Genomic DNA, 112,738 nt, shown 5'->3' on the forward strand with positions numbered 1-112,738 from the left:
CAAACAACGGTGTTTGTGTGGCGCGGGGGGGGGAGGACAGGACGGGGAGGGAGAAGATGCCAACACCCGCCCTGGCATGTCGGGGGGGTCTCTCTCCCTCCCCAAACCCCCCCCCCCCGACGTCGGTCCCTCCCGGAACCGTCTTTACGGTCAGGCGACGCGGGTCTTCGGCGCGTTCTCGGCGGTCTTGGCCGGGTCGCGCACGACGACGTCGCCCAGGACGTCGTCGATCGTCGCCAGGAGCTCGGCGGGGATCGTCACGCCGGACGCCTTGACGTTCTCGGCGACCTGCTCGGGCCGGGACGCGCCGACGAGCGCCGCCGCGACGTTGTCGTTCTGGAGCACCCACGCGACGGCGAGCTGCGCCATCGACAGACCCAGCTCGTCGGCGACCGGGCGCAGGTTCTGCACGCGGGTGAGCACGTCGTCGTCGAGGAAGCGGCGGATGCTCGACGCGCCGCCCTTCTCGTCGGTCGCGCGCGACCCGGCGGGCAGCGGCTGGCCGGGGACGTACTTGCCGGACAGCACGCCCTGCGCCATCGGCGACCACACGATCTGCGACAGCCCGCACTCCTGCGAGGCGGGCACGACCTCGTCCTCGATGACCCGCCAGAGCATGGAGTACTGCGGCTGCGAGGAGATGAGCTGGAACCCCAGCTCCTTCGCCAGGGCCGCGCCGGCGCGGATCTGGTCCGCCGTCCACTCGGAGACGCCGATGTACAGGGCCTTGCCCTGGCGGACGATGTCGGCGAACGCCTGCATCGTCTCGGTGAGCGGCGTCTCGGTGTCGTAGCGGTGCGCCTGGTAGAGGTCGACGTAGTCCGTGCCGAGGCGCTTCAGCGAGCCGTTGATCGACTCCATGACGTGCTTGCGCGACAGACCCGTGTCGTTGGGGCCGCCCGGGCCCGTCGGCCAGTACACCTTGGTGAAGATCTCGAGCGACTCGCGTCGCTCGCCCGCGAGGGCGTCGCCGAGGACCTGCTCGGCCTTCGTGTTGGCGTACACGTCCGCGGTGTCGAACGTCGTGATGCCCGCGTCGAGCGCGGCGCGCACGCACTGCGTCGCGACGTCGTTCTCGACCTGCGAACCGTGGGTGAGCCAGTTGCCGTAGGTGATCTCGGAGATCTTCAGACCGCTGTTGCCGAGGTACCGGTATTTGACCATGCGTCCACCCTAGGGCGGGCGCACGGTCGCACCGGACGGTGCCGGCGGTGCCGGATCACTCCGGCCAGACGCCGTGCTTCTTCGACGACGGCTTGGGCAGGCGCGAGCGGCGGATCTGGAACGCGCGCATGACGGCGTACATCATCGTGCCCTTCGGCACCTCGCCGAACTTCAGCAGCAGCCGCTTGCGGAGCCCGCGCCACAGCAGGAACGCGTCGGCGATGGTGAGCAGCACGACGGCGTACAGCAGCATCAGCACGAGCGCCGACATGGTGACGTTCTGCATGAAGATGAAGTTCAGGACGATGAAGCCGAACGCGACGGGCAGGAAGAACTCGCCGAGGTTCCAGCGCGCGTCGACGTAGTCGCGCGCGTACCGCTTGAGCGGGCCCTTGTCGCGCGGCGGCAGGTGGCGCTCGTCGCCCGTCTGCATCGCCCGGTACTCGAGGTTGCGCTGCTCGCGCGCCTTCTCCCGTGCCGCCTTCGTCGCCGCCTTGCGGTCGTCGGGGACCAGCGGGCGCTTGTTGGCGGCCTCGGCCACGCTGCGCTTGGGCGTGGGGCGGCCCTTGCCGGAGGGGGCGCCGGCCTTCTCGATCTCGGCGGCCGCGTCGACGGGGTCGGTGGAGTCGGGGGACGACGGCGTCGCGTCGGGCTTGTTGCGGGAGAACACGCTCCCAGGGTAGTCGAGCGCGCGGGTAGCGTGAGCCGCGTGACCGACACCCCCCGCACCGCCCCTGCCGGCGTACCGACCGACCGGCCCGTCGACGACGCCACCACCCTGAGCGCGCACGTCGAGCGGCAGTTCCCCGCCCTCCAGGCCGACCTCGAGCGCCTCGTGCGCATCCCGAGCGTGTCCGCCGCCGCCTTCGACCAGGCGCACGTCGCGGCGAGCGCCGACGCCGTCGCCGCGCTGCTGCGCGACGCAGGGCTGCCCGACGTGCGGATCCTGCGCTCGGACCGCCCCGACGGGACCCCCGGGGCGCCCGCCGTCGTCGCCCGCCGTCCCGCGCCCGAGGGCGCCCCGACCGTGCTGCTGTACGCGCACCACGACGTCCAGCCCCCGGGCGACGCCGCCGCGTGGGCGACCGACCCGTTCGAGCCGGTCCAGGTGGGCGAGCGGCTGTACGGCCGCGGTGCCGCGGACGACAAGGCGGGGCTGGTCGCGCACGTCGGCGCGCTGCGCGCCCTGGCCGCCGTGGCGGAGGAGGGCGGCACGGACCTGCCCGTCGGGATCACGGTGTTCGTCGAGGGCGAGGAGGAGTCGGGGTCCCCGAGCTTCCGCCGGTTCCTCGCCGACCACCGCGAGCTGCTCGCGGCGGACGTCATCGTCGTCGCCGACTCCACGAACTGGAAGGTCGGCGTGCCCGCCCTCACCACGTCGCTGCGCGGCCTGGTCGACGGCGTGGTCGAGGTCGAGGTGCTCGGGCACGCGGTGCACTCCGGCATGTTCGGCGGGCCGGTGCTCGACGCGAACACCCTGCTCGCACGCCTGATCGCGACGCTGCACGACGACGCCGGCAACGTCGCGGTGGCGGGGCTGGTCGCCGCCGGCGAGCCGGAGGTCGACTACGACGAGGCGGCGTTCCGCGCCGACTCCTCGGTGCTCGACGGCGTGACGCTCGCGGGCGAGGGCACCATCGCGGGCCGGCTGTGGACCAAGCCGGCGCTCTCGGTGATCGGCATCGACGCCACGAGCGTGGCGCACGCGTCCAACACGATCGCGCCCCGCGCGGCCGCGAAGCTGTCGCTGCGCATCCCGCCGGGGCAGGAGCCGCAGGCGGCGGAGGACGCGCTGCGCGCCCACCTCGAGGCGCACGCGCCGTTCGGCGCGCGGGTCGCCTGGCGCTCGGGCGAGCAGGGGCGGGCGTTCCACGCCGCGGAGGACTCGGCCGCGATGCGCGCCGCGCGCTCGGCGTTCGCGGCGGCCTGGGGCACGGACCCGGTGGACATCGGCGTCGGCGGGTCCATCCCGTTCATCGCCGACCTGCTCGAGTTCTTCCCCGAGGCCGCCGTGCTCGTCACCGGCGTCGAGGACCCGGACTCCCGCGCGCACGGCGCCGACGAGTCGGTGCACCTGGGCGAGCTGCGCAAGGTCGTGCTCGCCGAGGCGCTGCTCCTGCGCCGCGTCGCCGAGCTCGAGGGATGAGGGAGGGGGCGACGTGATGTCGCAGCAGCTCGAGGGTGCGGTCGCCGGGGCTCGGATGGTGCCGATGCTGCCCTGCGGCGGCACGGAGGAGGACCTCGACGCGATGGTGGCCTTCTGGACCGCGCTCGGTCTCGAGGTCACCTACCGCCAGCAGCGCCCCAACCCGTACGTGGCGTTCGGGCGCGGCGGGTTCGACGTCCACTATTACGGGATGCCCGACTGGGACCCGGAGCAGAGCCACTCGACCTGCGCGCTCGTCGTCCCGGACACCGAGCCGGTCTACGAGGTGTTCGCGGCGGGGCTGCGGAACCTGTTCGGGCGCCTGCCCGTGTCGGGCGCTCCGCGGATCACCCGTCCGCGGAAGCGGGCGAACAACGCGGGGCTCAGCGGGTTCAGCCTCGTGGACCCGGCGGGGAACTGGGTGCGGGTCTCCCGCGCACCCGACGCGCCGGTCGTCGCGGGCGAGGGGGGCACGACGTCCTGGACGACCGAAGGCGGCGGGCCGCTGGCGCGCGCCCTGGAGAACGCCGTCGTCGTCGCGGACTCGCACGGGGACGTCGGCCAGGCGCGGAAGATCCTGGGTGGCGCCGTCCGTCGTGCTCGGGCGGCGGGGGCCGCCCCGGCCGCGGGCGAGCTCGCGCCGGCGCTCGCCTACCTCGCCGAGCTCGCCGTGCGCGCCGGAGACCCCGCCGCGGCGGGCGAGCTCGTCGCCGAGCTCGAGACGCTCGCCGAGGCCTCCGGCCGCGACGCGGAGGGGGACGCCGTCCGGAGCGCGCTGTCCGAGGCGCGGGCGCTCCGCGACGCCGGGCCCGCCTGAGCCGGCCCGATCCCGGCCCGGGTCAGGCCTCCGACCGGTCCCGGTGCGCGACGTCGAGCGCCCGCGCCCAGGCGGCGACGTCGTCGGGGAGGTCCGGGCTCTGCACGGGCGCCTCCGGCCCCATGAGCGCCACGACGTCGGGCGCGGGGACGCGGGAGCTTCCCGGGCCGAGGAACCGGCCGGCCACGTAGCCGCGGCCGTAGCGCTGCCCCCGGCACGTGAAGACCTGCTCGATGTAGATCACGCGCTCGTCCCAGCCGAGGACGCGCGTGCTGATCTCGAACCGGTCGCCGAGCTTGAGCGAGCGCTTGTAGGTCATGGTCGACGCCGCGACCACCGGGTACCACTTGCGGTCGCCGATCTTGGCGAAGCCGTCGAGGTCGGCGATGAAGTTGGACCGCGCCACGTCCATCATCTGCAGGTACGAGCCGTTGTTGACGTGCAGGTACAGGTCGAGGTCGCCGGGGTGCACGCGCATGCGCGTCACGGACGGGTCGAGCAGGCCCTGGCCCGGCACCGGCTTGCGGGGGCGCAGGGAGGCCCAGGTGAGCTGGATCATTCGAGTCACCTGCGCAGGTTATATCGGCGACCGCCGGTATCAGATACCTGGGGCTCGTCGTCGGTCAGACCGGGGGAGCGGGGTCGTACTGGATGCCCCGGCGCACCGCGCGCGCGACCTCGGTCGACTCGAGCCGCGCCACCAGGTGCAGGGCCATGTCGATCCCCGCCGAGACGCCGGCGGCGGTCACGACGTCCCCGTCGTCGACGAACCGCGCCTCGGTGTCCACGACGACGCTCGGGTCGATCTCGGCCAGCTCGTCGTAGTGGTCGCGGTGCGTGGTCGCCGGCCGTCCGGCCAGCAGCCCCGCCGCCGCGAGCACCAGGGCTCCGGTGCACACGCTCGCAAGGACCGGCGTCTGCACGCGCACCTGCCGCAACCACTCCAGGTGCGTCGGGTCGGCGATCATCGCGCGAGTGCCCCAGCCGCCCGGGTAGACGAGCACGTGCAGCGGGCCGACGTCGTCCGCGGAGTGCGCGGGCACGAGCCGCAGGCCCTTGGCCAGGCGCACGCCGTCGCCGTCGCGGGAGAAGGTGCTCACGTGCGGCTTCGGGCCCGACTCGGTGCTCGAGTGCTGCTCCCAGGCTGCGAGCACCTCGAACGGCCCGACGACGTCGAGCTCCTCCGCGTCGTCGAACACGAAGATGCCGATGTGGAGCCCGCCGTCGGTGCTCATGTCTTCTCCTGCGTCGTCAGGGCCGTCGCCGGCCCCTGGTCAGATCCTGCTCACGGTCAGATGCCGGGCAGCGCCAGCATCTGGTCGAGCGCCACCCGGGCCCAGTGGGCGTCGTCGGCGTCGACCACGATCCGGTTGACCATCCGCCCCTCGACCAGCGACTCCAACGCCCACACCAGGTGCGGCAGGTCGATGCGGTTCATGGTCGAGCAGAAGCACACGGTCGAGTCGAGGTAGTGCACCTGCTTGTCCGGGTGCGCCTTGGCGAGGCGGCGCACCAGGTTGAGCTCGGTGCCGATCGCCCACCTGCTGCCGGGCTCGGCAGCGTCGAGGGCCTTGATGATGAACTCGGTGGACCCCACCTCGTCCGCCGCGGTGATCACCTCGTGCTTGCACTCCGGGTGAGCGATCACCGTGACCCCGGGCACCTTCGCCCGGACGTCCTCGACGTTGCGCGCCGAGAACCGCCCGTGCACCGAGCAGTGCCCCCGCCACAGGATCATGCGCGCGTCGCGCAGCTGCTGCTCGGTGAGACCGCCCAGCGGCTTGCGCGGGTCGTAGACCACGCAGTCGTCCAGGCTCAGGCCGAGCTGGAGGACAGCGGTGTTGCGGCCCAGGTGCTGGTCCGGCAGGAACAGCACCTTGCCGGTGCCCTCCACGCCACCCACCCGGTCGAACGCCCAGCGCAGCGCGACCTGCGCGTTCGACGACGTGCACACGGTGCCCCCGTGCCGGCCGGTGAAGGCCTTGATGGCGGCGGAGGAGTTCATGTAGGTCACGGGCACGGTGTCGCCGGCGATGCCGACGTCCTGCAGCACCGCCCACGCCTCCTCGACCTGGCCGATCTCGGCCATGTCGGCCATGGAGCAGCCGGCGGCGAGGTCGGGCAGCACGACCTGCTGCGCGTCCGACGTGAGGATGTCCGCGCTCTCGGCCATGAAGTGCACGCCGCAGAACAGCACGAACTCGGCCTCGGGACGGGCAGCCGCCTCGCGCGCGAGCTTGAAGGAGTCGCCGGTGACGTCGGCGAAGTCGATGACCTCGTCGCGCTGGTAGTGGTGCCCGAGCACGAACGCGCGCTCGCCCAGGGCGGCCCGCGCGGCGCGGGCGCGCTCCACCAGGTCCGGGTCCGACGGCGACGGCAGCGCCCCGGTGCACTCGACGCCACGCTCCGAGGCGAGGTCGCGGCCCTGGCCGAGGAGCAGCAGCGCGGAGGGTGCGGGCTCGGCGAAGCCGGTCGTGGTGCCGGTCGTGGCGCCGGTCGTGGTGCCGGTCGAGGTGCCCGCGGTGTCGTTCAGCAGGGTGGTCACCCGCCTATGTTTCCACAGGGCCTGCGTGCGGCACGCCGCGCGTCCGTCCCCACGGCACGCCCCCGGGGCGTCCGAGCCTCGGCTCGGTGTGCCACGATCGCGGCATGCAGGTGCTGCTCTGCGTCGGCGAGGACGCCGGCCCCCTGGCCCCCGCGCTCGCGACGGCGTGGCGGGAGGCCGCGCCGTCGTGCGCCGTGACCACCGTCGTCCTGCCCGACCCCGCGCCGCCGGGGGAGGCCCACCCGTCGTCCGTCGGGGTGTTCGTCCCCCTCGACGCCCTCGGGCTGGCGAGCGTCTCCGGACCGGAGGACGGTGCGCTCGCCGCCCCGGCGGCGACGTCCGACCTCGTCGTCGTGCACGTCCCCGTGCTGGACGGCACGACCCTGCGCGAGGGGCGCGTCCCCGCCGCCGTGGCGGCCGCCGCCCCGCACGCCGTGCCGGTCGTGGTGCTGGCCGGCCGCAGCGAGGTCTCGCGCCGGGAGTGGTCCGGGGCCGGCGTGAGCGGCGTGCACGAGACCGGGGACGACGTGGTCGCGGCGACCGCGCGCGTGGCGCGGACCTGGGCGCCTTCCTGGGCCTGACCGGTCGGGCGGTGCCGTCCGGGCCCGACGGCACCGCCGCGCCGCGCCTGTGACTCGCGTCATCGCGCCCACGGAATTCGCGCGTAGGATCGGGAACAGCTCTACCGGCCCGCCTGTTGGAGGAAGCATGACCGACACCACCGAGATCGCCACGCACGGCGTGGACCTGTCCGACGTCGCCGCCGACAAGGTTCGCAGCCTCCTCGAGCAGGAGGGCCGCGACGACCTGCGTCTGCGTGTGGCCGTCCAGCCCGGCGGCTGTTCCGGCCTGATCTACCAGCTCTACTTCGACGAGCGCATCCTCGACGGCGACGCGCTGCGTGACTTCGACGGCGTCGAGGTCGTCGTGGACCGCATGAGCGTGCCCTACCTCGAGGGCGCGAAGATCGACTTCGCGGACACCATCGAGAAGCAGGGCTTCACGATCGACAACCCGAACGCCGGCAGCTCCTGCGCCTGCGGCGGTTCCTTCAGCTGAACCGCTGAGCGACTCCGACGGCCCGGCCACCCCCACGGGGCGGCCGGGCCGTCGTCGTTGCGGGGCGGTGTCGTTTGCGGGGCGGTGTCGTCGCGGGCCAGTGTCGCCGTGGATCAGTGTCGTCGCGGATCAGGAGGCGGCGCCCAGACGCACGGTGATCGACCACGTCGTCGGAGCGGTCCCGCCGGCCACGCCGCCGTCCTCGTCGCCGCCCCGGTCGTCGGGCTCCTCCGCGGCTCCGGTCTCGGCCTCGGTCCCGGTCGTGGTCTCGCCGACCGTCGCGTGCCCGCGCATCCGGGCCCAGGCGGGCACGTCGAGACGGGCCGCCGGGTCGGTCGACAGCACGGTCACGAGCGTCCCGGCGGGCAGGTCGCGGGCCGCCGCGGCGAGCCGGATCACCGGGAGCGGGCAGCGCAGGCCGCGGGCGTCGACCACCACGGCGTCCGCCCCTGCGCCGATCTCTGCGCCAGACCCTGCGCCGTCGGTGCTCACAGCCCGGCCACCCCGAGCACGTCGCGCACCCGCCGGACGGCGCCCGGCAGGACCGCGAGGAAGCGGTCGACGTCGTCCTCGGTGGTCGACCGGTCGAGGGCGATCCGCACGTTGCCGTGCGTGAGCACCCCCATCGCCGCGAGCACGTGCGACGGCTCCAGGGTGCTGGCCGTGCAGGCCGAGCCGGAGCCGACCGCGAACCCGGCCCGGTCCAGCTCGGTCACGAGGGCCTCGCCGTCCACGTACAGGCAGGAGAACGTCACGACGTGGGGGAGCCGGTCGTCCGGGGCGCCCACCACCTCGACGTCGGGAACGGCGGCGGCCGCCGCCCGCACGCGCGCCGTGAGGAGCCGGCGCCGCTCGTCCTGGGCGGCGCGGTCGGCCGTCGTCGCCTGGAGGGCCACGGCGGCGGCGAACGCGGCGGGCACGCTCACCCCGCCGGGCGCCCAGGGGTCGGCGTCCTCCGGCCCGGGCGGGACGGCACGCACGCGCTGGCGCACGGCGAGCACGCCGACCCCGGCGGGCCCGCCCCAGTCGGCCGGGTGGGCGGCGAGGAGGTCCCAGGAGTCGGGGACGACGTCGTGACCCAGCGACGCGCCCGCGTCCACGAGCAGCGGCACCCCCGCCGCCCGCGCGGCGTCGTGCACGACGGCCAGCGGCTGTCGCGTGCCCACCTCTCCGTTGGCGTGCTGGAGCGCGGCGAGCGCGACGCCGGGTCGCGCGACCCGCTCCGCGAAGGTGGCCGCGTCGACGCGGCCGTGGCGGTCGACGTCCACCACGACGCGCTCGCCCTCCTGGGCCCCTGCGGCCGCCGCCGCCGCGTGCAGCACCGCCGCGCGCTCGGTGGCGCCCACGACGACGTCCCCACCCGCGCGCCGCCGGGCCTGCGCGGTGCCCAGCAGGGCGTCGCGGAGGGCGGACGCGTGGCTGGCGGTGAAGCGCACCTCCTCCGTGCGCGCGCCGAGGACGGCGGCGACGGCCTCTCGTGCGCCGTCGAGCAGCCGCGCCGCGCGGCGTCCCTCGGTGTGCAGCCGGTGCGGGTCGGCCCAGCCGTCCTCGAGCGCCTGCAGCAGGGCCTGCCGCGCGAGCGGGTGCAGCGGGGCGCCCCCGCCGTTGTCCAGGTGCACCCGTGAGCCGGCGGTCGCCGCCTGGGACGTCGGGGTGGACGGCGCCGAGGGGGAGTGGTTCCCGGTCGGGTCGGTGGTGTCGGTCACAGGCGTGCTCCGTGGGGGCTGACGTGCGTCCCGACACCGTCGGCGGGCGGGTCGGGCGGGCGCCCGAAGCGCGCCCGGGGCACGATCGTGCCATCTTCGGGGTCTCGAGGTCCGGTCGGTCGGGGTCCGGGAGCGCTCCGAGGATCTGACACTCCTGAGGATCGATCTGACACTCTCCAGGGGTCTGTGTGCAAGAAGGAGATGTGGACGTCCCGTGCGGAAAGAGTCACGCCCCGAGGGGGCTTTTGCGGCGTCGAACCTGCTCCGGGCGCGCTAGGCTGCACTTCATCGAGGACGAAGGTCCTGTCCGCGTGCCTGTTGCCCAGAGGGGCCGTGGCGGTCGGGCAGGACGTGACGTGAAAGGCCTCCCTTGCACTCGAAGAGCCCCACCCGCACCCGGCGGGTCATCCTGCGCGCGACGGCTATCGCCGGCGCCGTCGCCGTGTTGGCCTCCGGTTGTGCCAGCGACTCCGTCAAGCGCGGATACCTGCCCGGCTACAGCGACGGGGAGGTGACCAACCAGACCGAGCGAATCACCAACCTCTGGGTCGGCTCCTGGATCGCGGCGCTGATCGTCGGTGTGATCACGTGGGGCCTGATGCTGTGGTGCGTCGCGGCGTACCGCAAGCGTCGGGACGACCACCAGCTCCCGATCCAGACGCGCTACCACATGCCGCTCGAGATCATGTACACGGCCGTGCCGACGATCATGATCCTCGTCCTGTTCTTCTACACGGACCGCGACATGTCGGCGGTGCAGGACACCAGCGCCGAGCCGGACGTGAACATCCAGGTCATCGGCAAGCAGTGGAGCTGGGACTTCAACTACCTCGACGACGACGTCTACGACTCCGGGCAGCACCTGCTCGACGTCGGCGGCCAGACGCTCGACGACGAGGTGGACGGCGCCCCGGGCACGTCGAAGGACGTCCCGACGCTGTACCTCCCGGTCGACCAGACGGTCGAGTTCACCCTGGACTCGCGCGACGTCATCCACTCCTTCTGGATCCCCGCCTTCCTGTACAAGCAGGACATGATCCCGGGCCGGACGAACACCTTCCAGGTCACCCCGACCCGTGAGGGCACGTACGCCGGCAAGTGCGCCGAGCTCTGCGGCGAGTTCCACTCCGGGATGCTCTTCAACGTCAAGGTCGTGTCGCAGGCGGAGTACGACGCCCACATGGCCGACCTCGAGGCCGCGGGCCAGACCGGCGAGCTCGGGCTCGACCTGAACCGCCAGCAGCACGACGCGAACTTCCCGCAGGAAGACACCCTCCCGGAGGTCGAGAACTGATGGCGGCCACGACTGCCCCCGCGCACGACGTCGAGGTCATCCCCGGTCTCGCGCCGAAGCGCCAGAACCTCGGTCGCACCGTGGTCAAGTGGATCACCTCCACCGACCACAAGACGATCGGCTACCTGTACCTCATCACGTCGTTCATCTGGTTCGCCGTGGGTGGCATCCTCGCCCTGCTGATCCGCGCCGAGCTGTTCATGCCCGGCCTGCAGGTCGTGCAGAGCAAGGAGCAGTACAACCAGCTCTTCACGATGCACGGCACGATCATGCTGCTGCTGTTCGCGACGCCGTTGTTCGCGGGCTTCGCCAACGTGATCATGCCGCTGCAGATCGGTGCGCCCGACGTCGCGTTCCCGCGGCTCAACATGTTCGCGTACTGGCTGTTCCTCTTCGGCGGCCTCATCGCTGGGGCGGGCTTCTTCACCCCGCAGGGCGCCGCGTCGTTCGGCTGGTTCGCCTATGCGCCGTTGTCGAACACCACGTTCAGTCCAGGGCTAGGCGGAGACCTCTGGGTGTTCGGGCTCGCGCTGGCGGGCTTCGGCACGATCCTCGGTGCCGTCAACTTCATCACCACGATCATCACGATGCGCGCGCCGGGCATGACCATGTTCCGGATGCCGATCTTCACGTGGAACACGCTCGTCACGAGCCTGCTCGTGCTGATGGCCTTCCCGCCGCTGGCCTCTGCGCTGTTCGCGCTGGGCGCCGACCGTCGCCTCGGTGCGCAGGTCTTCAACCCCGAGAACGGCGGGGCGATCCTCTGGCAGCACCTGTTCTGGTTCTTCGGCCACCCCGAGGTCTACATCATCGCGCTGCCGTTCTTCGGCATCGTGTCGGAGATCTTCCCGGTCTTCAGCCGCAAGCCGATCTTCGGCTACAAGGGCCTGATCTACGCGACGATCGCGATCGCGGCGCTGTCCGTGACGGTGTGGGCCCACCACATGTACGTCACCGGCGCGGTGCTCCTGCCCTTCTTCGCCTTCATGACGATGCTGATCGCCATCCCGACCGGCGTGAAGTTCTTCAACTGGATCGGCACGATGTGGCGCGGGAAACTCACGTTCGAGACACCCATGCTGTGGTCGATCGGCTTCCTCGTGACCTTCCTCTTCGGCGGTCTGACGGGCATCATCCTGTCGAGCCCCGCCCTGGACTTCCACCTGTCCGACTCGTACTTCGTGGTGGCGCACTTCCACTACGTGGTCTTCGGCACCGTGGTCTTCGCGATGTTCGCCGGCTTCTACTTCTGGTGGCCGAAGTTCACGGGCCGGATGCTCAACGAGCGGCTCGGCAAGGTCCACTTCTGGCTGCTGTTCGTCGGCTTCCACATGACCTTCCTCATCCAGCACTGGCTGGGTGTCGAGGGCATGGCCCGCCGCTACGCGGACTACATGCCCGAGGAGGGCTTCACCTGGGAGAACCAGGTGTCGACCATCGGCGCGTTCATCCTGGCCGCCTCGACCCTCCCGTTCCTGTGGAACGTGTACACGACCTGGCGCAACGCGCCGAAGGTCACCGTCGACGACCCGTGGGGCTACGGCCGCTCGCTCGAGTGGGCCACCAGCTGCCCGCCGCCGCGGCACAACTTCACCTCGCTGCCGCGCATCCGCTCGGAGTCGCCGGCCTTCGACCTGCACCACCCCGAGGTCGCGGCGATGGAGCAGGCGCCGGGCCACGGCCCGCTCAACCAGGTCTTCGGTGACCCGGAGCGCCGGGGGCACCAGCAGCTCGTCGAGGAGCGACGCGACAGCGCGCAGTCGTCGGCCGCACAGTCGACCACCACCGTGATCGACGACGAGGAGGAGAACCGCAAGTGAAGATCGAGATCAAGCTCTTCCTGTTCCTCGCCCCGTTCTTCGTCCTGGTCGGCGTGATCTACGGGTTGGTCACGCACTTCCAGGAGCCGGTCGGCTACCTCGGCATCCCCCTCGTAGGGGCGCTCGTCGCCATGGTGGGCGCCTACCTGGCGCTCACCGCGCGTCGCATCGACCCTCGCCCGGAGGACGACGAGGAGGGCGAGATCGAACAGGGCGCCGGCGACCAGGGCGTGTACTCGCCGTGGAGCTGGTGGCCGCTGGTCATCGCCGCTGCCGCCGCGGTCGCGTTCCTCGGGCTCGCCGTGGGCTGGTGGGTGCTGTACATCGGCTTCATCCTCGGGGTCATCGGGCTCGTCGGGTGGGTGTTCGAGTTCAGCCGCGGACAGCACGCCCACTGACGCTCCTGCTCTGACGAGAGCCCCTCACGCGACTCGCGTGAGGGGCTCTTCGCCGTTCCAGAGGGAGGCGACGTCGCGGGACACGGATCGGCAACGATCGGCGTCCGCGCGGTCCGACCCGCCCATGGGAGGACGGTCCCGTGATGCAATGAAGTCTCACGTTTCCCCGAGAAGGAGCAGCATGCGCGTCCCCCAGAAGACCGTGGCCCTGGCGTCGGCAGGCATGGTCGCCCTCGCCCTGAGCGCCTGCGGGGGCGCGTCCCCGGCACCCGCCGGGGGCGAGCAGGCCGCCCAGGAGCAGGCGGCGGAGATCGCGACGGTCTCGACGATGACGGACCTGGCCGGGAAGATGAAGGCCGCGCAGGGAGAGGCCTCGACTGCGCACATGGAGCTGACCTACTCGGGGGAGCTTGCCGAGTCGGCCGGGATGACCGAGAGCACCACGACGGCCGACGTCGCCTACGGCCCGACGTTCGAGGAGACGACCCTGCAGATGACCATGGCGGTCATGGGCATGGACATGGACATCGTGCTGCTCGACGGCACGATCTACCTGTCCATGGGCGAGATGACGCAGGGCAAGTACCTGTCGATGACCGCCGAGGACATGGCGGACGACCCTGCCCTGGCCGGCACGATCGACTCGATGGAGTCCATGGACGCCGCCTCGCAGGCGGAGGCGATGGCCGACGCCGTCACCTCGTTCGAGCACACCGGCTCCGAGACCGTCGACGGCGTCGAGACCGAGGTCTACACGGCCACGATCGACCCGTCCAAGGTGAAGGACGGCACGGCGGGCATCGATGCGTCGACCGCGGACCAGCTCGGCGAGATCTCCGCGGTGTACAAGGTGGACCCGAAGGGGCTGCCCGTGGAGGCCGACATCACGATGGAGGTCGAGGGCCAGGAGATGGTCGTCGAGTCGACGTTCAGCAAGTGGGGCGAGCCGATCGACGTCCAGGCGCCCGCCGACGAGGACGTGATCCCGTACTCGGAGTTCGGCCAGAACTGATCCCGAGGCTGCCGCGCAGCTCGGAGAGGACGACGAAGGGCCCCGCACGCGGATGCGTGCGGGGCCCTCGCGCGTGCTTGCGCCGCCCTGTGCGGGCTGAGCGGGTCAGGCGGGGACGATGAGCCCGGCGGTCTGGGTGCGGGCGCGCTGGAGGCGCGCGGCGACGTCCTGCCAGTTGGCGATGTTCCAGACGGCCTTGACGTAGTCGGCCTTGACGTTGAGGTAGTCCAGGTAGAAGGCGTGCTCCCACATGTCCAGCATGAACAGCGGGGTGATGCCGACGGGGACGTTGGCCTGCTGGTCGAAGAGCTGGAAGATCGCGAGGCGCTGGCCGATGGAGTCCCAGCCGAACACGGCCCAGCCGGAGCCCTGGATGCCGGTGGCGACGGCGGCGAACTGGGCCTGGAACTTCTCGAACGAGCCGAAGGCGTCCTTGACGGCCTCGGCGAGCTCGCCCTCGGGCTGGCCGCCGCCCTCGGGGGAGAGGTTGTTCCAGAAGACGGTGTGGTTGGTGTGGCCGCCGAGGTTGAACGCGAGGTTCTTCTCGTGCAGGTTCACCGCGGCGTTGTCGCCGGACTCGCGGGCCTCGGCGAGCTTCTCCAGGGCGGTGTTGGCGCCGGTGACGTAGGCGGCGTGGTGCTTGTCGTGGTGCAGCTCCATGATCTTGCCGCTGATGTGCGGCTCGAGGGCGCTGTAGTCGTAGGGCAGGTCAGGGAGCGTGTAGACAGCCATGCTGAGTTACCTCCGGTTGCGTGCCGCACGTCGTGCCCGGCGTGCGATGGGGGACGTCGTCGACGACCGGTCTCCGACCGAACTCATCGGCCGGGGACGACGACGGCCCGCGCACCCCGCCCGACGAGTCGGGGGAGGGGAGCGCGGGCCACCGTTCCAGCCTGCAGGAGACTCAGTGCTCCCGCTCGACGTTGCCAGACCCCGAGACCAGCTCGGGGGTGTCGTGGGCGGGCTCGAGCTCGTCGTGCTCGCCGTGGGCGTGCGCCGCGGCCAGCTCGGCCGGAGTCACGGGCTCCACCCGGTCCTCGTAGAAGAACTGCGACAGCTTCTGCCAGCGCTTGTCCTTCTTGTAGCCCTTGCGCTTGACGCCGCGGGCGTCGGTCGCGGGCTCGACCTCCAGGGGTCGGTGCGCCTCGTAATTGACGCGCAGCCAGCGCTCCTGCTCGTCGAGCGGGCGGTGGACCTCGATGTACTCGCCGTTGGCGAACCGCACGATGCGGCCGGTCTCGTGACCGTGCAGCACCAGCTCGCGGTCCTTGCGCTGCAGGCCCAGGCAGATCCGCTTCGTGACCCAGAACGCGAAGACCGGGCCGACGAAGAACAGGATCCGGAAGACCCAGGTGATCGTGTTGATCGACAGGGCGAAGTGTGTCGCGATGAGGTCGTTCGACCCGGCCAGCGCCAGGATGACGAACGCCGTCAGGAACGCGACGCCGAGGCCCGTGCGGGCCGGGACGTTGCGCGGGCGGTCGAGCACGTGGTGCTCGCGGTGGTCGCCGGTCACCTTCGCCTCGACGAACGGGTACACGAAGAGGAACGTGAACAGCAGGCCCGGGATGATGACCGCCGGCACGAGGATGTTCAGCGACAGCGTGAAGTCGCCCCACGTGACGATCTCGGCCTGGCCCGGCATGAGGCGCAGCGATCCCTCGAGGAACAGCATGTACCAGTCCGGCTGGGCTCCCGCTGACACCGGTGACGGGTCGTACGGGCCGTAGTTCCAGACGTTGTTGATCGCCATCGTGCCGCCCATGAGGGCCAGCACGCCGAAGATGATGAAGAAGTTGCCGCCCATCTTCGTGGCGAACGCCGGGACCGCGGGGTAGCCGACGACGTTCTTGTCGGTGCGGCCACCGCCCGGGTACTGGGTGTGCTTGTTCAGCACCATGAGGAACAGGTGCACGCCGACCAGCGCCAGGATGAGCGCGGGCACGAGCAGGATGTGCACCGTGAACAGGCGCGGGATGATGTGCTCGCCCGGGAACTCGCCGCCGAAGACGAACCAGGAGAGGTACGACCCGATGATCGGGATCGACTTGATGACGCCGTCGGTGATGCGCAGGCCGTTGCCGGAGAGCACGTCGTCCGGGAGCGAGTAGCCCGAGAAGCCGGCGAGGAGGCTGAGGATCAGCAGCATCGTGCCGACCAGCCAGTTGAGCTCGCGGGGCTTGCGGAAGGCGCCGGTGAAGAAGACGCGCATCATGTGCACCACGATGCCGGCGACGAAGATCAGCGCCGACCAGTGGTGGATCTGCCGCATGAGCAGGCCGCCGCGCACCTCGAACGACATGTTGAGCGTCGACGAGAAGGCCGTGGACATGAGCTGGCCGTCCATCGTCGCCGGAGCGCCGTGGTGCGTGACGAGCGCCATCGACGGGTCGAAGAACATCGCCAGGAACACGCCGGAGATGAGCAGCACGACGAACGAGAACAGCGCGATCTCGCCGAGCATGAAGGACCAGTGGTCCGGGAAGACCTTGCGGACGAGCTGCTTCGCGAGCACGCCGACCTTGGTCCGCTGGTCGAGGTAGTCGGCGGACTTGCCGATCACGGTCGTCGGCTCCGCTGTGGCGGGGGGAGTGGTCGTGGTGCTCACTTCAGGCGCTCCCAGTAGCTCGGGCCGATGGGCTCGTTGAAGTCGTCCTCAGCCACAAGATACCCCTCGTCGTCGACGGTGATGGGCAGCTGGGGCAGCGGGCGCTTGGCCGGTCCGAAGACCACCTTGCAACCGTCCGCGATGTCGAACGTCGACTGGTGGCACGGGCACAGCAGGTGGTGCGTCTGCTGCTCGTAGAGGGCGACCGGGCACCCGACGTGGGTGCAGATCTTCGAGTACGCGACGATGCCGTCGTAGGAGGCGCCCTCGCGGTGGTCGCGCTTGAGGTCGCGGGGGTCCATGCGCACGAGGAGCACGACCGCCTTCGACTTCTCCGTGATCCACTCGTGCGACTCGCGCTCCTCGGCGGGCACGTCGGGGATGACGTGCGCGACGGAGCCGACCGTGAGGTCCGAGGCCTTGATCGGGCGCCCGGAGGGGTCGTACGCGAGGCGGACGCCCTTCTTCCAGATCGTGTGGCGGAACGAGGCGACGTTCCACGTGCCACCGACGCTCGACACGAGCGGCACGGCGATGGTCAGCGGGAAGAGGGCGAGCGCGGAGACGACCGCGCCCTTGAGGACGGGGCGGCGGGCGATGCCGGAGTCCTCGAGACCGTCCTTGAACTGCTGCTGGACGACCTCGCGCACGTCCTCCGAGCTGCTGCTCGAGTGGCGCTCCTCGACGTACTCCTTGCCCGACATCAGGGTCTTGGCCCAGTGCACGGCCGCGAAGCCGATGCCGAAGAGGGAGATCGCGATCGCGACGCCGAGCAGCACCGTCGAGAGGCGCACGCCGGGCGTGGTGCCGTCCGGCCGGACGGCGAAGTAGGCCACGATCGAGCCGATCGTGCCGAGGCACGACACGGCGAAGAGGATCGCGATGATCCGCTCGTTGCGCTTGGCGGCCTTGGGGTCGGTGTCCGTCAGGCGGGGGTGGTGCGCAGGGACGCCCGGGTCCGCGAAACGGTCGGTCCGGGCGACCGTGCCGTCGCCGTCGTGCCGGGCCACGTCGCGCGACGGGCCCTGGGGGTTCTGGTTCTCGCTCACGAGGACTTCGCTCCGATCCACACCGCGCCGCCGATGATCAGGCCGATGCCGATGATCCAGGCCCAGAGGCCCTCGCTGACCGGGCCGAGCGAGCCCAGGGTGAGGCCACCGGCCGAGCCCTGGTCCTGCTCGTCGAGGAAAGCGATGATGTCGCGCTTCTCGTCAGGGGTGATGTTGGCGTCGTTGAACACCGGCATCGACTGCGGGCCGGTGAGCATGGCCTGGTACACGTTGCGGCCGGAGGTGTCCCACAGCGGCGGCGCGAACTTGCCCTCCGAGAGGGCGCCACCGGCGCCCACGGCGTTGTGGCACATCGCGCAGTTGGTGCGGAACAGCGCCATGCCGTTGGCGGCGTCGCCCTTGCTCCCGTCCACCTGCTCGTCGGTGGGGATGGCCGGGCCGGCGCCGAGGGACGCGACGTACGCGGCGAGCGCGGCGGTCTGCTCCTCGTCCATCTGCCGGGGCTTGGCCTCGGCCTGGGGGCCGTTCATCTGCATCGGCATCCGGCCGGTGGAGACCTGGAAGTCGACCGCGGCCGCGCCGACGCCGACGAGCGAGGGCGCCTCGGTGGTGCCCTCCGCGTTCGGGCCGTGGCAGGTGGCGCAGTTGGCCTGGAAGAGCTTCTTCCCGGTCTCGATGTCCGCGGTGCTGGCGGTGTCGGCCTGGGCCGGGCTCGGGGCCAGGGCGGCGTAGACGCCGCCCGTGACCAGCAGCGCCAGCAGCAACAGCACGACCGGCGCGAACCGGTGGTGCCTGCGGGCGGCGAGTGCCTTCACGAAATGATCCTCGTCTCGCAGATCGAAGGTGCAGGGTCAGTGCCGGCGGCGACGCCGGCCGGGGGGTTCAGCGCAGGAGGTAGATGACGGCGAAGAGGGCGATCCACACCACGTCGACGAAGTGCCAGTAGTAGGACGTGACGATCGCGGTGGTGGCCTCGTGGTGGCCGAAGTTCTTGGCGGCGAAGGAACGCCCCAGCAGGAACAGGAAGGCGATGAGGCCGCCCAGCACGTGGAGGCCGTGGAAGCCGGTGGTCAGGTAGAAGACCGAGCCGTAGGGGCTGGACGAGATGGTCAGGCCCTCGTGCACCAGCTCGGTGTACTCGAAGATCTGGCCGCCGATGAAGAACGCACCCATGAGGTAGGTGAGCGTCATCCACTCGTGCATGCCCCACCTGTTCACCTGCAGCAGGGAGCCGGAGCGCACCGGCTTGAACCGCTCGGCGGCCCACACGCCCATCTGGCAGGTGACCGACGACAGCACCAGCACGGTGGTGTTGATCGTCGAGAAGGTGATGTTGAGCTTGTCCGCCTGAGCGGCCCACTCCGCCTCGGGCATCACCGACCGGACGGTGAAGTACATCGCGAAGAGGCCAGCGAAGAACATGAGCTCGCTCGCGAGCCAGACGATCGTCCCGACCGACACGGGGTTCGGACGGTTGACGCTCACGTGCTGGTGGGCATGGGGGGCAGCAGCCGTTGCGGTCGACACGTCAGCCATTATGGCCGACATACGGCCGGTTCGAGCCACCCGGGCGGGCCTTGCGCGAAGTCGATGTGCACAGAATCTGCGGAAACTCGCCACTCTGCCACTACGAGGTGACGGATCCGTGGAGAGTGCCAGTAAAAGACCACGTTCGGCACCTGCCCGAGGTGACGCGAGTGTGCCACGATGCCAGCAAACGTCGACGTCCGACGGCCGCGGTACGGGTGGCGGACGTCGTGACCGTGCCCGAAGCCGTGCACGTCCGCGAAGGGGAGCCAGACAGTTGACGGATCAGACGGACCAGACGGACCCGACGACGACCAGCCCGACCAGCCCGACCAGCCCGACCAGCCCGACCGGAGCGATCGCCCCGACGGCCCGCACGGGCCCGGCGGCCCGGGGGCCGCGCATCCTGCTCTACAGCGACGACCGGACCGTCCGCGCCCACGTGCGCACCGCCGTCGGCCCTCGTCTGCGCGCGCACGCCCCGGAGATCGCGTGGACGGAGGTCGCGACGCCGGCTGCGCTCATCGCGGCGGCCGACCGCGGCGGGTGGGACCTGCTCGTGCTGGACGGAGAGGCGGACAAGTCCGGGGGCATGGGACTGTGCCGCCAGCTCAAGAACGAGGTGTACCGCTGCCCGCCCGTCGTGGTCCTCACCGGCAGGCCCGACGACGGATGGCTAGCATCGTGGTCGCTCGCCGACGCCGTGGTGCCGAGGCCGCTCGACGCGATCGAGCTGCAGCGCACGGTGGCCGGCTTCCTGACCGCAGCCGCCTGACCCGCCGCGGGGCCGCCCACGCCCTGTCGGAGGGCGTCCTGCTCCGACCCCGAAGGGACCTCCGTGGCCTCCACCGACCCGGCCTCCGACCTCACCTGGCCCGGCATCCTCACCGAGCTGGTCGCCGGGCGCGACCTGACCACCGCCGAGACGGCCTGGGCCATGGACGAGGTCATGTCGGGCGAGGTGCCCCCGACGCGTCTTGCCGGCTTCCTCGTCGGGCTCCGGGCCAAGGGGGAGACGGCCGCGGAGCTCACGGGGCTCGCTGACGCGATGCTCGCGCACGCCACGCGGATCGAGGTCCCGGGGAGGACGGTGGACATCGTCGGCACGGGCGGCGACCGGCACCACACGGTGAACGTGTCCACGATGGCGGCGGTCGTGATCGCCGGGGCCGGGCTGCGGGTGGTCAAGCACGGCAACCGCGCGGCGTCCTCGTCGTCGGGCTCGGCGGACGTGCTGGAGGCGCTCGGGATCCGCCTCGACCAGGCGCCCGAGCGGGTCGCGGCCCTGGCCGAGCAGGTCGGCATCACGTTCTGCTTCGCCGGTCTCTTCCACCCGTCGATGCGGCACGCCGGCGTGGCCCGCCGCGACCTGGGCATCGCCACGGCGTTCAACTTCCTCGGCCCGCTGACCAACCCCGCCCAGCCCGGGGCGACGGCGGTCGGCTGTGCCGACGCCCGCATGGCGCCGCTCATGGCCGGGGTGTTCGCGAGCCGCGGGACGGACGCGCTCGTGTTCCGCGGCGACGACGGCCTCGACGAGCTCGCGGCCACCGGCGGCACGACCGTGTGGGAGGTGCGCGGCGGCGCGGTCGTCGAGCAGCGGCTCGACGCCGCGGCGGACCTCGGCCTGCAGCGCATCGAGGTCGCCGACCTCCGCGGGGGGGACGCCGCTCACAACGCGGGCGTGGCGCGCCGGGTCCTCGACGGGACCGACCGCGGCCCGGTGCGCGAGACCGTGCTGCTCAACGCCGCAGCGGGCCTCGTCGCCGACGGGAGCCTGCCCGGCACCGGCCAGGGCTCGCTCGTCGAGCGGCTGGCCGCGGGGATGGAGCTCGCCGCCCGCAGCGTCGACGAGGGCGGGGCCGTCCGGGTGCTCGACGGCTGGGTCGCGGCGACCGCGGCCTGACAGGGCAGCGGCGCGGCCGGGCGGACCCGGCCTGGTTGCCCCGGTTCTCGGTCGTCCGGTCTCAGTCGTCCAGGCCGAGGGCGAACGCCTGCTCGAGGTCGACGTTCGAGTAGGTGCGGAACGCGATGAGCGTTTCCGTGCGCACCACTCCGGGGACCTTGCTGATCCCGTCGGCGATGACGTCGGCGAGCTCCTCGTGCTCGCGCACTCGCACCATGGCGACCAGGTCGGCCTTGCCGGTGACGGAGTAGACCTCGCTGACTCCCTTGAGGTCGGTGACCTTGGTGGCGACCTCGGGGATCTGGTCGGCCTCGGTGTCGATGAGCACGATCGCGGTCAGCATGCCGTCATCGTAGCCACCGACCCCGGGTCCGCGACGTGGTCGGTGGTCTCGTCGGGCGTGCCCGGGCCGGCCCACAGGCCGGCGACCGTCGTCGAGACCGCGCCGAGGTCGGTGTGCGCGGCCGCGGAGCGCACCGGGCACGTCCAGGGGTCGCTCACGTGCACCAGCCGGACCCCGGGCTCCTCCAGCCAGGCCAGCACCAGGGCGGCCTCCTCGGGATGGCATGCGGGCGCGGGCGCCACGGGCGGGGCGACGACCTCCGCCGTGGCGCGCAGGGCGTCGACCACGGGCAGCGGGTCCTCGTCGGGACCGGTCACGGCGGTCGCGGCGAGCCGCGCGTGCTTCACGACGACGAGCTCCCAGCCGCCCGCGGGGGTGGGCCGCGCGGCGACGAGCTCGGCGCACCGGGCGACCGGGTCCAGCCGCTGGGCGCGCGCCGCGCCCTGCACGAACGCCCGGAGCCGGTGGGTCACCGTCCCGGCCTCCTCGAAACGTTCCTGCGCCGCGAGCCTGGCCACCCGCGCGGCGAGGGCGTCGACGACGGACGAGGGGTCGGACGTCAGCGCCGTGCGGGCCGCGTCCGCGACGGCGTCGTACCCGTCGTCGGCGCGGCCGGTCGCCGTGCACGGCGCGGAGCAGCGGCCCATCCCCGCGAGGGCGCACGGGCTGCCGGCCGTCCGCGCGACGCGGGGGAGGCGCGCCGTGCACTGGCGCAGGGGCAGGGCGTCGTGGACCGCCTCGACGGCGGCCAGCGCTGTCTGTCGCGACGTGAACGGGCCGATGTGCGGCGTCCCGGCCCGCACGTCGCGCACGACGGACAGCCGGGGGTAGGCCTCGTCCGTGAGACGCACCCAGGTCTGGCGCTCCGGGTGCTTGGAGCGCCGGTTGTACCGCGGGGCGTGCTCGGCGATGAGACGCAGCTCGCGCACCGACGCCTCGAGCGGGGTCGCGCAGACCACGGGGGTGACGGCGTGCGCGATCCGCACCATCTCGGTGATGCGCCCGCGCTTCTCCGCGGCCGTGAAGTAGGACCGCACCCGCTTGCGGAGGTTCGTGGACGTGCCGACGTACAGCACCTCGTCCCCGGGGCCGCGGAAGAGGTACACCCCCGGGGCCTCGGGCAGGCCGTCCGCGAGCGTCCGCTTGCGGCGCACGTCCGGCGGGACGGGGTCGGCGGCGCCGGCGAGGTCCTCCAGGTGGGTGATGCCGAGCGGCGCCAGGCGCTCCAGGAGCGCGTGCAGCACGTCCACGGTGGCCCGCGCGTCCGCCAGCGCGCGGTGCTCGGGCGTCACCCGTGCCCGGAAGAGCGCGGCCAAGGTGGACAGCTTGTGGTTCGGCGCCTCGTCGCGGGTGACGACGCGGCGCGCGAGGGGCACGGTGTCCACCACCCGGAAGCCCGGCCAGTCGTAGCCGAGCCGGTCGCAGGCGGCGCGCAGGAAGCCGACGTCGAACGGTGCGTTGTGCGCCACCAGCACGGCGTCGCGGGCGAACTCCAGGAAGCTCGGCAGGACGAGCTCGACCGGGGGAGCCGTGGCGACGATGGACGTCGTGATGCCGGTGAGCCGGGCGACGAAGGCCGGCACGGGGTGGCCCGGGTTGACGAGCGACTGCAGCTCGCCCAGCACCTCGCCGCCCCGGACCTTGACCGCGCCGATCTCCGTGATGCCGCCGTCGGCGGCCCGGCCACCGGTCGTCTCGAGGTCGACCACGACGAAGGTGACGTCCCGCAGGGCGGTACCGAGGTCCTCGAACGAGGGCTGGAGCGCGGTCGGGTGCCCGGTGCTGCGCGTCGGGGACGGGGTGGTGCTCGGCATGCCGGGACCGTAGCGGCGGCCTCCGACAGGGGAGCCGGGCCGGGCAGAGGTCGAGCCCGCCGGGACGAGGTCCCGGCGGGCTCGGCGGAGCCGGCACGTGCAGCCGCCCGGTGCTGGTGCGGGGCGGCGCCGGTGTCAGCTCGCGGACTTCTGCCGCGTGTCGACGTACAGCTGGTCGATCTCGGTGGCGAAGTCCTTGACGAAGACGTGACGGCGCACGCTCTGCTTGGGCGTGAGGTACCCGTTCTCGACCGTGAGGTCGCCCGGCAGCACGGCGAACTTGCGGATCGACTCGGCCTTCGACACCGCCTGGTTGGCACGGGTCACGGCGGCGTCGAGCGCCGCCAGCACGTCCGGGTCGGTCGAGGCCTGCTCAGGCGTCATCTCCGGCTTGTCGTGCATCTTGAGCCAGCCGGGCAGGCCCTCGGCGTCGAGCGTGATGAGCGCGCCGATGAACGGGCGGTTGTCGCCGACCACGACGCACTGGCTCACGAGGGCGTGCGCCCGGATCCGGTCCTCGAGGAGCGCCGGGGCGACGTTCTTGCCCCCGGCCGTCACGATGATCTCCTTCTTGCGGCCGGTGATCGTGAGGAACCCGTCGTCGTCGAGGGTGCCGAGGTCGCCGCTGCGGAACCAGCCGTCGTCGAACGCCTCGGCGGTCGCCTCCGGGTTGTTGTGGTACCCGCGGAACACCTGGATGCCGCGCAGCAGCACCTCGCCGTCCGGGGCGATCCTGACCCCGCAGCCGGGCAGCTGCGGCCCCACCGAGCCGATCTTGATGGCGTCGGGGCGGTTCACGCTGGTCGGCGCTGTGGTCTCGGTGAGCCCGTAGCCCTCGAGGATCGTGACGCCGAGGCCGCGGAAGAAATGACCGAGCCGTTCGCCGAGCGGGCCGCCGCCGGAGACGGCGTACTGGGCCTGCCCGCCGAGCACGGCACGCAGCTTCGAGAACACGAGGGTGTCGGCGACCTTGTGCTGGACGCGGAGCCACAGCGACGGGCCCGACGGCGTGTCGAGCGCCCGCGAGTAGGCGATGCCGGTCGCGGCCGCCCAGTGGAAGATCTTCAGCTTGCCGCCGGCAGCCGCCTTCTGCTCCGCCGCGTTGTACACCTTCTCGAAGACGCGGGGCACCGCGAGGATGTACGTGGGCCGGAAGGCCTCCAGGCCGGCGGTGACCGTCTTGAGGTCGGCCCAGTGGCCGAGCACCGTGCCGCTCGCGATCGCGAGGATCTCGATGTAGCGCGCGAAGACGTGCGCCAGCGGCAGGAAGAGCAGCGTGCGCCCGCCGTCCTTGAACACCTCGGGCACGGCGGCGACGGCGTTCACGCCGAGCAGCGTGAGGTTGCCGTGCGTGATCTCGGCGCCCTTGGGGGTGCCGGTCGTGCCGGAGGTGTAGATGATCGTCGCGACGTCGGCGAGGTCCGCGATCCCGCGGCGGCGGACGATCTCGTCATCGGCGACGTCGGCGCCCGCGGCCGTCAGCTTGGCGATCGCGCCGTCCTCGATCTCGAGGACCTCGCGCAGGGCCGGCGCACGGTCGGAGACCTCCGCGACGGTGGCGGCGAGGCCGGAGTCCTCGACGACGAGCAGCGTGATGCCGGAGTCGGTGAGGATCCAGTCCACCTGCTCGGCGGACGACGTCTCGTAGATCGGCACGGGGACCGCGCCCGCGGCCCAGGCGGCGAAGTCGAGCAGGGTCCACTCGTAGCGGGTGTGGGACATGATGCCGACGGGGTCGCCGGGCTGGACGCCCTTGGCGACCAGCCCCTTGGCGACGGCCACCACCTCGGCGTCGAACTGTGCGGCCGAGACCGGCTGCCAGCCGTCGCCGGAAGGACGCTCGGCGAGCGTGGCGCGCGGGTCGCTCGCCACACGGGTGGCGAGGAGGTCGTTGAGGTTCGACGTGGCAGGCAGCTCGACCGCCTGCGGAATGGTGATCTCGTCCATGCTGACTCCATCGTCCATGCTCATGCATTGGCCAGGGGTGCGTTCCCCGGCCGCCACGATACCGGGTCTCAAGAGTGGTCCAGGACACGGTTCGGTGACGGTCCGTGGCCGATGGTGGCGTCCCGGTGATGGACGAGCGTCGCACCCCCGGGTCGTGGTGGCTAGTCTTGTCCCTGCGCGCACCGCGCGCCCCCGGCGCCGCGACGGCGACCGGGTGTTGCGCCGTGTGGACGCGGCGTCCCGACACATGAACGCGAGGTCCTGCATGCACGCCATCGGAGTCGACATCGGCGGCACCAAGATTGCCGTGGGTGTGGTGGACGAGGCGGGCAAGATCCTCGCGAAGGTGCGGCGCGAGACGGTCGCCGACGACGTCGCCTCGATCGACCGGGCGATCGCGGACGCGTGCACCGAGCTGGCCAAGGAGCACGAGATCGGCGCGATCGGCCTCGCCGCCGCCGGGTTCGTGAGCCCCGACCGGCGCTCGGTGCTCTTCGCACCGAACATCGCCTGGCGCGAGTACCCGCTGGCCGAGCGGATCGAGGGCCTGCTGGACGTCGACGTCCCCGTGGTCGTCGAGAACGACGCGAACGCGGCGGGCTGGGCGGAGTTCCGGTTCGGCGCCGCCCGCGAGGCCACCGACATGCTGATGCTGACGGTCGGCACCGGGCTCGGCGGCGCGATCGTGGTGGACCGCGAGCTCGTGCGCGGCAAGTGGGGCGTCGCGGCCGAGGTGGGCCACATGCGCGTCGTCCCGGGCGGCCACTACTGCGGCTGCGGCCACGAGGGCTGCTGGGAGCAGTACGCGTCCGGCACGGCCCTGGTGCGCGACGCGAAGCAGGCCGTGATCGCCCAGCCGGAACGGTCGGCCCGGCTGGTCGAGCTCGCCGGCGGCGACGTGTCCGCCCTCGAGGGCCCGCACGTCACGCAGGCGGCGCAGGAGGGCGACGAGCTCGCGGTCGAGCTGCTGGCGACGCTGGGCCGGTGGATCGGCGAGGGCTCCGCGTCCGTCGCCGCGCTGCTGGACCCCGAGCTGATCGTCATCGGTGGGGGCGTCGGCGCGGCCGGTGACCTGCTGCTCCTGCCCGTGCGCAAGGCCTACGAGGCGCAGCTCTCGGCCCTCGGGCACCGCCCGGTCGCCCAGATCGAGCTCGCCGAGCACGGCAACGAGGCGGGCATCATCGGCGCCGCCGACCTCGCCCGTCGCTGACCCGACCGTCCCGCCGGCCGGTCGGCTCGCCCGACCAGCCCTCCCGGGTCGGTCAGACGACGGCGCCCGTGCTGTGGTCGTCCGGGTCGCGGCGGTGCGGCATCCGCCAGATCAGGACGCCGAGCGCGACGAGGAAGAGGACTCCGGCGACCGGGCCGGACCATCCGGGGATGCGCAGGGCCGGCACGGCGGCGCGCAGGACGACGCCGAGCACGACGAGCACCGGCACCCCGACGACCGCCGCCCACGCGAGGGTGAGGAGGGGGTCGCGGGACAGGACCGGGTCCGGCTCCGGCGGCGTGAAATGAGACTCCGTCTCTTCGAGTTCCTCGATCTCCGGCGTGACGGGCCAGTCGCGGGGACCCGGGCTCACCACCCGTCCGGGCGGCGGTGCGGCCTCCTCGCGGCGCTGGTCCGCGGTCGTGTCGCCCGTCGTGTCGCCCGCAGGCTCGTCCGGACGGTCGGCGTCGGCGGGCTCGTCGAGGGGCCCCAGCTGCGCGACGATGTCGGCCCAGCGGGCCTCGACGGCGTCGTCGGGCAGGTCGTCGTCCGGCAGGTCCGGTTCGGCGTCCGGGTTCGGTACGGGCATGGGTTCACTCTATTGTCGTGGGCGATGCTTCGTGTCGACGGTCCCGCCCGTCGGCGCCACGGCCCGTCACCGGCGGTCCGCTGAGCGGGGCGCCGTGCAGCACTGGGCGAGGAGGACAGTTGTTCTACTGGGTGATGAAGAACGTGGTGGTGGGGCCGTGGCTCCGGCTGGCGTTCCGCCCCTGGACGAAGGGCGTCGAGAACGTCCCGACCTCCGGCCCGGCGATCCTCGCGAGCAACCATCTCGCCGTCATCGACTCGTTCGTCCTGCCGCTCGTGCTCGACCGCCAGGTCCAGTTCCTCGGCAAGTCGGACTACTTCACCGGCGGCGGAGTCCGGGGCCGGATGGTGGCCGGCTTCATGCGCGGCGTCGGGACGATCCCGGTGGACCGGTCCGGCGGCAAGGCCAGCGAGGCCGCGCTGAACACCGGGCTGCGCGTGCTCGACGACGGCGACCTGTTCGGCATCTACCCCGAGGGCACCCGCAGCCCCGACGGGCGGCTGTACCGCGGCAAGACCGGCGTCGCCCGCCTCGCCCTGGAGTCCGGCGCCCCCGTGATCCCGGTGGCGATGGTGGGCACCGACGTCGCGCAGCCGATCGGCCGGTCGATACCCAAGCCGATGCCGATCGGGATGGTCTTCGGCGAGCCCCTCGACTTCAGCCGCTACCGGGGGATGGAGGGCGACCGTTTCGTGCTGCGGTCGGTGACCGACGAGATCATGTACGCCATCCTGCGGCTGTCCGAGCAGGAGTACGTCGACGTGTACGCGGCCACGATGAAGGCGCGCCTCGCGGCGGCCCAGCACCAGCCGCCGGAGGAGCCCGGCGCCGGGCCCTGAGCCGCCTCAGCCCACCGCTCAGCCCACCGCTCGGCCCACCGAAAGGCTCAGCCACGCGTCCGGCGGCACGTCGGGGCGGCCGGGGACCGCGCGGTGGGCGACCGACCACGCGTCGCCCGCGACGTCGGTCGCGACGCGTGGCCAGAACGCCGCCGCGGCGGCGTTGGCGTCCTGGAACGCGATCTCCCACGGCCCGGGCACGTCCCGCAGCACGGCGGCGGCGACGTCGCGCCCGACGCCCTGCTGCCGGGCCGCGCGCACCACGAAGAACGCCGACAGCACCCGGGTCGGCGCGTCGAGCCCCCGGACCAGGGCGAACGCCACGGGTCGCTCGCCCGTCCGTCCACCCGCCCCGGTCGCGTCGCCGTCGACCGTCGCCAGGTACCCGCGCCAGACCGTGGGACGACGTCCCCTCCCGTCCTCGTCCCCCTGCGCGTCGTGTTCGATCCCGTCGATCCCGTCGATGTCGTCGATCTCGTCCAGGGCGGCGCGGAGCCGTTCGTCGCGAAAGGTCCCGTCGGGCCCGGGGAGCTCACCCGAGACGGCGGACATGTCGTGACGGAAGAGCGGCCACAGCCGCTCGAGGACAGGGCGGTCCGCCGGCGTGGCACGCCGGACGCGGACCGGCGGGCCCGCGGGGTGGGCGGACGGGTCGGGGAGGGGCGCAGGTGTCGTCATACGCAAGAGCCTCCCGGCGCCGGACGGCGGGGGAGGCTCGCCCGACATCATCGCACGGCCGGGATCCGGAGCGCGCGGTGCGTTCGCCCGCCGGACGTGCGGGGCCCGGCGCGGGGAGGTGCTCCTAGGATGGGAGGGTTCCCGTCCCCCACCGAGAGGTAGCCCCTGTCATGTCGGTTCGTCGCGTGGCTCTCCTGACCGCCGGCGGCTTCGCGCCCTGCCTGTCCTCCGCCGTCGGCGGCCTCATCGAGCGCTACACGGAGCTCGACCCGTCGATCGAGATCATCGCCTACCAGTACGGCTACCACGGGCTCCTCACGGGCACGAAGATCGTCGTGGACGAGGAGGGCCGCAGGCAGGCCGGCATCCTGCACCGCTTCGGCGGCTCGCCGATCGGCAACTCCCGCGTGAAGCTCACCAACGCCGCGGACTGCGTCAAGCGCGGCCTCGTGCAGGAGGGACAGAACCCGCTGGAGGTCGCGGCCGAGCAGCTCAAGGCCGACGGCGTCGACGTGCTGCACACCATCGGCGGCGACGACACGAACACCACGGCCGCGGACCTGGCCGCGTACCTGCACGACAACGGGTACGAGCTCACCGTCGTGGGCCTGCCCAAGACGATCGACAACGACGTGGTGCCGATCAAGCAGTCGCTCGGCGCCTGGACGGCGGCCGAGGAGGCCGCGGGCTTCGCCGCGAACGTCATCGGCGAGCACCGCTCCGGCCCGCGCATGCTGATCGTGCACGAGGTCATGGGCCGCCACTGCGGCTGGCTCACGGCGGCCGCCGCGAAGGAGTACCGCACGTGGCTCGACGCCCAGGAGTGGGCGCCCGCCCTCGGCCTGACGCGCGAGCGCTGGGACGTGCACGCGGTGTTCCTGCCCGAGCTGGAGATCGACATCGACGCCGAGGCCGCCCGCCTGCGCGCCGTCATGGACGAGATCGGCAACGTCAACATCTTCCTGTCCGAGGGCGCGGGGATGAACGAGATCGTCCAGCAGCTCGAGGCCGCCGGCGAGGAGGTGCCGCGCGACCCGTTCGGGCACGTCAAGCTCGACACGATCAACCCGGGCCAGTGGTTCGCCAAGCAGTTCGCGGAGAAGCTGGGCGCCGAGAAGGTCATGGTGCAGAAGTCGGGCTACTACTCCCGCGCCGCGGCGGCGAACGCCGAGGACCTGCGCCTCATCAAGTCGATGACCGACCTGGCCGTCGAGTGCGCGCTGCGCGGCGAGCCCGGCGTCATCGGCCACGACGAGGAGGACGGCGACCGCCTCAAGGCGATCGCCTTCCCCCGCATCGCCGGCGGCAAGGCGTTCGACGTCAGCCAGCCGTGGTTCGGCGAGATCCTCGAGGGCATCGGCCAGCCTCTGGTGCCCGCGAAGCCCGCCGCGCACTGACGACCCGGTCGCGCCCGACCCGCAGCCAGAGGAAGAAGCCCGCATGACCACCGCCGTCGACACCCCGCCCGGGAGCGACCCCGAGGGCCTGGACCGGTTCCGGACCCTCGAGGCGCGCCAGCAGCCCGTGTGGCCGGACGCCGAGGCGCTCGCGGCGGTGGCGGGCCGGCTCTCGCAGGCCGCGCCCCTCGTGGTGCCGGGCGAGGCCCGGCTGCTCACGGAACGCCTCGCCGCCGCGGGCCGCGGCGAGGCGTTCCTGCTGCAGGGCGGGGACTGCGCGGAGACGTTCGCCGACGCGAACGCGACCCGCATCCGCAACAAGATGCGCACCATCCTGCAGATGGCCGTGGTGCTCACCCACGGCGCCAGCACGCCCGTGGTGAAGATGGGGCGGCTGGCCGGGCAGTACGCCAAGCCGCGCTCGTCGGACCTCGAGACCCGCGACGGCGTGACGCTGCCCGCCTACCGCGGCGACATGGTCAACGGGCACGAGTTCACGACCGCGTCGCGCACGCCCGACCCGCGGCGGCTCGAGCAGGCGTACCGGATCTCGTCCGCGACGGCGAACGTGGTGCGGGCCTTCACCCAGGGCGGCCACGCCGACCTGCGGCGCGTGCACGAGTGGAACCGCGGGTTCATGCGCAACCCCGCCTACGCGCGGTACGAGCGCACGGCGGCGGAGATCGACCGGGCGATCCGCTTCATGGAGGCCTGCGGCGCGGACTTCGACGCGCTGCGCTCCGTGGAGTTCTACCTCAGCCACGAGGCGCTCATCCTCGACTACGAGCGGGCGCTCACCCGGGTCGACTCCCGGTCCGGCGAGGCGTACGCGACGTCGGCCCACTTCCTGTGGATCGGCGAGCGCACCCGCCAGCTCGACGGCGCGCACGTGGAGTTCCTGTCGCGTGTGGCCAACCCGATCGGGGTCAAGCTCGGCCCGACGACGTCGGCCGACGACGCCCTCGCGCTGGCCGCGCGGCTCAACCCGGGCAACGCCCCGGGCCGGCTCACGTTCGTCACTCGGATGGGCGCCGGCAAGGTGCGCGACGTGCTGCCCGAGGTCGTCGAGAAGGTCACCGCCGCGGGTGTGGCCGTCACCTGGGTGACCGACCCGATGCACGGCAACACCATCACCTCCGACAGCGGCTACAAGACGCGCCGGTTCTCGGACGTGCTCGACGAGGTCACCGGCTTCTTCGAGGTGCACCGCGCCCTGGGCACGGTGCCGGGCGGCCTGCACATGGAGCTCACCGGCGACGACGTCACCGAGGTGCTCGGCGGCAGCGAGGAGATCGACGACGCCGGGCTGGCGCTGCGCTACGAGACGCTCGTCGACCCGCGCCTCAACCACCAGCAGTCGCTCGAGATGGCGTTCCGCGTGGCGGAGATGCTCACGAGCTGGTGACGCGCCCGACGGTGCGGCTCACCAGACCGTCAGGGTGACCGTGCTGCCCTTCGGGGCCTTGCCCGTGGTGTCCTGGAACCGGACGGTGTCGAGGATGCCGCCCAGGTAGGCGTTCTCGTCGACCTTGAAGCCCGCCTTCTCGAGCGCCTCGCGCGCCGGCCCGGTGTGCTTGCCCACGACGTTCGGCACCTCGACCAGGGGCGGGCCCTGGGAGATCGTCAGCGTCACCGTGTCCGTGCGGTGCGCGGTGGCCCCCTCCTTCGGGTCCTGGGCCAGCACGTGCCCCTTCGGGACGTCCTCGGAGTACTTCGGGTCGGCCAGCTCGACGACGAGCCCCAGGCCCTCGAGGTCGGCGACGGCCGTGTCCTTCTCCTTGCCCACCTCCTGCGGCACCTGCACCGGGGCGGGGCCGTCGGAGACGGTGAGCGTCACGACGGTGTCGTGCCGCTGGCGCGAGCCCTCGTCGACCGACACGTCCAGCACCTCGCCGCGGCCCGCCTCGTCGTCGTACGACCGGGCGGGGTCGCCGACGGTGAAGCCGGCGTCCTCCAGGGCGCCGGTGGCGTCCTCGTGGTCGGCACCGACCAGGTCGTGCGGCACCGTGAGCATCTGCACGCCGCGGGACACGACCAGCTCCACGGAGCCGTCCGTGCGCACCCGGTCGCCGGGTGCGGGCACGGTCGTCACGACCGACCCCTGCGGGACGTCGTCGTCGAAGGCGCGGCTCGTCGTGGTGCCCAGCCCGGCGTCCTCGAGCACGGCGCGGGCGTCGTCGGCAGCCACCCCGGCGACCCCGGTCGGCACCGAGGTCCACGCGCCGGGACCGTCTGCGAACCACCACCACGTGCCCAGCCCGCCGCCGGCGAGCACCAGCACCAGCGTGAGGGTCCACGCGACCGCGCGACGACGGCGGGAGGGACGCCGGTAGGCCTCGGTGGGCTGCTCGACCAGCAGGTCGGTGGGCTGTGCCGGCGCGCTCGCCGACACCTCCTGGAAGAACGCCGTCGGGATCTCGTCGACCGCGTCCGTCCCCGCGCTGCCGTCGTCCTCGCCGTCGTCGGGCGGTGCGTCGCCGGTCCCGGGCGAGCCGCCCGGACCCGCGGCGTCGGAGGGACCGGTGCCGGCCCCGGGCCGCTCCGCCCGTCGCGCGAGCAGGGTGTCGTCGAGCGACGAGCGCACTGCCTCGACGGCCGCGAGGGCGGCACCTGCGTCCGGCGGGCGGCGCTGAGGGTCCCGCGCCGCGAAGGACGCGACGAGCGCGTCGACCTCGGCGGGGAGCCAGTCCACGAGCGCGGACGGGGCCGGGAGGTCCTCGTGCACGTGGTGGAAGGCGACCTGGATCGGCGTCTCGCCCGCATAGGGCAGCGTGCCCGTGACCAGCTCGTAGGCGAGCACCCCGACCGCGTAGACGTCGGTGCGGGCGTCGCAGGTGCCGCTGGTGATCACCTCGGGCGCCAGGTACGCGACCGTGCCCAGGACGGTTCCGGTGGTGGTCGTGGTCACCTCGGTGACCGCGCGCGCGAGGCCGAAGTCGGCGACCTTGACCCGTGCGCCCGGCACGGTGCTGCCGGCGGAGTCGTCCTGGGGGCCGTCGGGGGCGTCGTCGTCACCGACGACGAGCACGTTCTCCGGCTTGACGTCCCGGTGGACCAACCCCTTGCGGTGCGCGGCGGCGAGGGCCGCGAGCACCTGCGCGACGACGTCGAGGGCGCGGCCCAGGGTGAGGGCGCCCGACGCGTGCAGCTCGCGCCGCAGGTTGGTGCCCGGCACGTACTCCATGGCGAGATAGCTGGTGTCGCCGTCGACGCCCTGGTCGTAGACCGCGACGACGCCGGGGTGGGTGAGGCGTGCGGCGGCGCGCGCCTCACGGCGGAAGCGGGACACGAAGGCGGCGCCGTCCACGCCGTCCGCGAGGTGCGGGTGCATCACCTTGACGGCGACCTCGCGGTCGAGCCGGCGGTCGGTGGCCCGGTACACCGTGGCCATGCCCCCTCGGGCGACGCGCGCGACGATCTCGTACCGCCCGTCGACCAGGCGGCCGAGCATCGGGTCGGTCGTCGTGATGGCCACGCGACGAGTGTAGGGGCGCCCGGTTCGGCAGGCCCGTAGGCTGGTCCGGTGAGCGACACCACCACGCCGGAGCCCGGCGCCCCCGCCTCCGGCAGCACCGACGACCGCACCGACGACCGCACCGCCCTCGAGTCCCTCGTGGACGAGTGGCTCACCCTGCCCGACGTGGCCGAGGCCCTCGGGACCGAGGTGAGCAAGGTGCGCGGCCTGGTCTCGGAGCGCTCGCTGGTGGGGATCAAGCGGGGCGAGCGGAACACGTTCCAGGTGCCCGCCGCGTTCCTCGTGACCGACGACGGGGCCCCGCACGTGCTCCACACGCTGCGTGGCACCGTGCTGGTGCTCTCGGACGTCGGGCTGGACGACGCCGCCATCCTGCGCTGGCTGTTCGAGACCGAGCCGTCGATCGGCCGCACCCCGATCGGAGAGCTGCGCGCCGGTCGTCGGGCCGAGGTGCGTCGGGTGGCGCAGGCGCTGCTCTGACGCCCGGTCCCTCGGTCTGAGGGCGGCCGGAGGGTCAGGCCGCCCGGTCGACGGCGGCCCGCGCGAGGTCCAGGAGGACCTCGCGCCCGGGCTCGGCGAGCGGGGCCGCCGACAGCGCGTCCAGCGCGCCGTCCGCGAGACCGTCGATGAGGGTCTCGACGCCGTCGAGCGCCCCCGAGCCGGCGATGATCCCGCGCAGCCGCTCGACGGTGGCGGCGTCCAGGGCCGGGTCGCCGAGCCGTGCGACGACGAGGTCGCGGTCGCCCGCGCCCGCGGCGGCCAGCGTGCGCGCCACCAGCACCGTGCGCTTGCCCTCGCGCAGGTCGTCGCCGGCGGGCTTGCCCGTCACGGACGGGTCGCCGAACACGCCCAGCACGTCGTCGCGGAGCTGGAACGCCTCCCCGAGCGGCAGCCCGGCGTCCGAGACGGCCGTCACCCGCGCGGGCGACGCCCCCGCGAGGACCGCTCCGAGCACGAGCGGGCGCTCGACCGAGTAGCGCGCCGACTTGGCGCGCAGCACGTCGCGGGCGCGCTCCTCGTCGGCCGCGGGGTCCAGGCCCCAGGGCTCGGCCTGCACGAGGACGTCGAGGTACTGACCCACGACCACCTCGGTCTGCATGGCGTCGAACAGCGCGCGGGCCGCGGCCGCGCGCTCGGCGGGCAGGTCGGCGACGGCGGCCGCGATCTCGCGCTGGCACGCCACGAGGCACAGGTCGCCGAGCAGGATCGCGGCGGACGTGCCGAACCGCTCGGCCGAGCCCGCCCAGCCCGCGGCGGCGTGCCGCGCCTCGAACGCGCGGTGCGCGGTGGGCTCGCCGCGGCGCGTGTCCGACGCGTCCATGACGTCGTCGTGCAGCAGGGCGGCGGCCTGGAACAGCTCGAGTGCCGCACCGGCCCGCACCACCGCGTCCCGCTCGGGGCCGACCGCGGCGCCGCCGTGGGCCCGGTAGGACCAGTAGCAGAACGCCGCCCGCAGCCGCTTGCCCCCGCGCAGCAGCACGGCGGCCTGGTCGGTCAGCGCGGTCGCCGCGGTGCCGATCGAGGCGACCTCGCGGGCGAGGGCGTCGAGGTGCTCCTCGACCCTGGCGTCGACGTCGGTGCGGAGGTTCTCGAGGTCGACCAGCGACGCGGCAGTGGGCATGCCGACAGCCTATGCGCCCGGTCGGGAGGTCCCGACGGGGCGAGGCCCGTCAGCCGACGACGACGGAGCCGCTGACCGTCACGAGGCGGCGCTCGCCCTCGTCGAGCACGCCGAGGGTGACGGACTCCACGACCGGTCCCGCGTCCTTCTTCCCCTTCGGCGTGCTCTCGCGGCCGAAGGTGGTCTGGGCGGTGAGGCCGGACAGGCTCGACGTGCCGGACTCCTCGAAGCCCGCCTTGCGCAGCCGCTTGGCGAGCTGGTCGATGACCTCCTGCGTGCCGCGCTGCGTGGCGAGGTTGAGGGTGACGTCGGTGAGGCCGGCCTCGCCCGAGGTGGCCGAGCTGGCGAGCACCGTCGCGTCCTCCGGGGCCCCGAGCAGCTTCTCGGGGAACCCGTCGGCGTACCCGCCGACCGTCGTATCCGGGTCAAACGTGGGCAGGGCTGACGCGTCGCCCGGCCCCGCCTCCGGAGCGGGTGCCTCGGTCGCGCCGCGCACCCCGACCCCGGACCCGTCCTCGCCGGTCGCGGCGACGTCGTCGTCCGGTGCCCCGGCGTCGCCGAGCAGCCCGCAGCCGGACAGCGCGAGGAGCGCGGTGAGCGCCGCGGCGCCGACGCCGCGGGCCCCCGCCGCGGGTGCGGGACGCGACCGGGCCGCGCGGCGCGGAAGGCGGGGGAGCGAGGGCACGGCGCCTACCGTAGCGGCCCGCTGTGCCCCGCTCGCACGTCCGGACGGGCGGGACGCCGCGGACGTCGCGCGGCGACGCAGGCCACGGAGCCTGCCCCCAGTCGGGCGCCGTCCACAGCAGGGCACGCCAGCGGCGCAGGGGCCCGAGCGGTGCCCTGGGATCGGACCCATGGACGCCGCATATGCCACCGATCGCGCCGGGGAGCCCGGCCTCGCCTTCGACACGCCCGTCGTGCTCCGCTCCTCCCGTGACCTGCTCGCGGCCGTGCCGTACCTGCTGGGGTTCCGGCCGCGGGAGTGCGTGGTCGTCGTCGCCGTCACCGGGGAGGGCCGGGTCGGCCTCGTCGTGCGGACCGGACCGGCAGACCGCGGCGAGGCCTCCGGAGGCGACGTCGCCGAGAGGTGGGGCCGCACGGACGTCGTCGCCCGGGCGGTTGCCGGGGTCGGGGCCCGCCTGGCGCTCGTCGTGCTCTACACGGCGTCCCCGCCGGACCAGGCCCGGGCGCGCGAGGCAGCCGGGGTGGCGGCGCTGGCGGAGTCGCTGGGCCCGGCGGTCGACGTCGAGGCCTGGCTGGTCGGCCCGGACGGCTACCGCGGCCTCGACTGCGTCGATCCTGCGTGCTGCCCGGCGCGAGGGCGGCCGGTGGGCGAGCTCGAGCACGGAGAGGTGGGGGCGGCGTTCGTGGTCGCCGGGCGAGCGGTCGCCGACACGGAGCAGGAGGCGCACCGGGTGCGCGCGCTGCCGGCGAGCGTGCGGGACCGAGTCGCCAAGGCCGCCGGACGCGCGGCGCGGGCGCGCGAGGCGGCAGGTGACACGACCCGTGCGGCGCCTCGTGGGACGGCCCGTGACGAGCTGGGGCACTGGCGTGCCGAGGCCTACGGCGTCTGGTGCGACCTGGTGCGCCAGGCGGCGGCGGAGCTGCGCACGTGCCCGGACGGCGACGTCGAGCTCCCCGCAGCACGACTCGGCCGCCTGGCGGTGGCGCTCGCGGACGTCAGGGTCCGCGACGCCGTGCTGCTGTCGTTGGTCCCGGGGGCGCGCGAGGCGGCGGACCGGACCGCCGGGGCGGGCGGGGACGCCGCCGTCACGCGCGACGTGGAGGCCGCCACGGCCCGAGCGATCGCCCGGGTGGTGGACCCGAGGGTCGGGGTACCGCCGGACGGGGCGACCGCCGACGCGGCCCGGCTCGTGCTGGAGCAGCTGGTGGGAGGCGCGCCGCGGCGGTGGCACGCGCCGCCCCTCGCGCTGCTGGGTTTCCTGGCGTGGTGGCGGGGCGACGGGTGGCTCGCGGCCCGCCGCGCGCGGGAGTCCGCGCGCCAGGACCCGTCCTACCGGCTGGCCGCGCTCGTGGCCGGCGTGCTGGAGGCCGCGGTCCCGCCCGGGTGGGTGAGCGCGGCGCGGGGGCCCGCTGTGGAAGGTGCGTCCGGTGCGGTCGGTGTGACCTGGCCGACCGTCGGGTAGCGTGCCCCCATGGCGATCGTCGTCGGACTCCTGAGCACGGCCGAGGGACAGGCGGCGCTGGCCGCAGCGAAGCGCGAGGCGCGGGAGCGGTCCCTCCCGCTCACGGTCGTCGTCGCCCGGGACGACGGCGGGCCCGAGAGGCAGGCGGTCGAGGACGACCTGGCCACCTCAGGGCTCGCCTACTCGGTGGTGGGCGGAACAGGTGACCTCGCCGAGGATCTGGTGCGCACGGCGCAGGAGGCGGGCGCCGAGCTCATCGTCGTGGGCCTGCGCAGGCGCAGCCCGGTGGGCAAGCTGATCCTCGGGTCCGGCGCGCAGCGCATCCTGCTCGAGGCGCCCTGCCCGGTCCTGGCGGTGAAGCCGTGACGACACGCGCGGCGACCCGCGCGGCCCTGGAGCCGTGCGGTGTGACGCTCGCGACCGTCCTCGGGCGGTCCGGCGCGAGCACGGGTGAGGTCCGGGGGCGCCGTGCCGCCCGGAGTTTCGCCCGCCGTTCCGCCTGTGCGGCCGGGAATCTTCGCGCCGCCCCGTACGTTGAGCCAGGACCGGGGAACGGACGACGTGGGTACGGGACTGGGCGCAGGAGCCCGTGGTGCCCTTCCGTCGCTGATGTCGCCGGTACAATAGAGGTGTCCGCCTGAGCCACGACAGTCCGAGTCGGAGGCCTTGACGGCGGTGCACCGTCCCCTCGAATGCCGAAAGGTCGGTTTGTGGCGTCCACTGCGCAGAACCCTGCACTTCCCCGCGAGTTCGAGCACCCTGCCCTGCAGGGCCTGCTCGCTCGAGGCACCGCCGACGGCCGGGTCGACGCCGAGAGCTTCCGCGCTGCCTGCGAGAACGCCGCGGTGGCGGACCCGAAGCGTCTGAAGGCGGTCCTGCGCGCCTTCGCGACCGCCGGGGTGGAGATCGGTGTGCCCACGGCCACCAAGGTCGCCGCTGCCAGCGCCGGCCGGAGCACGACGACGCGTGCGAAGGCGCCCGCGGCGCGGTCCGCGAGCCCGGTGAAGACCTCGACCGTGACGACCTCCGCCGTGAAGTCCGCCGCGTCGACGGACGACGAGCCGGCCGAGGCGACGACCGCCAAGAAGCCGGCGGCGAAGGGCGCGTCCACGAGGTCCGCAGGCACCAAGACCGCCGCGGCCAAGGGCGCGAAGCCGACGCGTGGCCGCAAGGCGGCGTCGAAGGACGAGCCCGGTCCCGACGACGTCGAGGACGTCGAGCTCGACGACGTGAACGATGCCGAGGACGAGCAGGAGAACGAGGCCGCCGCCAAGGGCGGCAAGGCCACCGCCGCCGCAGGCAAGGGCAAGGGCGAGGACGAGGAGACCGGCTTCGTCGTCTCGGACACCGACGACGACGACCAGCCCGCGCAGCAGGTCGTCACGGCCGGCGCGACCGCCGACCCCGTCAAGGACTACCTCAAGCAGATCGGCAAGGTCGCGCTGCTGAACGCTGAGCAGGAGGTCGAGCTCGCCAAGCGCATCGAGGCCGGCCTGTTCGCGGAGGAGCGCCTGTCCAAGGACTTCGCCGCCTACGACAAGACGAAGGCGAGCGCCGACGAGCGTCGGATGTACCGCGACCTGCGGTGGATCGCGCACGACGGCAAGCGCGCCAAGAACCACCTGCTCGAGGCGAACCTGCGTCTCGTCGTCTCCCTCGCCAAGCGCTACACCGGCCGCGGCATGCTGTTCCTGGACCTGATCCAGGAGGGCAACCTCGGTCTGATCCGCGCGGTCGAGAAGTTCGACTACACCAAGGGCTACAAGTTCTCGACGTACGCCACCTGGTGGATCCGGCAGGCGATCACCCGCGCGATGGCGGACCAGGCCCGCACCATCCGAATCCCGGTGCACATGGTCGAGGTCATCAACAAGCTGGCCCGCGTGCAGCGCCAGATGCTCCAGGACCTGGGCCGCGAGCCCACCCCGGAGGAGCTCGCCAAGGAGCTGGACATGACCCCCGAGAAGGTGGTCGAGGTCCAGAAGTACGGCCGCGAGCCCATCTCGCTGCACACCCCGCTCGGCGAGGACGGCGACAGCGAGTTCGGCGACCTCATCGAGGACTCCGAGGCGGTCGTCCCGGCCGACGCCGTGAGCTTCACGCTGCTGCAGGAGCAGCTGCACCAGGTGCTCGACACCCTCTCGGAGCGCGAGGCGGGCGTCGTCTCCATGCGCTTCGGCCTGCAGGACGGCCAGCCCAAGACGCTCGACGAGATCGGCAAGGTCTACGGCGTCACGCGCGAGCGGATCCGCCAGATCGAGTCCAAGACCATGTCGAAGCTGCGGCACCCGTCGCGCTCGCAGGTCCTGCGCGACTACCTCGACTGAGGCTGCACGGCTCGGCCCACGCGGCCGCGCCCGCAGCACGCGAGAGCCCCGGTACCGGATCGGTACCGGGGCTCTCGCGCGTCCGGGACGGCGGCGACGGCCGGCGTCAGGCCGCCGGGGTGCCGTCCACGACGTCCCACCGGGCCGACGGGGCGAGCACGTCGTGGGGGTCGAGCCGGCGGCGCAGCGCCACCAAACGCTCGTAGGTCGGGCCGTAGGCGCGGTGCACGAGCGACGCGCCGACGTCGTCGCGCGGCCCCGCGAAGTTCACCAGGGCACCGCCCGTGCTCCACGGCGCCATCGTCTCGCACACCCGCTGGAGCTCGTCGGCCACGTCCGGGGGGCCCACGGGGGCGGCGAGCGCCCCCAGGAACACCGTGTAGGACGCCTCGCGGCCGGCGACGGCGTTCGGCACGCCCGCCGGGCGGGCGACGGAGCCGCCCAGCAGCCGGATCTCCGCGGCGAGCACGGGGGAGTCCGGAGGCACGGCGCCGAGGAAGGCGTCGACCGCGTCCTCGTCCAGCGTGTGCAGGAGGCCGCCGCGGTCCACGAGGGGCATCGGGGCGTCCGGGTCGGCATGCACCTCGCCGATCCGCGCGTACGGCAGGTCGCCGACCGTGTCGAGGATGGGCGTCGCGACCTGCCGCAGCGTGTCGACGAGCGGGTCGGGCGCGGCGAGCTCGCCGTGGCGCACGTACCGGACGACGAGCACGGCGCGGCCCCGCAGCGGCTCGGGGACCTCCGGCAGCGGAGGCAGGTTGAGCCGGGCCACCGACGTCGAGACCTCCTCGGGAAGGGAGGCGGTCTCGGCCCGCCAGCGGTGGAGCACCGCAGGCGCGTCGTCGACGTCGAACCACAGCGTGCCGGCCCGGACCGTGTCGAGCGGGAAGAGGTCGAACGTCATCGCCACGACGACGCCGAACGCCCCGCCGCCACCGCGCAGCGCCCAGAAGAGCTCTTCGTGCTGCGTCGGCGTCGCCGTGACGAGGTCGCCGGCCGGGGTGACCACGTCGATCGCGCGGACGTGGTCGGCGGCGAAGCCGAAGGTGCGGGCCAGGGGGCCGAGCCCGCCGCCGAGCGTGTAGCCGACCACCCCGACGTGGGGCGACGAGCCGCAGAGCCCGCCCAGCCCGTGGTCCGCGCCGGCGGTGAGCACCGCCTGCCAGGGGACGCCGGGCCCGACGGTCGCGCTGCGGGCGACGGGGTCGACGACGAGGGCGTCGAGGGCGGAGACGTCGAGCAGGACGTCGCCGGCGCCGGTCGCGGCGGCGCTGTGGCCCGTGGAGCGGACTCCGACGCCGAAGCCGTGGCCCGCGGCGGCGCGGACCGTCGCGACGACGTCCTCGGGCGAGGCCGCCCGCACGACGAGCGACGGCCGGTGGGCGAGCGCGAGGTTGAAGCCGGGGAGCGCGGCGTCGTAGGCCGGGTCGGCGGGCAGGGCCGTGGTGCCGTCGAGCGCGCGGTCGAGCTGGGCCGCGAGGGCGGCGGCCCCGTCGAGGTCGCGGTCGGGGGCGGCGGGAGCGGAGCTGGACATCGGGGACTCTCCTTCGGTGGACGGTGCCGAGAAGAGAGAGACGGCCGCGCGCCGGCGATGACGGTCGGTGCCCCGGGCCCCCGGGTGAACTGTGGGGGTCGTTCCCCTGGCCTGGGTCGATGTGGCAAGGTGTCCGCGTGCTCCAGACCACGACCCTCCCCGGGCGGCCCCGGGTCGTCGCCCTGCTCGCGCTCGTCGTCGCCCTGGCGCTGTCGCTCGCCTCGGTGCTCGTGGCGCCCCCGGCGCAGGCGGCGACCTGGTCGCTGACGGGCTCCGGCGGGGGGACGACGACGGCGGCGACCGGAAAGTCCCTCACGGTCCGCTACCTCAAGTCCGGCAAGCCCGTGCAGGGCGCGACGGTCACGCTGCAGCGCAAGACGGGGACGTCGTGGGTGAAGGTGCGCACCGTGCGGACCGGGTCGACGGGCCGCGTGTCGACCACGGTGAAGCCCACCGCCTCGACGACGTACCGCTTCCGGACCAGCCACGCCACGAGCGGCGGTGTCACGGTGCTCGTGGTGCCGGTGCGGTTCGCGATCTCCGGCTCGGGCTCGGGGCACGGCGTCGGGATGGCCCAGTGGGGCGCCTACGAGCAGTCGCGCTCGGGCCGTACCGCGGCCCAGATCCTGGGCTACTACTACCCGGGCACCACCGTCTCGACGGCGAACGACCCCCGGACCACCCTGGACGTGCAGGTGCTCGGACCGCCGTCGGACAGCCGGACCACGACGGTGCTGGCGGTCGGCTCCGGCGCCTGGCGGCTCAAGGACCCGGCGGGCGCGGTCGTGGCGAGCGGCGGAGCCTCGGAGAAGGTGACCGTCGGCGTCGCGTCCGCGGGGGTCACGGCCAAGGTGACGAAGGGCGGTACGACGACGAAGAGCGTGTCCGCGCGCTCCAGCCTGACCTACGAGTGGTCCGGCACGCGGGACTACCAGCCCACCGGGACGAAGGCGGTCGCGACCGTGGCCGGCGCCCAGGGGACCTACCGCAACGGACGCCTGGTGGTGACGAAGCGGTCGAACCGGCCGAACGTCGTCAACCAGGTGGTCATCAACACCGAGTACCTCTACGGGCTCGACGAGATGCCCTCGGGCTGGGGCGCGAGCAGCAACCGCGGTGCTGCCGCCCTGGAGGCGCAGGCCGTCGCGGCGCGCAACTACGCGATCGTCGAGAAGGTGAAGGGCCTGAAGTCCACGTGCGGCTGCCACGTCTACGACGACACCCGCTCGCAGCACTACACCGGCTGGAAGAAGCAGGGCGGGAGCTGGGGGAGCGCCTGGGTCGCGGCGGTGGACGCCACGGTGCAGGACGGCACGGTGACCGTGCTGCGCGACGCCGAGGGCGGGTTCGCGGAGACGCCGTACTTCGCGTCGACCGGCAGCGCGGGAGGTCGCCGCGGCACGGCGACCAACACGGAGGTGTTCGGGACTGCGGCACTGCCCTACCTCGTGCACGTGGCCGACACCTCCTCGGCCAAGGCGCCCGGCAACCCGTACCTGACGTGGAGCGACTCGATCACGCAGGCGAAGGCCCGGTCGGTCTTCGGCCTCGCGTCGGTGCGCTCGATCGCGGTGACGTCGCGGTGGTCGAGCGGCCAGGTCAAGACGCTGACGGCCACCTCGGCCCTGGGGACGAAGGTGTCGCGGACCAAGACGGCGGACGGGTGGCGCACCACCCTCGGCGTCCGGGGGTCGTGGGTCGGCTCGTTCTCGGGCCGCAGCAGCTGATCCTCGCCGGCCACGACCGTCATCCCGCGCACGACGCACGAGAGCCCCGCACCGGACGGTGCGGGGCTCTCGTGGGGTCGGTGTGCTGCGCCGGGGTCAGCGCGCCCCGTGCTCCTCGTGGAGCCGGTCCGTCTCGTCCTGGACGTGGACGGCGACACCCTGGTAGGCGTCCGCGTGCGCGCGTGCGTGGTGCCCGCAGAAGAGGAGCTCTCCGACAGGCAGGACCACTCGCACGTACGCCTGGGCGCCGCAGCGGTCGCAGCGGTCGGCGGCGGTCAGCGGCTGGGTCGGTTCGGTCGTCGTGGTGCTCACATGACCATCCAACCAGACAGGTGGCCCGGAGCATCCCCGACCCGGGCCGGGTTCGCTCCGGGCATAGCGGCGTGGAGCACACCCGGCGGCGTGGGTCGACGGTACAGGCGTTCGAATCGTCTACCCTCGTTCCCGTGACAGCCACCTCCGAGTCCGGGTACACCGCGCGCCACCTGTCGGTCCTCGAGGGCCTCGAGGCGGTGCGCAAGCGCCCCGGCATGTACATCGGGTCCACCGACTCGCGCGGCCTCATGCACTGCCTGTGGGAGATCATCGACAACTCGGTCGACGAGGCCCTCGGCGGCTTCGCGACCGCGATCCGCGTCGTGCTGCACGCCGACTCGTCGGTGACGGTGGAGGACGACGGCCGCGGCATCCCGGTGGACGTCGAGCCCAAGACGGGCCTGACGGGCGTCGAGGTGGTCTTCACCAAGCTGCACGCGGGCGGCAAGTTCGGTGGCGGCTCGTACAAGGCGTCGGGCGGCCTGCACGGCGTGGGCGCCTCGGTCGTGAACGCGCTCTCGGCGCGGCTCGACGTCGAGGTCGACCGCAGCGGCAAGACGTACGGGATGACGTTCCACCGGGGGGAGCCGGGAGTCTTCGGGGACCCGGCCTCCGGCCCGTCGCCGGAGTCGCCGTTCGAGCCCTTCGTGTCCGGGTCGGAGCTCGCGATCGTCGGCAAGGCGAAGCGCGGCGTCACCGGCACGCGCGTGCGCTACTGGGCCGACCGGCAGGTGTTCCCCAAGACGGCGGTGTTCAGCTACGACGAGCTGGTCACGCGCGCGCGCCAGACGACGTTCCTGGTGCCGGGCCTGAAGCTCACGGTGCGCGACGAGCGCGGGTTGCCGGGCACGCCGGGGGAGTCGGGCCCGCACGAGGAGGTCTTCCAGCACGACGGCGGCGCGGTCGACTTCGTCGAGTTCCTCGCGCCCGACGCACCGGTCACGTCGACGTGGCAGCTCAAGGGCAGCGGCCACTTCACGGAGACCGTGCCGGTGCTGGACTCCCGCGGCCACATGTCCCCGCAGGAGGTGCAGCGCGACTGCGAGGTGGACGTGGCGCTGCGCTGGGGCGGCGGCTACGACACGGAGGTGCGCACCTTCGTCAACATCATCGCGACGCCCAAGGGCGGCTCCCACCTGTCCGGCTTCGAGCAGGGTCTGCTCAAGACGGTGCGCAAGCAGATCGAGACGAACGCGCGGCGACTGAAGGTCTCCACGAAGGACGCGGCCGAGCGCATCGAGAAGGACGACGTCCTCGCGGGCCTCACCGCGGTCGTCACGGTCCGCCTCGCGGAGCCGCAGTTCGAGGGACAGACCAAGGAGGTGCTCGGCACCGCACCCGTGCGGGCGATCGTCTCCCGCGTCGTCGAGAAGGAGCTGGGCGCCCTCCTCACGTCGTCCAAGCGGGACGAGAAGGCGCAGTCGGCGCTGCTGCTCGAGAAGGTCGTGGCCGAGATGCGCGCCCGCGTCACGGCGCGCAAGCAGAAGGAGATCTCGCGGCGCAAGAACGCCCTCGAGGCGTCGTCGCTGCCGGCGAAGCTCGCGGACTGCCGCAGCGACGACGTGAACCGCAGCGAGCTGTTCATCGTCGAGGGCGACAGCGCCCTCGGCACGGCCAAGCTGGCGCGCTCGAGCGACTTCCAGGCGCTGCTGCCGATCCGCGGCAAGATCCTCAACGTCCAGAAGGCGTCGATCAGCGACATGCTCCGCAACGCGGAGTGCGCCGCCATCATCCAGGTGCTCGGGGCCGGCTCCGGACGGTCCTTCGACCTCGACGCGGCCCGCTACGGCAAGATCGTGCTGATGACCGACGCCGACGTCGACGGCGCGCACATCCGCACCCTGCTGCTCACGCTCTTCTACCGCTACATGCGTCCGATGCTCGAGGCGGGCCGCGTGTTCGCCGCCGTCCCGCCGCTGCACCGGGTGGAGGTGCTGGGCAGCGGCCGACGCAAGAACGAGTACGTGTACACGTACTCGGAGGCCGAGCTCACCGCGACGCTGAAGAAGCTCGACCGTGCCGGCCGCCGGTACAAGGAGGACATCCAGCGGTACAAGGGGCTGGGGGAGATGGACGCGGACCAGCTCGCCGAGACCACCATGGACCCGCGGCACCGTACGTTGCGCCGCGTCACGGTGGAGGGCGCCGAGGCCGCGGAGCGGGTGTTCGAGCTGCTCATGGGCAGCGACGTCGCACCCCGCAAGGAGTTCATCGTCGCCGGGGCGAGCACGCTGGACCAGTCGCGGATCGACGCCTGACCTCGTCCGCATGGCGGCCCGAGCGGCGGGTGCGCCCCGGTGATGGGTACCCTCTGGCCGTGAAGACCGCAACGCGCCGGACGGCGCCACGACTGCTCGTACTCCTGCCCGCACTGGCCCTGACCTCGGGGGTCGTCGCCGGGTGCTCGGAGGGCGGCTCGTCGGACGGCGCGTCGCCGTCGGTCTCCGCATCGGTGGATGCGACCGAGCAGGTGGCCGAGAACGTCGGCAAGTTCTCCTACGAGGGCGAGGACGGCAAGACCGCTCTCGAGCTGCTGGAGGAGAAGGACCCGGACGCGCAGGTGCAGGGCGAGGGCGAGAACGCCTTCGTCACCGCGATCCGCGGTCGCGAGGCCGACCCGGAGACGGAGTTCTGGGGCCTGTACGTCGACGACGAGATGGCCCAGGTCGGCGCGGGCTCGCTCGAGACCAAGGACGGGCAGACCATCACCTGGAAGCTCGAGGAGATCGAGCAGTGACCGCCGTGACCTCGCGCCTGGAGGCTCCGCTGGCCGCCCGCGAGCTCGTGCACCGGTGGTGGCGGCCCGCGCTGGCCGTGCTGCTCGTCGCGGGCGCCGTCGTCTGGCGGCTGGTGAAGACCGATCTCGGCGCGCCGCCGAACCTCGAGCTCTCGACCGCGGCGGCGTTCGCCGCCGCGGGGCTGCTGCGCCACCGGCTCGCGATGCTCGCGCCGTTGGTCGTGGTCGCGGTGAGCGACGTCCTGCTCGGGAACTCCTCGGTGCTGGTGTTCACGTGGACCGCTTGGGCCGTGATCGGCGTCGGCGCCTGGTGGGCCGGCCGCACCCGGGGTGGCGCGGGACGCCTCGTCGCCGCGCTCGGCTTCGGCGTCGGCAGCTCCCTGTTCTTCTACCTGTGGACCAACGCGGGCGTGTGGTGGCTCGGCCGGGGCACGTTCTACCCCGCGGGCCTGGACGGGCTGCTGGCCAGCTACGTCGCCGGGCTGCCCTTCCTGCGCCCGATGCTGCTGGGCAACCTGGTGCTCGTGCCGCTCGCCGCGGGTCTCGTCGCGCTCGTGGCACGGCTCGAGCGGGCGTCCGTGCCGGGCGTCGGCGCGGTCGCCGCGCGATAGCCTCGACGGGAGCACACCCGACCGCCACGACAGGAGGCGACCGATGCCTGCCGACCGGATCCGGCGGATGCCCTTCGCCAGCGTGTACCCGCTCTACGTGCAGAAGGTGGAGCGCAAGGACCGCAGCACGGACGACCTCGACCGCGTCCTGACCTGGCTCACGGGCTACGACGACGGCGGCCTCGAGAGGGCCGTCGCCGACGAGGTGGACCTGGAGACGTTCTTCGCCCAGGCGCCCGCGATGAACCCGAACGCGTCACTCATCACCGGGGTGATCTGCGGTGTGCGCGTCGAGGACATCGACGACCCGCTGATGCAGCAGATCCGCTGGATGGACAAGCTCGTCGACGAGGTCGCCAAGGGCAAGAAGATGACGTCCATCCTGCGAGGGAGCGCGGCCGCCTAGCCTGTGGCCGGCGATCGATCGACGGCGCCGGTCCGGGATCAGCGGCGCGGCAGGCGCATGCCCATGGTCAGCCCCCACGGGTGGTGCTCCAGCGTGCGGAAGCCCAGGTGCTCGTAGAAGCCGATCGCGCGCACGTTGCGCCCGCCGACGCCGAGGTGGATGCCCGGCGCACCGGCCGCGGCGACGGCGTCGAGCACCGCCTCGAGCACGCGGCGTCCGCGGCCGCCGCCCTGCGCCTCGGGCAGGAGGTCCACGTGGAGGTGCGCAGGGAACTCGTCGAGCCACGGCGCCGTGGTGCGCGACGGCGCGTGGATCGCGCGCAGCAGCGGCGCGTCCGGCGACGCGTCGTCCTCCGCGGGGGCGGCATACCGCCGCCGCAGCGCCGGCCACCAGCTCTCCTCGCAGCGGCGCTCGAAGTCCGCGGTGCTCGCCGTGGCCACGCAGTACCCGAGGGGCGTGCCGTCCTCCCGCCGCAGGACGCGCGCCAGGTCGGGCTCCAGCTCGAGGTACGCGCCGAGGTAGACGTGGCCGAGCAGGTTGCCGTCGGCGTACATCCCGGTGGCGTCCTCGCCCGAGTCGCCCGTGCGCAGGCACACGTCGTAGAGGGCATCGCGGTCGGTGGGCCGGTAGCGGTCCACGGCGATCGCCTGGTGGGGCCCCGTGGGCATGACGTCCTGACCGGTCTGCGGCGTGCTCATGCTCGTATCGTCCCTGGTTGCACGCCCGACGTCGAACCTGGTCGACCCGACAGAGCACGCCCCAGGACTCACACCGAGAAGTACTTCGCCTCGGGGTGGTGGAAGACGAACGCGTCGGTGGACTGCTCGGGGTGCAGCTGCAGCTCGTCGGACAGCGTCACGCCGACGCGCTCCGGCCGCAGCAGCTCGACCACCTTGCGGCGGTCCTCCATGTCCGGGCAGGCGGGGTAGCCGAGGGAGAACCGGGCGCCGCGGTACTGCAGCTTGAAGAGGCCCTCGACGTCGGTGGGCTCCTCGCCGGAGAATCCGAGCTCGTCGCGCACGCGGGAGTGCCAGAACTCGGCGAGCGCCTCGGTGAGCTGGACGGACAGGCCGTGCAGCTCCATGTACTCGCGGTAGGCGTTCGCCTCGAAGAGCTTCGCGGTGTGGCCCGAGACGGTGTCGCCCACGGTGACGAGCTGCACGGGCAGCACGTCGAACCGGCCGGTCTCCTCGGCGAACGACCGCGGCCGCACGAAGTCGGCGAGACACAGGTGCCGGTCGCGGCGCTGGCGCGGGAAGTGGAACCGCAGCCGCTCGGTGCCCGGCTCGCCGCCGGAGCCGCCGTCGGGCCCGTCGTGGTGCGCCACCACGACGTCGTCGCCCTCGGACCACACGGGGAAGTACCCGTACACGACGGTCGGGTCCATGATCTGGTCGGTCCGCACGCGCTCGAGCCACGCGGCCAGCCGCGGCCGGCCCTCGGACTCGACGAGCTCCTCGTACGAGGCACCGTCCTCGCCTCGACCGGGCTTGAGCCCCCACTGGCCCATGAACGTCGCACGCTCGTCGAGGAACGCCGCGTAGTCGGCGAGCTGGACGCCCTTGACCACGCGGGTGCCCCAGAACGGGGGTTCGGGCACGGGGTTGTCGGCGGCGACGTCGGAGCGCGCCGGCAGGTCCTCCGGCGCCGTCTCGGTGACGGTGACGACACCGTGCCGGCGCTTGCGGAGCGCGGGCAGGCCCACGGACTCCGGGTCGGCGCCGCGCGCGATGGCGACGAGCGGCTCCATGAGCCGCAGCCCCTCGAACGCGTCCTTCGCGTACCGCACGGTGCCGGGGAACGCGGAGGCGAGGTCGTCCTCGACGTACGTGCGGGTGAGGGCCGCGCCGCCGAGCAGCACGGGCCAGCGCTTCTCCAGCCCGCGGGAGACCAGCTCCGCGAGGTTCTCCTTCATCACGACCGTCGACTTCACGAGCAGGCCGGACATCCCGATGACGTCGGCGTCGTGCTCCTCGGCGGCCTCGATCATCGCGCTGACCGGCTGCTTGATGCCGATGTTCACGACCGTGTAGCCGTTGTTGGTGAGGATGATGTCGACGAGGTTCTTGCCGATGTCGTGCACGTCCCCGCGCACGGTGGCCAGCACGACCGTCCCCTTGGAGCGGTCCTCGCCGCCCTCGACCTTCTCCATGTGCGGCTCGAGCAGCGCCACCGCGGTCTTCATCACCTCGGCGGACTGGAGCACGAACGGCAGCTGCATCTGGCCGGAGCCGAACAGCTCGCCCACGACCTTCATGCCGCCCAGCAGGTGGGTGTTGACGATGTCGAGGGCCTTCATGCCGTCGGCGAGCGCCTCGTCGACGTCCTCCTCCAGGCCCTTGCGCGCGCCGTCGACGATGCGGCGCTCGAGCCGTTCGCCGACGGGCAGCGCGGCGAGCTCGGCGGCGCGCTGGTCGCGCAGGGCGGTGGCGTCGACCCCCGAGAACAGCTCGAGCAGGTGCGCCAGCGGGTCATGGACGAGGTTGCCCTCGTCGTCGTAGCGGCGCCGGTCCCACACCAGGTCCTCCGCCGCCTCCCACTGCTCGTCGGGGATGGCGTTGCGCGGCAGGATCTTCGCCGCGTGCACGATGGCGGAGTCCAGGCCCGCCTGCGTCGCCTCGTGCAGGAACACCGAGTTCAGCACCGTGCGTGCGGCCGGGTTCAGGCCGAACGACACGTTGGAGACGCCGAGCGTGGTGTGCACGCCGGGGAAGCGGGTGGTGATCTCGCGGATCGCCTCGATCGTCTCGATGGCGTCGCGCCGCGTCTCCTCCTGGCCCGTCGCGATGGGGAAGGTCAGGGCGTCGACGATGATGTCGTCCACCCGCATGCCCCAGTCGCCCGTGAGCTGCTCGACGAGGCGGGTGGCGATCGCGACCTTGCCGTCCTTGGTGCGCGCCTGGCCCTCCTCGTCGATGGTCAGCGCGACGACGGCGGCCCCGTGCTCCTGCACGAGCGGCATGATCTTCGCGTAGCGGGAGCCCGGGCCGTCGCCGTCCTCGAAGTTCACCGAGTTCACGACGCCGCGCCCGCCGAGCAGCTCGAGCCCTGCCTGCAGCACGGCCGGCTCGGTCGAGTCGATCACCAGCGGCAGCGTGGAGGCCGACGCCAGCCGCGAGACGACCTCGCGCACGTCCGCCACGCCGTCGCGCCCCACGTAGTCGATGCAGACGTCCAGCAGGTGCGCGCCGTCGCGCGTCTGGGCGCGCGCGATGTCGACGACGTCGTCCCAGCGGCCCTCGAGCATCGCCTCACGGAACGCCTTGGAGCCGTTGGCGTTGGTGCGCTCGCCGATCGCCAGGTACGACGTGTCCTGGCGCAGGTCGGTGTGGGAGTAGAGGGACGCGACGCCGTTCTCGCGCTGCGGGTCCCGGGCGGGCAGCTCCCGGCCCCGCACGGCCTCGACCACCTGGCGCATGTGCTCGGGCGTCGTGCCGCAGCACCCGCCGACCAGGCCGAGCGCGAACTCCTGCACGAACTGCGTGTGCGCGGCGGCGAGCTCCTGCGGCGTCAGCGGGTAGACGGCGCCGTGAGGTCCGAGCTCCGGCAGGCCCGCGTTGGGCATGCAGGTGACCGGCACCTCGGAGTGCCGCGCGAGGTGGCGCAGGTGCTCGCTCATCTGGTCCGGGCCGGTGGCGCAGTTCAGGCCGATCGCGTCGACGCCGATCGCCTGCAGCGTGGTGAGCGCCGCGCCGATCTCCGAGCCCATGAGCATGGTGCCGGTGGTCTCGACGGTGACGGAGACGATGACCGGCACGTCGCGGCCGACCTCCGCGATCGCGTCGTGGCAGCCCGTGACCGCCGCCTTCGCCTGCAGCAGGTCCTGGCTGGTCTCCACCAGCAGCGCGTCCGCGCCGCCCTCGAGCAGCCCGGCCGCCTGCTCGGCGAACGTCGTGCGCAGGTGCGCGTACGTGGTGTGGCCGAGGCTCGGCAGCTTGGTGCCCGGGCCCATCGAGCCGAGCACCCAGCGCGGGTGGTCGGCGGTGGCGAAGGCGTCCGCGCGCCCGCGGGCCAGGGCGGCGCCCGCCCGGGCGAGCTCGCGGATCCGGTCGTCGATGCCGTAGTCGGACAGGTTCGACCAGTTGGCGCCGAAGGTGTTGGTCTCGATCGCGTCGACGCCCACCTCGAGGTACTCGTCGTGCACGGCGCGGATGATGTCGGGCCGCGACACGTTGAGGATCTCGTTGCAGCCCTCGTGCCCCTCGTAGTCGTCGAGGGTGGGGTCCGCGGCCTGGATCATCGTGCCCATGGCCCCGTCGGCCACCACGACGCGCGTGCGCAGGGCCTCGCGCAGGGCGGTGGAGCGGGCGTCGGCGGCGGCGGGGTCGAGCGTGGTCGTCACCCGTGCAGCGTAACGGCGCGCGGCGCCGCTCGGACGGCGCGTCCACCGTCGCGAGCGGGCCCCGCGGGCCCGGCTCAGAGCAGCGGAGCGCCGTTCACGGTGAGCAGGATCGAGTACACCGACGTGGACGCCGTGACGAAGAGGCGGTTGCGCTTGCGGCCGCCGAAGGCGAGGTTCGAGACCTCCTCGGGCAGGTGGAGCCGCCCGAGGAGCGTGCCGTCGGGGTCGAGGACGTGCAGGGCCTCCCCGGCGGCCACCCAGACGCGGCCCGCCGTGTCGACGCGCACGCCGTCCGGCCCGCCGTCGAGCTCGGCGAGGACGTCCCCGCCCGTGAGTCGTCCGCCGTCGACGTCGAAGGCCCGCAGGTGCCGGCGTTGCGTGTCCGCGACGTACAGCCGCTGCCCGTCGACGGAGAACGCCAGTCCGTTGGGGCGCTCGAGGTCCGTCGCGACGGCGGCCACCTCGCCCGTGCGCGGGTCGACCCGGTAGACGTGGCAGCCGTCGATCTCCGGCTCCGCGCGCTCGCCCTCGTAGTCGCTCGTGATCCCGTACGGCGGGTCGGTGAACCAGACCGCGTCGTCGGCCGACACGACGACGTCGTTGGGGCTGTTGAGGCGCCGGCCCTGCCACCGGTCGGCGAGGACCGTCGTGAACCCGTCGTGCTCCGTGCGCACCACGCGCCGCGGACCCTGCTGGCACGCGACGACGCGGCCCTGCCGGTCGATCGTGCGCCCGTTGGCGTAACCGGCGGGGGAGTCGAAGACGCTCACCGAGCCGTCCGTCTCGTCCCAGCGCAGCACCCGGTCGTTGGGGATGTCGCTGAACAGCAGGTAGCGGCCCGCGGGGACGTACAGCGGTCCCTCGGTCCAGCGCGCGCCGGTCCAGAGGCGCTCGAGGCGGCTGTCGCCGCGCACGGCGGCGAACCGCGGGTCGAGGAGCTCGTACACGGCGGGGACGGTCTCGGTCATCGCACGCTCCGTTGCGGTCGGTGCAGGTCAGGACGGTGCACCGTGCCACACGGCCGCCGCCCCGGACAAGCGCCGGCGGACGAAAAGGCCGTGCGGGGGGCCCCGGCGGTGCCTACCGTGTGGCCCATGGCGACCCCTGCCCCCGCCCCGCTCGCGCCCCTCGCGGAGCGCGCTGGCGCCCCGTCCGTCCTGCCGCCGCTCACGGCCGGCGGGCTGACCTGGCGCCCCGCGACCCGCGACGACGCCGGCGCCCTGCTCGACCTGCGCAACACGGTCGCGGAGGCGGACCGCGAGCCGTACCGGGAGACGCTGGACGAGCTGCTCGAGATCCTCGACGCACCGTGGCGCCGGCTCGTGACCGACTCGGTCGTGGGGCTCGACGCCGACGGTCTGCTGCGCGCCTACGGCTACGTCGAGACCATGCCCGGCGACACCAGCCGGGTGCGGGCGTTCCTGTGGGGGGCCGTGCACCCCGACCGCCGCGGGGAGGGCATCGGCCGGGAGCTGTTCGCCTGGCAGGAGGCACGGGCCCGCCAGATGCTCGCCGCCTCCGGCGCGAGCGTCCCCGGCCGGATCGGGGGGTTCCTCGAGGACACGGCCCCGGCCCCGAAGGTGCGGCTGTACGAGCGTGCGGGCTTCACGCCGCGCCGCTTCTACTCCGACCTCGAGCGCGACCTGCGCGACCTCGACGCGCACCCCGTGCCCGATGTCGCGCTCGACGGGCTCCGGCTCGTGCCGCTCGCCGACGACCTCGACGAGCCCGCCCGCCTGGCCCACAACGACGCGTTCCGCGACCACTGGGGCAGCGAGCCGCAGACCCCGGAGCAGTGGCGGAGCGGGCGCTCGACCTATGCCCCCGAGTGGTCGTTCGTGGTCGTGGACCCTGCGCCGGACGTCGCCGCCCTCCTGGCCGACCCGCGCACCGACGGCGAGACGGCGGCCGCGCTGCGGGCGGGTGAGCCGCTCGTCGTCGGCTACCACGTCGCGGCCCGGTTCACGGCGGACTTCGCGGTGCGCGGCCACCCGTTCGGCTACACGGAGATCCTCGGCGTGCGCCGCGCCTACCGCGGCCGCAAGGTCGCCGTCGCGCTGCTCGCCGCCGGCATGCGGGCGTTCGCCGCCGACGGCATGGCGGTCGCCGCGCTCGACGTCGACACCCAGAACCCGAGCGGCGCCCACGGCCTGTACGCGAGCCTGGGGTACACCGAGCGGCACGGCTCGCGCCTGGTGACGATCGAGCTCTGACCGGCGGACGGGTCTCACCCGACGGCGGGTTTCGGACTGACGTCCCGGGGCCCTAGGCTGCCCCGCGTGACCGACGTCGTTCATCCCGGGCTGCTCCCGGCGCCGCCGCAGCGGCTCCTGCCCACCGTCACCTCCCGCGCGGCCGCCGTCGCGCTGGCGATGCTCACCGTGCTGCACCTCGTGGCCCAGGTGGCCGAGGCCAGCACCTGGGCGCGGGTCACCCAGGTCTGCCTGATGCCCCTGCTCGCCGTGACGCTCTGGTGCGCCACGCCCGCACCGCGCTCGCGGCTGGTGCGCCTGGTCGCCGTGGCCCTCGGCCTGTCCTGGCTGGGGGACACGGCGCCCGCGGCGTTCGAGGGTGATGCCGCGTTCCTCGTCATGGTGGGCTTCTTCCTGCTCGCCCAGGGTGCCTACGTCGTCGCGTTCTGGCCGACCCGGCGGGCGAGCGTCGTGCGCCGGCCGGCGCTCCTCGCGCCCTACGTCCTCGCGGCCGTGGCGCTCGTCGTGGCCTGCGCCCCGGGTGCGCCCGGGCTGCTGCTGGCCGCCGTGGTCGTCTACGGGGTCTGCCTGGTGGCGATGGCGGTGCTCGCCACGGGCGTGCACCCGCTGGCCGGCGCCGGCGGCGTCGTCTTCCTGGCGTCGGACGCCATGATCGCGCTGGGCGCCTTCACCGGCTGGTTCGACCCGCCCGCCTCCGGCTTCTGGGTGATGCTCACCTACGTCGCGGGTCAAGCGCTCCTGGTGGCCGGGGTGCTCGCCTGCAGCTGCAACCAGCTGTCGGGCTCGGGGACGGGCATGAAGCCGGCGCGCTCGTAGATGCGCCGGCCCTGGTCGGACGCGCGCAGCAGGACCCGCTTCAGCCCGAGGGACTCGACGTCGGCCAGCGCGCCCGCGACGACGGCGCGGCCCAGCCCGTGCCCCCGGTGCGCGGGGTCGACGATCACGTCCGCGAGCCAGCCGAACGTCGCGCCGTCCGTGACCAGGCGGGCGTAGGCGGCGAGGTCGCCCGTCGCGGCGAGGACGCCGTAGCTCCGGGACCCCGCCATGGCGGCGCGCTGCTGCTCGCGGGAACGGCCGGCGGCCCAGTACGCGTGCGCAGCGAGCAGCTCGTGCACCCGGTCGGCGTCGATCCGCTCGGGGGCGGTGGTGAAGACGTAGCCGTCGGGCAGGTGGAGGTCGGGGAGGTCGAGGTCCGGCAGATCGAGGTCGGGCATGGCGGCAGTGAAGCAGCCGACGTGTCGGAGGTCACGCCTAATCTCGGGACATGGACATCATCCTCGTACCCGGGTTCTGGCTCGACGGATCGGCCTGGGACGACGTCGTCCCGGTGCTCGCGGCGGCGGGCCACACGCCCCACGCCGTCACCCTGCCGGGACTGGAATCGGTGGACGCCGACCGCTCCGGCATCCGCCTGGCGGACCACGTGGACACCGTGGTCGCCGCGATCGACGCCGTCCCGGGCGACGCGCCCGTCGCGCTCGTGGGGCACTCCGCCGGCGGAGGGCTCGTGTACGCGGCCTCCGACCGGAGTCCGGACCGGGTCGCCCGCGTGGTGTACGTCGACTCGGGGCCGTTCGCCGAGGGCCAGGCCGTGAATGCCGACCTCCCGGCCGACGTCGTCGACCACGAGCTGCCCGCATGGAGCGAGTTCGAGGAGCAGGACCTCGTCGGGCTCGACGACGAGGTCCGCGCACGGTTCCGGGACCGTGCCGTGCCGCAGCCCGGCGGGACGGTCCGCGAGGGCCACCACCTCGGCGACGACGCGCGCCGGCTCGACGTCCCGACGACGGTGATCGCCTGCGAGATGCCCGGCGAGGTGCTGCGGGGCCTGATGGCCGAGGGTCACCCGTTCGTGGCCGAGCTGGCGCGCCTGCACGACTACGAGATCGTCGACCTGCCCACGGGCCACTGGCCGATGTTCTCGCGCCCCGCCGACCTGGGCACCGCGATCGTCGCCGCGGTCGACCGCTAGCGGACCGGGCGGGCGCGGCCGCGGGGGCCGACGGCACGGAGCGCGGTCGTGAACGCGTCGTCGGACGAGGTGGTCGCGACCGGGGTGCGCACACCGTCGCGGGCCTCGTCCCAGGACGCGTACCCGCCCAGCGCGACGTCCTGCCAGGTCGGCACACGCTGGCCCGGGAGGTCGGGCCGCCGGGCCTCGACGCGGCGGCGGTGCTCGGCGGCGTCCGCGAGCACGGTCTCGAGCACGACGGGGCGTGCCCCGGCGGCCCGCGCGGTGTCGGCCCAGGCCGACCGGGACTCCGGCACCGGGCAGACGGCGTCCACCACGACGTCGCCGCCGAGCTCGAGGTTGGACCGGGCGAGCAGGTGCGCGACCGCGTAGCCCTCGGGTCCGGCGGAGCGGGCGTCGCCGGTGCCGAGCGCCGCCTCGATCGCGTCGACCCGCACGTAGGCGGCGCGCAGCGCCCGGGCGAGACGCCGCGCCAGCGTGGTCTTGCCCGTGCCGGGGCGGCCCGTCACGACCACGAGGACGGGTACGTCGTCCGGCTCGGCGACGGGGCCCGCGCTCATGCCCGGCCGTCAGCCGATCGCGGCGACGGGCGCGGGCAGCGGCTGGCCCGAACCGTCGCGGCGGTCGGTGCTCTCCGGCAGCTCGGCCGGCTGACCGGCGCCGCCCACGGCGCGGGCGGGCCCTTCGCCCACCCAGGCCAGGACGAGGCCGTCCTCGCCCTTGAGGAAGCGGTGCGCGCGCACCCCGCCGGTGCCGCGCCCCTTGCCGGGGTACAGCTCGTACGGCGTGACCTTCGCAGAGCCGCCGCCCGTGCCGGGCAGCGCGCCCGACGTCCCCGCCACCGTGACGACCGTGTGCAGGTCGCGGGTCGCGGCCCTCGCGACGCCGAAGAAGACGACCTGCTGGCCCGCACCGAGGCGGATGCCCGCCATGCCGGCCGCGGCCCGGCCCTGCGGGCGCACCGCGGAGGCGTCGAAGTGCAGCAGGCTCGCGTCGGAGGCGACGAAGACGAGCTCGTCGTCCTCGCCGACCGGGCTCGCACCGACCACACGGTCGCCGTCCTTGAGGGCGATGACGTCCCACTCGTCGCGGTTCGCGGGCACGTCGCCCGCGGCGACGCGCTTGACGACGCCGTTCGCGGTGCCGAGGGCCAGGGTGGGCGCGTCGTCGTCCAGCGAGACCACGGCCAGGGCGGTCTCGCCGGGCGCGAGCGCGACCAGCTCGCTCACCGGGATCCCGCCCGAGAGGGACGGCGGGCCGTCGACCGGGGGGAGCGCGGGAAGGTCGAGCGCGGACACCCGCAGGAGACGGCCCGCGGACGTCACGAGACCGACGTCGCCGCGCGTCGTGGTGGCGACGTCCCCGCGCATCGCGTCGTGGGCGTGCCGGCGCCCGGCGCGCTCGAGGGGCGCGTCCGCGGCCTCGCCCGAGGTGCGGGCCAGCAGCCCGGTGGCCGACAGGAGCGCCCGGGTGGGGGAGTCCGCGATCTCCAGGCTGATGGCCGGCGCCTTGCTGCGGCCGTTCGTCGCCGCCGGGGCGGTGGCGCCGCCGGCCGAGTCGAGCAGCACGGTGCGGCGCGGGGTGCCGTAGGTCGAGGCGACCTCGCCCATCTCGGCGCTGACGACGGCGCGCAGGCGCGCGTCGTCGGCGAGGATCTCCTGGAGCTCGGCGATCTCGCGCTCCAGCTCCGACTGCTCCTTCTCCAGCTCGATGCGGGAGAACTTGGTGAGGCGGCGCAGCTGGAGATCGAGGATGTACGTGGCCTGGGGCTCCGAGAGGTCGAAGACGCTCATGAGGCGCTCGCGCGCGGCGCCCGCGTCGTCGGAGGTGCGGATGACCTGGATGACCTCGTCGATGTCGACGATGGCCAGCAGCAGGCCCTCGACCAGGTGCAGGCGCTCCTGCCGCTTGGCGAGCCGGAAGGTCGAGCGGCGGCGCACGACGTCGATCCGGTGGGCCACCCACACCCGCAGCAGCTCGAGGAGGCCGAGCGTGCGCGGCTGCCCGTCGACGAGGGCCACGTTGTTGATGCCGAACGAGTCCTCGAGCGGGGTGGTGCGGTACAGCTGCTCGAGCACGGCGTCGGGGTCGAAGCCGGTCTTCACCTCGACGACCAGGCGCAGCCCGTGGGTGCGGTCGGTGAGGTCCTGGACGTTGGTGACGCCCTGGATCTTCTTGGCCTTCACGCCGTCGGCGATCTTCTCGATCACCTTCTCCGGGCCGACGCCGTAGGGCAGCTCGGTGACCACGATGCCCTTGCGGCGGGGCGTGACGTTCTCGACGCGCGCCGTCGCGCGCGTGCGGAACGTGCCGCGCCCCGTGCGGTAGGCGTCGCGCACGCCGTCGAGCCCGACGATCTTGCCGCCCGAGGGCAGGTCGGGGCCGGGCACGAAGCGCATGACGTCGTCGAGCGTCGCGTCGGGGTTCGTGATGAGGTGCTGGGCGGCGGCCACGACCTCGACGAGGTTGTGCGGCGCCATGTTCGTCGCCATGCCGACCGCGATGCCGGACGAGCCGTTGACCAGCAGGTTCGGCACCGCGGACGGCAGCACCGAGGGCTGCGTGAGCTTGTTGTCGTAGTTCGGGACGAAGTCGACGACGTCCTCGTCGAGCCCCGCGGTCATCGCCATCGACGGCGGGGCGAGCCGGGCCTCGGTGTACCGCGGAGCGGCCGGGCCGTCGTCGAGCGAGCCGAAGTTCCCGTGCCCGTCGACCAGCGGCAGGCGCATCGAGAAGTCCTGCGCGAGGCGCACCAGCGCGTCGTAGATCGCGGTGTCACCGTGCGGGTGCAGCTTGCCCATGACCTCGCCGACCACGCGCGACGACTTCACGTGCGCGCGGTCGGGCCGCAGGCCCATGTCGGACATCATGTAGAGGATCCGGCGGTGCACCGGCTTGAGGCCGTCGCGGGCGTCTGGCAGGGCGCGCGAGTAGATGACGGAGTACGCGTACTCGAGGAACGACGTCTCCATCTCCGCCGCGACGTCGATGTCGACGATCTTCTCGTCGAACGGCTCGTCGGTGGCGGGTGCGCTGCTGCTCTTGCGCGCCATGCGGTGCGGCTCCTGAGTTCGATGGACGGCTCGGCGGGACGGCCGGTGGGGTTCGCGGTCGGGCGTCCCTCGCGGACGGCACCAGACTCTAGTCGCCGGCGCCCACAGGGCCGCGCAGGCGCGGCGACGCGCCCGCGTCACAGGGCCCGGATAGCCTGCACGGGTGGACGCACCCGACACTCCGGACGCCCGGCCGGCGGCTGGGCAGGACGCTCGGCCGGACCCTGGGTACCCGGTCGCGTGGGAGGCCGACGTCGTGCTGCGCGACGGCACGACCATGCACGTGCGCCCCCTGCGGCCTGACGACGCCGACGCGATCCAGCGCTTCCAGGAGGCGCAGTCCGAGCGGTCCGCGTACTTCCGCTTCTTCGCGCCGGTGCGCCGGCTGACGGACCGCGAGCTGAACCGCCTCACCCACCTCGACCAGCGCGACCGGGTGGCCCTGGTCGCGGTGCGGCCCGGCGCCGACGACGCGGGCCGCCCGCGCGAGGACGTGCTCGGCGTCGCCCGGTACGACAAGGTCACGCCCACGGAGGCGGAGGTGGCCTTCAACATCGCCGACGCGATGCAGGGCAAGGGCCTCGGCTCGGTGCTCCTCGAGCACGTCGCCGCGGCGGCGCGCGAGCGCGGGGTGCGGCGCTTCACCGCGGACGTGCTGCCGCAGAACTCGTCGATGCTCGCCGTCTTCCGCGACGCCGGGTACGCGGTGAGCCAGCACCTCGACGACGGCGTGGTCACGGTGGCCTTCGACCTCGACCCCACGGAGCGCTCCCGCGAGGTGATGGCGGACCGCGAGCACCGCGCGGAGGCGCGCTCGATGCAGGCGCTGCTGTCCGCCCGCCGGGTCCTGCTCGTCGGACCCGGCCCGGCGGGGCCCGGCGGAGCGACGCCGGAGCACCACCTCGCGCAGCGGGTCGTCGACGCCGCGGCGACCGACCCGGGGGACAGCCGGCTCACGGTGCTCGACGCCCCCGGTCCGGTCCCGGACGCCCCGGGGCTCGCGGTCGCCGCGTCGTGGGACGACGCGCTCGGGGCCGGCGACGAGGCGAGCGACGGGGACGCGCGCGACGACGGCGTCGACCTCGCGCTCCTGGCGGTGCCGCCGGACGCCGCCGTCGACGCGGTGCGGCGCCTGGCCGGTCGCGGCGCGCGCGGCGTCGTCGTGCTGGCCGCCGGGTACGCGGAGACCGGGCCGGATGGCCTGGCCCGGCAGCGCGAGCTGGTGCGCGCCGCGCACGCGGGCGGGATGCGGGTGATCGGCCCCGCGTCGTTCGGCCTGCTCACCACGACGCCGGGCGCGCGGCTGCACGCGAGCCTCGCGGAACGGACGCCCCGGGCCGGCGTGGTCGGCATGTTCTGCCAGTCGGCGCCCGCCGCCGTCACGCTCACGCGGACGCTCGAGCGGCGCGGCCTGGGCGTCTCGGCGCTGCTGTCCGCGGGGCATCGCGCCGACGTGTCGGGCAACGACCTCATGCAGTACTGGCAGGACGACGCGCGCACCGCCGTCGTCTGCCTCTACCTCGAGTCCATCGGCAACCCCCGCAAGTTCTCCCGGATCGCGCGCCGGCTGGCCGGGGTCAAGCCCGTCGTCGTGGTCGTGGCGGGCCGGTCGGGCCAGGTCGTGCCCCCGGGGCACGCCGTGCGCGCCACGCGGGCGCCGCGTCGCCTGCTCGACGAGATGCTGCGGCAGTCCGGCGTGATCCGGGCCGAGAACACCCACCAGCTCATGGACGTCGCGCAGGTGCTCGCGCACCAGCCGCTGCCGACCGGCGGCAGGGTAGGCATCCTCGCGTCGTCCGCCGCGCTCGCGGCCCTCGTGGCCGAGGCCGCGGCCGCCGCGGGCCTCGTCGTCGCGGCGTCCTCCGACTTCCTGCCGCCGGACGCCACCGACGAGCAGATCGCGCAGGTGACCGGTGCGCTCTACGCGCCCGGGGCGTGCGACGTCGTCGTCGCCGTCGACGTGCCCGTCGTCGTGCCGCGCACCGGGGCCGTGGCGCGCGCCGTCGCCGAGGCCGCCGCGCGGACCGGGCGCACCACCGTCGCGTCGATGCTCGGCCTCAGCGGCCTGCCCGACGAGCTCGCGGCCACGGGCCCCGACGGCACGCCCGTGCGGATCCCCGCGTTCTCCACGCCGGAGGACGCGGTGACGGCGCTCGGCAAGGTCGTGACGTACGCGCGCTGGCGCACGGAGGACCGCGGCACCCACGTGCGGCCCGAGGGCATGGACGCGCGGCGGGCGCGCAAGCTCGTCGAGCGCTGGCTCGCCGACGCCGAGGGCGGTGAGGGGCGGGCGCTCACGCAGGACGAGACGGCGGAGCTGCTCGACTGCTACGGCGTGCGGCTCTGGCGCTCGCGGACCGTGCGCACGGCGGACGAGGCCGTCGCGGCGGCCGACGAGCTCGGCTGGCCGGTAGCCCTCAAGACCGCCTCGACGGCGCTGCGCCACCGCACCGACCTGGGCGGGGTGCGCCTGGACATCGCCGACGCGGCCGAGCTGCGTGCCGACGTCGAGCGCATGCGGCAGGTCGCGCTGGACGTCCTGGGGGAGGACCAGCCCGCCATGGAGGTGCAGCCGATGGCGCCCGTCGGGGTGCCGTGCGTCATCCGCTCGGGCGAGGACCCGCTGTTCGGCCCGAAGGTGTCGTTCGGCCTCGCGGGCGACGCGACGGACCTCCTCGACGACGTGGCCTACGGCATCCCGCCGCTGACGGACGTCGACGTGGCCGCGATGGTGCGCACGGTGCGCGCGGCGCCGCGGCTGTTCGGGTACGGCGGCGCGCCGGAGGCGGACATCGACGCGCTCGAGGACGTGCTCGCGCGCGTGTCCGTGCTGGCGGACGACCTGCCCGAGCTCGCGTCGCTGGAGCTGTACCCCGTCGTCGTCGGCTCGGTCGGGGTGAGCGTGCTGCACGCCGTCGTCCGGCTGCGGTCGGCGGCGCAGCGCGCGGACGCGCCGCGCCGCGCCCTGCCGGGCTGACGTGCCGGAACGCGGGGACGGCACCGGCTGGGGACGGCGGTGGCCACGGCCGCCGGGGCGGTGGGAGAATGCGCGGGTGCCGCATGCCACCGCCCGCGAGAACCTCCGTACCGAACTGTCCGCCCACGTGCGCCGGGCCGGGTACTACCCGGACCTCGTGGAGGACGTCCTCGACGTCGCGCTCGCCGACGAGGACGTGCTCGCCCACCTCGTCCAGGCCGAGACCACCTTCGACGACGCCGTGCGCCGGCACCTCACCGTGCTGGCCCTCACGCCCACCCGCCTCGTCACCGCGCACGTCGACGACCACGAGGGCGACGCCGCCCACCCGTCGTCGGCCGCCGCGACCACGGAGGCCGTGCCGCTGAGCGAGATCCGGTCGGTCGCCCTCACGCACATCGTCGCCGAGCCGGCGGAGCACCGCCCCGGGGACAGCGCGTCCGAGCTCACGCTCGCCATCGGCTGGGGCGCCGTCTCCCGCGTCGACCTCGAGCCCGTGCAGTGCCCGGACCCGAACTGCGAGGCCGACCACGGGCTCACCGGCCAGCTCACGCCCGACGACGTCGTCGTGCGCGTCAGCGGTGCCGCGGAGGGTCGGGACGCCCTGCGCCGCGCGATCGCGTTCTCGCGCTCCCTGTCGGCGGCGACCGGGACGGGCGGGCGCGCCGCCCGATGACGGCGACCCTCGCGCTGCCGGACGGCCTCCTCGCCCCCTCCTACGGGAAGGGCTCCCTCGCCGCCGTGCTGCCCGCCGTCGCGGGCTCCCTCGGGGCGGACCTCACGACCGCGACCGGGCTGCGGTCGGCGAACTGCCGCGACGCGCTCGGGCTGCCTTCCGGCGTCCGCCGGGCGGTCGTCGTCCTCGTCGACGGCCTGGGCCTGGCCAACCTCGCCGAGCGTGGCGGGCACGCCCCGTTCCTGCGCTCGCTGGCCGCGGACGGCCGGTCGGTGCTGTCGAGCTTCCCCTCGACGACGGCGGCGGCGCTCGCGACGTTCGGCACGGGCACGGCCCCGGGCCGCACCGGGCTCCTGGGCTACACGCAGCGCAACCCCGCCACGGGCGGCCTCGCCACCACCGTGTCCTGGACCGAGCAGTCGGACCCGTACCGGCGTACCAAGCTCTCCGGTCCGATGCGTGCCGAGCCCGAGGACGTGCAGCGCGAGCCGACGGTGCTCGAGACGCTCGTGCGGCGCGGGGTGCGCGTCACCTCGCCCGGGCCCGCGCGGTTCGCGGGCTCCGGGATGACGCGCGCGGCGCTGCGCGGCCCGCGCTACGCGGCCGCCGAGGGGCTCGACGCCCAGGTGGGCACCACGGTGCGCGAGCTGCGCGAGCCCGGCCTCGTGTACCTCTACCACGGTGCCGTCGACAAGGCGGGCCACCAGCACGGTCCGCAGTCGTGGCAGTGGGGCGACGCTCTCGAGGAGACGGACTCCGAGCTGCGCCGCCTGGTGCGCTCCGTCCCGAAGGGCACGCTCGTCGTCGTCACGGCCGACCACGGTCAGGTGACGGCGGACCTGTCCCACCAGCACGACGTCGCCGCCCGGCCGGAGCTCGCGCGCGACGTCGCCCTCCTCGGCGGGGAGCCGCGCGCCGGCCACGTGTACGTCGCTCCCGGCGCCGACCCCCGGGACGTCGCGGACCGCTGGGCCGCGGTGCTCGGGGACGACGCCCTCATCGTGCTGCGCGACGACGCGGTCGCGGCCGGATGGCTGGGTCCCGTGGCCGACCACGTGCTGCCCGCGGTGGGCGACGTCCTGGTCGCGGCGCGCGGGGCGGCGACGGTCGTCGACTCGCGTCTGCACCCGTCCGGCGCCCGCGAGATGCCGGGCGTGCACGGGTCGCTCACGCCCGCGGAGATGGTCGTGCCGCTGCTGGTCGCGCAGGCGTAGCCCCGGCGGTCGTCGCCCTCGCACGCGGCACGAGCACGGCACGAGCACGGCACGAGCACGGCACGAGCACGGCACGAGCACGGCACGAGCACGGCACGGAAAGCCGTGGCGCGCCCGCCTCGCGGGTGTCACGATGCCGAGATGGAGCCCCGCGAGCAGGACCCTGCGACCGAGTCCCGTTGGACCCGCGCCACCGTCTACCCCGACATGTGGGTGGACCCGGACGACGACCCGCGCGAGAGCGACGTCGAGCTGGTCGACGAACGGGCGATCCTGCTCGACTCGCTCCGCTCGTACCGGCTCACCGTCGAGATGAAGTGCGCCGACCTGGACGCCGAGCAGCTCGCCCGCCGCTCGGTGCCGCCGTCGACGATGTCGCTGCTCGGACTGGTGCGCCACCTCACGGAGGACGAGCGGCACGTGCGCCGCATCATGACCGGCGAGGACGCGCCGTGGCTGTACCGCAGCGAGACGCACCGCGACGGCGACTGGGACGGCGCGGTGGCCGACCCCGCCGTCGTCGCGGAGGCGTTCCGGAGCTGGCACGAGGAGATGGCCGCCACCGACCGCATGGTCGACGGCTTCGACGACCTCGGCAGCACGAACGCCGGCTTCTCCGACCTGGGCGCGGAGCCGGGCGGCGAGATCTCGCTGCGCGAGCTGCTGCTCGGCCACGTCGAGGAGTACGCGCGGCACTGCGGGCACGCGGACCTGCTGCGGGAGTGCGTGGACGGGCGCGTCGGGCAGTAGGCCGCGGGCGCCGGCCCGGCACGGGGCACGGGTCTGACAGGATCTGCCCATGGCCGAGCTCGTCTTCTTCTCCGGGACCATGGACAGCGGCAAGTCGACGCTGGCGCTGCAGACCGACCACAACCACGCGGCGCGCGGGCGGACCGGTCTGATCTTCACGCGCGACGACCGCGCCGGCACGTCCCGGCTGTCGTCGCGGCTCGGCCTCGAGGTCGACGCCCGCGAGGTCACCGACGACACCGACTTCTGGGACGTCGTGGCCGCCGAGCGGCAGGCCGGTCGGGTCGTGGACTACCTCGTGTGCGACGAGGCGCAGTTCTACTCCCCGGCCCAGGTGGAGCAGCTGGCCCGCCTCGTCGACGAGGTGGAGCTGGACGTCTTCGCGTTCGGCATCACCACCGACTTCCGCACGCGGCTGTTCCCCGGTGCCGCCCGTCTCATCGAGCTCGCCGATCGCGTCGAGGAGCTCCAGGTGCGGTCCCTGTGCTGGTGCGGCGCGCGGGCCACCCACAACGCCCGCACCGTGGGCGGCGTCATGGTCGTCGAGGGCGACCAGGTGGTGGTCGGCGACGTCGCGGGCGCGCCCGACGGCGGCCCGGTGTCCTACGAGGTGCTGTGCCGGCGCCACCACATGCGGCGCATGACGCAGGCCGACGCCCGCCGGCGCGCGTCGGTCACCGACCAGCTCGACCTGGGCGACGGCGCGTAGCGGGACAGGACGGGACAGGACAGGACGGGGCCGGGCGAGGTCAGGACGACGGGCGGCCGCCGCCGAAGACGATCTCGTCCCAGCTCGGCACCTGGGCGCGGCCCTTGCGACCGGGCCGTCGCCCCCCGGCGGGCTTGTCGCTCCGCGGTGCCGGCGCGGCCGGCTGCGGCCCGGCGGGCCCCTGCGCGGGCGGCCCGCTCGGTGCGGGCGCGTCGTCGACCACGTCGGACCGTGCGTCCTGCCTGGCGTCCGGGCGGGTGTCCGCAGCCCCGGCCCGGTCGGCCCCGTCGTCGGCCCCGTCGTCGTGGTCGAGCGGCAGCACGCCGGGCATCGGCCGACGCGCCGACGACGGGTGGGTAGAGCGGTCGGGCGTCGTCGGGCGCAGGCCCGCGCGGCGCGACCCGAGGTCGACCACGCTCGCACCGGCCGGGTCGGCGTGCTCCGGCTCCGGCGCCACGGCGGGCGCGTCGACCGGGGGAGCGCTGACGTGGCCGACGGGGATCGGCTCCGGCGCGGGTGGCACGTCGTCCGCCGCCGTGCGGGCGGGCGTCCTGCGGCGGTCGCCGGGCCGCTGCCCGCGGCGTCCGGCGAGGTCGTCCAGGAGCAGCGCCGTGGTGTCGTCGTCCACGTGCCGGCGGGGCGTGACCGCACGCCCGCCCGTCGACGGCACACCCAGCACGTCGGGGGAGACCGGGTCGTCCGGCTGGCCGAGCCAGCGCGCCTCGTCGTCGAGCGCCGTCACGACGCGGCCCTTGGGGTCGAAGGTCCAGCGCGCCGACCGGTCGCGGTCGCCGGCGGAGAACCGCACCTCGACCACCCAGGGCGCGGTGCCGTCGCGACGGGCCGACCAGAGGGCCTCGTCGGTCGTGACGCCGCGGGCGGCCAGCCGGGTGTCGGCGACCTCCCCGAGGGTCGTCGTCTCGTCGTCGCCCGGCAGCCGGTGGGCGCGCACCTGCCCGATGACGTGGTCGCGCTCCGCGGCCACGGGCCACTCGTAGCGCTGCACGTGGTCGACGGGGAGCCCGGACTCCTCGGCCAGCTCCTCGACCGTCGCCCCGGCGCGCAGGCGGGCCTGCAGGTCCCGGGGGCGCAGGGTGGTGGCCGCCTGGGCGCGCAGCGCCTCCGTGCGCGGTCGGTCGCGTCGCACCGCGGCGCGCAGCGCCTCCGTGATGGGCAGCGTGCTCTCGGTGCCGCCGGGGCCGCGCAGGACCAGGCGCTCACCGTCCTCGTGCAGCCTCACGAGCTCGAGCTCGGCCATGCTTCCTCCCTCACAGGTCGCCCTCGGGAACTCCGTCGGGGCGGGTCCGCCTGTTCGAGGGTGCCACCGGCGCGGGGCGGTGCCGCGCAGGCGCGTCGGTGTGCCGTCGATTGGCGCGCCCCGGGCGGGAGGGCCTGGGAGGATGACGTCCCGTGGACGCGTTCACCTCCGGCCCGGTCTCCTACCTGGAGCTCGTCGCCGTCTTCGTCGCGGCGGTCTCGGGAGGGCTCGCCGCCGTGCGCAAACGGTTCGACGCGTTCGGCGTCCTCGTGCTCGCGTGGGTGACCGGGCTCGGGGGCGGGATCCTGCGCGACGTCCTGATCGGCGACACGCCGCCGGTCGGCATCTCGAGCTGGCGGCTCGTGCTGGCCGCGCTCGCCGCGGGCGTCATCATCTTCTTCTTCCACCCGGGGCTGGAGCGGATGCGGCGCTCCATCCTGGTGCTCGACGCCGCCGCGCTGTCGCTGTTCGTGCTCCAGGGCACGACGAAGTCGCTCGACCTCGGTGCGGGCGTGCTCGCCTCCGTGGTGGTCGGGGTCCTCACCGCCGTGGGCGGGGGGATCCTGCGGGACGTCCTCGTGGGCGAGGTGCCGCTCGTCTTCGCCGACCGGCAGCTCTACGCCGTGCCCGCGCTCGTGGGCGCCGGCCTCACCGCGCTGCTCTGGCACGAGGACGTGCTGCAGCTGTGGACCGCGCTCGGGGTGGTGGCCCTCGTCTTCGGGTTCCGCATCGCGTCGCTCGCGCGCGGGTGGACCGTGCCGCACCCGGGCCCCGGCTGGACCGCCCGGTGGGGGCGACGGTCGGGCAAGATGTAGGCCGTGGACGAACGAGCGGCGACCGGGGACCAGGCCGACGGACGCGACACCGGCATCGAGATCGGTGTCGACGTCGAGGCGCTGCGGGCGCTGGCCCGCAGCCTCGCGCTCGAGGCCGGAGCCCTGGTGCGCGACGGACGCCCGGAGCGGGTCGAGGTCGCCGCGACCAAGTCCTCCGACGTCGACCCGGTGACGGACATGGACCGGGCGGTCGAGGCGCTGCTGCGGCGCCGGCTCGCCGAGGAGCGGCCGGACGACGCGATCCTCGGCGAGGAGGGCGACGACGTCCCCGGCACCTCCGGGCTCACGTGGGTGCTCGACCCGATCGACGGCACGGTCAACTACCTGTACGGCGTCGCGTCCTACGCGGTCTCGGTGGCGGTCGTGGCCGGGCCCGCCGACCCGGAGCGGTGGACGGCGCTCGCGGGCTGCGTGCACTCGGTGGTCGACGGGCGCACCTGGACGGCGGCGCGCGGCGGTGGGGCCGAGCGCGACGGGCGCGCCCTGCGCGTGAGCCGGCCGGACGCCCTCTCCCGGTCGCTGGTGGGCACGGGCTTCGGCTATGCGCCCGAGCGGCGGGCGCGCCAGGCGGAGGTCCTCGTCGACGTCCTGCCCCGGGTGCGCGACATCCGGCGGATCGGGTCCGCGGCGATCGACCTGTGCCTGCTCGCGGAGGGCGCGCTCGACCTCTACTACGAGCGCGGGCTCAACCCGTGGGACCTGGCGGCCGGCGCTCTCGTGGCTGCGGAGGCCGGGGCCTGGGTCGGCGGGCTGCGCGGGCGGGGCCCGGGCAGCGCCATGACGGTCGCGGGAGCGACCCCGGTCGTGACGGAGCTCGTCCGGTGGCTCGAGCACGCCGACGCCGACCGTCCGGAGGACGTCGCGCGCGGCTGAGGGGCTGACCGGGTTCGGTCGTTCCACGCCCGCGCGCCGGGGTGAAAAACTGCGTCAGCCCGCCGGTCTCGCCGAGGGCGAACACCGCGCCGTGCGGGTGCGTCGCTGCAGGTCAGCGGCCGATCGTCGCGCTGTGACACGAGGAACAGCTCGTGGTGTCGCGCGGCCGCCCGAAATGGTGCACAATCCGTGGGCCGACCGGGAACAAAACCCGGTCACCGAGCATTATCAGCGCGTACCGATCCCGACATCACGGAGCGTGACCACACAGATGGCAACCGACTACGACGCCCCCCGCAAGAACGACGAGGACGTGGAGCAGGACTCGATCCAGGAGCTCCAGGCGCGTCGTTCCGACAAGTCGTCGGGTGTCGTCGACGAGGACGAGACGGAGGCCGCGGAAGGCTTCGAGCTTCCTGGCGCCGACCTGTCCGGCGAGGAGCTCGCGGTCCGCGTCCTGCCCCGCCAGGCCGACGAGTTCACCTGCACGAGCTGCTTCCTCGTCCACCACCGCAGCCAGCTGGCCTACGAGAAGAACGGTCAGATGATCTGCACGGAGTGCGCCGCCTGACCGAAGGTCGGGGCGCCAGCACCACGGACGACACGGGCCGTCACGTCGAGGACGTGACGGCCTTCGTCGTTCCCGGCGCGACGGCGTTCGTCGGGGCTCAGCGCGCGAGCGCGGCGGCCAGCTCCTGCGGCCGCCGGGTCGACAGCAGCCAGTACGGCGTGGGGTCGAGCGGGTCCTCGAGGTCCACGCGCAGGCCGGTGCGTGCCCACGCGCGCAGGCAGACGAACGCGCGGGCGTCGAGCGCCGGACCGAGGGCGGTGCGCATCGCCTCGGCGTCGTCCATCGTGGTCACCTCGCCGAGGAGGTCGAGGGCGATCTGGGCCTTGCCGGCGCGCAGCCGCCCGTCCGCGACCTCGATGACGGGCGCGGTCGCGACGAGGGCCGAGAGGGTGGCGGCCGCAGCGAGCACCCCGACGACCGCCGCGACCGCGTGCGCCAGCGGCCAGAGGGTCACCCCGACGATCACGCCCAGCCCGACGGCGCCGCACCAGGCCGCCGGTCCGGGGGTCAGCCGCTCCCGGAAGGCCGGGCCGGTGACGGTGGGCGGGTGGGCCGCGTGCTCGCTCATGGGCCCATCATCCCAGCACCGCGCCGCGGTTCCGTCCCGGTCCGGACGGCGCGGAGGACGCCGGTGCGCCGCCCGCCGGTCGGCTACGCTTCCCGGGTGCCTGACACCGCCAGCCATGTGAGCACCGAGCCGAGCACCGAGCCGAGCACCGAGCCGGGCCCAGACCCGAGCACCGTCGACGTCCTCGTCACGCTGCTCGACGACGTGCCCACACCCGCGTACGCGCACCCGGGCGACGCGGGCGCGGACCTCGTGACCACGGTCGACGTCGAGATCCCTCCGCAGGGCCGGGTCGTCGTGCCCACCGGGGTGGCGATCGCGCTGCCCGAGGGGTACGCGGCGTTCGTGCACCCGCGCTCCGGCCTCGCCGCGAAGCACGGGGTGACCGTGGTGAACGCGCCCGGCACCATCGACGCGGGGTACCGCGGGGAGATCAAGGTGGTGCTCCTCAACACCGACGTCGCCGAGCCGGTGCGGCTGCGCCGCGGCGACCGGGTGGCGCAGCTCGTGGTGCAGCGGGTGGAGCACGCCCGCTTCCTCGTGGCGACGACGCTGCCGGGTTCGCACCGCGGCGAGGGCGGGTTCGGTTCGAGCGGCGGTTTCGCCGGCGGCTGACGACCCCGGGCACGGACCGGAGGCGCGCGCGAACCGGTCTACTGTGGGAGTTGGGTAGGGCTCGTCCGGCCGCCGGGCGAGCAGGACGACGAGAAGGAGATCCTCCGTGGGGCTGTTCCGGCGCAACGCGTCGAAGAAGGGGACCGACGAGGCCCGCGAGCCCGCGACCGCGGAGGCCGCGGCGCCCGCCACCGGCGACGGCCCCGGCACCGACGAGGGCGCGGCGGAGCGTCCCGAGCGCGGCCCGTTCGACTCGACCCAGGTGACGGGCATGGGGCCCCGCGTGGACCTCGGCGCCGTCTGGCTGCCCGTCCTGCCCGGCCTGGAGCTGCGCATGGAGGTCGACAAGAAGACCCAGAAGGTCACCGGGGTGTCTGCGACCCTCAACGGCTCCGGCCTGCAGGTCCAGGCGTTCGCGGCCCCTCGCACGGCGGGCATCTGGGACGAGGTGCGCGCCGAGATCGGGTCGTCCATCACGCGCCAGGGCGGCACGGTCGACGACGTGCCCGGCACGTTCGGGCGCGAGCTCATCGCGCGCATCCCGGCCACCGGACCCGACGGCAAGCCTGCCGTGCGTCCCGCCCGCTTCGTGGGCGTGGACGGGCCGCGCTGGTTCCTGCGCGGCGTGCTGTCGGGGCGTGCCGCGGTGGACCCCGAGGCCGCGAAGCAGCTCGAGTCCGTGTTCGCGAACGTCGTCGTGGTGCGGGACGGCAACCCCCGCCCGCCGCGCGACCTGCTCACGCTGACCCTGCCCAAGAGTGCGCGCCAGGGCGACGCGCCGGGCGAGGACACCACCGCGGGGCCCGAGGGCGCCGCGCCGCAGACACCGTCGTTCGACCCGCTGACCCGCGGGCCGGAGATCACCGAGATCCGGTGAGCGACCCGGCCGCGAGGCCGGCCCGTCCACCAGCCTGGAGCTGTTGATGTCCCTGCGAACCGCCGTCCGGCACGCGCTGGCCTCGGCCGACGAGGTCGCCGCCGACGAGGAACGCCACGAGGCCGCGGCCCACCGCGGCTGCACGCCGGTCGCCGACCTGGGTGACCGCCGTCGGGCGAGCGCGGCCGGCGTGCTCCGCTCGGTCGTGCTGCGCCCCCGCGAGGGGGTGCCGACCGTGGAGGCCGAGCTGTACGACGGCTCCGGCTCCCTCGACCTCGTGTGGCTCGGGCGCCGGGCCATCGCGGGCATCGACCCGGGACGCCGCATCCGCGTCGAGGGACTGGTGTGCGACATCGACGGGCGGCGCACGATGTTCAACCCCCGGTACGAGCTGCGCGCGCGGGCCGGCGAGTGAGCGACGGGTATCCCGCGGCGGGGAAGCCGACCGGTCCCACCGACCCGGGTCGCCCCACGGCGCCCACCGCCGACGGACGCGGGGTGCGGGCGGTCACGGGCGAGGAGTTCTCGTTCGGGCAGGCCGTCGGTGGCGTGCGCGGCGTGGTCGAGGCCGTGCTGCCCGGGCTGCTCTTCGTGGTCATCTACGTCGTCGCGTCGATGGGCGGCGACGAGCGCGCCGCCCTGACGTGGGCGCTGGTGGCCTCCGTCGGCGCGGCGCTCGTCGCCGTCGTGGCCCGCCTCGCGCAGCGCACGCCGATCACGCAGGCGCTCGGCGGCCTGCTCGGCATCGGCGTGGGCGTGTTCTGGGCCTGGAGGTCCGGCGAGGCCCAGAACTTCTACGTGTGGGGTCTGTGGACCAACGCCGCGTACCTCGCGGCCATCCTCGTGTCGCTGGCGGTGCGCTGGCCCGTGGTCGGCCTCGTGGTCGAGGCGGTGCGTGGCGGGTTCGCCGACGCCGCCGGCGAGCGCGCCCGTCACGACGACGAGCGGGCCCGGGCCGGGGCCACCACGCCCGGCGCCGACACCGCGAACCCTCTCGCTGCGCTGGTCGCCTGGCGCAGGGACCCGGAGCTCGTCCGGCGCTACACCCTCGCCACCTGGTTCTGGGCGGGGCTGTTCGCGGTGCGCCTGGCGGTCAAGGTGCCGCTGTACTTCGCCGACAGCGTCGGCTGGCTGGGCACGGCCCACCTGGTGCTGGGCGTCCCGCTGTGGGGCCTGGTCCTCTGGCTCACCTGGGTCGTCGTGCGCGGCGCGCACGCCGGGCGCCCCGCGGCGCAGCCGGCCGGGCCGGCCGCCACGCGGGAGGGCTAGCGGCCGTCCTCGGACCCGTCGAGCTCGTCGTCGGCGCCGTCCGGCACGGCGAGCTCGGGCGCCACGAGCGGGTCGCCCGCCGCGACGGCGGGGACGGCCGGACCGCCGTGGGCGAGCAGGTGCTGGAGGGACTCCTCGTCGGCCTGGCTGCCCATCACGAGGACCAGCTCGTCGCCGGTCTCGAGCGTGTCGTCCACGGTCGGCGCCAGCGGCTGCGCGCCGCGCACGATGCACGCCAGCACGGTGTCCGTCGGCCAGACGACGGAGCCGACGCGGGCCCCCACGAGCGGCGAGTCGTCCGGCAGCGTCACCTCGACGATGTCCGCGCCGGACTGGTGGAAGGTGAAGATCCGCACCAGGTCCCCGACGGCCACGGCCTCCTCGACCATCGCGGTCATGATCCGCGGGGTCGACACGGCGACGTCGACGCCCCACGAGCCGTCGAACATCCACTCGTTCTTCGGGTTGTTGACCCGCGCCACGGTGCGGGGCACCCCGAACTCGGTCTTGCACAGCAGCGAGAAGACGAGGTTGGCCTTGTCGTCGCCGGTGGCGCCGACGACGACGTCCGCGCTCGTGACGTCGGCGGCCTCCAGCGAGGACAGCTCGCAGGCGTCGGCGAGGAGCCAGTCGGCCTCGGGCACCTGCGCCACCCGCATCGCGGCGGGGTTCTTGTCGATGAGCACGACGTCGTGGTCGTGCGAGAGGAGCTCCCGGGCGATGGACCGGCCGACCGACCCGGCCCCGGCGACGACGACGCGCATCAGCTCTCCCGCCGCGGCTCGTGGGTGAGGACCCGCTCGACGGCGGCCGCGTCGTCGGCGCGCATGAGGACGTGCAGCACGTCGTTCTCCTGCAGCACGGAGCCGGGCGTCGGCAGGATGCCGTCGGTGTAGCGCGACAGGAAGGCGACGCGCGCGCCGGTGGCCTCCTCGATGCGGTGCACCGTCAGGCCGGCCCAGCCGGGGTGGTAGTCGATCTGTGCGAGGCGCACCTGCCCGGACTGGTCGCGGTACTCGTCGGTGGCGCCGAGCGGGAGCATGCGGCGCAGCACCTGGTCGGCCGTCCAGCGCACGGTCGCGACCGTCGGGATCCCGAGGCGCTGGTAGATCTCCGCGCGCTGGGGGTCGTAGATGCGGGCCACGACGTTCTCGACGCCGTACGTCTCTCGCGCGACCCGCGCGGCGAGCACGTTGGAGTTGTCGCCGTCGGACACGGCGGCGAAGGCGTACGTGTCCTCGATACCGGCCTGGACGAGCGTGTCCCGGTCGAAGCCGACGCCCGTCACCTTCTGCCCGGAGAACCCGGCCGGGAGACGGCGGAACGCGTCGGGGTTCTGGTCGACGACGGCCACGGAGTGGCCGCGGGACTCGATCGTCTGCGCGAGCGTCGAACCGACGCGGCCGCAGCCCATGATCACGAAGTGCACGGGCGAAACGCTATACCTCGCGGGGCCCCTCGACATCGCCACGGACGCCGCGACGGGACGCGCGCGCCCGCAGGGCGTGCCGGGCATAGCATTGCTCGACGTGTCGGACATCGCGGACGCTGCCAAACGGCTCCTCATCGGGCGCCCCGTGCGCAGCGAGAACCTGGGGCACACCCTGCTGCCCAAGCGCATCGCGCTGCCGGTCTTCGCGTCGGACGCGCTGTCGTCGGTCGCGTACGCGCCGGACGAGATCCTCCTGACCCTGGCCGTCGCCGGCATCGCCGCGACGACGATCTCCCCGTGGGTGGGTCTCGGCGTCGTCGTCGTGCTGCTCGTGGTGGTGTCGTCGTACCGCCAGAACGTGCGCGCCTACCCCTCGGGCGGCGGCGACTACGAGGTCGCGACGACGAACCTCGGGCCGTCGGCCGGCATCGGCGTCGCCTCCGCCCTGCTCGTCGACTACGTCCTCACGGTGGCGGTGTCGATCTCGTCGGGGGCGCAGTACGCGGCGTCGGCCCTGCCGTTCCTGCGGGGGCACGAGGCGCTGTTCGCCGTGGTGGTCGTCGTGATCCTCACGGTGATGAACCTGCGGGGCGTGCGCGAGTCGGGCACGGTGTTCGCGATCCCGACCTACTGCTTCATGGCCCTCGTGGGCCTCCTCGCCGTGGTGGGGGCGATCCGGTTCTTCGCGGGCGACCTGCCGCTGGCGGAGAGCGCCGGGTTCGAGATGACGCCCGAGGCGGGCTTCGACCAGGGGCTCACCGGCCTGGCGGGGGCGTTCCTCCTGGCCCGGGCCTTCGCCTCGGGCTGTGCCGCCCTCACCGGTGTGGAGGCGATCAGCAACGGCGTCCCGGCGTTCCGCAAGCCCAAGTCGCGCAACGCGGCCACCACCCTGGCCCTGCTGGGCGGCATCTCGGCCACGATGATGATCTCCATCCTGCTGCTCGCGCAGGCCACGGGCGTGAAGTACGTCGAGGACGCGCACGACCAGCTCACCGTGGGCGGGCAGCCGCTGCCGGAGGACTACAACCAGCACCCCGTGCTCAGCCAGCTCGCGGAGGCCGTGTTCCAGGGGTTCACGCCCGCGTTCGTGGCGATCTCGATCGTGACCGGGCTGATCCTCGTGCTCGCGGCGAACACCGCCTTCAACGGCTTCCCGGTGCTCGGCTCGATCCTGGCCAAGGACGGCTTCCTGCCGCGCCAGCTGCACACGCGCGGCGACCGGCTCGCGTTCTCCAACGGGATCATCACGCTCGCCGTGGCCGCGATCGTGCTCATCGTCGCGTTCGACGCGCAGGTCACCCGCCTCATCCAGCTGTACATCGTGGGCGTGTTCGTGTCGTTCACGCTCTCGCAGCTCGGCATGCTCCGGCACTGGACCCGCGCGCTGCGCAAGGAGCCCGACCCCGCCGAGCGCGCCCGCATGCAGCGCTCCCGGGTCGTCAACGGCGTCGGCTTCGTCATGACGGCCACGGTGCTCGTCATCGTGCTGGCGACGAAGTTCACGCACGGCGCATGGATCACCCTGCTGGCGATGGGCGTGCTCTTCGCGCTCATGAAGGCGATCCGCGCCCACTACGCCAGGGTGCGCACCGAGCTCGAGCTCGACGACGTCGCGGGCGCCCGCGCCCTGCCCAGCCGCGTGCACGCCATCGTGCTGGTCTCGAAGATCCACAAGCCGACCATGCGCGCCGTGGCGTACGCGCGGGCGTCGCGGCCGTCGGTGCTCGAGGCCGTGACCGTCGGCGTCGACGCGGAGGAGATCGCTGACCTGCGCGCGCGGTGGGAGGCGCTGGACCTGCCGGTGCCGCTGCGCGTCCTCGACTCGCCCTTCCGCGAGATCACGCGGCCCGTGCTGAAGTACGTGCGCTCCGTGCGCCGCGACTCGCCCCGCGACCTCGTCGTCGTGTACATCCCCGAGTACGTCGTCGGGCACTGGTGGGAGCAGCTGCTGCACAACCAGTCGGCCCTGCGCCTCAAGGGGCGGCTGCTGTTCACGCCCGGTGTCGTGGTGGCGTCCGTGCCGTGGCAGCTCTCGTCGTCGGCCGGCCAGACCGGCCTCGAGGGCACCTCGCCGCGCGGCCCCCGATTCTGACGCGGTCAGGACGCGGTCCTCGCCGCGTTCCGACCCGCACCGGGCGCGGGGGAGAATGGTGCCCATGCCCCGACCTCGCCGTTCCGCGCCGCGCCCTCGACCCACCACCCCGGACCCGGAGGTCGGGCGGGAGGTCGAGCTCGAGATCGGCCCCGTCGCGCACGGCGGGCACTGCGTCGCACGGCTCGACGGCCGCGTCGTCTTCGTGCGCCACACCCTGCCCGGGGAGCGGGTCCGGGCGCGGGTGACCGAGACCGGCAGCCGCTTCTGGCGCGCCGACGCGGTCGAGGTCCTCGAGGCGTCGGCCGACCGGGTCCCGTCCGCCTGGCCCGAGGCCGGCCCGGGCGGGGTGGGCGGCGGCGAGCTCGCCCACGTGGCGCTGCCCGCGCAGCGCCGCTGGAAGGCCGCCGTCCTCGCCGAGCAGCTGCAGCGGCTCGCGAAGCTCGAGCGCGAGGTCGAGGTGGAGGCGGCGCCCGGCGACGACGAGCGCGGCGGGCTCGGCTACCGCACCCGCGTCGACCTCGTGGCCGACGCCGACGGGCGGGCCGGGATGCGGCGCTTCCGTTCGCACGACGTGGTGCCCCTCGACGGGATGCCGCTGGCCACGGACGCGGTCGCGGCGCTCGCGGACGCCGAGGAGGTGTGGACCCGTCGCTGGCGTCCTGGCGCCCGCCTCGAGCTCGTGGCACCGGCGGACGGCGCGGACGCCCTCCTCCTGGTCGACGAGGTGCCGTGGCGTCGGGGCCGCGGGGACACCCGCCCCAACGCCCGTCGGTCGGTCACCGAGACCGTGCGTGCGGGCGGCGCGGAGCACCGCTACCGCGTGGCCGCCGACGGCTTCTGGCAGGTGCACCGCTCGGCACCGGACCTGCTCACCGGCGCCGTGCTCGACGCGGTGGGCGACGCGGACGGGGCGACGGTGCTCGACCTGTACTCCGGCGCCGGCCTGTTCACGGTGCCGCTCGCCGCGGCCGTCGGGGGCTCCGGCCGCGTCGTCGCGGTCGAGGGCGACGCCCGCGCCGTGAAGGACGCACGCCGCAACGCCCACGACCTGCCGCAGGTCGAGCTGCACCTCGGCGCGGTGGACAGGGTGCTCGCCGACGGCGACGCGACCGGGGCGGACGTGGGCGCCGCCGACATCGTCGTGCTGGACCCGCCGCGCGCCGGTGCCGGCCGGTCCGTCGTCGACGCGATCGCCGGCCGCGGCGCGCGCCGCGTCGTCTACGTCGCGTGCGACCCGGCCGCCCTCGCGCGCGACATCGCGTACCTCGCCGGGCACGGGTACGGGCTCACCGGGCTGCGGGCCTTCGACCTGTTCCCGATGACCCACCACGTGGAGGCGGTCGCCGTCCTCGACCGCTGACGGCCCGACAGCGCCGCGGCCGGGGGAGTCAGGCCTGGCGGCCCACGGCGGAGGCGAAGCCGAGCCACGTGTGCCGGTTGCGCCACCAGCACCAGCCCACCTTGGGGGCGCCGCGCCGCTCGGCCCCGTCGCGGCCGGTCCCGTTCGAGATCCAGACGGCGGGCGTGCGCGCGTCGTAGCTGCCGTCCGGTCGCCGCAGCCGGGAACCGATCGTCATGAAGCACAGGTTCCGCGCGAGCACGTCGGGGGACTGGAGCACCCAGTGGACGCCCTCGGCGAGGGTGAGGGGGCTGCGGCCGCGAGCGGCGATCGCCGGCTCCGCCTCCTCGGGCGACCAGTTCGCCATCTCGTCGCCCCGGTCGGGAGCGGTGACGGCGTAGACGTCGGCGTCCGGCACGTCGACGCCGGGCACGGGGGCGAAGTCGTCGACGTCGGTCATGTCCACGACGACGAAGCCCGCGCGCTCCACGGCGCCGCCGCGGACGGTCGTCGTGCGCCGCAGGTGCCCGGCGAGCGCGGACGGCGGCAGCACCCGCGGGTGGACCACCAGGAGCGACCCGGCCGGTGCCGTGCGTTCCAGCGCCGCGGCGGCGTCGCGCAGCGCGGTGGGGGAGAGCGTCTCCGGCGGCACGACCTCGCGCGCCAGGAGCAGCTCGGCCTGGGCCGTGAGCGGCGGCAGGGCGGGCGGCGCGTCCGCGCGGGCGGTGCCGGCGTCGGACGTGGGATCGGCGGCTGCGGCGGAGGTCGTGGGGGTGCGCGACGGCATGGGCGTCCTTCCGGTCGAGGCAACTGCACAACGCGCTGGCCACGACCGTTGTTCCCGTGCGGCGTACGGAAATTCTCGGCCCGCTCGGGACGGGGGACCTGACGCCGAGATATCTTGACGTCAAGATATATGGGCTATGCTGACCAGGTGCCCGGCGTACGCTGGGCGGAGCCCCCAGAACCACGGCGTCGGAACCGTCGCGCCGCAGCGCGCGCACGGTGCCCTCGCCGGCCAGCCCCGCAGAAGGAGCCGCAGTGAGCAGCGTGGACACGTTCGGATCGAAGGGAACGCTGGAGGTCGGCGGGAAGGCCTACGAGATCTTCCGCCTCTCCGCCGTCGAGGGCGCCGAGCGCCTCCCGTACTCCCTGAAGATCCTCGCCGAGAACCTCCTGCGCACCGAGGACGGCGCCAACATCACCGCCGACCACGTGCGCGCCGTCGCCGCCTGGGACCCGGACGCCCAGCCCGACACGGAGATCCAGTTCACGCCCGCCCGCGTGATCATGCAGGACTTCACCGGCGTGCCCTGCGTCGTCGACCTCGCCACGATGCGCGAGGCCGTCGCGGAGCTCGGCGGCGACCCGAAGCGGATCAACCCGCTCGCGCCCGCCGAGATGGTCATCGACCACTCCGTGCAGATCGACGTCGCCGGCCGCGCGGACGCCTTCGCCCGCAACGTCGAGTTCGAGTACGAGCGCAACCACGAGCGCTACCAGTTCCTGCGCTGGGGCCAGACGGCGTTCGACGACTTCAAGGTCGTCCCCCCGGGCACCGGCATCGTGCACCAGGTCAACATCGAGTACCTGGCGCGCACGATCATGACGCGCGAGGTGGAGGTCGACGGGCAGAGCGTGCTCCGCGCCTACCCCGACACCTGCGTCGGCACCGACTCGCACACCACGATGGTCAACGGCCTCGGCGTGCTGGGCTGGGGCGTCGGCGGCATCGAGGCCGAGGCGGCCATGCTCGGCCAGCCCGTGTCGATGCTCATCCCGCGCGTCGTCGGCTTCAAGCTGTCGGGCTCCATCCCCGCCGGCGTGACCGCGACCGACGTCGTGCTCACGATCACCCAGATGCTGCGCCAGCACGGCGTCGTCGGGAAGTTCGTCGAGTTCTACGGCGCGGGCGTCGCCCAGGTGCCGCTGGCCAACCGCGCCACCATCGGCAACATGAGCCCCGAGTTCGGCTCGACCGCCGCGATCTTCCCGATCGACGACGTCACCCTGGACTACCTGCGCCTCACCGGCCGCAGCGACGAGCAGCTCGCGCTCGTCGAGGCGTACGCCAAGGAGCAGGGCCTGTGGCTCGACCCGAGCTCGGACTCCTACGTGGAGCCGAAGTTCTCCGAGTACCTCGAGCTGGACCTCGGCACCGTCGTGCCGTCGATCGCCGGCCCGAAGCGCCCGCAGGACCGCATCGAGCTCTCGCACGCGAAGGCCGCCTTCGGCCGCGACCTGCCGGTCTACGCGCCCGAGGTCACCGACGTCGTCGACGAGGCCGAGAAGGAGTCGTTCCCGGCCTCCGACTCGCCCGCGATCCACGCGAACGGCCGCCGCACCGTGCCCGTCACGGACAGCGAGGGCAAGGAGTTCGACCTCTTCCACGGCGCCGTCGCGATCGCGTCCATCACGTCGTGCACCAACACGTCGAACCCGTCGGTCATGCTCGCCGCGGCGCTCCTGGCCAAGAAGGCCGTCGAGAAGGGCCTCGTGTCCAAGCCGTGGGTCAAGACCTCGATGGCTCCGGGCTCGCAGGTCGTGACCAACTACTACGAGAAGGCCGGCCTCTGGCCCTACCTCGAGAAGCTCGGCTTCCACCTGGTCGGCTACGGCTGCGCCACCTGCATCGGCAACTCCGGCCCGCTGGACGAGAAGATCTCCGAGGCCGTCAACGAGCACGACCTCGCCGTCGTCTCGGTGCTGTCCGGCAACCGCAACTTCGAGGGCCGCATCAACCCCGACGTGAAGATGAACTACCTGGCGTCCCCGCCGCTGGTCATCGCCTACGCGCTCGCGGGCACGATGGAGTTCGACTTCGAGTCCGACCCGCTGGGCCGTGACGAGGCCGGCGACCCCGTCTTCCTGCGCGACATCTGGCCCTCCCCCGAGGAGGTCCAGGCCACGATCGACGCCTCGATCGACCGCGACATGTTCACCAAGGACTACGCGGACGTGTTCACCGGCGACGACCGGTGGCGCGCGCTGGAGACCCCGGAGGGCGACACGTTCTCCTGGGACGGCGAGTCCACCTACGTGCGCAAGCCCCCGTACTTCGAGGGCATGGGCGCCGAGCCGTCGCCGGTCGCCGACATCTCGGGCGCCCGCGTGCTGGCGAAGCTGGGCGACTCGGTCACGACCGACCACATCTCGCCCGCCGGCTCCATCAAGGCGGACAGCCCGGCCGGCAAGTACCTGGCCGAGCACGGCGTGGGCCGCCGGGACTTCAACAGCTACGGCTCGCGCCGCGGCAACCACGAGGTCATGATCCGCGGCACGTTCGCGAACATCCGCCTCAAGAACCAGCTGCTGGACGGCGTCGAGGGCGGCTTCACGTTCAACTTCGTGAAGAACGCCCAGGACACCATCTACGACGCGGCGCAGGACTACGCGGCGCAGGGCACCCCGCTGGTCGTGCTCGGCGGCAAGGAGTACGGCTCCGGCTCGTCGCGCGACTGGGCCGCCAAGGGCACCGCGCTGCTGGGTGTCAAGGCCGTCATCACCGAGTCGTTCGAGCGCATCCACCGCTCCAACCTCATCGGCATGGGCGTGCTGCCGCTGCAGTTCCCGGCGGGCGAGAACGCCGAGTCCCTCGGCCTGGACGGCACCGAGACGTTCGACATCGCGGGCATCACCGCGCTGAACGACGGCGCCACCCCGGAGACGGTCAAGGTCACCGCCGCGAAGGCGGACGGCTCGACGGTCGAGTTCGACGCCGTGGTGCGCATCGACACCCCCGGTGAGGCGGACTACTACCGCAACGGCGGCATCCTGCAGTACGTGCTGCGCTCGCTCGTCGCCTGAGGCGGAACCGCAGACTCGGGCGGCCATGAGAGTCGCCTGACGAGCGGCGCCGCACCACGACAGCGCCCCGTCCCTCCTGCGCGGAGGGGCGGGGCGCCGTCGTGCTCAGGGGGCGGCGGGCAGGCGCGTCGCCAGGACGCCGATCGCGACGCTCCGCCGCGCTGGTCAGGGGTAGACCTGGACCTCACCGCCGTCCACGAACAGCTCGCTGCCCGTGATGAAGCTGGACTGATCCGAGGCCAGGAAGAGGACGGCGTTGGCGATCTCGGCCGGGTCGGCGGCGCGTCCCAGGGGTGTGCTGCTCGCCAGCTCGTCGAGCAACGCACCCGCCTGCTCCGGGTTCTCGGCGAGGCCGCGCAGCCCCGGCGTGTCGGTGGGGCCGGGCACCATCGTGTTGACGCGCAGGCCGCGGTGCGCGAGCTCGGCGGCCCAGACCCGGCCGAGCTGCCTGATGGCCGCCTTGGTGGCGGAGTAGACCCCGAAGCCGGCGGTGCCGCGGTGCGCCGAGCTGGACCCGGTGAGCACGATGCTCCCGCCGTCGTTCAGCAGCGGGAGCGCCTTCTGGACCGTGAAGACGGTGCCACGCAGGTTGATGCCGAAAGTGTGGTCGAAGGCCTCGGGCGTGAGCGAGGCGAGGGGCTGTCCCGCTTCGCCGCCGCCGGCGTTCGCGAAGAGGATGTCGAGGCGATCCCCGTCCGCGGCGATCCGTTCGAACAGCCTGTCGAGGTCGTCCAGGTCGGAGACGTCGCTCTGGATCGCGATCGCCTTGTCGCCCAGCGCGTGCGCCGCGGCGTCGAGCACCTGCTTTCGGCGTCCGGTGAGGTAGACCCGCGCGCCCTCGGCGACGAAGCGTTCCGCCGTGGCGAACCCGATGCCTGTGCTCGCGCCGGTGACCAGGGCTGTCCTGTCGGTGAGCTGACCCATGAGAAGTCGTCCTCTGCGATGTGGTGTGTGGACCGCCGGAGGGGGCGGGCGGTCGGCGGTGGCATGGCGTGCGAACCAGTTATGGACCGCACGGTCCACGATATCCATGGTGGACCGAGCGGTCAAGAATTGGTACCGTGGGCCGATGGCGAGGCCACGGCAGTTCGATGAGGACGCGGTGCTGTGCTCAGTCCGTGACCAGTTCTGGGACGCGGGCTACGCGGCGACGTCGCTCCAGGACCTCATGCGTGTCAGCGGCCTGGGCAAGGGCAGCCTCTACGCCGCCTTCGGGGACAAGCACCAGCTCTTCCTCCGGGTGCTGCGCCGGTACGTGGCAGCGCTCGACCATGCGGTGCGTGGGGCGGTCGACTCCGCTCCGCGCGCGGTGGACGCGCTGCGCTCGTTCGTGCTGACGCCGGTGGGCGATCCCGCCGGCAGGGCTGCCCGGCGCGGGTGTCTGCTCGCCAACAGCACCACCGAGCTGGCTTCCGCCGATCCTGTCGTCGCCGCTGAGGCGCGGCGAGCCTACGAGGGGATCACGGCGGCGCTGACCGAGGGTGTGCGACGGGCTCAGGTGGAAGGTGACCTGAGCGCCTCGATCGACCCCGTCGGCGTCGCCCGGGCGCTGCTGGCCGCGCAGCAGGGCCTGACGTTCATGGGTCGCGCCGGGATGGATGTCGAGACGCTGGCGGCCACCGCCGATTCGCTGGCGACCCAGCTCCTGCCCGCCGCGGTCGACCCTCGGGACGGCATGGATCCGCCCCGTGGACCGGGGGATCCCGTCGCTTCGGCGTCGGGTGTTGTGCGCCCAGCCGCCACCCCGCCGGGAGGTGCATCGCCGCCGGCGGCGTCGTGACCAGATCCACCACCATTGCTGCGCCGGTGCGGTCAGCTCCCGGGTCCGTCGCGGCCCGCGCGGCCCGTCCGTTCACCGTCTCACGGTCAGGGGCAGCGGCGCCGTGACGTGCGCGACGACGGCCGCCACGACGGCGGGGTCGTCGAGCACCCGGGTGTGGCCGAGGCCGCGGGTGGTGAGGAGGCTGCTGCCCGGCACCGCAGCGTGCAGGAGCGGCGCGCCCGCGGGCAGCGACATGCGGTCGTCGTCGTCCTGGACGAACAGCGTCGCGACGTGCTCCGGGACGGGGTGCGCGACGAGGTCGATCCGGGAACGGACGTCGCGCACGTCGCCGGGAAAGGTGCGCTCGACGTGGTCGCAGAGGCGCTCGTGCAGCCCGGCGGGCATCCCCACCAGGCGCAGGAAGGACTCCGCGATGGCGTCGAAGCCGGTCATCGCCGCGACCGAGACGAAGCGGTCGACGGGCAGGCCGTCGGCCAGGGCGAGGCCGGCGGCGAGGCCGCCGAGGGAGTGTCCGACCACGGCGGCGAACGGCCCTTCGGTGTCGTGCACGGCGCGGATCGCCGCCATGTGCTCGAGGGCGGACATGCGCCGGCCGGTGGACTCGCCGTGGGCCACGCCGTCGAACGACACGACGCCCAGGCCGGTCGCCTCGAGGGGCGTGACGAGGCCCGCGAGCCGCGAGGCTCGGCTCTTCCAGCCGTGGACGAGCAGCACGGCGGGCGCCCGGCGGTCGCCCCACCGGTACGTGACGACCTGCTCGCCGCCGACGTCGACGGCTCGGCGCTCGGCGCGTTCGTGCACGGCGCGGTCGGCCGGCCGGACGTCGGCCGGTGGGCCGACGTGCCAGAACGCGCGCGCGGCGACCCGCACCGCGAGCGGTGGGGCGACGGCGGACAGCGCGCGCAGGCCGGTGCTGACGGGGGCGGGGACGTAGGGCACGGCGGCCTCCTGGTGTGGGCGGGCAAGATAACTGTACGAACGTTCGCACAGTAACACCGAACGAACGGTCGTACACTCATCTCGTGAGCATCGAGACGCCGACCACCGCGACAGGCTCCCCGACGAGCACCTCCGGCGACGTGCCTGCCGACGGCCGCCGCGTGCGCGGGGACCGGTCGCGGCGCGCCGTCCTCGACCTCGCCGTCCAGGACGCGTCCGTCCGCGGCCTCGAGGCGCTCACGCTCGGCTCGCTGGCCGCCCGGCTGCCGGTCAACAAGAGCGGGATCGCGGGCCTGTTCGGGGGCAAGGAGGGGCTGCAGCTCGCCGCCGTGGAGCACGCCCGGACCATGTTCGTCGAGGCTGTCGTCGAGCCCGCGCGCGTGGCCGCGCCGGGTCTCGCCCGGTTGTGGGCGCTCGTGCGGCAGTGGTCGGACTACTCCCGCCGCCGGGTGTTCGCCGGCGGGTGCTTCTTCCGCACGGTGGAGGTCGAGTTCGACACGCAGGAGGGGGCGGTGCGCGACGCGGTCGTCATGGCCCACCGCGACTGGACGTCCTACCTGCGCCGGCACGCCGAGCTCGCGGCGGGCGCCGGGGAGCTCGCCGCCGACACCGACGTCGACCAGCTCGCCTTCGAGATCACCGCGATGCTGAACGCCGCCAACGACGGTTCGCTGCTGCTCGGCGACGACGCCGTCTACGACCGTGCGCTCGCCGCCGTGCGGGGCTCGCTCGAGGCCCGTGGCGCCGACCCGGCGGCCCTCGACGCCGGCTGACGGCTACCCGTGGAGGATCAGCGGGGTGCCGACGTCGGGTCGCCGCCCTCGCGCGCCCGCAGCCCGTACGTCCCCGCCGTGAGCGCGGCGTACGACGCGGCGACGATCTCCGCCAGGACGCCGAGGTCCACCTGCGCGAGGTCCTTGAGGTAGAGGCATCCCACCCCCGTCGTGTGGGTGCCGAGGCGGGCGAGCGCGTCGGCGTGCGTCTCCACGCCGTCGGAGAGGTAGACGACGCTCGCCGCCGCCCGCGGGGAGAACCCGGCGGCGGCCGCGTGACCCGTGCGGCCGCTCGCGTACGCGTACCGGTACTCGCCGAAGCCCACGATCGACGTGCCGAACATCCGCGGCGGCTGCCCGGTGGTCCGCTCCATCAGGGCGAGCAGGGTCTCGGCGTCCCGCCGCCGCGCGGGGCGAGCCACGGCGGCGACGAACGCGCGCGGGTCGGCGTCGGTCCAGGTGGTCCTCTGGGGGTCAGCGGCCATGCTCCCGAGTCTGCCCCACGTCCGCCCGGGTCCGGGCCCGATCGTGCCGCGTCCGGGCCCTCAGGCCGCCTCGTCGAGCAGCGCCGCGAGCCCGTGCCGGCCGATCGGAAGCAGCCGGGGGTGCAGCTCCGGATGGGCGAGCATGTTCGTCGCGTACAGCAGCGACCAGCCCGCGGCCCGGGCCCACGTCGCGTCGTCCCACCCCCGCCCCTCGTTCGCGTGCGCCTGCACCACGGCGCGGAACGCGGCGCGGCCCTCGGCGTCGAAGCACAGCCACAGGCAGCCGAGGTCCGAGGCGGGATCGCCGGACGTCACGTCGCCCCAGTCGACGACGGCGGCGAGCCGGTCCCCTCGCCCGTCCTCGCCCGGCCCGACGACCAGGTTCGCGGGGTGGGGGTCGCCGTGCAGCCACACCGCGGGCCCGGCGTGCTCGGGGGCGCCGAGCGCGTGGTCCCAGAGACGACGGGCGGCGGTGCGGCCGCCGGCGGGGACGGCCGCGAGGCGATCGTCGAGGGCCCGCGGGTCCTGCGCCTCGGCACGTGCCGCCAGCGGGACGCCGCGCACCGGGTTGGCCGGCGCGTCGTCCGGGGCGGGCGCGTGGACCGCCGCGAGGAGGCGGCCGAACGTCCCGGCCCAGGCGGTGCGGTCGGCCACCGGCGTCGCTTCCGCGCTCACCCCGTCCGCCCACGGCACCACGTTCCAGGACCACGGGTAGCCGAGCGCCGCGCTCGGTCGCCCGACCCGCACCGGCACGGGCACGACGACGTCGGGCACCGCGGCGCGCAGCCGGTCGGCCAGCGTGGGCAGCGCCCGCTGCTCGTGCTCGACGAGGGGCGCGGCGAGGGCGCGCCGTGGCAGGCGCACCGCCAGGTCGTCGCCGAGGCGGACCATGACGTTGTCCCACCCGTGCGCGACGATCTCCAGCGGGCGGCCGGCCAGGTCCGGGTGCTGCTCGGCGAGCAGCGCGCGGGTCAGGGGGACGTCGACGTCGATCTCGGCGGCAGGCATCGGACCATCATCGCGGACGCGCGCCCGAGGTCAGTCGCCCGGGGCGGCGTCGTCGCCCTCCGCCTCCCACCACGGCACGGCCTCGACGACCTGGAGGTCGATGTGCACCCCGGTGAGCGCGCCGCCCGCGTCGTGGGTCGTGACCACCGGGTAGAAGCCGTCTCCCCACCCCGAGTGGGAGAGCACGACGTTCTCGCCGTCGGCGGCGTGGGGGAGCGGCGCGTTCGCGGCCCCGACGACGAGGTGGTCGGCGGAGTCCTGCAGCGCGAACCAGGAGTCCGCGCCGCCGTGGTCGACGACCTCCTCGTACCAGTCGTCGACCGCCGCCGTCGCGACCCGGACGGCCCGCGCGTCGGCGAAGCCCACCGCGCCGGCGTCGACGCCCACCCCGAACCACAGGGGCTCGCCCGCCTCGTCCGTCGTGCTGCGCCCCTCGGGCACGAAGGGCCTGACCTCGGCGGCGGGTGCGTCGGCCAGGACGACCGAGAGATAGGCCTCGCGCAGGTGGCTGCCGTCCTGCTCCTGCGAGACGTCGGCGACCGTGACGCGCACGGGGTAGGTGCCGGCAGGCACGGGGACCTCCAGGCCCTCGCCCAGGGTCACGTACGGGTCGGAGGCCTCGAGCCTGCCGGACGGGAGGCGCACCGCCCCGAGGTCGTGGACGACGAGGTCGTAGGGCGTGCCCTCGGGGCGGCCCGTGCGCAGGGCGAGGAAGGGGGAGCCGGGTTCCATGGCGCGGACGCTAGCGGCCCCCGCCGACACCGCAGGTCAGAGCTCGCGCTCGCGGCCGCGGTCCCACGGCTCGGTCCACCCCAGGCGGTCGAACGCGGCGTCGAGGATGCCCGCGGTGAAGCCCCACACCAGGTGCGGCACGCCCGCGCCGTCGAGCACCTCGAACCCCGGTCCGCGCCAGGTGCGGCCGGCGCGCCGCAGCACGGTCGTCACGCGGTGGTCGGGGTCCAGGAGGTCGGCCACCGGGGCGCGGAACACGTGCGCGGACTCCCCGACGTCCACCACGCGCACGGGGGTGGGCCGCGACCACCAGCCGAGCACCGGCGTGACGAGGTGGTTGCTCACCGGCATCGGCAGCTGCGCCAGGGTGCCGAGCACCTCGACGCCGCCCGCGTCGAGCCCCGTCTCCTCGACGGCCTCGCGCAGGGCCGCGTCGACCGGCGTCTCGCCGTCCTCGGCCCGGCCGCCGGGGAACGCGACCTGCCCGGCGTGCGAGCGCAGGGTCGCCGCCCGCTCCAGGAGCAGGACGTCGAGGTCGTGGGCGACGGCGAGGGCCTGCGCGTCATGGTCGGCGGCCAGGTCGTCCAGCACCCCGAAGAGCACGAGGACGGCTGCGGGGCGGGCGGAGGCGGCGTCGAGGTCGCCCCGCGCGAGACCCCAGTCGGAGAGGAACCGGCGGTCCGTCGCCAGCGCCGCGAGCTGCGCGCGGGCGGCGTGCCCGCCCGCGCCGGGGTCCGTCGCGGCGGTCGTGCCCGTGCTCACGGTCGGCTCACCAGCTCGTGGCGACCGGCATGCCCTCGGCGTAGCCGGCGGCGGACTGGACGCCCACCAGCGCGCGCTCGTGGAACTCCCCGAGCGTGCGCGCGCCGGCGTAGGTGCAGCTGGAGCGCAGGCCGGAGGTGATCTCGTCCAGCAGGTCCTCGACGCCCGGGCGCAGCGGGTCGAGGTACATCTTCCCGGTCGAGATGCCCTCCTCGTACAGCGCCTTGCGCGCCCGGCCGAACGCCGAGCCCGCCCCGGCGGTGCGGGCGGCGACCGCGCGGGCCGACGCCATGCCGAACGAGTCCTTGTACAGGCGGCCGGTGCCGTCGTCGTGCAGGTCGCCGGGCGACTCGTACGTGCCGGCGAACCAGGAGCCGACCATGACCTGCGACGCGCCGGCCGCCAGGGCCAGGGCGACGTCGCGCGGGTGCCGCACCCCGCCGTCGGCCCACACGTGCTTGCCGAGCTCGCGCGCGGCGGCGGCGCACTCCAGCACGGCGGAGAACTGGGGGCGGCCGACGGCGGTCTGCATGCGCGTGGTGCACATGGCGCCCGGGCCCACGCCCACCTTGAGGATGTCGGCGCCCGCGGCGACGAGGTCGCGCACGCCCTCGGCCGTGACGACGTTGCCCGCGACGACCGGCACCTGCGGGTCGACGGAGCGCACGGCCTCCAGGGCCTGGAGCATCTTGGACTGGTGCCCGTGCGCGGTGTCGACGACGAGCACGTCGACGCCGGCGTCGAGCAGCTCGCGCGTCTTGGCGGCGACGTCGCCGTTGATGCCCACGGCCGCGCCGACCCGCAGGCGGCCCGCGGCGTCGAGGGCGGGCCGGTACACCGACGAGCGCACGGCGCCCTTGCGCGTCAGGACGCCCGCGAGGGCGCCGTCGCGCACCACGGGCGCGAGGTGGATCTTGGCGGCGTGCATCCGCTCGAACGTGGCCTCGAGGCCGTCGGCCTCCAGCTGGACGGCGTCGAGCGCGACGACGTCGTCCGACATCACCTGGTGCACCTGCGCGAACCGGTCCACGGCCGCGCAGTCGCCCTCGGTGACGACGCCGACGGGCTTGCCGTCCTGGACCACGACGGCGGCGCCGTGCGCGCGCTTGCCCAGCAGGGTGAGCACCGTGGAGACGGTGTCCGAGGGCGCGACGACGACGGGCGTCTCGATGACCGGGTCCTTGGACTTCACGTCGGCCACCACGTCGGCGACGACGTCCACCGGGATGTCCTGCGGGAGGATCGCGATGCCGCCGCGGCGGGCGACGGTCTCCGACATCCGGCGGCCCGCGACGGCCGTCATGTTCGCCACGACCACGGGGATCGTGGTGCCGGTGCCGTCGTCGGTCGCGAGGTCGACGTCGAAGCGGCTGGTCACGTCCGAGCGGGACGGGACCATGAAGACGTCGCCGTAGGTGAGGTCGGTGGTGGGCTGCTGCCCGTCGAGAAAGCGCACAGGTGTCCCCTGGGAGATGTGTCGGGAGAGGACGAGCTTCCTGGGTCGTCCCTCTGCCGAACGCTCGCCGGCGGTCACGTGTTCCCGTCGGCCAGGGACGAAACTACCCTCTACCGCGCCCGCACGTGGCGGTGCGCGGTCCGTGGGACGTCCCGGACCACCGGGCGGGACCGCCTAGAGTGGTGTGGCTATGAACGGGGAGGAACGCATGAGCCTGCTGAGCAGCATCGGCTCGCCCGAGGACGTCCGCCGGCTCTCGCCGGAGCAGACGACGCAGCTCGCGGCGGAGATCCGGGCCTTCCTGGTCGACCAGGTGTCGCGGACGGGTGGGCACCTGGGGCCGAACCTGGGCGTCGTCGAGCTGACGATCGCCCTGCACCGCGTCTTCGCGTCGCCGCGGGACACCCTCGTCTTCGACACGGGGCACCAGGCGTACGTGCACAAGCTCCTCACGGGCCGGCAGGACTTCTCCGCGCTGCGCAAGGCGGGCGGCATGTCCGGCTACCCCTCGCGCGCCGAGTCCGAGCACGACGTCGTCGAGAACTCGCACGCGTCCACGGCGCTGTCGTGGGCGGACGGTGTCGCCAAGGCGAACGCCGTGCAGGGGCACCCCGAGCGGCACGTCGCCGCGGTCATCGGCGACGGCGCGCTCACCGGCGGCATGGCCTGGGAGGCGCTGAACAACATCGCGGCCTCGCAGGACCGCCGCCTCGTGATCGTCGTCAACGACAACGGACGCTCGTACTCGCCGACCATCGGCGGCGTCGCGAACCACCTCGACACCCTCCGCACCACCCGCGGGTACGAGGCCTTCCTGTCGTGGGGCAAGCGCACCCTGCACCGCACGGGCGCGCCCGGGCGCTTCGCCTACGACTGGCTGCACGGGCTGAAGAAGGGCCTCAAGGACGTCGTCGCGCCGCAGGGGATGTTCGAGGACCTCGGGCTGAAGTACGTCGGTCCGGTCGACGGGCACGACGTCGTGGCCATGGAGCACGCGCTGCGCCGGGCCAAGGCGTACGGCGGCCCCGTGATCGTGCACGCCATCACCGAGAAGGGCCGGGGCTACACGCCGGCCGAGCAGGACGTCGCCGACCGGTTCCACGCCGTCGGGCAGATCCACCCCGAGACCGGCCTGCCCGTCGCGCCGTCGCGGTTCGGCTGGACCAAGGTCTTCGCGGACGAGATCGTGAAGATCGGGCGCGACCGGCCGGACGTCGTCGGGATCACCGCGGCGATGCTGCACCCCGTGGGGCTGGCGCCGTTCGCGCAGGAGTTCCCGGACCGCACCTTCGACGTCGGGATCGCCGAGCAGCACGCCGTGACCTCGGCGGCGGGCATGGCGTTCGCCGGCCTCCACCCCGTGGTCGCCGTCTACGCCACCTTCCTCAACCGCGCCTTCGACCAGGTCCTCATGGACGCGGCGCTGCACAAGGCGGGCGTGACGTTCGTGCTGGACCGGGCCGGCATCACGGGCGACGACGGCGCGAGCCACAACGGCATGTGGGACATGGCGATGCTGCGCATCGTCCCCGGGCTGCGGCTCGCGGCGCCCCGCGACGAACCCACGCTGCGGGCGGCCCTGCGCGCCGCCGTGGACGTGGACGACGCCGCGACGGTCGTGCGGTACCCCAAGGGCGCCCTCTCCGACCCCGTCCCGGCCCTCGAGTCGCTCGACGGCGTCGACGTGGTCGCCCGTCACACGGCGGCCCCGGGCGCGGACGGGCGCAAGGTCCTCGTCGTCGGCGTCGGCTCCATGGTGGGCACGGCGCTCGCGGCGGGAGAGTCCCTCGCCGCGCACGGCCTCGCGGTGGACGTCGTGGCTCCCACCTGGGTGCTCCCGGTGCCCGAGGCGCTCGTGAAGCTCGCCGGCGAGCACGACCTCGTGCTGACGATCGAGGACGGCGTCGTCGACGGCGGCGTCGGCGCGACGACCGCACAGCGGGCGGGGGAGCAGGGCGTGCGGACCCCGTTCGTGCACGTCGGCCTCCCGGTGGCCTTCCTCGACCACGCCAGCCGCGACCAGATCATCGGCCAGCAGCGGATGCGGGCCGAGGACGCCGTGCGCGACGCCCTCGCCGTGCTCGCCCGGGACTGACGGCCGGCCGCCGCGGCGAGACGACCCGGTGCGGCCGCGCCCCGGCAGCTAGCCTCCCGTCATGATCTGGCTGCTCGACCTCGACAACACCCTGGTGGGCCGCGCGGAGGCGCTCGAGGCGTGGGCCTCGGGCGAGGTCGACCGGGCCGCGCTCGGCCCCGCGGACCTCGCCGCGATCCTCGCGGCCGACGAGGGCGGGCACGGCTCCAAGGAGGCGCTCGCGCGGGTGCTGATCGCGCGACTCGGCTGGGACGACGACGTCCCCGCCGCGATCCGGCGGTTCCGCGCCGGCATCCTCGACGGCGTCCGGGTCTACGACGGCGTCCTCGTCACCCTCGACGTGCTGCGTAACGCCGGGCACCGGGTGGCCGTCGTGACCAACGGGACGTCGGCGCAGCAGCGCGGCAAGGTCGCGCGCTGCGGGCTGGAGGCCCACGTGGACGCGATCGTCGTCTCGGAGGAGGAGGGCGTCGCGAAGCCCGACCCCCGGCTGCTCGAGGTGGCACTCGAGCGGCTCGGTGCCGCGGACGCCGACCGGCGGCAGGTCTGGATGGTGGGCGACGCCGCGCACGCCGACGTCGCCGCCGGCCGCGCGGCCGGCACCCGCACGGCGTGGGTGTCGCACGGCCGGTCGTGGGACGGCCCGGGCCGGCCCGACGTCGTCGCGCCGACGACGCGCGAGGCGATCGCGCTGGCCGCCGACATGTCCGCGGCCCTGTCCGGCTCCCCGCCCGGCGCCGTCCTGGGCTGACCTCGACGGGTGTCTGCGACGTCACAGCCGTTCGGCATCGCTTGTGAAGGCATTCACGAATAGGCTGTGGTCATACCTCAGAAGGAGAGGGCTCCTATGACCACCGACGCGGCACCCACGACGACCACCGCCTGGACGGGCTTCACCCCGGGACCCTGGTGCGACGGCATCGACGTGCGCGACTTCATCCAGCGCAACTACACCCCGTACACCGGTGACGACACGTTCCTCGCGGGACCGACGGCGCGCACCACCGCGGTGTGGGACAAGCTGTCGGCGATGTTCCCCGCCGAGCGCGAGAAGGGTGTCTACGACGTCGACCCGCACACCCCGGCGGCCATCACCGCGCACGGCCCGGGCTACATCGACCGCGACGCCGAGCTGATCGTCGGTCTGCAGACCGACGCCCCGCTCAAGCGCGCGATCATGCCGAACGGCGGCTGGCGCATGGTCGAGGGCGCGCTGAAGACGTACGGCTACCCCGTCGACGAGAACCTGCGGAAGGTCTTCACGGAGTACCGCAAGACGCACAACCAGGGCGTCTTCGACATCTACCCGCCGAACGTCCGCGCCGCCCGCAGCTCGCACATCATCACGGGCCTGCCGGACGCCTACGGCCGCGGCCGGATCATCGGCGACTACCGCCGGGTGGCCCTGTACGGCGTCGACCAGCTGATCGCCGCGAAGAAGGTCGACAAGCTCGGCCTCGACGTCCAGCCGTTCAGCGAGTCCGTGGTGCGCGAGCGCGAGGAGCACGCCGAGCAGATCCGCGCGCTCGGCGAGCTCAAGGAGATGGCCGCGTCCTACGGGTACGACATCTCCGGTCCGGCGACGACGGCGCGCGAGGCCGTGCAGTGGCTCTACTTCGGCTACCTCGCCGCGGTGAAGGAGCAGAACGGCGCCGCGATGTCCCTCGGGCGCACGTCGACGTTCCTCGACGTCTACATCGAGCGCGACCTGGCCGCCGGGCGGCTCACCGAGCCCGAGGCGCAGGAGATCGTCGACGACTTCGTCATCAAGCTGCGGATCGTGCGCTTCCTGCGCACCCCCGAGTACGACGCGCTGTTCTCCGGCGACCCGACCTGGGTCACCGAGACCATCGGCGGCATGGGCGAGGACGGTCGCCCGCTCGTCACCAAGAACTCGTTCCGCTTCCTGCAGACCCTGTACAACCTGGGGCCGGCGCCCGAGCCGAACATGACGGTCTTCTGGAGCCCGCGGCTCCCCGAGGGGTTCAAGGAGTTCTGCGCCAAGGTGTCGATCGACACCTCCGCGGTGCAGTACGAGTCCGACGAGCAGATCCGCCCCGCCTGGGGCGACGACGCCGCCATCGCGTGCTGCGTCTCGCCGATGGCCGTGGGCAAGCAGATGCAGTTCTTCGGCGCGCGGGTGAACCTGGCCAAGGCGCTGCTGTACGCGATCAACGGCGGCAAGGACGAGGTCACCGGCAAGCAGGTCTCCCCGGCGTTCCCCGCCGTGGCGCCGGGCCTGCCGCTCGACTACGACGACGTGCGCGCCCGTTTCGACCGCACCATGGACTGGCTCGCCGAGACGTACGTCGAGGCCCTGAACTGCATCCACTGGTCGCACGACAAGTACGCGTACGAGCGGCTCGAGATGGCCCTGCACGACCGGGACGTGCTGCGCACCATGGCCTGCGGCATCGCGGGCCTGTCGGTCGCTGCGGACTCCCTGTCGGCGATCCGGTACGGCCGCGTGGTCCCGGTGGCCGACGAGAACGGCATCATCGTGGACTACGACATCGACGGCGACTACCCGGCCTACGGCAACGACGACGACCGCGTCGACGCCATCGCCGTCGAGCTGGTCGAGTCGTTCATGGCCAAGATCCGCAGCCACCGGATGTACCGCGACGCCGTGCCCACCCAGTCGGTGCTGACGATCACGTCCAACGTGGTCTACGGCAAGGCGACGGGGAACACCCCGGACGGCCGCCGCGCGGGCGAACCCTTCTCGCCGGGCGCCAACCCGATGAACGGCCGCGACACGCACGGCATGCTCGCGTCCGCGCTGTCGGTCGCGAAGCTGCCCTACGACCAGGCGCAGGACGGGATCTCGCTGACCAACACCGTCGTGCCGTCCGGCCTCGGCCGCACCCGCGAGGAGCAGGTGGCGAACCTCGCCGGCCTTCTCGACGCCTCGGTGGGCGCCGACGGCTACCACATGAACGTCAACGTCCTCGTGCGCGCGACGCTCGAGGACGCGATGGAGCACCCGGAGAAGTACCCGCAGCTCACGATCCGCGTCTCCGGCTACGCGGTGAACTTCGTGCGGCTGACCCGCGAGCAGCAGCTCGACGTGCTGTCGCGGACCTTCCACGGGGGGCTCTGACCATGACTGCCGGCCCGGCGTTGCTGGACGCCCCCTCCCGGCGCCGGGCCGGCGCCGGCCTGCGGGGGATCGAGACGACCGAGGTGGACCGGTCCGACCGCCTGGCGCTGATGCGCTCGGGCGAGCTCGGCTCGGTGCACTCCTGGGAGCTCGTGACCGCCGTGGACGGCCCCGGCACGCGGCTCACCGTGTTCCTGAGCGGCTGCCCGCTGCGGTGCCTGTACTGCCACAACCCCGACACCCTGGCGATGAAGGACGGCGAGCCCGTTCTCGCCGAGGACCTGCTGGCGCGCGTGACCCGGTACCGCGGCATCTTCACCGCGACCGGCGGCGGCCTCACGCTCTCGGGCGGCGAGGTGCTCATGCAGCCCGCGTTCGCCGCGCGCGTCCTGCGCGGTGCGAAGGAGCTCGGGGTGCACACGACCCTCGACACCTCCGGATTCCTCGGGTCGAACGCGACCGACGCGATGCTCGACGACACCGACCTGGTGCTCCTCGACATCAAGGCGGGCGACGAGGAGACCTACCGCCGCGTCACCGGGCGCTCCCTGGCGCCCACGCTCCGGTTCGGGCGTCGGCTCGCCGAGCGCGGCGTGAGGGTCTGGGTGCGGTTCGTGCTGGTGCCCGGGCTCACCGACGACCCGGAGAACGTCGCCGCGGTCGCGCGGCACGCCGCGGACATCGAGGCCGTGCGGCCCGGCACGGTCGAGCGCGTCGAGGTGCTGCCGTTCCACCAGATGGCCCGCGACAAGTGGGCGGAGCTCGGGCGCACCTACGAGCTCGACGACACGCAGCCGCCGACGCCCGAGGCGACCGAGGCCGTGCGCGAGGTCTTCCGCGCCCACGGGCTCACCACCTACTGAGTCGGCGGCTGAGTCGGCGGCTGAGTCGGCGGCTGAGTCGGCGGCTGAGTCGGCGGGTAGGTCGTCGGACGTCGGCTCGCGACGGACGACGCGCGCGACCGCGCGCCGTCGTCGCTAGCGTGACGGTATGACGACGACGCCGGACGACGCCCCGCTGCGGCCCCTCGACGAGAGCTGGACGACGGCGCTCGCGGTGGTGGCGCACCCCGACGACATGGAGTTCGGCGCTGCGGCGGCGGTCGCCCGCTGGACCGGGCAGGGCAAGCGCGTCGCCTACACCATGGTGACCAGCGGCGAGGCCGGGATCGACGGCATGCGCCCGGACGAGGCGCGCCGGGTGCGCGAGGCCGAGCAGGTCGCCTCCGCGAGGGCCGTCGGCGTCGAGGAGGTCGAGTTCCTCGGGTTCGCCGACGGGGTGATCGAGTACGGCCTGCCGCTGCGCCGGGCGATCGCGGGTGCGGTGCGCCGGCACCGTCCCGAGGTCGTCATCACGGGGAACTACCGCGAGACCTTCCCCGGCGGGATGCTCAACCAGGCCGACCACATCGCGACCGGGCGCGCCGTCGTCGACGCGGTGCGCGACGCAGGCAACCGCTGGGTCTTCACCGACCAGCTCGAGGCCGAGGGCCTCGAGCCGTGGGGCGGCGTGCGGCAGGTGTGGGTGGCCGGGTCGCCCGCCGCGGAGCACGCGGTGGACGTCACCGCGACGTTCGACGCGGGTGTCGCGTCGCTGCGGGCCCACGCCGCCTACCTCGACGGCCTCGGGTGGGACCACTTCGACCCGGCCGAGTTCCTCGCCCGGATGACGTCGGTCACGGGGCCGCGCCTCGGCGTGCAGCACGCGACCCCGTTCGAGGTGCTCCGCATGGGCTGGGACGACTGACGCGAGACCGCGCGCTCAGGCGTGGGTGACCTCGACGGCGCGATCCACGACGGCGCGCAGGTCGCCCGACTCCGCGTGCCAGGCGCGTTGCCGTGCTGCACCGCCGCCCCCGGCCCACAGCCGTCCGAGGAGCTCGGTGACCGCGTCCAGGTCGCCGTCGTCGGTGAGCGCCTCGCGCACGTGCGCCACGAGCTGCCCGACGACGTCGTGCGCGGGTGCGGGCTGCCACGTGTGCGGCGACAGCAGCTCCGTCGACAGCCCCGAGCGACCTGCGCGCCACGAGGCGGTGCGCAGCAGCTCGGGCCGCAGCACCGGCGCGGCGAGCCCTTCCGAGGCCTCGCGTGCCGCGGTCTCGACGAGTCCGCGGGCGAGGGCACCCAGCAGGGTGGCCGTGTCGGCGTCGAGGCAGACGTCGGCGACACGGATCTCGACGGTGGGGTAGCGGGAGGAGAGCCGGGCGTCGAAGTACACCATGTTCTGGTCGAGGATCGTCCCGGTGGCGACGAGGTCGTCGACCGCCTGCCGGTAGGCCTCCGGGGACCCGAAGGAGCGGGCCGGCCCGGACGTGGGCCAGCGCGCCCACACCTGGGAGCGGTAGCTGGCGAAGCCGGAGTCCTCGCCCTGCCAGAAGGGCGAGTTCGCGCTCAGCGCGAGCAGCACGGACAGCCACGGCCCGATGCGGTCGAGGACGGCCACGCCCTCGGCGTCGTCGGCCACGGCGACGTGCACGTGGCAGCCGCTGGTGAGCTGCTCGCGGGCCGTGAGGCCGAATGCCGCCCGCGCCTCCAGGTAGCGCAGCCGCGCCACCGTCGTGCCCTCGAACGGCCACGGGGACGTGGCCAGCGCCGCGACCCGCACCCCGACCCGGTCGGCCGCCGCCTGGGCGCGCTGCCGGCCCGCGCGGACCTCGGCGGCGAGGTCGGTGAGCTCGTGACGCGGGTGGGTCGCCGTCTCGAGCTGTTCCTCCATGAACTCGGTCTCGAGCGCGCCTCCGCCGGTCTCGGGAGACCTCGTCAGGTCGACGCCCGAGGCGTCGAGCGCCTCGCTGGCCCGTGCGACCGGCCGTCCGTCGTCCCCGACCAGCAGGAACTCCTCCTCGATACCCATGGTCCGCTTCATGCGGGGAAGTCTCACACGCGTGCGTGATCGTCGCGCGCTTCCGCCGGCCCGCGGGTCTTCGCAGCGAGGACGTCCCGAGCGTCGGGCGCTGCCCTCCCTCCTACCGAGGCCGTTCCGCCCCTTGATGTTCCCCTCGATATCCTGGCGGCGGCACCGAGGCCGGTCGCGAAGGAGCACCCGGATGACGGTCAGAGGCAAGGATTTCGAGGGCGCGCTCGACCGCGCCGTGCACCACGCGCGGGCGTGGCTCGACGACGTGGGGGAGCGGCCGGTCCCGCCACGCGCCGACGCGGACGCCGTCGGCCGCACGCTCGCCGGGCCGTTGCCCGGTCGAGGGCTCGCGCCGGCCGACGTGGTCGACGAGCTCGCCGCCCGGGTCGAGCCCGGCCTGATGGCGATCGGGTCGGGCCGGTTCTTCGGCTGGGTCATGGGCGGCACCCTGCCCGCGGCGCTGGGCGCCGACTGGCTCGTGAGCGCCTGGGACCAGAACGCCGGGATGCGGTTCTCCACGCCGGGCGTCGTCGCGGTCGAGGAGGAGGCGGGACGGTGGGTGCTCGACGCGCTCGGCCTGCCCGCGGGTTCCGACGTGGGCTTCGTGACCGGCGCGACGACGGCGAACCTCACCGGGCTGGCCGCGGCGCGCGGGGCCGTTCTCGGCCGTGTCGGGTGGGACGTCCACGAGCGGGGCCTGACGGGCGGCCCTCCGGTGCGCGTGCTGGTCGGTGCCGAGCGCCACGACTCCGTCGATCTCGCGCTGCGCTACCTCGGGCTCGGCGCCCCGACGGAGGTGGCGGCCGACGACCAGGGCCGGTTGCGCACGGACGCCCTGGCCGCCGCGCTCGCCGAGGGGCCGCCGGGTGCGCCGACGATCGTGGCTCTGCAGGCCGGCAACGTGCACTCCGGGTCCTTCGACCCCTTCGCGGAGGCGATCCCGCTCGCGCACGACCACGGCGCCTGGGTGCACGTCGACGGCGCGTTCGGCCTCTGGGCGGCCGCGACACCCAGTCTCGCCCACCTCGTGCAGGGGATCGAGGGCGCCGACTCCTGGGCGACCGACGCGCACAAGACCCTGAACGTGCCCTACGACTGCGGCGTCGCCGTCGTGGCCGACCCTGCCGCCGTGCGCGCGGCGTTCGGCGTGCACACGGCGTACCTCGTGGACGCGCCCGGCCCCGGCAACCCCTACGACAAGGCGCCCGAGCTCTCGCGGCGCGCCCGCGGCGTGCCCACCTGGGCCGCGCTGCGTTCCCTCGGGCGTGCGGGACTGTCCGGGCTCGTCGGAGGGCTGGCGGATCGCGCCCGGGCGATCGCCGAGGGCGTGGCGCGCATCGACGGCGTGCGGGTGGTCAACGAGGTCGTCTACACCCAGGTGTGCCTCGCGCTGGCTGACGACGCCCTGACGCGCGCGGCCGGCGAGCGGCTCCTCGCCGACGGCGAGACCTGGATCTCCGGCTCCCGGTGGCGCGGCCAGGACGTCCTGCGGGTCTCGGTGAGCAACTGGTCCACGGACGAGGACGACGTCGGGAGGACCGTCGAGGCGATCCGGCGCGCCGTGCGGGGCCCGGCGTAGGCGCCGACGACCCTCCGGTACGCACGCACCGGTGGCCCGGTCCCCGCGAGGGACCGGGCCACCGGTGCGTCATGAGCCGTGCGGCTCGGGTCTCCGAGGAGGGCGTGTCAGGCGACGGCCTCGGGGACGTTCGCGACGCCGTCGGGCAGGATCCGACGGCCCAGGACCTTCGCCGAGTACCCGGCGCGGTCGAGGTACGGCGTGATGCCGCCCGTGTGGAAGCCCCACCCGGCGCCGAGGATCATGCACAGGTCGATCTGCTGCGGCCCGGCGACCACGCCCTCGTCGAGCATGTGGCCGATCTCGACCGTCAGGGCCGTGAGGACCGAGTCGAGCACGCCCGCGGCGTCGAGCACCGGGGTGCCGTGCCGGCCCGTGGTGCCGGCGGGCAGCGCCTCGCCGAACACGGCCTGGATCGTCGGGTCGACCGGCTTGGGCAGCCCGGGTGCCGGGCGGTCCAGCACGACGCGCGTGCCGTCGGCGACGAGCTTCTCCAGGCCGGGGGACGTCGGGAAGCGGTCGCCCAGGTCCTCGCGCAGCGAGGTGAGCACGTGCAGTCCGACGGCGGGGCCGACGAGGTCGAAGAGCTCGAACGTCGGCATCGGGAAGCCCAGCGGCGCGAGCGCCGTGTCGGCGACCTCGACGGACGTGCCGTTCTCGATCGCCTCGACGACCTTGCCCATGACGAGCACGAGCAGGCGGTTGACGACGAAGCCCGGCCGGTCGGCGACGAGCACGGCCGTCTTGCGCAGCTTCTTCGTGATCGCGAACGCCGTCGCGAGGGCCTCGTCGGAGGTCTTCTCGGCCTTCACCACCTCGACCAGCGGCATCTGGGCCACCGGGTTGAAGAAGTGGATGCCCACCACGCGCTCCGGGTGCGCCAGGTCGGCCGCCATCTCGGTGACGGACAGCGCGGAGGTGTTCGTCGCGAGGACCGTGTCCTCGGAGACTATGCCCTCGAGCTCGGCGAAGACCTTCTTCTTCAGGCCCATGACCTCGGTGACCGCCTCGATCACCACGTCGCACGTGGCGAACTCGCCGATCTCGGTGGTGCCGGTGACGCTCGCGGCGATGCGCGCGGCGGCCTCGGGCGTCATCCGCCCGCGTCCGACCAGCTTCTCGACGGTGGACCGGACGAAGCCGAGGCCCTTGTCGACCCGCTCCTGGTCGAGGTCGCGCATGACGACGGGCACGCCGAGGCGCTGTGCGACGAGGAGGGCGATCTGCGCCGCCATGAGGCCGGCGCCGACGATGCCGACCCGGGTGACCGGGCGGGCCAGGCCCTTGTCGGGGGCGCCGACGGGCTTCTTGCCGCCCGAGACGAGCTGGAAGGCGTAGACGCTGGCGCGCATCTCGTCGGACATGATGAGGTCGGCCAGCGCCTCGTCCTCCGCGGCGAAGGCCTCCTCGCGGGTCGCGGTACGGGCCGCGGCCAGGAGGTCGAGGGCACGGTAGGGCGCCGGTCGCGAGCCCGCGACGACGGCGTCGAGCCGCTGGCGCGTGGCCGCGACGACGGCGTCCCACACCGGCTGCGGGTCGAGCTCGCGGCGGGGCACCTCGACTTCGCCGCGCAGCACGCGCGACGCCCACAGGATCGACTGCTCGAGGAAGTCGGCCGCTTCGAAGAGCTGGTCCACCAGGCCGATCGCGGCCGCCTCGGCCGCCTTGAACGGCTTCTGCGTGGCGGGCCGGGTGAGGATCACGTCGACGGCCTTCTCGATGCCCACGAGGCGCGGCACGAGGTAGGCGCCGCCCCAGCCCGGGATGAGGCCGAGGCCGGTCTCGGGCAGGCCCAGCGCGGGGGCGTCGGACGACACGGTGCGGTAGTCGCAGTTGAGCGCGACCTCGAGGCCGCCGCCGAGCGCCAGCCCGTTGACGAACGCGAACGTCGGCACACCCATGGCGTGCAGCAGCTCGTAGGCGGCGTGCCCGCCGCGGCCGAGCTCGAGCGCCTGCTCGTGCGAGGTGACGGTGGAGACCTGGAGCAGGTCCGCGCCCGCCGCGAGGAAGTACGGCTTGCCGGTGACGGCGACGGCGGCGATCTCGCCGCGGCCCGCGCGCCCCTGGAGCGCGGTGAGCGCCGCGGTGAGCTCGGCCATGCCCTCGGGGCCCAGCGTGCTGGGCTTGGTGTGGTCGAGGCCGTTGTCGAGGGTGACGAGCGCGAGCGTGCCCGCGCCGCCGGGGAGCGCGACGTCGCGGACGAGGGAGTGCGTGACGCGCTCGGCGCGGACGTCGGGGGTGTTCTCGGTCATCAGGTCAGTTCTCCTCGTCCGTCGCGGTGGTCGCGGTGGTGTGGCCCGAGTAGTCGGCGTGGTGCGGGTTCTCCCAGATCACCGTGCCGCCCTGGCCGAGGCCCACGCACATGGTGGTGACGCCGTACCGGACCTCGGGGTGCTTCGCGAACTGGTGCGCGAGCTGCGTCATGAGGCGCACGCCGGAGCTGGCCAGGGGGTGGCCCATGGCGATGGCGCCGCCGTACGGGTTGACGCGCTCGTCGTCGTCGGCGATCCCGTAGTGGTCGAGGAAGCTCAGCACCTGCACGGCGAAGGCCTCGTTGATCTCGAACAGGCCGATGTCGTCGATGGTGAGGCCGGCCTGGGCGAGCGCCCTGTCCGTGGCGGGGACCGGGCCGTAGCCCATGATCGACGGGTCGACGCCGGCGAACGCGGACGAGACCAGGCGCATCGCGACCGGCAGGCCCAGCTCGGCGGCGGTGTCGCCGGAGGCGAGCAGGGCGGCGGTGGCGCCGTCGGTCAGGGGGGACGCGTTGCCCGCGGTGACGCGGCCGCCCGGGCGGAACGGCGTCTTGAGGTTCGCGATGCCCTCGACGGTGGTGCTCGGGCGGGGCAGCTCGTCGGCGGTGGCCAGGCCCCAGCCCTGCTCGGCGGAGCGGACCGCCACGGGCACGAGCTCCGGGCCGACGTCGCCGTTGGCCAGGGCCTTGGCGTACTTGGCCTGGCTGTTCACGGCGTAGGCGTCCGCGCGCTCCTTGGTGAGGTGCGGGAACTTGTCGTGCAGGTTCTCGGCCGTGACGCCCATGTTGAGCGACTCGGGGTCCACCAGCTTCTCGGACAGGAAGCGCGGGTTCGGGTCGGCGTCGAAGCCCATCGGGTGGCGGCCCATGTGCTCCACGCCGCCCGCGATCACGACGTCGGCGCTGCCGGTCGCGATGCCGGCGGCGGTGGTCGTGACGGCGGTCATCGCGCCCGCGCACATGCGGTCGATCGCGAAGCCGGGGACGGTCTGGGGGAGGCCGGCGAGCATCCCCACGGTGCGGCCGAGGGTCAGGCCCTGGTCGCCCTGCTGGGTGGTGGCGGCGATGGCCACCTCGTCCACGCGCTCGCCCGGCAGCTCGGGGTGGCGGCGCAGCAGCTCGCGGACCGCCTTGACGACGAGGTCGTCCGCGCGGGTCTCGGCGAAGAGGCCGTCGGGCCGGGCCTTGCCGAACGGCGTGCGCACGCCCTCGACGAAGACGACGTCGCGCAGCGCGCGGCGGGCCGGGTTCCGTGTGGTCATGGAAGCTCCATCCGCTGACGAGGGTCGGGACTTCGGCGTCCGACGAGCGACGCCGCTCTCTCGGGCGACGACCCGGTGGGGCCGCGCCGAGGTACACGCTACCGCGAGTACCGGGAACAAGAGTAGACCATCGTGAGACCCGGTATCAGCCCGGGCACGGAGCGGGTCAGGCGAGCGTGGAGAAGGAGTCCTCGAGGGGCGTGGCGACCAGCTCGATCTGCCACGGGCGGGCGCCGCGGCCCCGCAGGAACTCCGCGATCTCGGCCGAGCGTGCCGGGTCCGGCGGCGTCCAGCACAGCCGGCGCAGGGCGTCCGGCTGCAGCAGGTTCTCCACGGGCACGTGCAGGTCGCCGGACATCGTGGCGAGGAGCTCGCGGGCCGTCGTGAGCCGACGGGCTGCGACGGGGTCTCGGTCGGCCCAGGTGCGGGGCTGGGGCGGGCCGTCGGTGCGCGGGCCGCGCTGGCTCGGCAGCCGGTCGTCGGGCAGGGCGAGGGCCTCGTCGATCGCGCGCTGCCACGCCGGCGCGCGGCGCCTCGTGGCCTTCCCCGCGAACTCCGGCAGGGCGGTGAGCTGCGGCACGGTGCGCGGCAGCGCACGGGCGGCCGCGACGATGGCGCGGTCGGGCAGCACCCGGCCGGGGGAGACGTCGCGGGCACGGGCGCTCGCATCGCGCGCCTGCCAGAGGCTGCGGACCACGGCCAGCTGACGACGGTCGCGGAGCGTGTGCGTGCCCGACGTGCGCCGCCACGGGTCGACGCGGGGTGCCGGCGGGGGCGCGGTGCGCTCCGCCTCGAACTCCTGGGCCGCCCACTCCGCCTTGCCGTCCGCGTCGAGCCGCTCGGCCAGGCGGTCGCGCAGGTCCACCAGCACCTCGACGTCGAGGGCGGCGTAGCGCAGCCAGTCCTCGGGCAGCGGCCGGGTGGACCAGTCGACGGCGGAGTGCTCCTTGGCCAGGCCGAGGCCGAGCAGCTCTGCGACCACAGCGGCGAGGCCGACACGCTCCAGCCCCAGCAGGCGCGCGGCGAGCTCCGTGTCGAAGACCCGTGCCGGGCGCAGCCCGTGCTCGGCGAGCCCCGGCAGGTCCTGGGACGCCGCGTGCAGCACCCACTCGGCGTCGCCCACGGCGTCGCCGATCGCCGACAGGTCGGGCAGCGCGACCGGGTCGAGCAGCGCCGTGCCGGCGCCCTCGCGCCGCAGCTGCACCAGGTAGGTGGCCTGACCGTAGCGGTAGCCGGAGGCGCGCTCCGCGTCGGCGGCGACGGGGCCGGTGCCGGCCGCGAACCGCTCGACCACGCGGTCGAGGGCGACCGGGGTGTCGACCACGCGACCGACGCCGTCCGCGGGCTCGGTGAGCGGGACGACGTCGGTGGCGGTCGGGGGGACTGCTGAGCTCATGGCCCCACGGTATGCGGTCGTGACCCGGGCCGCGGGTGTCCGCGGCCGCCCGAGCGTGCGGAGAGCGAGGCGACGCCGTCGGGCAGCGGGGGCAGGCCGCCGGCCGTCGCCATGAGGTCGCCCCACACGGCGAGGTGCACGCCGAGGTCCGTGTCCGTGGGGGTCCAGGACGCGCGGATCTCGAGGTCCACGGCGTCGGGCGTGGCACCCAGCGCGCCGAAGCTCTGGGAGAGGACACGCGTCACGGTGCCGCCGATCGCCAGGGCGTCCACGCCGGCGGCGTCGAGCGACTCCGTCACCCAGGTCCACGCGACGTCGGCCAGCAGGGGGTCGGCGGCGAGCTCGGGCTCGAGGGTGGCGCGCACCAGCGTGACGACCCGGAACGTGCCCTGCCAGGTCTCCTGCCCCTCGGGGTCGTGCAGGACGACGAACCGACCGGTGGCGACCTCCTCGCCCCCGGGCTCGGCGACCTCGCCCTCGAGGGCCACCGAGTACGGGGCCACGCGCGTGGGGCCGGGGATCTCCGCCAGGTGCACCTCGCCGCGCAGCCGCCGCTCGCGCAGGGACGCCAGCGCGGCCGCGAAGGGGGCGGGCACCTGCCGAGGATCCCGCTTCGAGTCACCCGTGCGATCGCCGGTCACGCCAGCCACCGTACGGCGCGGGGCGGCCGGTCGGGTGAAACGACGCACCGGGGGGCGGGTCGTGTCCGGATCGTGATGGTCCGTACACCTCGGCCGCCGCGCCGACTACGCTGGTCCCGGCTCCCGGGCGGGGGAGCGCGTGCGCCAGTCGCCGCCACCCGGCCGCCCGACCCGAACCGAGAACCGACGGAAGCAGGGAAACGATGACAGCTCGTGCCCAGATCGGCGTGACCGGCCTTGCGGTGATGGGCCGCAACCTCGCCCGCAACTTCGCGCGGCACGGCTACACGGTGGCGGTGCACAACCGGTCGTACGCCAAGACCCAGTCGCTGATCGCCGACGCCGGGCACGAGGGCGACTTCGTCCCGTCCGAGTCGATGGCCGACTTCGTCGCCTCCCTCGAGCGGCCCCGCAAGGTCGTCATCATGGTCAAGGCGGGCGCCGCGACGGACGCCGTCATCGACGAGCTCGTGCCGCTGCTGGAGGAGGGCGACATCGTCGTCGACGCCGGCAACGCGCACTTCCCCGACACCATCCGCCGCGAGAAGGACCTCAGCGCGAAGGGCCTGCACTTCGTGGGGACCGGCGTCTCCGGCGGCGAGGAGGGTGCGCTCAACGGCCCGTCGATCATGCCGGGCGGCACCCGCGAGTCCTACGCGAGCCTCGGCCCGATCCTCGAGGACATCTCCGCGAAGGTCGACGGCACGCCCTGCTGCACCTACGTCGGCCCGGACGGCGCCGGCCACTTCGTCAAGATGGTGCACAACGGCATCGAGTACGCCGACATGCAGCTCATCGCCGAGGCCTACGACCTGCTCAAGCAGGGCCTGGGCGCGTCGGCGGCCGAGATCGGCCAGATCTTCGCCGAGTGGAACACCGGCGACCTCGAGTCCTTCCTCATCGAGATCACGGCGGACGTGCTGCAGCACGTGGACGCCGCGACCGGCAGCGCGTTCGTCGACGTCGTGCTCGACCAGGCCGAGCAGAAGGGCACCGGCCGCTGGACGGTGCAGAACGGCCTCGACCTGGGCGTCCCGATCACGGGCATCGCCGAGGCGACGTTCGCCCGCGCCCTGTCCGGCTCCGTGCCGCAGCGGGAGGCCGGCCGTGCCGCGCTGCCCGCCGACGCGGGCACCTGGGAGATCGCGGACCGCGACGCCTTCATCGAGGACGTGCGCCTCGCGCTGTACGCGTCGAAGGTCGTCGCGTACAGCCAGGGCTTCGACCAGATCGCCGCCGCCTCCGCCGAGTACGGCTGGGACATCGACCGCGGCGCGATGGCCCGCATCTGGCGCGGCGGCTGCATCATCCGCGCGCGCTTCCTCAACCGCATCACCGAGGCGTACGAGCGCGACGCGGCGCTGCCGCTGCTGCTCGCGGACGAGTACTTCACGAACGCCGTCGGCAACGGCCTCGCCGCCTGGCGCCGCGTCGTGTCGCAGGCCGCCCTCAACGGGGTGCCCACGCCGGCGTTCTCGTCGTCCCTCGCCTACTACGACGGCGTGCGGGCCGAGCGGCTGCCCGCCGCGCTCATCCAGGCGCAGCGCGACTTCTTCGGGGCGCACACCTACCGCCGCACCGATCGCGAGGGCACCTTCCACACCGAGTGGTCGGCCGACCGCTCCGAGCAGGAGGCATGAGCGCACCCGTGAGCACCACCAGCACCGAGACCGGCCCCGGGTTCCAGCCCGTCATCGTCGGGTCGGACATCGGGGTGTACGCGCTCGCCCGCTCGTTCCACGAGCGCTACGGCGTGCGCACCACCGTCGTCGCCTTCGCGGAACCGGGCCCGATCGCGCACTCGCAGATCATCGACACCGAGCTGTCCGGCACCGCGCCCGAGCAGATCGTCGCGGCGCTCCAGGACGTGGCGGGCCGCCTGGCGGCCCCCGGTCGCGCGCTCGTGCTCCTCACCAACATGGACTGGGTGGTGCGCGTGCTCGTGCACCACCGCGGGGAGCTCGAGGCCGCGGGGTACGTGGTGCCGTTCGCGGACGCCGCGCTCATCGACCGGATCTCCGACAAGGCGGAGTTCCAGGAGGTGTGCGCCGAGCTCGGGATCCCGACGCCCGCCACCGTCATCCAGGACTTCGCCCGCGCGGCCGAGCCCGGCTGGGAGCCGCTTCCGGTCGGCTTCGACTTCCCGGTCATCGCCAAGCCCGCGAGCAGCGCCGACTACCACGACGTGCAGTTCGCGGGGAAGAAGAAGATCTACGAGATCGCGACGCCGGCCGAGCTGGACCGGCTGATGATCTCGCTGCGCGAGGCGGGCTTCCGCGGCCGGTTCCTCGTGCAGGAGAACATCCCCGGCGACGACACCCGCATGCGGTCGGTCACGGCGTACGCCGACACGAGCGGGCGGGTCACGCTGCGCTCCTCGGCGCAGGTGCTCCTGGAGGAGCGCACGCCGGCCGCCCGGGGCAACCCGTCGGCGATGATCGTCGAGCCGATCGCCGAGATCCTCGACGCCGCCCAGCGGATCCTCGAGCACACGGGCTGGCGCGGGTTCGCGAACTTCGACGTCAAGCTCGACCCGCGCGACGGCGTGTTCAAGTTCTTCGAGCAGAACCCGCGCATCGGGCGGAACAACTACTACCTCACCGCGGGCGGGCAGAACCCGACCGAGGCCCTGGTGGACGACGTCGTGCACGCCGTGCGCCGCGAGCCGGTGACGGCCGACCGCGAGGTGCTGTACTCCGTCGTGCCGAAGCGCCTGCTGCGCTCGTACGTGCTGGACCCGGAGCTGCACGCCCGCGTCGTGCGGTTGCAGCGCTCGGGCCGCACCGTGCACCCGCTGCGCTACAAGGCCGACGCGTCGCCGCGCCGTCGGCTGTACGTGCTCACGGCGATGCTCAACCACGTGCGCAAGTACCGGCAGTTCTACCCGCTGGAGGCGCTGCGCCGGAACTACGCGGCGAACACGGCGGCCGGGGCACCGGCCGGCACGTCGACCGGCGGCGCCGCGACGAAGGAGGCATCGTGACGCAGACCCCGCAGCGGCGGCTGCAGCCCGTCGTCCTGGGCGGCGACATCGGCGCGTACAGCCTGGCCCGGGCGTTCCACGAGGCGTACGGCGTGCGGTCCGTGGTCGTGTCCGGCGCCTCCACGGGCCTGGTGCGGCACTCGCGCATCCTCACCCACGTGGCCGAGCCGCAGATCGACGACCCCGAGGCGATCGTGGCGCGCCTGCGTCGTATCGCCGACGAGCACACCGACGCCGACCTGGTCGTCGTGGGCTCGGCCGACTGGCTCGTGCGGATGCTGGTGCAGCACCGCGACCGCCTGGAGGACCGCTACCTGGTGCCCTACGTGGGCGAGGAGCTGCTGCTGCGGCTCACCGACAAGGAGGAGTTCGGTGCCCTGTGCGCCGAGCTCGGCCTCGCGCACCCGACGACGGTCGTGCACGACGTCGCGTCGGGCACCGAGCCGGACACCGGCGGCCTGACGTTCCCGGTGATCGCGAAGGCGGCCAGCACGGCGGCCTACCACGACGTCGAGTTCGCCGGGAAGAAGAAGGTCTTCCTCGTGGACACGCGCGCCGAGCTGCTCGACCTGCTCGGTCGGGTGAAGGACGCCGGGTACGTCGGCTCGTTCGTCGTGCAGGACTACATCCCGGGGGACGACTCCGGCATGCGGATCCTCACCTGCTACAGCGACGCCCAGGGCAAGGTGCGGTTCTCCTCCTTCGGGCACGTGCTGCTGGAGGAGCACGCGCCGGGCGCGCTCGGCAACCCGGCCGCGATCGTCACGGGCACCCAGCCCGAGGTCGTGGAGCAGGCGCGCCGGCTGCTCGAGCACGTCGGCTGGACCGGCGTCGCGAACTTCGACCTCAAGTACGACCCGCGCGACGGGCGGTACGTGTTCTTCGAGCTCAACCCGCGCCTGGGCCGCTCGAACTACTACGTCACGTCGACGGGCGCGAACCCGGTGAAGTTCTACGTGCACGAGCACCTGCGCGGCCTCGACCCCGACCCGCGCGCCGTGCTGGGGCCCGACGTCCCGCTGTCCGGCGACGGTGAGGTCACCACCGAGCACCTGTACACGGTGCTCCCCGGCACCCTGCTGCGCCGGTACGTCGCGGACCCGGGGACCCGGACCCGCACGCGCCGCCTGCAGCTGACCCGGCGGGCGTCCAACCCGCTCTGGTACCGCAAGGAGTGGGACCCGCGCCGGGTCGCCTACCTGCTGGTGTCGCAGCTCAACCAGTACCGCAAGTACGCCCGGCACTACCCGGTGGCGCAGTCGCGGGCCCTGGCGTGGACCGGGCCGGCCGCGCCGCAGGGCGCGCGGGAGGGCGCGTGACCGCCGAGGTCGAGCACGGCGCCGGTGACGCCGGCGGGACGGTCGAGGACCGGCCCGTCGGCGTCATCGGGGGCGTGGGCCCGCTGGCCACCGCCTACTTCCTGCAGCGGGTGGTGCAGCGCACCGACGCCGAGCGCGACCAGGACCACGTGGACCTCGTCGTGCTCAACCACGCGACGATCCCGGACCGCACGGATTTCGTGCTCGGCCGGTCGCCCGCCGACCCGGGACCCGTGCTCGCGCGGGACGCCCGGCGCCTGCAGGACTTCGGCGTGCAGTTCCTCGTCATGCCCTGCAACACCGCGCACTACTTCACCCAGCAGGTGCTGGACGCGGTCACCGTGCCGTTCGTCTCGATCATCGACGTGACGGTCGCGGCGGCGCGTGCGCGGGTGCCCGGCCTGGGGCGCGTCGGCCTGCTGGCCACGGCGGGGACGGTCGCGTCGAAGGTGTACGACGACGCGTTCGCCGCCCACGGGGTCGACGTCGTCGTCCCCGACGCCGCCGACCAGGACGTCGTCAGCACGGTGATCTACGACCAGGTCAAGGCCGGCCGGCCGGCCGACCCCGACGCCCTGCGCGGGGTGGCGGCCCGGCTCGTGGAGCGCGGCGCGTCCGTCGTCGTGCTCGGCTGCACCGAGCTCTCCGTCGCCGCGGTCGACCATCACCTGCTCGACGAGGAGCCCTTCCTCGACTCCATGGACGAGCTGGTGCGCGCGACGATCACCGGGACGGGCCACCGCGTGCGCTGATCCCGCACCGCACGACCCCAGCGCCACGCACGAGGGCCCCGTCCGCCGGACGGGGCCCTCGCGCGTGCCAGGGGGTCTCGGGGACCGGGCTCAGTCGCCGATCTCGCTGGTGCCGGCGTACAGGTGCAGCACGGGGACCTGCAGGAGCTCGCGGGCGCGCGACGCCCAGTCGGAGCGGAAGGTGTCCGCGACGACGTGGGGGTAGGTCACGACGACCACGTCGTCCACGCCGTCCGGGCCGCCCTGGGCCTCGACGGCGGCGCTCAGCGCGGGCAGCGGGTCCTCCTCGGTCACCGTGCCCTCGGCGGTGGCTCCGGCCGCCCGCAGCGCCGCGAGCGACCGCTCGAGGCGCTCGGCGGCGGTCACCTTCGCCTGCTCGGGCGTGGGCTCCTTGCCCACGAGGTCCTGGCCGGCCTCGCGCAGCTCGCCCACCCACAGGTGGTCGATGATCGCGGCGACCACGTTGCGGTCGGTGTCCGAGGGGACGAGCACGCGGTAGCGCTCGGCCTGCTCGTCGTGCAGGGACAGGATGTGCGCCACGTCGGCGTCGGTGAGGGCGTCCTCGGTGAGGACGACGGTCGTCGGCATGCCAGCACCGTAGCCACCCGGGGCCGTGGATGCGAGGCCAGCGGGCCGGCGCGGGGCGGGACGTGACGCGCGCCTCTCCACGGGGCTCCCGGGACCGGGCTCAGCGCAGGAGCCAGCGCGCCAGCAGCGTGCCGGAGCCCGGCGCGTGCAGCAGGTGCGTGAGGCGGGCGGGCGTGGCCGGCGACGCCGGGATCCCGGCCGGGCGCGGCCCCTCGCCGGGGGACCCGGCGGGGGAGGCGGCCACGATGCGGGAGGGGCCCGGCCCGACGAGGCACGGGCTGGTCGTGACGCACAGCTCGTCGACCAGGTCGTCCGCGAGCATGGCGGCGAGCAGCGTCGGGCCGCCCTCGCACAGGACGCGGCGCAGCCCTCGGTCGGCCAGGGCCGCGAGACCGGCACGCAGGTCCACCTCGTCGGGGTCGCCCGCCGACGCCACCGCGAGCACCCGGTCGGCGGGGACCATCCGGCTCGCCGTCCGCGCGCCCGCCGCGCCGGTGAGGACGAGCGGCGGCCGGTCGCCGTCGGCGAGCTGCTGCGGCACCCGGCCGGAGCGCGTGACGAGCGCGAGCTCGAGGGGTCGGTCGCCCGTCGTGGGAAGGCCCTGCGGCCGGTCGAGCGCCGTGTAGCCCTCGTGGCGGGCCGTGCCCGCACCGACGAGCACGACGTCGGCCGCGGCACGCAGGACACGGAACGCGCGCCAGTCCGCGTCGTCGTTGATCGAGCCGGACAGGTGGTCCGGGCCCCACGCGCCGCCGTCGACCGTGCTGACGAAGTTGGCCCGCAGCCACCTGCCGGACCCGGTGCCCTCGTCGTACAGCGCACGGAGGCGGTGCTCGGTCGGGTCGGGGGGCAGGTGCTCCGGTGCCGGGACGAGCAGGTCGAGCGGCGTCGTGGCAGATCTCACAGCGGCCAGCGTACTGACGCGGCGTAGCCTTGACGGTCGTGACGCTCACGCAGGACGAGGACCAGGACCAGGACCAGGACACGGGTACGGGCCCGGGCATCGACGCGGGCGCGACGCCCCCCGCGCACGACGGCGCGGTGCCGTCCCTGTCGGCGGTGCGTCCGACGGTCTCCCCGGATCGGCTGCTCGCCGACCTCGTGCCGCCGCGCCACTTCGCCCAGGCACGTTTCTCCACCTACCGGGCCGACCCCGCCCACCCGAGCCAGACGACGGTGCCCGCCCGGCTGCAGGAGGTCGCGCGCGAGATCGCCGCGCCGCGGTCGTCGGGGCTGAAGGCGCTGTTCGGGCGACGTCGGGCGGTGCCCGCCGTGTACATGGACGGCGGCTTCGGCGTCGGCAAGACGCACCTGCTCACCTCGCTGGCCCACGAGGTCACGGCGGCCGTGGGCGAGGGGGCGGTCGCATACGGCACGTTCGTCGAGTACACGAACCTCGTGGGGGCGCTGGGCTTCCTGCCGACGGTCGAGGCGCTCGCCACGCGCCGTCTGGTCTGCATCGACGAGTTCGAGCTCGACGACCCCGGCGACACGGTGCTGATGTCGCGCCTGCTGCGCGAGCTCGCGGACCGCGACGTCGCCCTCGCCGCGACGTCGAACACGCTGCCCGAGGCGCTGGGCGAGGGCCGCTTCGCGGCCGAGGACTTCCTGCGCGAGATCCAGGCGCTCTCGTCGCGCTTCGAGGTGCTGCGCGTCGACGGCGAGGACTACCGCCACCGCGCCGTCGTGACCGAGGCGGCCCCGATCCCGGCCGACGTCGTGGAGCGCGCGGCCGCCGGGCGTCCGGGTGCGGTCCTCGACGAGTTCGACGGGCTGCTCGCGCACCTCGCGACCGTCCACCCGAGCCGGTACGGCGCCCTGCTCGACGGCGTGGAGCTGGTGGCGCTCACCGGCGTGCGGCCCGTGCAGCGGCAGGAGGTGGCCCTGCGGCTCGTGGTCCTCGTCGACCGCCTGTACGACCGCGACGTGCCCGTGCTCCTCTCCGGTGACGGTGCGCAGCACCTGTTCTCCGAGGAGATGCTGCGCGGGGGTTACCGCAAGAAGTACTTCCGGGCGCTGTCGCGTCTCGGGGCCCTCGCGGAGGAAGGCCGCCGCCTGACGGCGTGAGGCCCGCCCGCGGCGAGCCGTGGAGGCTACGGCTCGACGGGGCCGGAGTGCAGCACGGCGGGGGCACGGGGCGGGATCCGCAGGACGCCGTCCGCCAGGGTGGTCCCCTCCGGGTCCCAGGCGGCCACGACCTTCATGTCGGCCGGGAGCGACGAGACGTCCACGTCCGCCGGCTCCGTGCCGGTGACGAGGGCGACGGCGGTGCGGCCCCGGCGACCGACGAGCGAGGTCCCCGCGGTCCGCACCTCCACGGGCAGGTCGCGGTCCGCCGACGCGGCGGGGCGCAACGCCACCAGCCTCCGGGTCCAGTCCACGAGGCGCCGTGCCCGGTCGTCCCGCGCGGGCACCGGCACGTGCTCCGTGTCGAGCACCGGTGGCGTCCCCGCGAGGATCGCGAACGTCAGCAGGCAGGCCCGGTCGTCGTCGGTCACGCCCGGGGCCTCCCGGTAGGCGTCGCCCGCGTCGGGCGTCCACGGGACGGAGCGGTTGGCGGCGGGCAGCCGCGTGAGGTCGCGCACGAGCACCGCGGAGGCCCGCTGCGTGGCGCGGTGCGCCCGGCGCAGGCTCGGCGGACGCCACGGGGCCGTCGTCGGGGGGAAGACCTCGTGCGCGAGCCGGCGCAGGTCCTGGACGGGATCGGCGTCGCCCGGCGCCGCGAGGATGTGGTGCACGACGGTGGTGAGCCGGTCGCTGCGCCCCGGCCCGTCGACGAGGAGGTGGAGCCGGCGGCCGAGCTGCTCGCCGAGGTGGTGCACGTCCTCCGCGAGCTCCCCGAGGAACGGCACCGCCGAGCGGTCCACGAGCGCCTCGACGTCGAGCAGCAGGCCGTCCACGTGGAAGTCGCGCAGCCAGCGCTCGGCGTCGGCCACGAGGAAGTCACGCGGGCCGCGGCTCCCGCTGCCGTCGAGGTTGATCCGCGGGCTGTCGGAGCCGGGCGGGCCGGGCCGGGCTCCCGTGCGCGGCCCGATCCGTGAGCCGGTGGCGTAGGGGCCGAAGGCGTGCAGGCCGAGGTCGTCGGCGACGGCCCACCGGTGGGGGGCGTCCAGGACGACGGCGAGCCCGCAGCGGTGCGCGCGGTCGACGAACCGGTGGAGCGCGCCGGGGCCGCCGAGCGGCTCGTGCACGGCGAACAGCCGGACGCCGGCGGCTGGGCCGCGCTCGGGGTCGTACGCGGCGACGGGGGAGAGCTCGACCCCCACGACGCCGGTCGCGGCGACGTCCTCCAGGAGGTCGGCGGCGGCGTCGAGCGTGCCGGCCGCGGTGAACGTGGGGAGGTCGACGCGCAGCAGCGCGCCGGCGTCGAGGTCTGCGCCCCGCCAGGCGCCGTCCGTCCAGGCGAACTCCTGGTCCAGCACGCGCGACGCGCCGTGGACGCCGCACGGCAGCCAGGTGCTGCAGGGGTCCGGCACGGGCGGTCCGCCGTCGACCGAGAAGAGGTAGTCGGTGCCCGGCGCGAGCTCGGCGTCAGCGCGCCAGTACCCGGGCTCGTGGGCGCCGACGAGGCGGAGGGGGAGACGGGAGCCGGACGCCGGCAGCACGACCTCGACGGTGTGGGCCCGCGGCGCCCACAGCAGGGGGCGGGGCCCCGGCCACCGCTCGCGCATCCCGGGGAGCGGTGGCGGGGTTCCGGGTGCCGCCCTGTCGGCGAGGCCTGCATCGGCAGCGGTCACGGCGGACACTCTAGCCACCAGGGGCAACCTTCGCGGCCTCGCGTCCAGGTGCCGGATGCT

102 protein-coding genes are annotated in these 112,738 nt (G+C 74.0%); 54 read left to right on the forward strand and 48 right to left on the reverse strand.

The annotated features are described in order from the left end of the window. Nucleotides 1-150 precede the first annotated feature (150 nt). Both ACFVS0_RS00985 and ACFVS0_RS00990 read right to left on the reverse strand, forming a co-directional pair. Nucleotides 151-1,164, reverse strand: a complete 1,014-nt coding sequence (locus ACFVS0_RS00985) for an aldo/keto reductase family protein (protein ID WP_430586908.1) — start codon at nt 1,162-1,164, stop codon at nt 151-153. Between the two features lie 55 nt (nt 1,165-1,219). Next, entirely contained in the window at nt 1,220-1,834 is a 615-nt protein-coding gene (locus ACFVS0_RS00990; protein ID WP_430551041.1) for a DUF3043 domain-containing protein, read from the reverse strand. A 108-nt stretch (nt 1,835-1,942) separates the two neighbouring features. Between ACFVS0_RS00990 and ACFVS0_RS00995 the strand changes: the two genes are divergently transcribed. Then, nucleotides 1,943-3,310 (forward strand): dipeptidase, encoded by a 1,368-nt coding sequence (locus ACFVS0_RS00995; RefSeq protein ID WP_430587126.1) that lies wholly within the window; start codon nt 1,943-1,945, stop codon nt 3,308-3,310. A 16-nt stretch (nt 3,311-3,326) separates the two neighbouring features. Continuing rightward, complete coding sequence (locus tag ACFVS0_RS01000) at nt 3,327-4,127, forward strand: hypothetical protein (protein WP_430551042.1); 801 nt, start codon at nt 3,327-3,329, stop codon at nt 4,125-4,127. 22 nt (nt 4,128-4,149) lie between these two features. On the opposite strand, the gene ACFVS0_RS01005 is transcribed toward ACFVS0_RS01000, so the two are convergent. The 3 genes from ACFVS0_RS01005 to nadA form a co-directional block, all read right to left on the reverse strand. Further along, nucleotides 4,150-4,686, reverse strand: coding sequence for an acyl-CoA thioesterase (locus tag ACFVS0_RS01005; protein ID WP_430587127.1), 537 nt, complete (start codon nt 4,684-4,686; stop codon nt 4,150-4,152). Nucleotides 4,687-4,750: 64 nt separating this feature from the next. Then, the gene (locus tag ACFVS0_RS01010; RefSeq protein WP_430586909.1) at nt 4,751-5,362 is read right to left on the reverse strand and encodes a DJ-1/PfpI family protein; all 612 of its coding nucleotides are present in this window, start codon (nt 5,360-5,362) and stop codon (nt 4,751-4,753) included. A gap of 56 nt (nt 5,363-5,418) precedes the next feature. Beyond that, nucleotides 5,419-6,660, reverse strand: coding sequence for a quinolinate synthase NadA (gene nadA / locus ACFVS0_RS01015; protein ID WP_430587128.1), 1,242 nt, complete (start codon nt 6,658-6,660; stop codon nt 5,419-5,421). 116 nt (nt 6,661-6,776) lie between these two features. Between nadA and ACFVS0_RS01020 the strand changes: the two genes are divergently transcribed. Further along, nucleotides 6,777-7,253 (forward strand): hypothetical protein, encoded by a 477-nt coding sequence (locus ACFVS0_RS01020; protein ID WP_430586910.1) that lies wholly within the window; start codon nt 6,777-6,779, stop codon nt 7,251-7,253. Between the two features lie 127 nt (nt 7,254-7,380). Further along, a complete protein-coding gene (gene erpA, locus ACFVS0_RS01025; RefSeq protein WP_430551045.1) occupies nt 7,381-7,731 on the forward strand; it encodes an iron-sulfur cluster insertion protein ErpA in 351 nt (116 codons plus the stop codon). Between the two features lie 129 nt (nt 7,732-7,860). On the opposite strand, the gene ACFVS0_RS01030 is transcribed toward erpA, so the two are convergent. Then, nucleotides 7,861-8,223, reverse strand: coding sequence for a sulfurtransferase TusA family protein (locus ACFVS0_RS01030; RefSeq protein ID WP_430586911.1), 363 nt, complete (start codon nt 8,221-8,223; stop codon nt 7,861-7,863). Beyond that, complete coding sequence (locus ACFVS0_RS01035) at nt 8,220-9,437, reverse strand: cysteine desulfurase family protein (protein WP_430586912.1); 1,218 nt, start codon at nt 9,435-9,437, stop codon at nt 8,220-8,222. The genes ACFVS0_RS01030 and ACFVS0_RS01035 overlap by 4 nt, the downstream gene beginning before the upstream one ends. Nucleotides 9,438-9,807: 370 nt before the next feature. Between ACFVS0_RS01035 and coxB the strand changes: the two genes are divergently transcribed. The 4 genes from coxB (at nt 9,808) to ACFVS0_RS01055 (ending at nt 13,961) form a co-directional block, all read left to right on the forward strand. Then, nucleotides 9,808-10,731 carry a cytochrome c oxidase subunit II gene (gene coxB, locus ACFVS0_RS01040; protein WP_430551047.1) on the forward strand — a complete coding sequence of 308 codons (924 nt, stop codon included), beginning with the start codon at nt 9,808-9,810 and terminating at the stop codon, nt 10,729-10,731. Beyond that, nucleotides 10,731-12,551, forward strand: a complete 1,821-nt coding sequence (gene ctaD, locus ACFVS0_RS01045) for a cytochrome c oxidase subunit I (RefSeq protein WP_430551048.1) — start codon at nt 10,731-10,733, stop codon at nt 12,549-12,551. The genes coxB and ctaD overlap by 1 nt, the downstream gene beginning before the upstream one ends. After that, nucleotides 12,548-12,949: a cytochrome c oxidase subunit 4 gene (locus ACFVS0_RS01050; protein WP_430551049.1), complete on the forward strand. Its 402-nt coding sequence runs from the start codon at nt 12,548-12,550 to the stop codon at nt 12,947-12,949. The genes ctaD and ACFVS0_RS01050 overlap by 4 nt, the downstream gene beginning before the upstream one ends. Before the next feature lie 181 nt (nt 12,950-13,130). Further along, nucleotides 13,131-13,961 carry an LppX_LprAFG lipoprotein gene (locus ACFVS0_RS01055; protein ID WP_430586913.1) on the forward strand — a complete coding sequence of 277 codons (831 nt, stop codon included), beginning with the start codon at nt 13,131-13,133 and terminating at the stop codon, nt 13,959-13,961. A 105-nt stretch (nt 13,962-14,066) separates the two neighbouring features. On the opposite strand, the gene ACFVS0_RS01060 is transcribed toward ACFVS0_RS01055, so the two are convergent. The 5 genes from ACFVS0_RS01060 to ACFVS0_RS01080 all read right to left on the reverse strand — a co-directional run bounded on the left by ACFVS0_RS01060 (nt 14,067) and on the right by ACFVS0_RS01080 (nt 19,115). Beyond that, the gene (locus ACFVS0_RS01060; RefSeq protein WP_430586914.1) at nt 14,067-14,693 is read right to left on the reverse strand and encodes a superoxide dismutase; all 627 of its coding nucleotides are present in this window, start codon (nt 14,691-14,693) and stop codon (nt 14,067-14,069) included. 172 nt (nt 14,694-14,865) lie between these two features. Continuing rightward, a complete protein-coding gene (locus ACFVS0_RS01065; protein ID WP_430551052.1) occupies nt 14,866-16,569 on the reverse strand; it encodes a cytochrome bc complex cytochrome b subunit in 1,704 nt (567 codons plus the stop codon). Continuing rightward, nucleotides 16,566-17,618 carry a Rieske 2Fe-2S domain-containing protein gene (locus ACFVS0_RS01070; protein ID WP_430551053.1) on the reverse strand — a complete coding sequence of 351 codons (1,053 nt, stop codon included), beginning with the start codon at nt 17,616-17,618 and terminating at the stop codon, nt 16,566-16,568. The genes ACFVS0_RS01065 and ACFVS0_RS01070 overlap by 4 nt, the downstream gene beginning before the upstream one ends. After that, a complete protein-coding gene (locus tag ACFVS0_RS01075; RefSeq protein WP_430551054.1) occupies nt 17,615-18,394 on the reverse strand; it encodes a c-type cytochrome in 780 nt (259 codons plus the stop codon). Before ACFVS0_RS01075 ends, ACFVS0_RS01070 begins: the two co-directional genes overlap by 4 nt. A gap of 67 nt (nt 18,395-18,461) precedes the next feature. Continuing rightward, nucleotides 18,462-19,115: a heme-copper oxidase subunit III gene (locus ACFVS0_RS01080; protein WP_430551055.1), complete on the reverse strand. Its 654-nt coding sequence runs from the start codon at nt 19,113-19,115 to the stop codon at nt 18,462-18,464. 349 nt (nt 19,116-19,464) lie between these two features. On the opposite strand from ACFVS0_RS01080, the gene ACFVS0_RS01085 reads away from it, so the two are divergent. Both ACFVS0_RS01085 and trpD read left to right on the forward strand, forming a co-directional pair. After that, a complete protein-coding gene (locus ACFVS0_RS01085) occupies nt 19,465-19,881 on the forward strand; it encodes a hypothetical protein (RefSeq protein WP_430587129.1) in 417 nt (138 codons plus the stop codon). Between the two features lie 63 nt (nt 19,882-19,944). Further along, nucleotides 19,945-21,012, forward strand: a complete 1,068-nt coding sequence (trpD, locus tag ACFVS0_RS01090; RefSeq protein ID WP_430551056.1) for an anthranilate phosphoribosyltransferase — start codon at nt 19,945-19,947, stop codon at nt 21,010-21,012. 61 nt (nt 21,013-21,073) lie between these two features. Here trpD and ACFVS0_RS01095 read toward each other — a convergent pair whose 3' ends face one another. The 3 genes from ACFVS0_RS01095 to ACFVS0_RS01105 all read right to left on the reverse strand — a co-directional run bounded on the left by ACFVS0_RS01095 (nt 21,074) and on the right by ACFVS0_RS01105 (nt 25,116). Continuing rightward, complete coding sequence (locus tag ACFVS0_RS01095; RefSeq protein WP_430545226.1) at nt 21,074-21,355, reverse strand: Lrp/AsnC family transcriptional regulator; 282 nt, start codon at nt 21,353-21,355, stop codon at nt 21,074-21,076. Beyond that, nucleotides 21,349-23,169 (reverse strand): DEDD exonuclease domain-containing protein, encoded by a 1,821-nt coding sequence (locus ACFVS0_RS01100; protein ID WP_430586915.1) that lies wholly within the window; start codon nt 23,167-23,169, stop codon nt 21,349-21,351. Before ACFVS0_RS01100 ends, ACFVS0_RS01095 begins: the two co-directional genes overlap by 7 nt. Nucleotides 23,170-23,304: 135 nt before the next feature. Further along, nucleotides 23,305-25,116, reverse strand: a complete 1,812-nt coding sequence (locus ACFVS0_RS01105; protein ID WP_430563694.1) for an AMP-dependent synthetase/ligase — start codon at nt 25,114-25,116, stop codon at nt 23,305-23,307. Between the two features lie 265 nt (nt 25,117-25,381). Between ACFVS0_RS01105 and ACFVS0_RS01110 the strand changes: the two genes are divergently transcribed. Continuing rightward, a complete protein-coding gene (locus ACFVS0_RS01110; RefSeq protein WP_430551059.1) occupies nt 25,382-26,326 on the forward strand; it encodes an ROK family glucokinase in 945 nt (314 codons plus the stop codon). 52 nt (nt 26,327-26,378) lie between these two features. On the opposite strand, the gene ACFVS0_RS01115 is transcribed toward ACFVS0_RS01110, so the two are convergent. Then, on the reverse strand, nt 26,379-26,915 hold the full coding sequence (locus ACFVS0_RS01115) for a hypothetical protein (protein WP_430586916.1): 537 nt from the start codon (nt 26,913-26,915) through the stop codon (nt 26,379-26,381). 119 nt (nt 26,916-27,034) lie between these two features. On the opposite strand from ACFVS0_RS01115, the gene ACFVS0_RS01120 reads away from it, so the two are divergent. Then, nucleotides 27,035-27,754 carry a lysophospholipid acyltransferase family protein gene (locus ACFVS0_RS01120; protein WP_430586917.1) on the forward strand — a complete coding sequence of 240 codons (720 nt, stop codon included), beginning with the start codon at nt 27,035-27,037 and terminating at the stop codon, nt 27,752-27,754. 18 nt (nt 27,755-27,772) lie between these two features. On the opposite strand, the gene ACFVS0_RS01125 is transcribed toward ACFVS0_RS01120, so the two are convergent. Continuing rightward, on the reverse strand, nt 27,773-28,432 hold the full coding sequence (locus ACFVS0_RS01125; protein WP_430586918.1) for a GNAT family N-acetyltransferase: 660 nt from the start codon (nt 28,430-28,432) through the stop codon (nt 27,773-27,775). Nucleotides 28,433-28,602: 170 nt separating this feature from the next. Here ACFVS0_RS01125 and ACFVS0_RS01130 point away from each other — a divergent pair, with 170 nt between their 5' ends. Continuing rightward, nucleotides 28,603-29,829: a pyrophosphate--fructose-6-phosphate 1-phosphotransferase gene (locus ACFVS0_RS01130; protein WP_430586919.1), complete on the forward strand. Its 1,227-nt coding sequence runs from the start codon at nt 28,603-28,605 to the stop codon at nt 29,827-29,829. 43 nt (nt 29,830-29,872) lie between these two features. Further along, nucleotides 29,873-31,234: a class II 3-deoxy-7-phosphoheptulonate synthase gene (locus ACFVS0_RS01135; protein WP_430586920.1), complete on the forward strand. Its 1,362-nt coding sequence runs from the start codon at nt 29,873-29,875 to the stop codon at nt 31,232-31,234. 18 nt (nt 31,235-31,252) lie between these two features. Here ACFVS0_RS01135 and pknB read toward each other — a convergent pair whose 3' ends face one another. Beyond that, nucleotides 31,253-33,304 carry a Stk1 family PASTA domain-containing Ser/Thr kinase gene (gene pknB, locus ACFVS0_RS01140; RefSeq protein WP_430586921.1) on the reverse strand — a complete coding sequence of 684 codons (2,052 nt, stop codon included), beginning with the start codon at nt 33,302-33,304 and terminating at the stop codon, nt 31,253-31,255. Nucleotides 33,305-33,352: 48 nt separating this feature from the next. On the opposite strand from pknB, the gene ACFVS0_RS01145 reads away from it, so the two are divergent. Next, nucleotides 33,353-33,784, forward strand: coding sequence for an Rv2175c family DNA-binding protein (locus tag ACFVS0_RS01145; protein WP_430563698.1), 432 nt, complete (start codon nt 33,353-33,355; stop codon nt 33,782-33,784). Nucleotides 33,785-33,818: 34 nt separating this feature from the next. Here the strand turns inward: ACFVS0_RS01145 and ACFVS0_RS01150 are convergent, their stop codons facing one another. Further along, the gene (locus tag ACFVS0_RS01150) at nt 33,819-34,925 is read right to left on the reverse strand and encodes a polyprenyl synthetase family protein (RefSeq protein WP_430551068.1); all 1,107 of its coding nucleotides are present in this window, start codon (nt 34,923-34,925) and stop codon (nt 33,819-33,821) included. 49 nt (nt 34,926-34,974) lie between these two features. After that, nucleotides 34,975-35,610: a hypothetical protein gene (locus ACFVS0_RS01155; protein WP_430584976.1), complete on the reverse strand. Its 636-nt coding sequence runs from the start codon at nt 35,608-35,610 to the stop codon at nt 34,975-34,977. A gap of 169 nt (nt 35,611-35,779) precedes the next feature. On the opposite strand from ACFVS0_RS01155, the gene ACFVS0_RS01160 reads away from it, so the two are divergent. From ACFVS0_RS01160 to ACFVS0_RS01170, 3 genes are all read left to right on the forward strand, one after another. Next, nucleotides 35,780-37,072, forward strand: coding sequence for a DUF4192 family protein (locus tag ACFVS0_RS01160; RefSeq protein ID WP_430586922.1), 1,293 nt, complete (start codon nt 35,780-35,782; stop codon nt 37,070-37,072). A gap of 9 nt (nt 37,073-37,081) precedes the next feature. Then, a complete protein-coding gene (locus ACFVS0_RS01165) occupies nt 37,082-37,438 on the forward strand; it encodes a universal stress protein (protein WP_430586923.1) in 357 nt (118 codons plus the stop codon). A gap of 344 nt (nt 37,439-37,782) precedes the next feature. After that, entirely contained in the window at nt 37,783-39,399 is a 1,617-nt protein-coding gene (locus ACFVS0_RS01170) for an RNA polymerase sigma factor (protein WP_430563701.1), read from the forward strand. A 106-nt stretch (nt 39,400-39,505) separates the two neighbouring features. Here ACFVS0_RS01170 and ACFVS0_RS01175 read toward each other — a convergent pair whose 3' ends face one another. Then, the gene (locus ACFVS0_RS01175; protein WP_430586924.1) at nt 39,506-40,933 is read right to left on the reverse strand and encodes an FAD-binding oxidoreductase; all 1,428 of its coding nucleotides are present in this window, start codon (nt 40,931-40,933) and stop codon (nt 39,506-39,508) included. 137 nt (nt 40,934-41,070) lie between these two features. On the opposite strand from ACFVS0_RS01175, the gene ACFVS0_RS01180 reads away from it, so the two are divergent. Next, nucleotides 41,071-42,660: a SpoIID/LytB domain-containing protein gene (locus tag ACFVS0_RS01180; protein WP_430551074.1), complete on the forward strand. Its 1,590-nt coding sequence runs from the start codon at nt 41,071-41,073 to the stop codon at nt 42,658-42,660. A gap of 96 nt (nt 42,661-42,756) precedes the next feature. Here the strand turns inward: ACFVS0_RS01180 and ACFVS0_RS01185 are convergent, their stop codons facing one another. After that, on the reverse strand, nt 42,757-42,972 hold the full coding sequence (locus ACFVS0_RS01185; protein ID WP_429729875.1) for a DUF7455 domain-containing protein: 216 nt from the start codon (nt 42,970-42,972) through the stop codon (nt 42,757-42,759). Nucleotides 42,973-43,106: 134 nt separating this feature from the next. Between ACFVS0_RS01185 and ACFVS0_RS01190 the strand changes: the two genes are divergently transcribed. Genes ACFVS0_RS01190 through ACFVS0_RS01205 form a run of 4 tightly spaced genes read left to right on the forward strand, consistent with a single transcriptional unit; the run spans nt 43,107 to nt 46,729 of the window. Next, nucleotides 43,107-45,233 (forward strand): type IIA DNA topoisomerase subunit B, encoded by a 2,127-nt coding sequence (locus ACFVS0_RS01190; RefSeq protein WP_430586925.1) that lies wholly within the window; start codon nt 43,107-43,109, stop codon nt 45,231-45,233. A gap of 59 nt (nt 45,234-45,292) precedes the next feature. Continuing rightward, nucleotides 45,293-45,712 carry a DUF4430 domain-containing protein gene (locus ACFVS0_RS01195; protein WP_430563704.1) on the forward strand — a complete coding sequence of 140 codons (420 nt, stop codon included), beginning with the start codon at nt 45,293-45,295 and terminating at the stop codon, nt 45,710-45,712. Next, nucleotides 45,709-46,323: a DUF6580 family putative transport protein gene (locus ACFVS0_RS01200; RefSeq protein WP_430551077.1), complete on the forward strand. Its 615-nt coding sequence runs from the start codon at nt 45,709-45,711 to the stop codon at nt 46,321-46,323. The genes ACFVS0_RS01195 and ACFVS0_RS01200 overlap by 4 nt, the downstream gene beginning before the upstream one ends. 43 nt (nt 46,324-46,366) lie before the next feature. Continuing rightward, nucleotides 46,367-46,729 carry a DUF2200 domain-containing protein gene (locus ACFVS0_RS01205; RefSeq protein WP_430563705.1) on the forward strand — a complete coding sequence of 121 codons (363 nt, stop codon included), beginning with the start codon at nt 46,367-46,369 and terminating at the stop codon, nt 46,727-46,729. 38 nt (nt 46,730-46,767) lie between these two features. Here ACFVS0_RS01205 and ACFVS0_RS01210 read toward each other — a convergent pair whose 3' ends face one another. The 3 genes from ACFVS0_RS01210 to ACFVS0_RS01220 form a co-directional block, all read right to left on the reverse strand. Next, nucleotides 46,768-47,427: a GNAT family N-acetyltransferase gene (locus tag ACFVS0_RS01210; RefSeq protein ID WP_430586926.1), complete on the reverse strand. Its 660-nt coding sequence runs from the start codon at nt 47,425-47,427 to the stop codon at nt 46,768-46,770. Nucleotides 47,428-47,495: 68 nt separating this feature from the next. Beyond that, nucleotides 47,496-51,071, reverse strand: coding sequence for a methionine synthase (gene metH / locus ACFVS0_RS01215; protein ID WP_430586927.1), 3,576 nt, complete (start codon nt 51,069-51,071; stop codon nt 47,496-47,498). A gap of 74 nt (nt 51,072-51,145) precedes the next feature. After that, a complete protein-coding gene (locus tag ACFVS0_RS01220) occupies nt 51,146-52,039 on the reverse strand; it encodes an SMP-30/gluconolactonase/LRE family protein (RefSeq protein WP_430586928.1) in 894 nt (297 codons plus the stop codon). Nucleotides 52,040-52,165: 126 nt separating this feature from the next. On the opposite strand from ACFVS0_RS01220, the gene ACFVS0_RS01225 reads away from it, so the two are divergent. Together ACFVS0_RS01225 and ACFVS0_RS01230 are read left to right on the forward strand one after the other, a co-directional pair. Next, nucleotides 52,166-53,284: a GNAT family N-acetyltransferase gene (locus tag ACFVS0_RS01225; RefSeq protein WP_430586929.1), complete on the forward strand. Its 1,119-nt coding sequence runs from the start codon at nt 52,166-52,168 to the stop codon at nt 53,282-53,284. 66 nt (nt 53,285-53,350) lie between these two features. Further along, complete coding sequence (locus ACFVS0_RS01230; protein WP_430586930.1) at nt 53,351-54,100, forward strand: lysoplasmalogenase; 750 nt, start codon at nt 53,351-53,353, stop codon at nt 54,098-54,100. On the opposite strand, the gene ACFVS0_RS01235 is transcribed toward ACFVS0_RS01230, so the two are convergent. Next, entirely contained in the window at nt 54,013-54,498 is a 486-nt protein-coding gene (locus ACFVS0_RS01235) for a GNAT family N-acetyltransferase (protein ID WP_430551084.1), read from the reverse strand. The two genes, ACFVS0_RS01230 and ACFVS0_RS01235, sit on opposite strands and share 88 nt — an antisense overlap. A 50-nt stretch (nt 54,499-54,548) precedes the next feature. On the opposite strand from ACFVS0_RS01235, the gene ACFVS0_RS01240 reads away from it, so the two are divergent. Next, entirely contained in the window at nt 54,549-55,256 is a 708-nt protein-coding gene (locus ACFVS0_RS01240; protein WP_430586931.1) for an alpha/beta fold hydrolase, read from the forward strand. On the opposite strand, the gene ACFVS0_RS01245 is transcribed toward ACFVS0_RS01240, so the two are convergent. Together ACFVS0_RS01245 and ACFVS0_RS01250 are read right to left on the reverse strand one after the other, a co-directional pair. Then, nucleotides 55,253-55,816, reverse strand: a complete 564-nt coding sequence (locus ACFVS0_RS01245) for an AAA family ATPase (protein ID WP_430586932.1) — start codon at nt 55,814-55,816, stop codon at nt 55,253-55,255. The two genes, ACFVS0_RS01240 and ACFVS0_RS01245, sit on opposite strands and share 4 nt — an antisense overlap. Before the next feature lie 9 nt (nt 55,817-55,825). Continuing rightward, nucleotides 55,826-58,309, reverse strand: coding sequence for a DNA topoisomerase (ATP-hydrolyzing) subunit A (locus ACFVS0_RS01250; RefSeq protein ID WP_430586933.1), 2,484 nt, complete (start codon nt 58,307-58,309; stop codon nt 55,826-55,828). Nucleotides 58,310-58,472: 163 nt separating this feature from the next. On the opposite strand from ACFVS0_RS01250, the gene ACFVS0_RS01255 reads away from it, so the two are divergent. The 5 genes from ACFVS0_RS01255 to ACFVS0_RS01275 all read left to right on the forward strand — a co-directional run bounded on the left by ACFVS0_RS01255 (nt 58,473) and on the right by ACFVS0_RS01275 (nt 64,635). Continuing rightward, a complete protein-coding gene (locus ACFVS0_RS01255; protein WP_430586934.1) occupies nt 58,473-61,286 on the forward strand; it encodes a GNAT family N-acetyltransferase in 2,814 nt (937 codons plus the stop codon). A 76-nt stretch (nt 61,287-61,362) separates the two neighbouring features. Further along, nucleotides 61,363-61,962: a DUF5998 family protein gene (locus ACFVS0_RS01260; protein ID WP_430551089.1), complete on the forward strand. Its 600-nt coding sequence runs from the start codon at nt 61,363-61,365 to the stop codon at nt 61,960-61,962. Then, nucleotides 61,959-63,176, forward strand: coding sequence for an alkaline phosphatase family protein (locus ACFVS0_RS01265; RefSeq protein ID WP_430586935.1), 1,218 nt, complete (start codon nt 61,959-61,961; stop codon nt 63,174-63,176). Before ACFVS0_RS01260 ends, ACFVS0_RS01265 begins: the two co-directional genes overlap by 4 nt. A 141-nt stretch (nt 63,177-63,317) precedes the next feature. Next, nucleotides 63,318-63,926, forward strand: coding sequence for a DinB family protein (locus ACFVS0_RS01270; RefSeq protein WP_430563712.1), 609 nt, complete (start codon nt 63,318-63,320; stop codon nt 63,924-63,926). Nucleotides 63,927-63,975: 49 nt separating this feature from the next. Beyond that, a complete protein-coding gene (locus ACFVS0_RS01275; protein ID WP_430551092.1) occupies nt 63,976-64,635 on the forward strand; it encodes a thymidine kinase in 660 nt (219 codons plus the stop codon). A gap of 40 nt (nt 64,636-64,675) precedes the next feature. Here the strand turns inward: ACFVS0_RS01275 and sepH are convergent, their stop codons facing one another. Beyond that, the gene (gene sepH / locus ACFVS0_RS01280; protein WP_430586936.1) at nt 64,676-65,893 is read right to left on the reverse strand and encodes a septation protein SepH; all 1,218 of its coding nucleotides are present in this window, start codon (nt 65,891-65,893) and stop codon (nt 64,676-64,678) included. 152 nt (nt 65,894-66,045) lie between these two features. On the opposite strand from sepH, the gene ACFVS0_RS01285 reads away from it, so the two are divergent. The 3 genes from ACFVS0_RS01285 to ACFVS0_RS01295 all read left to right on the forward strand — a co-directional run bounded on the left by ACFVS0_RS01285 (nt 66,046) and on the right by ACFVS0_RS01295 (nt 68,173). Beyond that, on the forward strand, nt 66,046-66,708 hold the full coding sequence (locus tag ACFVS0_RS01285) for a trimeric intracellular cation channel family protein (protein WP_430551094.1): 663 nt from the start codon (nt 66,046-66,048) through the stop codon (nt 66,706-66,708). Between the two features lie 54 nt (nt 66,709-66,762). Continuing rightward, the gene (locus ACFVS0_RS01290) at nt 66,763-67,602 is read left to right on the forward strand and encodes an inositol monophosphatase family protein (protein ID WP_430551266.1); all 840 of its coding nucleotides are present in this window, start codon (nt 66,763-66,765) and stop codon (nt 67,600-67,602) included. Between the two features lie 271 nt (nt 67,603-67,873). After that, the gene (locus ACFVS0_RS01295) at nt 67,874-68,173 is read left to right on the forward strand and encodes a DUF4193 domain-containing protein (RefSeq protein WP_429729811.1); all 300 of its coding nucleotides are present in this window, start codon (nt 67,874-67,876) and stop codon (nt 68,171-68,173) included. Nucleotides 68,174-68,270: 97 nt separating this feature from the next. Here the strand turns inward: ACFVS0_RS01295 and ACFVS0_RS01300 are convergent, their stop codons facing one another. Beyond that, entirely contained in the window at nt 68,271-68,741 is a 471-nt protein-coding gene (locus ACFVS0_RS01300; protein WP_430586937.1) for a DUF3093 domain-containing protein, read from the reverse strand. A 96-nt stretch (nt 68,742-68,837) separates the two neighbouring features. On the opposite strand from ACFVS0_RS01300, the gene dut reads away from it, so the two are divergent. From dut to ACFVS0_RS01320, 4 genes are all read left to right on the forward strand, one after another. Next, the gene (dut, locus tag ACFVS0_RS01305) at nt 68,838-69,356 is read left to right on the forward strand and encodes a dUTP diphosphatase (RefSeq protein ID WP_430586938.1); all 519 of its coding nucleotides are present in this window, start codon (nt 68,838-68,840) and stop codon (nt 69,354-69,356) included. A gap of 106 nt (nt 69,357-69,462) precedes the next feature. Then, nucleotides 69,463-70,233 (forward strand): DUF3710 domain-containing protein, encoded by a 771-nt coding sequence (locus ACFVS0_RS01310; protein ID WP_430551096.1) that lies wholly within the window; start codon nt 69,463-69,465, stop codon nt 70,231-70,233. Between the two features lie 46 nt (nt 70,234-70,279). Further along, nucleotides 70,280-70,648 carry an OB-fold nucleic acid binding domain-containing protein gene (locus tag ACFVS0_RS01315; protein WP_429729800.1) on the forward strand — a complete coding sequence of 123 codons (369 nt, stop codon included), beginning with the start codon at nt 70,280-70,282 and terminating at the stop codon, nt 70,646-70,648. A gap of 83 nt (nt 70,649-70,731) precedes the next feature. Further along, on the forward strand, nt 70,732-71,502 hold the full coding sequence (locus ACFVS0_RS01320; protein WP_430551097.1) for a DUF3159 domain-containing protein: 771 nt from the start codon (nt 70,732-70,734) through the stop codon (nt 71,500-71,502). Here the strand turns inward: ACFVS0_RS01320 and ACFVS0_RS01325 are convergent. Together ACFVS0_RS01325 and ACFVS0_RS01330 are read right to left on the reverse strand one after the other, a co-directional pair. Further along, nucleotides 71,499-72,266: a potassium channel family protein gene (locus ACFVS0_RS01325; protein ID WP_430551098.1), complete on the reverse strand. Its 768-nt coding sequence runs from the start codon at nt 72,264-72,266 to the stop codon at nt 71,499-71,501. The two genes, ACFVS0_RS01320 and ACFVS0_RS01325, sit on opposite strands and share 4 nt — an antisense overlap. After that, complete coding sequence (locus ACFVS0_RS01330; RefSeq protein ID WP_430587130.1) at nt 72,266-72,916, reverse strand: potassium channel family protein; 651 nt, start codon at nt 72,914-72,916, stop codon at nt 72,266-72,268. Before ACFVS0_RS01330 ends, ACFVS0_RS01325 begins: the two co-directional genes overlap by 1 nt. A 115-nt stretch (nt 72,917-73,031) precedes the next feature. Between ACFVS0_RS01330 and ACFVS0_RS01335 the strand changes: the two genes are divergently transcribed. Continuing rightward, entirely contained in the window at nt 73,032-75,026 is a 1,995-nt protein-coding gene (locus ACFVS0_RS01335) for an APC family permease (protein ID WP_430551099.1), read from the forward strand. Between the two features lie 64 nt (nt 75,027-75,090). Then, nucleotides 75,091-76,389: a class I SAM-dependent RNA methyltransferase gene (locus ACFVS0_RS01340; RefSeq protein WP_430551100.1), complete on the forward strand. Its 1,299-nt coding sequence runs from the start codon at nt 75,091-75,093 to the stop codon at nt 76,387-76,389. Between the two features lie 28 nt (nt 76,390-76,417). Here the strand turns inward: ACFVS0_RS01340 and ACFVS0_RS01345 are convergent, their stop codons facing one another. Next, complete coding sequence (locus ACFVS0_RS01345) at nt 76,418-77,155, reverse strand: DUF5701 family protein (protein ID WP_430586939.1); 738 nt, start codon at nt 77,153-77,155, stop codon at nt 76,418-76,420. Between the two features lie 254 nt (nt 77,156-77,409). Between ACFVS0_RS01345 and acnA the strand changes: the two genes are divergently transcribed. Next, nucleotides 77,410-80,175, forward strand: a complete 2,766-nt coding sequence (gene acnA / locus ACFVS0_RS01350) for an aconitate hydratase AcnA (RefSeq protein ID WP_430551102.1) — start codon at nt 77,410-77,412, stop codon at nt 80,173-80,175. A gap of 165 nt (nt 80,176-80,340) precedes the next feature. On the opposite strand, the gene ACFVS0_RS01355 is transcribed toward acnA, so the two are convergent. Then, a complete protein-coding gene (locus tag ACFVS0_RS01355) occupies nt 80,341-81,099 on the reverse strand; it encodes an SDR family NAD(P)-dependent oxidoreductase (protein ID WP_430586940.1) in 759 nt (252 codons plus the stop codon). Nucleotides 81,100-81,244: 145 nt separating this feature from the next. On the opposite strand from ACFVS0_RS01355, the gene ACFVS0_RS01360 reads away from it, so the two are divergent. Beyond that, a complete protein-coding gene (locus ACFVS0_RS01360; RefSeq protein ID WP_430586941.1) occupies nt 81,245-81,955 on the forward strand; it encodes a TetR/AcrR family transcriptional regulator in 711 nt (236 codons plus the stop codon). Nucleotides 81,956-82,027: 72 nt separating this feature from the next. Here the strand turns inward: ACFVS0_RS01360 and ACFVS0_RS01365 are convergent, their stop codons facing one another. Continuing rightward, nucleotides 82,028-82,897, reverse strand: coding sequence for an alpha/beta fold hydrolase (locus tag ACFVS0_RS01365; RefSeq protein WP_430586942.1), 870 nt, complete (start codon nt 82,895-82,897; stop codon nt 82,028-82,030). An 83-nt stretch (nt 82,898-82,980) separates the two neighbouring features. Between ACFVS0_RS01365 and ACFVS0_RS01370 the strand changes: the two genes are divergently transcribed. Further along, nucleotides 82,981-83,670: a TetR/AcrR family transcriptional regulator gene (locus ACFVS0_RS01370; protein ID WP_430562332.1), complete on the forward strand. Its 690-nt coding sequence runs from the start codon at nt 82,981-82,983 to the stop codon at nt 83,668-83,670. Between the two features lie 17 nt (nt 83,671-83,687). Here the strand turns inward: ACFVS0_RS01370 and ACFVS0_RS01375 are convergent, their stop codons facing one another. The 5 genes from ACFVS0_RS01375 to ACFVS0_RS01395 are packed head-to-tail and all read right to left on the reverse strand — an operon-like array spanning nt 83,688 to nt 88,113. Beyond that, nucleotides 83,688-84,155 carry a DUF1801 domain-containing protein gene (locus tag ACFVS0_RS01375; protein ID WP_430586943.1) on the reverse strand — a complete coding sequence of 156 codons (468 nt, stop codon included), beginning with the start codon at nt 84,153-84,155 and terminating at the stop codon, nt 83,688-83,690. Between the two features lie 60 nt (nt 84,156-84,215). Continuing rightward, nucleotides 84,216-85,163, reverse strand: coding sequence for an aminoglycoside phosphotransferase family protein (locus ACFVS0_RS01380; RefSeq protein ID WP_430586944.1), 948 nt, complete (start codon nt 85,161-85,163; stop codon nt 84,216-84,218). Between the two features lie 30 nt (nt 85,164-85,193). Further along, the gene (locus tag ACFVS0_RS01385; RefSeq protein ID WP_430586945.1) at nt 85,194-85,895 is read right to left on the reverse strand and encodes a DUF4241 domain-containing protein; all 702 of its coding nucleotides are present in this window, start codon (nt 85,893-85,895) and stop codon (nt 85,194-85,196) included. Nucleotides 85,896-85,931: 36 nt separating this feature from the next. Next, a complete protein-coding gene (locus ACFVS0_RS01390; RefSeq protein ID WP_430551110.1) occupies nt 85,932-86,657 on the reverse strand; it encodes an NUDIX hydrolase in 726 nt (241 codons plus the stop codon). A 7-nt stretch (nt 86,658-86,664) separates the two neighbouring features. Then, nucleotides 86,665-88,113, reverse strand: a complete 1,449-nt coding sequence (locus ACFVS0_RS01395) for a GuaB1 family IMP dehydrogenase-related protein (RefSeq protein ID WP_430551111.1) — start codon at nt 88,111-88,113, stop codon at nt 86,665-86,667. Nucleotides 88,114-88,321: 208 nt separating this feature from the next. On the opposite strand from ACFVS0_RS01395, the gene dxs reads away from it, so the two are divergent. The 5 genes from dxs to ACFVS0_RS01420 all read left to right on the forward strand — a co-directional run bounded on the left by dxs (nt 88,322) and on the right by ACFVS0_RS01420 (nt 95,057). Further along, a complete protein-coding gene (gene dxs, locus ACFVS0_RS01400; protein ID WP_430551112.1) occupies nt 88,322-90,208 on the forward strand; it encodes a 1-deoxy-D-xylulose-5-phosphate synthase in 1,887 nt (628 codons plus the stop codon). A 61-nt stretch (nt 90,209-90,269) separates the two neighbouring features. Continuing rightward, complete coding sequence (locus ACFVS0_RS01405; protein ID WP_430586946.1) at nt 90,270-90,959, forward strand: HAD family hydrolase; 690 nt, start codon at nt 90,270-90,272, stop codon at nt 90,957-90,959. A gap of 96 nt (nt 90,960-91,055) precedes the next feature. Next, complete coding sequence (gene pflB / locus ACFVS0_RS01410; RefSeq protein WP_430586947.1) at nt 91,056-93,311, forward strand: formate C-acetyltransferase; 2,256 nt, start codon at nt 91,056-91,058, stop codon at nt 93,309-93,311. Between the two features lie 2 nt (nt 93,312-93,313). Continuing rightward, nucleotides 93,314-94,174, forward strand: coding sequence for a pyruvate formate-lyase-activating protein (gene pflA / locus ACFVS0_RS01415; protein ID WP_430586948.1), 861 nt, complete (start codon nt 93,314-93,316; stop codon nt 94,172-94,174). A 127-nt stretch (nt 94,175-94,301) separates the two neighbouring features. Next, nucleotides 94,302-95,057: a PIG-L deacetylase family protein gene (locus tag ACFVS0_RS01420; protein ID WP_430586949.1), complete on the forward strand. Its 756-nt coding sequence runs from the start codon at nt 94,302-94,304 to the stop codon at nt 95,055-95,057. Nucleotides 95,058-95,072: 15 nt separating this feature from the next. On the opposite strand, the gene ACFVS0_RS01425 is transcribed toward ACFVS0_RS01420, so the two are convergent. Continuing rightward, on the reverse strand, nt 95,073-96,176 hold the full coding sequence (locus ACFVS0_RS01425) for a glutamate--cysteine ligase (protein WP_430551117.1): 1,104 nt from the start codon (nt 96,174-96,176) through the stop codon (nt 95,073-95,075). 181 nt (nt 96,177-96,357) lie between these two features. Between ACFVS0_RS01425 and ACFVS0_RS01430 the strand changes: the two genes are divergently transcribed. Next, complete coding sequence (locus tag ACFVS0_RS01430) at nt 96,358-97,746, forward strand: pyridoxal phosphate-dependent decarboxylase family protein (RefSeq protein ID WP_430586950.1); 1,389 nt, start codon at nt 96,358-96,360, stop codon at nt 97,744-97,746. A gap of 107 nt (nt 97,747-97,853) precedes the next feature. On the opposite strand, the gene ACFVS0_RS01435 is transcribed toward ACFVS0_RS01430, so the two are convergent. The 4 genes from ACFVS0_RS01435 to ACFVS0_RS01450 form a co-directional block, all read right to left on the reverse strand. Beyond that, nucleotides 97,854-99,998 (reverse strand): 3-hydroxyacyl-CoA dehydrogenase NAD-binding domain-containing protein, encoded by a 2,145-nt coding sequence (locus ACFVS0_RS01435; RefSeq protein WP_430562320.1) that lies wholly within the window; start codon nt 99,996-99,998, stop codon nt 97,854-97,856. A gap of 4 nt (nt 99,999-100,002) precedes the next feature. Further along, nucleotides 100,003-101,262, reverse strand: a complete 1,260-nt coding sequence (locus tag ACFVS0_RS01440) for a thiolase family protein (protein ID WP_430551120.1) — start codon at nt 101,260-101,262, stop codon at nt 100,003-100,005. 166 nt (nt 101,263-101,428) lie between these two features. After that, a complete protein-coding gene (locus ACFVS0_RS01445; RefSeq protein WP_430586951.1) occupies nt 101,429-102,658 on the reverse strand; it encodes an HRDC domain-containing protein in 1,230 nt (409 codons plus the stop codon). Next, entirely contained in the window at nt 102,655-103,254 is a 600-nt protein-coding gene (locus ACFVS0_RS01450; protein ID WP_430551122.1) for a DUF3000 domain-containing protein, read from the reverse strand. Before ACFVS0_RS01450 ends, ACFVS0_RS01445 begins: the two co-directional genes overlap by 4 nt. 248 nt (nt 103,255-103,502) lie before the next feature. Between ACFVS0_RS01450 and gndA the strand changes: the two genes are divergently transcribed. Genes gndA through ACFVS0_RS01470 form a run of 4 tightly spaced genes read left to right on the forward strand, consistent with a single transcriptional unit; the run spans nt 103,503 to nt 108,353 of the window. Beyond that, entirely contained in the window at nt 103,503-104,939 is a 1,437-nt protein-coding gene (gene gndA / locus ACFVS0_RS01455) for an NADP-dependent phosphogluconate dehydrogenase (RefSeq protein ID WP_429763709.1), read from the forward strand. Continuing rightward, entirely contained in the window at nt 104,936-106,282 is a 1,347-nt protein-coding gene (locus ACFVS0_RS01460) for a hypothetical protein (RefSeq protein WP_430586952.1), read from the forward strand. Before gndA ends, ACFVS0_RS01460 begins: the two co-directional genes overlap by 4 nt. After that, a complete protein-coding gene (locus ACFVS0_RS01465) occupies nt 106,279-107,601 on the forward strand; it encodes a carboxylate--amine ligase (protein WP_430586953.1) in 1,323 nt (440 codons plus the stop codon). The genes ACFVS0_RS01460 and ACFVS0_RS01465 overlap by 4 nt, the downstream gene beginning before the upstream one ends. Beyond that, nucleotides 107,598-108,353, forward strand: a complete 756-nt coding sequence (locus ACFVS0_RS01470) for an aspartate/glutamate racemase family protein (RefSeq protein WP_430586954.1) — start codon at nt 107,598-107,600, stop codon at nt 108,351-108,353. The genes ACFVS0_RS01465 and ACFVS0_RS01470 overlap by 4 nt, the downstream gene beginning before the upstream one ends. Before the next feature lie 90 nt (nt 108,354-108,443). On the opposite strand, the gene ACFVS0_RS01475 is transcribed toward ACFVS0_RS01470, so the two are convergent. Both ACFVS0_RS01475 and ACFVS0_RS01480 read right to left on the reverse strand, forming a co-directional pair. Then, on the reverse strand, nt 108,444-108,941 hold the full coding sequence (locus ACFVS0_RS01475) for a hypothetical protein (RefSeq protein WP_430551127.1): 498 nt from the start codon (nt 108,939-108,941) through the stop codon (nt 108,444-108,446). A 100-nt stretch (nt 108,942-109,041) separates the two neighbouring features. Beyond that, nucleotides 109,042-109,845, reverse strand: a complete 804-nt coding sequence (locus tag ACFVS0_RS01480) for a dihydrofolate reductase family protein (RefSeq protein ID WP_430562313.1) — start codon at nt 109,843-109,845, stop codon at nt 109,042-109,044. A gap of 98 nt (nt 109,846-109,943) precedes the next feature. Here ACFVS0_RS01480 and zapE point away from each other — a divergent pair, with 98 nt between their 5' ends. Beyond that, on the forward strand, nt 109,944-111,008 hold the full coding sequence (zapE, locus tag ACFVS0_RS01485) for a cell division protein ZapE (RefSeq protein ID WP_430587131.1): 1,065 nt from the start codon (nt 109,944-109,946) through the stop codon (nt 111,006-111,008). A 26-nt stretch (nt 111,009-111,034) separates the two neighbouring features. Here zapE and ACFVS0_RS01490 read toward each other — a convergent pair whose 3' ends face one another. After that, entirely contained in the window at nt 111,035-112,678 is a 1,644-nt protein-coding gene (locus ACFVS0_RS01490) for a hypothetical protein (RefSeq protein WP_430586955.1), read from the reverse strand. Nucleotides 112,679-112,738: the final 60 nt, after the last annotated feature.

It is taken from the genome of Isoptericola sp. NPDC058082 (assembly GCF_042885055.1).
GTDB lineage: Bacteria > Actinomycetota > Actinomycetes > Actinomycetales > Cellulomonadaceae > Isoptericola.

What these genes read in the sequence shown, in the direction of transcription:
- ACFVS0_RS00985 (WP_430586908.1), bottom strand. Translation starts at nt 1,164, where the DNA reads ATGGTCAAATACCGGTACCTCGGCAACAGCGGTCTGAAGATCTCCGAG.
- ACFVS0_RS01000 (WP_430551042.1), top strand. Translation starts at nt 3,327, where the DNA reads ATGTCGCAGCAGCTCGAGGGTGCGGTCGCCGGGGCTCGGATGGTGCCG.
- ACFVS0_RS01005 (WP_430587127.1), bottom strand. Translation starts at nt 4,686, where the DNA reads ATGATCCAGCTCACCTGGGCCTCCCTGCGCCCCCGCAAGCCGGTGCCG.
- ACFVS0_RS01010 (WP_430586909.1), bottom strand. Translation starts at nt 5,362, where the DNA reads ATGAGCACCGACGGCGGGCTCCACATCGGCATCTTCGTGTTCGACGAC.
- ACFVS0_RS01020 (WP_430586910.1), top strand. Translation starts at nt 6,777, where the DNA reads ATGCAGGTGCTGCTCTGCGTCGGCGAGGACGCCGGCCCCCTGGCCCCC.
- erpA (WP_430551045.1), top strand. Translation starts at nt 7,381, where the DNA reads ATGACCGACACCACCGAGATCGCCACGCACGGCGTGGACCTGTCCGAC.
- ctaD (WP_430551048.1), top strand. Translation starts at nt 10,731, where the DNA reads ATGGCGGCCACGACTGCCCCCGCGCACGACGTCGAGGTCATCCCCGGT.
- ACFVS0_RS01055 (WP_430586913.1), top strand. Translation starts at nt 13,131, where the DNA reads ATGCGCGTCCCCCAGAAGACCGTGGCCCTGGCGTCGGCAGGCATGGTC.
- ACFVS0_RS01060 (WP_430586914.1), bottom strand. Translation starts at nt 14,693, where the DNA reads ATGGCTGTCTACACGCTCCCTGACCTGCCCTACGACTACAGCGCCCTC.
- ACFVS0_RS01080 (WP_430551055.1), bottom strand. Translation starts at nt 19,115, where the DNA reads ATGGCTGACGTGTCGACCGCAACGGCTGCTGCCCCCCATGCCCACCAG.
- ACFVS0_RS01095 (WP_430545226.1), bottom strand. Translation starts at nt 21,355, where the DNA reads ATGCTGACCGCGATCGTGCTCATCGACACCGAGGCCGACCAGATCCCC.
- ACFVS0_RS01100 (WP_430586915.1), bottom strand. Translation starts at nt 23,169, where the DNA reads ATGCCGAGCACCACCCCGTCCCCGACGCGCAGCACCGGGCACCCGACC.
- ACFVS0_RS01105 (WP_430563694.1), bottom strand. Translation starts at nt 25,116, where the DNA reads ATGGACGAGATCACCATTCCGCAGGCGGTCGAGCTGCCTGCCACGTCG.
- ACFVS0_RS01110 (WP_430551059.1), top strand. Translation starts at nt 25,382, where the DNA reads ATGCACGCCATCGGAGTCGACATCGGCGGCACCAAGATTGCCGTGGGT.
- ACFVS0_RS01115 (WP_430586916.1), bottom strand. Translation starts at nt 26,915, where the DNA reads ATGCCCGTACCGAACCCGGACGCCGAACCGGACCTGCCGGACGACGAC.
- ACFVS0_RS01125 (WP_430586918.1), bottom strand. Translation starts at nt 28,432, where the DNA reads ATGACGACACCTGCGCCCCTCCCCGACCCGTCCGCCCACCCCGCGGGC.
- ACFVS0_RS01130 (WP_430586919.1), top strand. Translation starts at nt 28,603, where the DNA reads ATGTCGGTTCGTCGCGTGGCTCTCCTGACCGCCGGCGGCTTCGCGCCC.
- ACFVS0_RS01135 (WP_430586920.1), top strand. Translation starts at nt 29,873, where the DNA reads ATGACCACCGCCGTCGACACCCCGCCCGGGAGCGACCCCGAGGGCCTG.
- ACFVS0_RS01150 (WP_430551068.1), bottom strand. Translation starts at nt 34,925, where the DNA reads ATGCCCACTGCCGCGTCGCTGGTCGACCTCGAGAACCTCCGCACCGAC.
- ACFVS0_RS01160 (WP_430586922.1), top strand. Translation starts at nt 35,780, where the DNA reads ATGGACGCCGCATATGCCACCGATCGCGCCGGGGAGCCCGGCCTCGCC.
- ACFVS0_RS01165 (WP_430586923.1), top strand. Translation starts at nt 37,082, where the DNA reads ATGGCGATCGTCGTCGGACTCCTGAGCACGGCCGAGGGACAGGCGGCG.
- ACFVS0_RS01175 (WP_430586924.1), bottom strand. Translation starts at nt 40,933, where the DNA reads ATGTCCAGCTCCGCTCCCGCCGCCCCCGACCGCGACCTCGACGGGGCC.
- ACFVS0_RS01205 (WP_430563705.1), top strand. Translation starts at nt 46,367, where the DNA reads ATGCCTGCCGACCGGATCCGGCGGATGCCCTTCGCCAGCGTGTACCCG.
- ACFVS0_RS01210 (WP_430586926.1), bottom strand. Translation starts at nt 47,427, where the DNA reads ATGAGCACGCCGCAGACCGGTCAGGACGTCATGCCCACGGGGCCCCAC.
- ACFVS0_RS01220 (WP_430586928.1), bottom strand. Translation starts at nt 52,039, where the DNA reads ATGACCGAGACCGTCCCCGCCGTGTACGAGCTCCTCGACCCGCGGTTC.
- ACFVS0_RS01225 (WP_430586929.1), top strand. Translation starts at nt 52,166, where the DNA reads ATGGCGACCCCTGCCCCCGCCCCGCTCGCGCCCCTCGCGGAGCGCGCT.
- ACFVS0_RS01235 (WP_430551084.1), bottom strand. Translation starts at nt 54,498, where the DNA reads ATGCCCGACCTCGATCTGCCGGACCTCGACCTCCCCGACCTCCACCTG.
- ACFVS0_RS01240 (WP_430586931.1), top strand. Translation starts at nt 54,549, where the DNA reads ATGGACATCATCCTCGTACCCGGGTTCTGGCTCGACGGATCGGCCTGG.
- ACFVS0_RS01245 (WP_430586932.1), bottom strand. Translation starts at nt 55,816, where the DNA reads ATGAGCGCGGGCCCCGTCGCCGAGCCGGACGACGTACCCGTCCTCGTG.
- ACFVS0_RS01250 (WP_430586933.1), bottom strand. Translation starts at nt 58,309, where the DNA reads ATGGCGCGCAAGAGCAGCAGCGCACCCGCCACCGACGAGCCGTTCGAC.
- ACFVS0_RS01265 (WP_430586935.1), top strand. Translation starts at nt 61,959, where the DNA reads ATGACGGCGACCCTCGCGCTGCCGGACGGCCTCCTCGCCCCCTCCTAC.
- ACFVS0_RS01270 (WP_430563712.1), top strand. Translation starts at nt 63,318, where the DNA reads ATGGAGCCCCGCGAGCAGGACCCTGCGACCGAGTCCCGTTGGACCCGC.
- ACFVS0_RS01275 (WP_430551092.1), top strand. Translation starts at nt 63,976, where the DNA reads ATGGCCGAGCTCGTCTTCTTCTCCGGGACCATGGACAGCGGCAAGTCG.
- sepH (WP_430586936.1), bottom strand. Translation starts at nt 65,893, where the DNA reads ATGGCCGAGCTCGAGCTCGTGAGGCTGCACGAGGACGGTGAGCGCCTG.
- ACFVS0_RS01295 (WP_429729811.1), top strand. Translation starts at nt 67,874, where the DNA reads ATGGCAACCGACTACGACGCCCCCCGCAAGAACGACGAGGACGTGGAG.
- ACFVS0_RS01300 (WP_430586937.1), bottom strand. Translation starts at nt 68,741, where the DNA reads ATGAGCGAGCACGCGGCCCACCCGCCCACCGTCACCGGCCCGGCCTTC.
- ACFVS0_RS01315 (WP_429729800.1), top strand. Translation starts at nt 70,280, where the DNA reads ATGTCCCTGCGAACCGCCGTCCGGCACGCGCTGGCCTCGGCCGACGAG.
- ACFVS0_RS01325 (WP_430551098.1), bottom strand. Translation starts at nt 72,266, where the DNA reads ATGCGCGTCGTCGTCGCCGGGGCCGGGTCGGTCGGCCGGTCCATCGCC.
- ACFVS0_RS01330 (WP_430587130.1), bottom strand. Translation starts at nt 72,916, where the DNA reads ATGGGCTGCGGCCGCGTCGGTTCGACGCTCGCGCAGACGATCGAGTCC.
- ACFVS0_RS01340 (WP_430551100.1), top strand. Translation starts at nt 75,091, where the DNA reads ATGCCCCGACCTCGCCGTTCCGCGCCGCGCCCTCGACCCACCACCCCG.
- ACFVS0_RS01345 (WP_430586939.1), bottom strand. Translation starts at nt 77,155, where the DNA reads ATGCCGTCGCGCACCCCCACGACCTCCGCCGCAGCCGCCGATCCCACG.
- ACFVS0_RS01355 (WP_430586940.1), bottom strand. Translation starts at nt 81,099, where the DNA reads ATGGGTCAGCTCACCGACAGGACAGCCCTGGTCACCGGCGCGAGCACA.
- ACFVS0_RS01360 (WP_430586941.1), top strand. Translation starts at nt 81,245, where the DNA reads ATGGCGAGGCCACGGCAGTTCGATGAGGACGCGGTGCTGTGCTCAGTC.
- ACFVS0_RS01375 (WP_430586943.1), bottom strand. Translation starts at nt 84,155, where the DNA reads ATGGCCGCTGACCCCCAGAGGACCACCTGGACCGACGCCGACCCGCGC.
- ACFVS0_RS01380 (WP_430586944.1), bottom strand. Translation starts at nt 85,163, where the DNA reads ATGCCTGCCGCCGAGATCGACGTCGACGTCCCCCTGACCCGCGCGCTG.
- ACFVS0_RS01385 (WP_430586945.1), bottom strand. Translation starts at nt 85,895, where the DNA reads ATGGAACCCGGCTCCCCCTTCCTCGCCCTGCGCACGGGCCGCCCCGAG.
- dxs (WP_430551112.1), top strand. Translation starts at nt 88,322, where the DNA reads ATGAGCCTGCTGAGCAGCATCGGCTCGCCCGAGGACGTCCGCCGGCTC.
- ACFVS0_RS01405 (WP_430586946.1), top strand. Translation starts at nt 90,270, where the DNA reads ATGATCTGGCTGCTCGACCTCGACAACACCCTGGTGGGCCGCGCGGAG.
- pflB (WP_430586947.1), top strand. Translation starts at nt 91,056, where the DNA reads ATGACCACCGACGCGGCACCCACGACGACCACCGCCTGGACGGGCTTC.
- pflA (WP_430586948.1), top strand. Translation starts at nt 93,314, where the DNA reads ATGACTGCCGGCCCGGCGTTGCTGGACGCCCCCTCCCGGCGCCGGGCC.
- ACFVS0_RS01420 (WP_430586949.1), top strand. Translation starts at nt 94,302, where the DNA reads ATGACGACGACGCCGGACGACGCCCCGCTGCGGCCCCTCGACGAGAGC.
- ACFVS0_RS01425 (WP_430551117.1), bottom strand. Translation starts at nt 96,176, where the DNA reads ATGAAGCGGACCATGGGTATCGAGGAGGAGTTCCTGCTGGTCGGGGAC.
- ACFVS0_RS01430 (WP_430586950.1), top strand. Translation starts at nt 96,358, where the DNA reads ATGACGGTCAGAGGCAAGGATTTCGAGGGCGCGCTCGACCGCGCCGTG.
- ACFVS0_RS01435 (WP_430562320.1), bottom strand. Translation starts at nt 99,998, where the DNA reads ATGACCGAGAACACCCCCGACGTCCGCGCCGAGCGCGTCACGCACTCC.
- ACFVS0_RS01440 (WP_430551120.1), bottom strand. Translation starts at nt 101,262, where the DNA reads ATGACCACACGGAACCCGGCCCGCCGCGCGCTGCGCGACGTCGTCTTC.
- ACFVS0_RS01445 (WP_430586951.1), bottom strand. Translation starts at nt 102,658, where the DNA reads ATGAGCTCAGCAGTCCCCCCGACCGCCACCGACGTCGTCCCGCTCACC.
- gndA (WP_429763709.1), top strand. Translation starts at nt 103,503, where the DNA reads ATGACAGCTCGTGCCCAGATCGGCGTGACCGGCCTTGCGGTGATGGGC.
- ACFVS0_RS01460 (WP_430586952.1), top strand. Translation starts at nt 104,936, where the DNA reads ATGAGCGCACCCGTGAGCACCACCAGCACCGAGACCGGCCCCGGGTTC.
- ACFVS0_RS01475 (WP_430551127.1), bottom strand. Translation starts at nt 108,941, where the DNA reads ATGCCGACGACCGTCGTCCTCACCGAGGACGCCCTCACCGACGCCGAC.